General features: G+C 70.8%; 108 protein-coding genes and 2 tRNA genes (1 of these 110 cut by a window edge). 57 read left to right on the top strand and 53 right to left on the bottom strand.

Annotated elements, in window-relative coordinates; all coding sequences use genetic code 11:
* The 5 genes in view from ACR3IO_RS18195 to tkt are tightly spaced (at most 27 nt apart) and all read right to left on the bottom strand, a layout consistent with a single transcriptional unit that may run on beyond the window.
* A protein-coding gene (locus ACR3IO_RS18195; protein WP_434072640.1) for a glucose-6-phosphate dehydrogenase assembly protein OpcA crosses the window boundary here: on the bottom strand, positions 1–920 show its 5' portion. 40 nt of this gene lie to the left of the window's left edge; only the first 920 of its 960 coding nucleotides appear in the window; the start codon lies at positions 918–920; the stop codon falls past the left edge of the window.
* Complete coding sequence (gene zwf, locus ACR3IO_RS18190) at positions 917–2,458, bottom strand: glucose-6-phosphate dehydrogenase (RefSeq protein ID WP_434072639.1); 1,542 nt, start codon at positions 2,456–2,458, stop codon at positions 917–919. Before zwf ends, ACR3IO_RS18195 begins: the two co-directional genes overlap by 4 nt.
* A 16-nt stretch (positions 2,459–2,474) precedes the next feature.
* Positions 2,475–4,079, bottom strand: coding sequence for a glucose-6-phosphate isomerase (locus tag ACR3IO_RS18185; protein WP_434072638.1), 1,605 nt, complete (start codon positions 4,077–4,079; stop codon positions 2,475–2,477).
* Positions 4,076–5,191, bottom strand: a complete 1,116-nt coding sequence (gene tal, locus ACR3IO_RS18180; protein WP_434072637.1) for a transaldolase — start codon at positions 5,189–5,191, stop codon at positions 4,076–4,078. Before tal ends, ACR3IO_RS18185 begins: the two co-directional genes overlap by 4 nt.
* 27 nt (positions 5,192–5,218) lie before the next feature.
* The gene (gene tkt / locus ACR3IO_RS18175; RefSeq protein WP_434072636.1) at positions 5,219–7,312 is read right to left on the bottom strand and encodes a transketolase; all 2,094 of its coding nucleotides are present in this window, start codon (positions 7,310–7,312) and stop codon (positions 5,219–5,221) included.
* 328 nt (positions 7,313–7,640) lie between these two features.
* Here tkt and ACR3IO_RS18170 point away from each other — a divergent pair, with 328 nt between their 5' ends.
* A complete protein-coding gene (locus ACR3IO_RS18170; RefSeq protein ID WP_434072635.1) occupies positions 7,641–8,561 on the top strand; it encodes a heme o synthase in 921 nt (306 codons plus the stop codon).
* Between the two features lie 69 nt (positions 8,562–8,630).
* Here ACR3IO_RS18170 and ACR3IO_RS18165 read toward each other — a convergent pair whose 3' ends face one another.
* Both ACR3IO_RS18165 and ACR3IO_RS18160 read right to left on the bottom strand, forming a co-directional pair.
* Positions 8,631–9,224, bottom strand: a complete 594-nt coding sequence (locus ACR3IO_RS18165; protein ID WP_434072634.1) for a gamma carbonic anhydrase family protein — start codon at positions 9,222–9,224, stop codon at positions 8,631–8,633.
* Entirely contained in the window at positions 9,224–10,162 is a 939-nt protein-coding gene (locus ACR3IO_RS18160; protein ID WP_434072633.1) for a COX15/CtaA family protein, read from the bottom strand. The genes ACR3IO_RS18165 and ACR3IO_RS18160 overlap by 1 nt, the downstream gene beginning before the upstream one ends.
* 250 nt (positions 10,163–10,412) lie before the next feature.
* Between ACR3IO_RS18160 and sufB the strand changes: the two genes are divergently transcribed.
* From sufB to ACR3IO_RS18135, 5 genes are read left to right on the top strand one after another with little or no spacing between them, the layout of a single operon-like run.
* Entirely contained in the window at positions 10,413–11,831 is a 1,419-nt protein-coding gene (gene sufB, locus ACR3IO_RS18155) for a Fe-S cluster assembly protein SufB (protein ID WP_434072632.1), read from the top strand.
* Positions 11,832–11,845: 14 nt separating this feature from the next.
* The gene (sufD, locus tag ACR3IO_RS18150) at positions 11,846–13,015 is read left to right on the top strand and encodes a Fe-S cluster assembly protein SufD (protein WP_434072631.1); all 1,170 of its coding nucleotides are present in this window, start codon (positions 11,846–11,848) and stop codon (positions 13,013–13,015) included.
* A 1-nt stretch (position 13,016) separates the two neighbouring features.
* Positions 13,017–13,343 (top strand): non-heme iron oxygenase ferredoxin subunit, encoded by a 327-nt coding sequence (locus ACR3IO_RS18145; RefSeq protein ID WP_434072630.1) that lies wholly within the window; start codon positions 13,017–13,019, stop codon positions 13,341–13,343.
* A gap of 50 nt (positions 13,344–13,393) precedes the next feature.
* Positions 13,394–14,161: a Fe-S cluster assembly ATPase SufC gene (gene sufC / locus ACR3IO_RS18140; protein ID WP_354244205.1), complete on the top strand. Its 768-nt coding sequence runs from the start codon at positions 13,394–13,396 to the stop codon at positions 14,159–14,161.
* 19 nt (positions 14,162–14,180) lie between these two features.
* The gene (locus tag ACR3IO_RS18135; RefSeq protein ID WP_055857683.1) at positions 14,181–14,510 is read left to right on the top strand and encodes a metal-sulfur cluster assembly factor; all 330 of its coding nucleotides are present in this window, start codon (positions 14,181–14,183) and stop codon (positions 14,508–14,510) included.
* 79 nt (positions 14,511–14,589) lie between these two features.
* On the opposite strand, the gene ACR3IO_RS18130 is transcribed toward ACR3IO_RS18135, so the two are convergent.
* Complete coding sequence (locus ACR3IO_RS18130; protein WP_434072629.1) at positions 14,590–16,626, bottom strand: M3 family metallopeptidase; 2,037 nt, start codon at positions 16,624–16,626, stop codon at positions 14,590–14,592.
* A gap of 30 nt (positions 16,627–16,656) precedes the next feature.
* Between ACR3IO_RS18130 and ACR3IO_RS18125 the strand changes: the two genes are divergently transcribed.
* Positions 16,657–17,487: a class I SAM-dependent methyltransferase gene (locus ACR3IO_RS18125; RefSeq protein WP_434072628.1), complete on the top strand. Its 831-nt coding sequence runs from the start codon at positions 16,657–16,659 to the stop codon at positions 17,485–17,487.
* Between the two features lie 34 nt (positions 17,488–17,521).
* Here ACR3IO_RS18125 and ACR3IO_RS18120 read toward each other — a convergent pair whose 3' ends face one another.
* The 7 genes from ACR3IO_RS18120 to ACR3IO_RS18090 all read right to left on the bottom strand — a co-directional run bounded on the left by ACR3IO_RS18120 (position 17,522) and on the right by ACR3IO_RS18090 (position 26,023).
* On the bottom strand, positions 17,522–17,752 hold the full coding sequence (locus ACR3IO_RS18120; protein WP_434072627.1) for a hypothetical protein: 231 nt from the start codon (positions 17,750–17,752) through the stop codon (positions 17,522–17,524).
* A complete protein-coding gene (locus ACR3IO_RS18115) occupies positions 17,752–18,198 on the bottom strand; it encodes an N-acetyltransferase family protein (RefSeq protein WP_434072626.1) in 447 nt (148 codons plus the stop codon). Before ACR3IO_RS18115 ends, ACR3IO_RS18120 begins: the two co-directional genes overlap by 1 nt.
* Positions 18,199–18,206: 8 nt before the next feature.
* Positions 18,207–20,789, bottom strand: a complete 2,583-nt coding sequence (valS, locus tag ACR3IO_RS18110) for a valine--tRNA ligase (RefSeq protein WP_434072625.1) — start codon at positions 20,787–20,789, stop codon at positions 18,207–18,209.
* A 66-nt stretch (positions 20,790–20,855) separates the two neighbouring features.
* Positions 20,856–22,568 carry an ATP-binding cassette domain-containing protein gene (locus ACR3IO_RS18105; protein WP_434072624.1) on the bottom strand — a complete coding sequence of 571 codons (1,713 nt, stop codon included), beginning with the start codon at positions 22,566–22,568 and terminating at the stop codon, positions 20,856–20,858.
* Complete coding sequence (locus ACR3IO_RS18100) at positions 22,565–23,419, bottom strand: ABC transporter permease (RefSeq protein ID WP_434072623.1); 855 nt, start codon at positions 23,417–23,419, stop codon at positions 22,565–22,567. The genes ACR3IO_RS18105 and ACR3IO_RS18100 overlap by 4 nt, the downstream gene beginning before the upstream one ends.
* Positions 23,416–24,366: an ABC transporter permease gene (locus ACR3IO_RS18095; protein ID WP_434072622.1), complete on the bottom strand. Its 951-nt coding sequence runs from the start codon at positions 24,364–24,366 to the stop codon at positions 23,416–23,418. The genes ACR3IO_RS18100 and ACR3IO_RS18095 overlap by 4 nt, the downstream gene beginning before the upstream one ends.
* 4 nt (positions 24,367–24,370) lie before the next feature.
* Entirely contained in the window at positions 24,371–26,023 is a 1,653-nt protein-coding gene (locus ACR3IO_RS18090; RefSeq protein WP_434072621.1) for an ABC transporter substrate-binding protein, read from the bottom strand.
* A 72-nt stretch (positions 26,024–26,095) separates the two neighbouring features.
* Here ACR3IO_RS18090 and ACR3IO_RS18085 point away from each other — a divergent pair, with 72 nt between their 5' ends.
* The 5 genes from ACR3IO_RS18085 to ndk all read left to right on the top strand — a co-directional run bounded on the left by ACR3IO_RS18085 (position 26,096) and on the right by ndk (position 32,599).
* Positions 26,096–26,749: a TetR/AcrR family transcriptional regulator gene (locus tag ACR3IO_RS18085; RefSeq protein ID WP_434072620.1), complete on the top strand. Its 654-nt coding sequence runs from the start codon at positions 26,096–26,098 to the stop codon at positions 26,747–26,749.
* Positions 26,750–27,043: 294 nt separating this feature from the next.
* Positions 27,044–30,352: an isoleucine--tRNA ligase gene (gene ileS / locus ACR3IO_RS18080; protein ID WP_434072619.1), complete on the top strand. Its 3,309-nt coding sequence runs from the start codon at positions 27,044–27,046 to the stop codon at positions 30,350–30,352.
* On the top strand, positions 30,349–31,746 hold the full coding sequence (locus ACR3IO_RS18075; protein ID WP_434072618.1) for a bifunctional folylpolyglutamate synthase/dihydrofolate synthase: 1,398 nt from the start codon (positions 30,349–30,351) through the stop codon (positions 31,744–31,746). The genes ileS and ACR3IO_RS18075 overlap by 4 nt, the downstream gene beginning before the upstream one ends.
* Positions 31,743–32,180: a DUF4233 domain-containing protein gene (locus tag ACR3IO_RS18070; RefSeq protein WP_434072617.1), complete on the top strand. Its 438-nt coding sequence runs from the start codon at positions 31,743–31,745 to the stop codon at positions 32,178–32,180. The genes ACR3IO_RS18075 and ACR3IO_RS18070 overlap by 4 nt, the downstream gene beginning before the upstream one ends.
* Positions 32,177–32,599 (top strand): nucleoside-diphosphate kinase, encoded by a 423-nt coding sequence (gene ndk, locus ACR3IO_RS18065; RefSeq protein ID WP_157413817.1) that lies wholly within the window; start codon positions 32,177–32,179, stop codon positions 32,597–32,599. Before ACR3IO_RS18070 ends, ndk begins: the two co-directional genes overlap by 4 nt.
* 80 nt (positions 32,600–32,679) lie before the next feature.
* Here ndk and ACR3IO_RS18060 read toward each other — a convergent pair whose 3' ends face one another.
* Positions 32,680–33,306: a vitamin K epoxide reductase family protein gene (locus ACR3IO_RS18060; protein ID WP_434072616.1), complete on the bottom strand. Its 627-nt coding sequence runs from the start codon at positions 33,304–33,306 to the stop codon at positions 32,680–32,682.
* A gap of 274 nt (positions 33,307–33,580) precedes the next feature.
* Between ACR3IO_RS18060 and ACR3IO_RS18055 the strand changes: the two genes are divergently transcribed.
* On the top strand, positions 33,581–36,349 hold the full coding sequence (locus tag ACR3IO_RS18055) for an Rne/Rng family ribonuclease (protein ID WP_434072615.1): 2,769 nt from the start codon (positions 33,581–33,583) through the stop codon (positions 36,347–36,349).
* Positions 36,350–36,386: 37 nt separating this feature from the next.
* Here the strand turns inward: ACR3IO_RS18055 and ACR3IO_RS18050 are convergent, their stop codons facing one another.
* A complete protein-coding gene (locus tag ACR3IO_RS18050; RefSeq protein ID WP_434072614.1) occupies positions 36,387–36,677 on the bottom strand; it encodes a DUF4031 domain-containing protein in 291 nt (96 codons plus the stop codon).
* Between the two features lie 235 nt (positions 36,678–36,912).
* On the opposite strand from ACR3IO_RS18050, the gene rplU reads away from it, so the two are divergent.
* The 12 genes from rplU (at position 36,913) to ACR3IO_RS17990 (ending at position 45,359) form a co-directional block, all read left to right on the top strand.
* Positions 36,913–37,221 carry a 50S ribosomal protein L21 gene (rplU, locus tag ACR3IO_RS18045; protein WP_434072613.1) on the top strand — a complete coding sequence of 103 codons (309 nt, stop codon included), beginning with the start codon at positions 36,913–36,915 and terminating at the stop codon, positions 37,219–37,221.
* Positions 37,222–37,249: 28 nt separating this feature from the next.
* A complete protein-coding gene (gene rpmA, locus ACR3IO_RS18040; RefSeq protein ID WP_376954774.1) occupies positions 37,250–37,507 on the top strand; it encodes a 50S ribosomal protein L27 in 258 nt (85 codons plus the stop codon).
* Between the two features lie 69 nt (positions 37,508–37,576).
* The gene (gene obgE / locus ACR3IO_RS18035; protein WP_434072612.1) at positions 37,577–39,133 is read left to right on the top strand and encodes a GTPase ObgE; all 1,557 of its coding nucleotides are present in this window, start codon (positions 37,577–37,579) and stop codon (positions 39,131–39,133) included.
* Positions 39,130–39,948, top strand: a complete 819-nt coding sequence (gene proB / locus ACR3IO_RS18030) for a glutamate 5-kinase (protein ID WP_434072611.1) — start codon at positions 39,130–39,132, stop codon at positions 39,946–39,948. The genes obgE and proB overlap by 4 nt, the downstream gene beginning before the upstream one ends.
* Positions 39,949–39,957: 9 nt before the next feature.
* Entirely contained in the window at positions 39,958–41,226 is a 1,269-nt protein-coding gene (locus ACR3IO_RS18025; RefSeq protein ID WP_434072610.1) for a glutamate-5-semialdehyde dehydrogenase, read from the top strand.
* A 51-nt stretch (positions 41,227–41,277) separates the two neighbouring features.
* Positions 41,278–41,502: a hypothetical protein gene (locus ACR3IO_RS18020; protein ID WP_434072609.1), complete on the top strand. Its 225-nt coding sequence runs from the start codon at positions 41,278–41,280 to the stop codon at positions 41,500–41,502.
* A 14-nt stretch (positions 41,503–41,516) separates the two neighbouring features.
* Positions 41,517–42,119: a nicotinate-nucleotide adenylyltransferase gene (nadD, locus tag ACR3IO_RS18015; RefSeq protein WP_434072608.1), complete on the top strand. Its 603-nt coding sequence runs from the start codon at positions 41,517–41,519 to the stop codon at positions 42,117–42,119.
* Entirely contained in the window at positions 42,116–43,270 is a 1,155-nt protein-coding gene (locus tag ACR3IO_RS18010; protein WP_434072607.1) for a hypothetical protein, read from the top strand. The genes nadD and ACR3IO_RS18010 overlap by 4 nt, the downstream gene beginning before the upstream one ends.
* A gap of 43 nt (positions 43,271–43,313) precedes the next feature.
* Positions 43,314–43,682, top strand: coding sequence for a ribosome silencing factor (rsfS, locus tag ACR3IO_RS18005; protein WP_434072606.1), 369 nt, complete (start codon positions 43,314–43,316; stop codon positions 43,680–43,682).
* A gap of 90 nt (positions 43,683–43,772) precedes the next feature.
* Positions 43,773–43,845, top strand: a tRNA-Ala gene (locus tag ACR3IO_RS18000).
* 249 nt (positions 43,846–44,094) lie between these two features.
* On the top strand, positions 44,095–44,712 hold the full coding sequence (locus tag ACR3IO_RS17995) for a TMEM175 family protein (RefSeq protein WP_434072605.1): 618 nt from the start codon (positions 44,095–44,097) through the stop codon (positions 44,710–44,712).
* A gap of 107 nt (positions 44,713–44,819) precedes the next feature.
* Entirely contained in the window at positions 44,820–45,359 is a 540-nt protein-coding gene (locus tag ACR3IO_RS17990; protein WP_434072604.1) for a hypothetical protein, read from the top strand.
* 74 nt (positions 45,360–45,433) lie between these two features.
* Here the strand turns inward: ACR3IO_RS17990 and ACR3IO_RS17985 are convergent, their stop codons facing one another.
* The 6 genes from ACR3IO_RS17985 to ACR3IO_RS17960 all read right to left on the bottom strand — a co-directional run bounded on the left by ACR3IO_RS17985 (position 45,434) and on the right by ACR3IO_RS17960 (position 51,637).
* Positions 45,434–46,885: a dihydrolipoamide acetyltransferase family protein gene (locus ACR3IO_RS17985; protein ID WP_434072603.1), complete on the bottom strand. Its 1,452-nt coding sequence runs from the start codon at positions 46,883–46,885 to the stop codon at positions 45,434–45,436.
* A complete protein-coding gene (locus tag ACR3IO_RS17980) occupies positions 46,882–47,910 on the bottom strand; it encodes an alpha-ketoacid dehydrogenase subunit beta (RefSeq protein WP_434072602.1) in 1,029 nt (342 codons plus the stop codon). The genes ACR3IO_RS17985 and ACR3IO_RS17980 overlap by 4 nt, the downstream gene beginning before the upstream one ends.
* Positions 47,907–49,040 (bottom strand): pyruvate dehydrogenase (acetyl-transferring) E1 component subunit alpha, encoded by a 1,134-nt coding sequence (pdhA, locus tag ACR3IO_RS17975; protein ID WP_434072601.1) that lies wholly within the window; start codon positions 49,038–49,040, stop codon positions 47,907–47,909. The genes ACR3IO_RS17980 and pdhA overlap by 4 nt, the downstream gene beginning before the upstream one ends.
* A gap of 107 nt (positions 49,041–49,147) precedes the next feature.
* The gene (locus ACR3IO_RS17970; RefSeq protein WP_434072600.1) at positions 49,148–49,642 is read right to left on the bottom strand and encodes an Lrp/AsnC family transcriptional regulator; all 495 of its coding nucleotides are present in this window, start codon (positions 49,640–49,642) and stop codon (positions 49,148–49,150) included.
* Positions 49,642–50,475 carry an oxygenase MpaB family protein gene (locus ACR3IO_RS17965; protein WP_434072599.1) on the bottom strand — a complete coding sequence of 278 codons (834 nt, stop codon included), beginning with the start codon at positions 50,473–50,475 and terminating at the stop codon, positions 49,642–49,644. The genes ACR3IO_RS17970 and ACR3IO_RS17965 overlap by 1 nt, the downstream gene beginning before the upstream one ends.
* Before the next feature lie 7 nt (positions 50,476–50,482).
* Positions 50,483–51,637 (bottom strand): hypothetical protein, encoded by a 1,155-nt coding sequence (locus ACR3IO_RS17960; protein ID WP_434072598.1) that lies wholly within the window; start codon positions 51,635–51,637, stop codon positions 50,483–50,485.
* 79 nt (positions 51,638–51,716) lie between these two features.
* On the opposite strand from ACR3IO_RS17960, the gene ACR3IO_RS17955 reads away from it, so the two are divergent.
* Both ACR3IO_RS17955 and ACR3IO_RS17950 read left to right on the top strand, forming a co-directional pair.
* A complete protein-coding gene (locus ACR3IO_RS17955) occupies positions 51,717–52,889 on the top strand; it encodes a glycoside hydrolase family 3 N-terminal domain-containing protein (RefSeq protein WP_434072597.1) in 1,173 nt (390 codons plus the stop codon).
* Positions 52,890–53,000: 111 nt separating this feature from the next.
* On the top strand, positions 53,001–53,564 hold the full coding sequence (locus tag ACR3IO_RS17950; RefSeq protein ID WP_434072596.1) for a YceI family protein: 564 nt from the start codon (positions 53,001–53,003) through the stop codon (positions 53,562–53,564).
* 51 nt (positions 53,565–53,615) lie between these two features.
* Here ACR3IO_RS17950 and ACR3IO_RS17945 read toward each other — a convergent pair whose 3' ends face one another.
* Positions 53,616–54,722 carry a winged helix DNA-binding domain-containing protein gene (locus ACR3IO_RS17945; RefSeq protein ID WP_434072595.1) on the bottom strand — a complete coding sequence of 369 codons (1,107 nt, stop codon included), beginning with the start codon at positions 54,720–54,722 and terminating at the stop codon, positions 53,616–53,618.
* Positions 54,723–54,915: 193 nt separating this feature from the next.
* On the opposite strand from ACR3IO_RS17945, the gene ACR3IO_RS17940 reads away from it, so the two are divergent.
* Positions 54,916–56,514, top strand: a complete 1,599-nt coding sequence (locus tag ACR3IO_RS17940; protein WP_434072594.1) for an ABC-F family ATP-binding cassette domain-containing protein — start codon at positions 54,916–54,918, stop codon at positions 56,512–56,514.
* Positions 56,515–56,656: 142 nt separating this feature from the next.
* Here ACR3IO_RS17940 and ACR3IO_RS17935 read toward each other — a convergent pair whose 3' ends face one another.
* From ACR3IO_RS17935 to ACR3IO_RS17925, 3 genes are read right to left on the bottom strand one after another with little or no spacing between them, the layout of a single operon-like run.
* Positions 56,657–57,499 (bottom strand): SURF1 family cytochrome oxidase biogenesis protein, encoded by an 843-nt coding sequence (locus ACR3IO_RS17935; protein WP_434072593.1) that lies wholly within the window; start codon positions 57,497–57,499, stop codon positions 56,657–56,659.
* The gene (locus ACR3IO_RS17930) at positions 57,496–57,738 is read right to left on the bottom strand and encodes a hypothetical protein (protein ID WP_434072592.1); all 243 of its coding nucleotides are present in this window, start codon (positions 57,736–57,738) and stop codon (positions 57,496–57,498) included. The genes ACR3IO_RS17935 and ACR3IO_RS17930 overlap by 4 nt, the downstream gene beginning before the upstream one ends.
* Positions 57,735–58,136, bottom strand: coding sequence for a DUF3099 domain-containing protein (locus tag ACR3IO_RS17925; RefSeq protein ID WP_434072591.1), 402 nt, complete (start codon positions 58,134–58,136; stop codon positions 57,735–57,737). The genes ACR3IO_RS17930 and ACR3IO_RS17925 overlap by 4 nt, the downstream gene beginning before the upstream one ends.
* 154 nt (positions 58,137–58,290) lie before the next feature.
* Here ACR3IO_RS17925 and ACR3IO_RS17920 point away from each other — a divergent pair, with 154 nt between their 5' ends.
* A complete protein-coding gene (locus tag ACR3IO_RS17920) occupies positions 58,291–59,001 on the top strand; it encodes a beta-ketoacyl-ACP reductase (protein WP_434072590.1) in 711 nt (236 codons plus the stop codon).
* 117 nt (positions 59,002–59,118) lie between these two features.
* Here ACR3IO_RS17920 and serB read toward each other — a convergent pair whose 3' ends face one another.
* Positions 59,119–59,781 (bottom strand): phosphoserine phosphatase SerB, encoded by a 663-nt coding sequence (gene serB, locus ACR3IO_RS17915; protein WP_434072589.1) that lies wholly within the window; start codon positions 59,779–59,781, stop codon positions 59,119–59,121.
* The gene (gene glgC / locus ACR3IO_RS17910) at positions 59,778–61,028 is read right to left on the bottom strand and encodes a glucose-1-phosphate adenylyltransferase (RefSeq protein WP_434072588.1); all 1,251 of its coding nucleotides are present in this window, start codon (positions 61,026–61,028) and stop codon (positions 59,778–59,780) included. Before glgC ends, serB begins: the two co-directional genes overlap by 4 nt.
* 81 nt (positions 61,029–61,109) lie before the next feature.
* Between glgC and glgA the strand changes: the two genes are divergently transcribed.
* From glgA to ACR3IO_RS17895, 3 genes are all read left to right on the top strand, one after another.
* The gene (gene glgA / locus ACR3IO_RS17905; RefSeq protein WP_434072587.1) at positions 61,110–62,297 is read left to right on the top strand and encodes a glycogen synthase; all 1,188 of its coding nucleotides are present in this window, start codon (positions 61,110–61,112) and stop codon (positions 62,295–62,297) included.
* An 81-nt stretch (positions 62,298–62,378) separates the two neighbouring features.
* Positions 62,379–63,164: an ABC transporter ATP-binding protein gene (locus ACR3IO_RS17900; RefSeq protein ID WP_434072586.1), complete on the top strand. Its 786-nt coding sequence runs from the start codon at positions 62,379–62,381 to the stop codon at positions 63,162–63,164.
* Positions 63,165–63,290: 126 nt separating this feature from the next.
* On the top strand, positions 63,291–63,539 hold the full coding sequence (locus ACR3IO_RS17895; RefSeq protein WP_434072585.1) for a type B 50S ribosomal protein L31: 249 nt from the start codon (positions 63,291–63,293) through the stop codon (positions 63,537–63,539).
* Positions 63,540–63,689: 150 nt separating this feature from the next.
* On the opposite strand, the gene ACR3IO_RS17890 is transcribed toward ACR3IO_RS17895, so the two are convergent.
* Positions 63,690–64,391: an exonuclease domain-containing protein gene (locus tag ACR3IO_RS17890; RefSeq protein ID WP_434072584.1), complete on the bottom strand. Its 702-nt coding sequence runs from the start codon at positions 64,389–64,391 to the stop codon at positions 63,690–63,692.
* A 146-nt stretch (positions 64,392–64,537) separates the two neighbouring features.
* On the opposite strand from ACR3IO_RS17890, the gene ACR3IO_RS17885 reads away from it, so the two are divergent.
* Entirely contained in the window at positions 64,538–65,431 is an 894-nt protein-coding gene (locus ACR3IO_RS17885) for an alpha/beta fold hydrolase (protein ID WP_434072583.1), read from the top strand.
* A complete protein-coding gene (locus ACR3IO_RS17880) occupies positions 65,428–66,525 on the top strand; it encodes a glycosyltransferase family 4 protein (RefSeq protein WP_434072582.1) in 1,098 nt (365 codons plus the stop codon). Before ACR3IO_RS17885 ends, ACR3IO_RS17880 begins: the two co-directional genes overlap by 4 nt.
* 15 nt (positions 66,526–66,540) lie before the next feature.
* On the opposite strand, the gene ACR3IO_RS17875 is transcribed toward ACR3IO_RS17880, so the two are convergent.
* Complete coding sequence (locus ACR3IO_RS17875) at positions 66,541–67,152, bottom strand: histidine phosphatase family protein (protein WP_434072581.1); 612 nt, start codon at positions 67,150–67,152, stop codon at positions 66,541–66,543.
* A gap of 90 nt (positions 67,153–67,242) precedes the next feature.
* Entirely contained in the window at positions 67,243–68,088 is an 846-nt protein-coding gene (locus tag ACR3IO_RS17870) for an NAD-dependent protein deacetylase (RefSeq protein WP_434072580.1), read from the bottom strand.
* Between the two features lie 84 nt (positions 68,089–68,172).
* Between ACR3IO_RS17870 and ACR3IO_RS17865 the strand changes: the two genes are divergently transcribed.
* Together ACR3IO_RS17865 and ACR3IO_RS17860 are read left to right on the top strand one after the other, a co-directional pair.
* The gene (locus ACR3IO_RS17865) at positions 68,173–69,003 is read left to right on the top strand and encodes a TrmH family RNA methyltransferase (RefSeq protein ID WP_434072579.1); all 831 of its coding nucleotides are present in this window, start codon (positions 68,173–68,175) and stop codon (positions 69,001–69,003) included.
* Positions 69,000–70,280: a D-alanyl-D-alanine carboxypeptidase family protein gene (locus ACR3IO_RS17860; protein ID WP_434072578.1), complete on the top strand. Its 1,281-nt coding sequence runs from the start codon at positions 69,000–69,002 to the stop codon at positions 70,278–70,280. Before ACR3IO_RS17865 ends, ACR3IO_RS17860 begins: the two co-directional genes overlap by 4 nt.
* Here the strand turns inward: ACR3IO_RS17860 and ACR3IO_RS17855 are convergent.
* Positions 70,262–71,047, bottom strand: a complete 786-nt coding sequence (locus ACR3IO_RS17855) for an SGNH/GDSL hydrolase family protein (RefSeq protein ID WP_434072577.1) — start codon at positions 71,045–71,047, stop codon at positions 70,262–70,264. The genes ACR3IO_RS17860 and ACR3IO_RS17855 overlap by 19 nt on opposite strands.
* 109 nt (positions 71,048–71,156) lie before the next feature.
* Here ACR3IO_RS17855 and ACR3IO_RS17850 point away from each other — a divergent pair, with 109 nt between their 5' ends.
* The 3 genes from ACR3IO_RS17850 to ACR3IO_RS17840 all read left to right on the top strand — a co-directional run bounded on the left by ACR3IO_RS17850 (position 71,157) and on the right by ACR3IO_RS17840 (position 74,997).
* A complete protein-coding gene (locus ACR3IO_RS17850; RefSeq protein ID WP_434072576.1) occupies positions 71,157–72,959 on the top strand; it encodes a DEAD/DEAH box helicase in 1,803 nt (600 codons plus the stop codon).
* Between the two features lie 42 nt (positions 72,960–73,001).
* Positions 73,002–74,369, top strand: a complete 1,368-nt coding sequence (locus ACR3IO_RS17845; protein ID WP_434072575.1) for an MFS transporter — start codon at positions 73,002–73,004, stop codon at positions 74,367–74,369.
* 151 nt (positions 74,370–74,520) lie between these two features.
* A complete protein-coding gene (locus tag ACR3IO_RS17840) occupies positions 74,521–74,997 on the top strand; it encodes an Lrp/AsnC family transcriptional regulator (RefSeq protein WP_157426182.1) in 477 nt (158 codons plus the stop codon).
* Positions 74,998–75,033: 36 nt separating this feature from the next.
* On the opposite strand, the gene ACR3IO_RS17835 is transcribed toward ACR3IO_RS17840, so the two are convergent.
* From ACR3IO_RS17835 to ACR3IO_RS17810, 6 genes are all read right to left on the bottom strand, one after another.
* Complete coding sequence (locus ACR3IO_RS17835) at positions 75,034–76,140, bottom strand: VIT1/CCC1 transporter family protein (RefSeq protein ID WP_434072574.1); 1,107 nt, start codon at positions 76,138–76,140, stop codon at positions 75,034–75,036.
* A gap of 173 nt (positions 76,141–76,313) precedes the next feature.
* Positions 76,314–77,189, bottom strand: coding sequence for a DUF3097 domain-containing protein (locus tag ACR3IO_RS17830; protein WP_434072573.1), 876 nt, complete (start codon positions 77,187–77,189; stop codon positions 76,314–76,316).
* 9 nt (positions 77,190–77,198) lie between these two features.
* Positions 77,199–80,690 (bottom strand): error-prone DNA polymerase, encoded by a 3,492-nt coding sequence (locus ACR3IO_RS17825; RefSeq protein ID WP_434072572.1) that lies wholly within the window; start codon positions 80,688–80,690, stop codon positions 77,199–77,201.
* Between the two features lie 16 nt (positions 80,691–80,706).
* A complete protein-coding gene (locus ACR3IO_RS17820) occupies positions 80,707–82,380 on the bottom strand; it encodes a DNA polymerase Y family protein (protein WP_434072571.1) in 1,674 nt (557 codons plus the stop codon).
* Positions 82,377–83,162 (bottom strand): hypothetical protein, encoded by a 786-nt coding sequence (locus ACR3IO_RS17815; RefSeq protein ID WP_434072570.1) that lies wholly within the window; start codon positions 83,160–83,162, stop codon positions 82,377–82,379. Before ACR3IO_RS17815 ends, ACR3IO_RS17820 begins: the two co-directional genes overlap by 4 nt.
* Before the next feature lie 272 nt (positions 83,163–83,434).
* A tRNA-Leu gene (locus ACR3IO_RS17810) sits at positions 83,435–83,518 on the bottom strand.
* Between the two features lie 208 nt (positions 83,519–83,726).
* On the opposite strand from ACR3IO_RS17810, the gene ACR3IO_RS17805 reads away from it, so the two are divergent.
* On the top strand, positions 83,727–85,061 hold the full coding sequence (locus tag ACR3IO_RS17805; protein WP_434072569.1) for a M20/M25/M40 family metallo-hydrolase: 1,335 nt from the start codon (positions 83,727–83,729) through the stop codon (positions 85,059–85,061).
* 43 nt (positions 85,062–85,104) lie between these two features.
* Positions 85,105–85,923 (top strand): undecaprenyl-diphosphate phosphatase, encoded by an 819-nt coding sequence (locus tag ACR3IO_RS17800; protein ID WP_434072568.1) that lies wholly within the window; start codon positions 85,105–85,107, stop codon positions 85,921–85,923.
* A gap of 31 nt (positions 85,924–85,954) precedes the next feature.
* Here ACR3IO_RS17800 and ACR3IO_RS17795 read toward each other — a convergent pair whose 3' ends face one another.
* Positions 85,955–86,944 (bottom strand): proteasome assembly chaperone family protein, encoded by a 990-nt coding sequence (locus ACR3IO_RS17795; RefSeq protein WP_434072567.1) that lies wholly within the window; start codon positions 86,942–86,944, stop codon positions 85,955–85,957.
* 75 nt (positions 86,945–87,019) lie between these two features.
* On the opposite strand from ACR3IO_RS17795, the gene ACR3IO_RS17790 reads away from it, so the two are divergent.
* The 9 genes from ACR3IO_RS17790 to lnt are packed head-to-tail and all read left to right on the top strand — an operon-like array spanning position 87,020 to position 96,982.
* Positions 87,020–87,694 carry an HAD family hydrolase gene (locus ACR3IO_RS17790; protein WP_434072566.1) on the top strand — a complete coding sequence of 225 codons (675 nt, stop codon included), beginning with the start codon at positions 87,020–87,022 and terminating at the stop codon, positions 87,692–87,694.
* Entirely contained in the window at positions 87,691–88,737 is a 1,047-nt protein-coding gene (locus ACR3IO_RS17785; protein WP_434072565.1) for a tRNA (adenine-N1)-methyltransferase, read from the top strand. The genes ACR3IO_RS17790 and ACR3IO_RS17785 overlap by 4 nt, the downstream gene beginning before the upstream one ends.
* A 43-nt stretch (positions 88,738–88,780) precedes the next feature.
* Positions 88,781–89,716 (top strand): FKBP-type peptidyl-prolyl cis-trans isomerase, encoded by a 936-nt coding sequence (locus ACR3IO_RS17780; RefSeq protein WP_434072564.1) that lies wholly within the window; start codon positions 88,781–88,783, stop codon positions 89,714–89,716.
* A gap of 58 nt (positions 89,717–89,774) precedes the next feature.
* The gene (locus tag ACR3IO_RS17775) at positions 89,775–90,803 is read left to right on the top strand and encodes a helix-turn-helix transcriptional regulator (RefSeq protein WP_434072563.1); all 1,029 of its coding nucleotides are present in this window, start codon (positions 89,775–89,777) and stop codon (positions 90,801–90,803) included.
* On the top strand, positions 90,800–91,789 hold the full coding sequence (locus ACR3IO_RS17770; protein ID WP_434072562.1) for a helix-turn-helix transcriptional regulator: 990 nt from the start codon (positions 90,800–90,802) through the stop codon (positions 91,787–91,789). The genes ACR3IO_RS17775 and ACR3IO_RS17770 overlap by 4 nt, the downstream gene beginning before the upstream one ends.
* A gap of 60 nt (positions 91,790–91,849) precedes the next feature.
* On the top strand, positions 91,850–92,104 hold the full coding sequence (gene tatA, locus ACR3IO_RS17765) for a twin-arginine translocase TatA/TatE family subunit (RefSeq protein ID WP_434072561.1): 255 nt from the start codon (positions 91,850–91,852) through the stop codon (positions 92,102–92,104).
* 4 nt (positions 92,105–92,108) lie between these two features.
* Positions 92,109–92,945 (top strand): twin-arginine translocase subunit TatC, encoded by an 837-nt coding sequence (tatC, locus tag ACR3IO_RS17760; RefSeq protein WP_434072560.1) that lies wholly within the window; start codon positions 92,109–92,111, stop codon positions 92,943–92,945.
* Positions 92,946–92,957: 12 nt separating this feature from the next.
* Positions 92,958–95,390, top strand: coding sequence for a DEAD/DEAH box helicase (locus tag ACR3IO_RS17755; RefSeq protein ID WP_434072559.1), 2,433 nt, complete (start codon positions 92,958–92,960; stop codon positions 95,388–95,390).
* Positions 95,391–95,449: 59 nt separating this feature from the next.
* The gene (lnt, locus tag ACR3IO_RS17750; protein WP_434072558.1) at positions 95,450–96,982 is read left to right on the top strand and encodes an apolipoprotein N-acyltransferase; all 1,533 of its coding nucleotides are present in this window, start codon (positions 95,450–95,452) and stop codon (positions 96,980–96,982) included.
* Positions 96,983–97,032: 50 nt separating this feature from the next.
* Here lnt and ACR3IO_RS17745 read toward each other — a convergent pair whose 3' ends face one another.
* From ACR3IO_RS17745 to ACR3IO_RS17730, 4 genes are all read right to left on the bottom strand, one after another.
* Complete coding sequence (locus ACR3IO_RS17745) at positions 97,033–97,395, bottom strand: RNA polymerase-binding protein RbpA (RefSeq protein ID WP_434072557.1); 363 nt, start codon at positions 97,393–97,395, stop codon at positions 97,033–97,035.
* A gap of 85 nt (positions 97,396–97,480) precedes the next feature.
* Positions 97,481–98,233 (bottom strand): glycerophosphodiester phosphodiesterase, encoded by a 753-nt coding sequence (locus tag ACR3IO_RS17740; RefSeq protein WP_434072556.1) that lies wholly within the window; start codon positions 98,231–98,233, stop codon positions 97,481–97,483.
* A 9-nt stretch (positions 98,234–98,242) separates the two neighbouring features.
* Positions 98,243–99,193 carry an SPFH domain-containing protein gene (locus ACR3IO_RS17735; RefSeq protein WP_434072555.1) on the bottom strand — a complete coding sequence of 317 codons (951 nt, stop codon included), beginning with the start codon at positions 99,191–99,193 and terminating at the stop codon, positions 98,243–98,245.
* The gene (locus ACR3IO_RS17730; RefSeq protein WP_434072667.1) at positions 99,190–99,657 is read right to left on the bottom strand and encodes an NfeD family protein; all 468 of its coding nucleotides are present in this window, start codon (positions 99,655–99,657) and stop codon (positions 99,190–99,192) included. Before ACR3IO_RS17730 ends, ACR3IO_RS17735 begins: the two co-directional genes overlap by 4 nt.
* Before the next feature lie 139 nt (positions 99,658–99,796).
* On the opposite strand from ACR3IO_RS17730, the gene ACR3IO_RS17725 reads away from it, so the two are divergent.
* Positions 99,797–100,564 carry an SDR family oxidoreductase gene (locus ACR3IO_RS17725; protein ID WP_434072554.1) on the top strand — a complete coding sequence of 256 codons (768 nt, stop codon included), beginning with the start codon at positions 99,797–99,799 and terminating at the stop codon, positions 100,562–100,564.
* 76 nt (positions 100,565–100,640) lie between these two features.
* On the opposite strand, the gene ACR3IO_RS17720 is transcribed toward ACR3IO_RS17725, so the two are convergent.
* Positions 100,641–101,246: an HdeD family acid-resistance protein gene (locus ACR3IO_RS17720; protein ID WP_434072553.1), complete on the bottom strand. Its 606-nt coding sequence runs from the start codon at positions 101,244–101,246 to the stop codon at positions 100,641–100,643.
* A 165-nt stretch (positions 101,247–101,411) separates the two neighbouring features.
* On the opposite strand from ACR3IO_RS17720, the gene ACR3IO_RS17715 reads away from it, so the two are divergent.
* From ACR3IO_RS17715 to ACR3IO_RS17705, 3 genes are read left to right on the top strand one after another with little or no spacing between them, the layout of a single operon-like run.
* Positions 101,412–101,855 carry a helix-turn-helix transcriptional regulator gene (locus tag ACR3IO_RS17715; RefSeq protein ID WP_434072552.1) on the top strand — a complete coding sequence of 148 codons (444 nt, stop codon included), beginning with the start codon at positions 101,412–101,414 and terminating at the stop codon, positions 101,853–101,855.
* A 9-nt stretch (positions 101,856–101,864) separates the two neighbouring features.
* Positions 101,865–102,275, top strand: a complete 411-nt coding sequence (locus ACR3IO_RS17710) for a VOC family protein (protein ID WP_434072551.1) — start codon at positions 101,865–101,867, stop codon at positions 102,273–102,275.
* 58 nt (positions 102,276–102,333) lie between these two features.
* Entirely contained in the window at positions 102,334–102,795 is a 462-nt protein-coding gene (locus tag ACR3IO_RS17705; RefSeq protein WP_434072550.1) for an iron chaperone, read from the top strand.
* A 25-nt stretch (positions 102,796–102,820) separates the two neighbouring features.
* Here ACR3IO_RS17705 and ACR3IO_RS17700 read toward each other — a convergent pair whose 3' ends face one another.
* The 3 genes from ACR3IO_RS17700 to ACR3IO_RS17690 form a co-directional block, all read right to left on the bottom strand.
* Positions 102,821–103,840, bottom strand: a complete 1,020-nt coding sequence (locus ACR3IO_RS17700; RefSeq protein ID WP_434072549.1) for an aldo/keto reductase family protein — start codon at positions 103,838–103,840, stop codon at positions 102,821–102,823.
* A 131-nt stretch (positions 103,841–103,971) separates the two neighbouring features.
* Complete coding sequence (locus ACR3IO_RS17695) at positions 103,972–104,511, bottom strand: DUF1697 domain-containing protein (protein WP_434072548.1); 540 nt, start codon at positions 104,509–104,511, stop codon at positions 103,972–103,974.
* An 87-nt stretch (positions 104,512–104,598) separates the two neighbouring features.
* Complete coding sequence (locus tag ACR3IO_RS17690; protein WP_434072547.1) at positions 104,599–105,051, bottom strand: hypothetical protein; 453 nt, start codon at positions 105,049–105,051, stop codon at positions 104,599–104,601.
* A gap of 51 nt (positions 105,052–105,102) precedes the next feature.
* On the opposite strand from ACR3IO_RS17690, the gene ACR3IO_RS17685 reads away from it, so the two are divergent.
* Complete coding sequence (locus tag ACR3IO_RS17685) at positions 105,103–105,558, top strand: MarR family winged helix-turn-helix transcriptional regulator (protein ID WP_434072546.1); 456 nt, start codon at positions 105,103–105,105, stop codon at positions 105,556–105,558.
* Positions 105,559–105,687: 129 nt separating this feature from the next.
* Here ACR3IO_RS17685 and ACR3IO_RS17680 read toward each other — a convergent pair whose 3' ends face one another.
* The 4 genes from ACR3IO_RS17680 to ACR3IO_RS17665 all read right to left on the bottom strand — a co-directional run bounded on the left by ACR3IO_RS17680 (position 105,688) and on the right by ACR3IO_RS17665 (position 109,676).
* Positions 105,688–105,924: a helix-turn-helix transcriptional regulator gene (locus ACR3IO_RS17680; protein ID WP_434072545.1), complete on the bottom strand. Its 237-nt coding sequence runs from the start codon at positions 105,922–105,924 to the stop codon at positions 105,688–105,690.
* Positions 105,921–106,331, bottom strand: coding sequence for a hypothetical protein (locus ACR3IO_RS17675; protein WP_434072544.1), 411 nt, complete (start codon positions 106,329–106,331; stop codon positions 105,921–105,923). Before ACR3IO_RS17675 ends, ACR3IO_RS17680 begins: the two co-directional genes overlap by 4 nt.
* Positions 106,332–106,446: 115 nt before the next feature.
* Positions 106,447–107,976, bottom strand: coding sequence for a leucyl aminopeptidase (locus ACR3IO_RS17670; protein ID WP_434072543.1), 1,530 nt, complete (start codon positions 107,974–107,976; stop codon positions 106,447–106,449).
* Positions 107,973–109,676 (bottom strand): MFS transporter, encoded by a 1,704-nt coding sequence (locus ACR3IO_RS17665; RefSeq protein WP_434072542.1) that lies wholly within the window; start codon positions 109,674–109,676, stop codon positions 107,973–107,975. The genes ACR3IO_RS17670 and ACR3IO_RS17665 overlap by 4 nt, the downstream gene beginning before the upstream one ends.
* A gap of 136 nt (positions 109,677–109,812) precedes the next feature.
* Here ACR3IO_RS17665 and ACR3IO_RS17660 point away from each other — a divergent pair, with 136 nt between their 5' ends.
* Positions 109,813–111,372, top strand: coding sequence for an SLC13 family permease (locus ACR3IO_RS17660; RefSeq protein WP_434072541.1), 1,560 nt, complete (start codon positions 109,813–109,815; stop codon positions 111,370–111,372).
* Positions 111,373–111,552: 180 nt separating this feature from the next.
* Here ACR3IO_RS17660 and ACR3IO_RS17655 read toward each other — a convergent pair whose 3' ends face one another.
* The gene (locus tag ACR3IO_RS17655) at positions 111,553–111,888 is read right to left on the bottom strand and encodes a hypothetical protein (RefSeq protein ID WP_434072540.1); all 336 of its coding nucleotides are present in this window, start codon (positions 111,886–111,888) and stop codon (positions 111,553–111,555) included.
* Positions 111,889–111,951: 63 nt separating this feature from the next.
* On the opposite strand from ACR3IO_RS17655, the gene ACR3IO_RS17650 reads away from it, so the two are divergent.
* Positions 111,952–112,318 (top strand): SDR family NAD(P)-dependent oxidoreductase (locus ACR3IO_RS17650; protein WP_434072539.1); only part of this gene is annotated, 367 nt, incomplete at its 3' end.

Genomic DNA, 112,318 nt, shown 5'->3' with positions numbered 1-112,318 from the left:
GCGAGGCCGCCCCTGATCACCTCACCGTACAGTTCATCGGGGTCGAGGCGGCGCAACTCGTCGGCCAGGCAGTCGCGGAGATTGCGACGCGGAAGCGCGACGTCGTGCAACGGCTGGCCGGGCTGACGAAGCGTCGCGACGCCGGGGACGTCGCGGATGAGCTCGACGATGCCGCTCGCGCGTTCGAGCCGTACGCCGTGGATGCCGTGGGAGCCCTCTTCGACGGGCGTGAGCTCGTAGTCGGTCGGCGTGTCCAGCTGGAGCCGGAGCCAGGCGGCGAGGAGGGTCGTCGAGGGGGAGTCGACGGCGCCCGTGACGCTCACCCTGGTGATCTCCTCGTACGGCGGCTGGTCCAGCACTGCGGCGAGCTGAGCGCGCCACAAGGTCAGCCGCGTCCATGCGAAGTCCGCGTCGCCGGGGGTGTAGCTCTCGGCGAGGGACTTCAGGGCGCCCTGAGGATCGGGCTGGGCCGAGGCATCCGTGATGCGACGCTGGGCGATGCGGCCCAGCGGCGACGTGCCGGGCACCTCGGGCGCAGAGCCCGGCCACCACGTCACGACCGGCGCATCGGGAAGCAGGAGCGCCATGACGAGGCTCTCCTCGTCACGGGCGACCGCGCCCTGCGCGCGCAGGACGATGACCTCGCTCGCGCCCGCATCGCCGCCGACGCGGATCTCCGCGTCGAGGCGCGGCGCGGTTCCGGCCGGCTCGTCGGGATCGGTGGCCACGACGATGACGCGCATCGGGTGCTCGCGCGACGCGTCGTTCGCGGCCTCGATCGCCTCCTCCTCGATGCCGGGGTTCGCGGCGATGACGAGGGTGAGTACGCGTCCGAGCGCGACCACGCCGTTCTCCTCGCGGATCTTCACGAGGGACTTGGACACCTTGCTGGTCGTGGTGTCGGGAAGGTCGACGATCACGGGCGCCTCCAGGTTCGGCCGTCGCGGGCGAGCAGGGCGTCGGCGGATGCCGGGCCCCACGTGCCGGGTCGGTACTGCTCGGGCTGGCCCTGCGTGGACCAGAACTCCTCGATCGGGTCGAGGATCTTCCAGGAGAGCTCGACCTCCTCCTGGCGGGGGAAGAGGGGCGGGTCGCCCAGGAGCACGTCGAGGATGAGTCGTTCGTACGCCTCGGGGCTCGCCTCGGTGAACGCGTGGCCGTAGCCGAAGTCCATGGTGACGTCGCGCACCTGCATGCCCGCGCCGGGCACCTTGGAGCCGAACCGGATGGTCACGCCCTCGTCGGGCTGCACGCGGATGACGAGTGCGTTCTCACCGAGCTGCGAGGTCTGGCTGTCGGCGAAGAGCTGCTGCGGTGCACGCTTGAACACCACGGCGATCTCGGTGACGCGACGGCCGAGGCGCTTGCCCGCACGAAGGTAGAACGGGACTCCGGCCCATCGGCGGGTGCCGATGGTCAGCTTCATCGCCGCGTAGGTCTCGGTGAGCGACTCGGGGTTCATGCCGTCCTCGTCGAGGAAGCCGACGACCTCCTCGCCGCCCTGCCAGCCGCCGGAGTACTGCCCGCGGGCCGTGCCCTCGGCGAGGTTCTCGGGAAGGCGGACGGCCGCGAGGATCTTCTCCTTCTCCGACCGCAGGTCGGCGGCGTCGAACGAGATCGGCTCCTCCATGGCAGTGAGCGCGAGCAGCTGGAGCAGGTGGTTCTGGATGACGTCGCGCGCCGCGCCGATGCCGTCGTAGTAGCCCGCGCGGCCCCCGACGCCGATGTCCTCGGCCATCGTGATCTGCACGTGGTCGACGAAGTTCGCATTCCAGATGGGCTCGTAGAGCTGGTTCGCGAAGCGGAGGGCCAGGATGTTCTGGACCGTCTCCTTGCCGAGGTAGTGGTCGATGCGGAACACCGAGTCGGGCGGGAAGACCGAGGCGACGACGTCGTTCAGCTCGCGGGCCGTCTTGAGATCGGAGCCGAACGGCTTCTCGATGACGACGCGACGCCACTGGGAGTCGCGCTGCTCGGTCAGGCCCGACCGCTTCAGCTGCTCGGTGACGAGCGGGAAGGACTTCGGCGGGATCGAGAGGTAGAACGCGTGGTTGCCCATCGTGCCGCGATCGGTGTCGAGGGTCTCGACGACCTTGCGCAGACGATCGAACGCGTCGTCGTCGTCGAAGTCGCCCTGCACGAAGCGGATGCCGCGTGCGAGCTGCTTCCAGACGTCTTCGCGGAACTCGGTGCGCGCGTACTGCCGCACCGAGTCGTGGACGACCTGCTCGAAGTCCTCGTCGGCCCAGTTTCGGCGTGCGAATCCGACGAGCGCGAAGCCCGGCGGGAGCAGTCCGCGGTTCGCCAGGTCGTAGACGGCCGGCATCAGCTTCTTGCGCGACAGGTCGCCGGTCACGCCGAAGATGATGAGGCTGGAGGGACCGGCGATGCGATTGAGTCGGTAGTCCTTCGAGGACCGCAGCGGGTTCTCCGTTGCGGAGATGTGTGCCGGAGGCATGTGGACCCTTCCTGGATCAGCCGATGGCGTCGAACAGCGCCGCGAGATCGGTCGCGGGGTCCGTCAGCGTGAGCGTGAGCACAGGTCGACCGTGGTCGGCGAGCACGCTCGAGTCGCCCGACGCCTGTGCGGCGATGAGCTGGCCGAAGGTGAACGGCCGATCGGGGATCTCGAGGTCCTCGGTGACGGCCTGCGTGATCTGCAGGAACACGCCGACCGCGGGGCCGCCCTTGTGGAACTGGCCGGTCGAGTGCAGGAACCGGGGTCCCCATCCGAAGGTGACCGGTCGGCCGGCCTTCGCGGCGAGTCGGCTCCGGAGCTGCTCGAGCTCGGGGTGCGCGACGCGGTCGACGTAGGCCTGGACCGAGAGGTAGCCGTCGGCCGGCAGCTCCTCGAGGAGCACCTCGATGGCGGACGCGAGGTCGCTCGACGCACCGATGACCTCGGGGGTGCCGCGGACCTCGATGCCGGCCTCGACGAACGCGGCGGGCGTCGGCTCGGGACGCGCGTCGAGGAGGCCTCGTGCCGCGATCTTCGCGGACTCGACGTCGGGCTGGTCGAACGGGTTGATGCCGAGCAGTCGACCGGCGACCGCGGTGGCGTACTCCCAGACGAGGAGCTGCGCGCCGAGCGTGCCGGAGACCCGGATCTCGTCGGTGCCGTCGGCCACGAGGATCTGGTCGCCGGCCTCGTCGACGAGCCGCACGACCTGCACGTCGGCGAGGCCGGCGGCGAGTTCGGGGGCATCCGCGTCGAGGACGACCGGGAGGATGCCGGTGCCCTCCTTGCCGGTGGACTCGGCGATGAGCTGCTCCGCCCAGTCGGCGAAGCCGACGATGTGCGTGCCGTCGGCCACGATCGCGAGCTTGTCGCGGCGCGGGCTCGTGGCGGCGATCGCCGCACCGAGCACGAGGCCCGGGTTGTCTTCCGTGTCGATCGCGAGCGACAGCTCGATGGTCTCGGCCTCGTCGAGGATCTCGGAGATGTCGACGCCGGCGAGGCCGGACGGCACGAGGCCGAACGCGGTCAGCGCCGAATAGCGGCCGCCGACGTTCGGATCCGCGTTGAACACGCGGTAGCCGGCGGCACGCGCGGACTCGTCGAGCGGCGAACCGGGGTCGGTCACGATGACGATGCGCGAGACCGGGTCGATGCCGGCGTCGCGGAACGCCTGCTCGTAGACGCGGCGCTGGCTGTCGGTCTCGACGGTCGAGCCGGACTTCGACGACACGACGAGCGCGGTCTCGGCCAGCCGATCGGCGAGCGCGGCGCGGACCTGTCCGGGCTCGGTGGAATCGAGCACGGTCAGGGCGACGCGGGCGGTCCTGGTGATGACCTCGGGAGCGAGCGACGAGCCGCCCATGCCGGCCAGCGCGATGTGCGTGACGCCCGCCGCGTGCAGCTCGGTGCGGAGCGCCTCGATCTCGGCCACGAGGGGCCGGGAGATCGCGACGGCCTCGGTCCAGCCGAGTCGCTTCGTCGACTCCTCCTCGGCGGCGGGGCCCCAGAGGGCACCGTCCTGCGCGGTGATGCCGCTGGCGACGAGGTCGGCCACGAGTGCGGGAACGGCGGCCCGGACGGCGTCGGCTGCTGCGCCGCTGACCGCGATGCGGAAGCTCATCGTGCGGAGTCCAGTGCGCCGCGGACCGTGTCGAGCAGTTCGTGCCACGAGACGATGAACTTCTCGACGCCCTCGCGCTCGAGGAGCGCGGTGACGTCGTCGTAGTCGACGCCGACCGCGGCCAGCGCGTCGAGCACGGCACCGGCCTCGGCGTAGGCGACGGTGACGGTGTCACCGGCGATGACGCCGTGGTCGAACGTCGCCTCGAGCGTCTTCTCGGGCATGGTGTTGACGACGCCCTGGGCGACGAGCTCGGTCACGTAGAGCGTGTCGGGGAGCGCGGGGTCCTTGACGCCGGTCGACGCCCAGAGCGGGCGCTGGCGGTTCGCGCCGGCCTCGAGGAGCGCGGTGGCACGCTCGCCGCCGAAGACCTGCTCGAAGAGCTCATAGGCGAGCTGGGCGTTGGCGATGCCGGCCTTGCTCTTGAGGGCGAGCGCCTCGTCGGTGCCGATCGCCGTCAGCCTCTTGTCGATCTCGGTGTCGACGCGCGACACGAAGAAGGAGGCGACCGAGTGGATGGTGCCGAGGTCGATGCCTGCGGCCTTGGCCTGCTCGAGGCCGGTGAGGTACGCGTCGATGACGGCGCGGTAGCGGTCGAGGCTGAAGATCAGGGTGACGTTCACGCTGATACCGGCGCCGATCGCGGCGGTGATGGCGGCCAGTCCCTCGACGGTCGCGGGGATCTTGATCATCGCGTTCGGGCGGTCGACCTTGGCCCACAGCGCCTTGGCCTGCTCGATCGTGCCCTCGGTGTCGTGCGCGAGGTCGGGCGCGACCTCGATCGAGACGCGGCCGTCGTAGCCGTTGCTCGCGTCGTACACCGGGCGGAAGATGTCGGATGCCGCGCGCACGTCGTCGGTCGTGATCTCGAAGACGGCCGTGTCGACGTCGGCTCCGGCCGCGGCGAGGGCCGAGACCTGGTCCGCGTACGCCGCGCCGTTCGTGAGCGCCCCGGCGAAGATCGTGGGGTTCGTCGTGACGCCGACGACGTCGCGATCGGCGATCAGCTTCTCGAGTCCGCCCGAGGCGATGCGCTCGCGCGACAGGTCGTCGAGCCAGATGCTGACGCCGGCTGCGGAGAGGACGGCGGTGGGGGTGGTGGTGGTGCTCATGGTTCTCAGATCTCCTTCGTGTTCGCGTCAGGCCGACGCGAGCGATTCCTTGGCGGCGGCGACGACGGCTTCGGTCGTGATGCCGAACTCGCGGAAGAGCGTCTTGTAGTCGGCGGATGCGCCGAAGTGCTCGATGGACACGCTGCGGCCGCGGTCGCCGACGTAGCGGCCCCAGCTGAGTGCGACGCCCGCCTCGACCGAGACGCGAGCCGTGACGGCGGCGGGGAGGACGGACTCGCGGTACGCGGCGTCCTGCTCCTCGAACCACTCGAGGCTGGGAGCGGACACGACGCGCGCCTGCACGCCCTCGGCGGCGAGTTGCTCGCGCGCGGCGACCGCGAGCTGCACCTCGGAACCCGTGGCGATGAGGATCACGTCGGGCGTGCCGGACGGGGCATCCGCCAGCACGTAGGCGCCCTTGGCGACGCCGGCGGCGGAGGCGAACTCGTCACCGGATGCCGCACCGGCGCCACGTGCGAAGACCGGGATGTTCTGACGCGTGAGCGCGATGCCGACGGGGGCGTCGCGCCGGGTCAGGATCTCGAGCCAGGCGGCCGCGGTCTCGTTGGCGTCGGCCGGGCGGACCACCGTGAAGCCGGGGATCGCGCGGAGCGTGGCGAGCTGTTCGATGGGCTGGTGGGTCGGGCCGTCCTCGCCGAGCGCGACGGAGTCGTGCGTCCAGACGAAGATCGAGGGCACCTTCATGAGCGCGGCGAGGCGCACGGCGGGGCGCATGTAGTCGCTGAAGATGAGGAACGTGCCGCCGAACGGTCGCGTCTTGCCGTGCAGGGCGATGCCGTTGACGATCGCGCCCATGGCGTGCTCGCGGATGCCGAAGTGCAGCACGCGGCCGTAGGGGTTGCCCGAGAACTCGTGGGTCGACCACTCGGACGGGATGAACGACGCGGCGCCGTTGATCGTGGTCAGGTTCGATTCGGCGAGGTCGGCCGAACCGCCCCAGAACTCGGGGAGCTGCGCGGCCAGCGCGTTGATGACCTTGCCGCTCGCGGCACGGGTCGAGACCTCGGTGCCGCCCTCGAATGCGGGAAGCGCGGACTCCAGGCCCTCGGGCAGCTCGCCTGCCTCGAGGCGGTCGAGCAGCTGCTTGCGCTCGGGGTTCGCCTCGGCCCAGGCGTCGAACGACGTCTGCCATTCGGCCTTGGCCGCCGCACCGCGTGCGTGCGCGCCGCGGGTGTGCTCGATGACGTCCTCGGCGACGACGAAGCTCTGCTCGGGGTCGAAGCCGAGCACCTCCTTCGTGGCGGCGAGCTCGGCTGCGCCCAGCGCGGAGCCGTGGATCTTGCCCGAGTTCTGCTTGCCGGGGGAGGGCCAGCCGATGATCGTCTTCAGGATGATGATCGACGGCTTCGAGGTCTCGCCCTTGGCGGCCTCGATCGCGGCGTGCAGCTCGGCGACGTCCTCGACGTACTCGCCGGTCTTCTTCCAGTCGACGGTCTGCACGTGCCATCCGTAGGCCGCGTAGCGGTCGGCGACGCTCTCGGTGAAGGCGATGTTGGTGTCGTCCTCGATCGAGATCTGGTTGGAGTCGTAGATCACGACGAGGTTGCCGAGCTGCTGGTGGCCGGCGAGCGAGGAGGCCTCGCTGGTCACGCCCTCCTGCAGGTCGCCGTCACCGGCGACCACGTAGACGAAGTGGTCGAACGGGCTCGTGCCCGCCGCGGCATCCGGGTCGAAGAGGCCGCGCTCGAAGCGGGAGGCGTACGCGAAGCCGACGGCGGATGCGAGGCCCTGGCCGAGCGGCCCGGTCGTGATCTCCACGCCGTCGGTGTGGCCGTACTCGGGGTGTCCGGGGGTCTTCGAGCCCCAGGTGCGCAGCGACTTGAGGTCGTCGAGCTCGAGGCCGTCGCCGGCGAGGTAGAGCTGCACGTACTGCGTGAGCGAGCTGTGGCCCGCCGACAGGATGAAGCGGTCGCGGCCGAGCCACTGGTGGTCGGCCGGGTCGCGGCGCATGACCTTCTGGAAGAGCAGGTACGCCGCGGGGGCGAGGCTCATCGCGGTGCCGGGGTGGCCATTGCCGACCTTCTCGACGGCGTCGGCCGCGAGGATCCGAGCGGTGTCGACGGCGCGGTCGTCGATGGGCTCCCAGTTCAGGTGAGTCACGAGTGGGGTGTTCCTTCCGGGTGAGGGCGGCCGTGACGATGTCGGACGGCCTTGGAAATCACTGCGGCGACGTTGCCTTCGGCGTGCGCGAACGGATCACCTTCAAGTGTGGATCGCGAACAACGCGGGGAGGCCCGCATGCTCAAAGTATATGGAAAGGCTCAGTTTCACGGGCGTGACGACGAGTTCACGGCGGCGGCGACGGGGTGTGAGGTGCCGGATCCCCGCGCTCGGGCGGCGGGCGCCGTGCCCATGGCGATGACGTTGCATGACGTAGAATCGCAGACGGGCCGCGTTCTCTTCGGCGCGCCCACGCGGAAGAGGAGCGATGCAGGCAGCAGTTGAGACGCGGCAAGCCGGTCCGGAGTCGACCCTGAAGCGCAAGCTCGCGGCGTATCTGGCGCTGACGAAGCCGCGGGTGATCGAGCTGCTGCTCGTCGTCACCGCGCCGACGATGATCCTCGCGCAGAACGGCCTCCCGAGCCTGTGGTTGCTGATCGCGACCCTGATCGGCGGCGCGATGAGCGCCGGCTCGGCGGGCGCGTTCAACTGCTACATCGACCGCGACATCGATCGCCTCATGAAGCGCACCCAGGGTCGTCCCCTCGTGACGGGCGAGCTGACCGATCGCGAGGCACTCGTGTTCGCGTACGGCCTCGGCGTCGCGTCGATCGTCTGGCTCGGCGTGTTCACGAACTGGCTCGCCGCCGCGCTCTCGCTCGGCGCGATCCTGCTCTATGTGGTGTTCTACAGCCTGATCCTCAAGCGCCGCACGGCGCAGAACATCGTCTGGGGCGGCGTCGCGGGCTGCATGCCCGTGCTCATCGGCTGGGCGGCCGTCACGGGCGACCTCAGCTGGCCCCCGGTCATCCTGTTCCTCATCATCTTCCTCTGGACGCCGCCGCACTACTGGCCGCTCTCGATGAAGTACAAGGACGACTACGCCGCCGCCGGCGTCCCGATGCTCGCCGTCGTGCGCGGCCGTGCCCAGGTCGGACTCCAGGTCATCCTCTACGCGTGGGCGACCGTCGCGTGCTCGCTGCTGCTCATCCCGATCGCCGACATGGGCCTGCTCTACTCGACCGTCGCGCTCGTCACGGGCGTCTGGTTCATCTACGAGACGCACCGGCTCTACAACCTGGCGATCCGCCACGTGAACGTCTCGCCGATGCGGGTGTTCCACGGCTCGATCGCGTACCTCTCGCTGCTGTTCATCGCGATCGGCGTCGACCCGCTGCTTCCCTTCTAGTCGCGCTCTCGGCAGCGCTGGTGCGGCAGCAGGGCGGGCGCCTCGTCGTGCCGCCGGCGGGGCCGTCGATCAGCCGACGACCTCGTCCGCGTCGTGGGCCGCGTAGAACGCCGACTGCCGCCGCATGATCTCGGCCATGCCGGCCGAGCGGTCGACACCGTAGACGGTACCCGGGAAGTCGAGCGCCTTCTGGACGGCCCAGATCTCGTCGTGCCGATCGGGGCTGAACAGCTGCGCGGGCGTTCCGACCGCGATCCAGCCGATCGGCACGACCGCGCCCGGCCCCAGCGTGGTGTTCACTTGGACGACGCCGTTCACGCGCACCTCGGCACCCGCGCCGACGACGGCGCCGGGGAACACGGCCGCGCCCGTGGCGATGAACGCGCCGTCGCCGATCGTGGCGCCGTTGACGTGCGCGTGCGGCCCGATCATGACGCCGTCGCCGATGAGCGCCGGATGCCCCGCGCGGCCGCGCACCAGGGCGTGCTCGAGGATGACCGTGCCCGCGCCGACGCGGATCTCGCCGTCTTCGGCGGTGATCACCGCGCCGTGCAGGATGCGGGCACCGGCCTCGACGCGCACGTCGCCCGAGATCACGGCTCCGGGTGCGACCGTCGCATCGGGGGAGATGCGCGGCTCGCGGCCCCGGTGCCGGACCAGCATCAGCGGACGGATGCCCCGACGGGCGACGCCTCGGGTGCGGCATCCGCCGCCACCGGGCGCTTGAGGTGCAGGATGACGACGGTCATCGCCGCGGCCGTGAGGGCGGCGAGCACCATGTGCACGCCGACGGCGAGCGGCGGGAGGCCGTTGCGGGCCTGGTAGAGACCGACCGCGATCTGCACGAGCTCGACCGCGAGCAGCAGCGCCGTCCATCGGAGGGTGGGCAGCCGCAGTCGCCACGCGGCGATGAGGAGCACGAGCGTGAGCGCGAAGACGGCGTACCCCGGCCACGCGTGGACGTGCTCGAGCAGTTGGGCGTCGAAGCCGTTGCGACCGGCGGCCGCGTCGCCGGAGTGCGGTCCGGCGCCCGTCGTGAGCACGCCGAAGACGATCGATACGGCGAGCACACCGGTCGTGGCGTGGGCCAGGGCGGCGTACCAGGCGGGCACGGCGCGCTCTCGCGGCCCCGGCGCGGTGTCCATGCGCACGAGGAAGGCCGCCATGACGCAGACGAGCAGCAGCGAGGACACGTAGTGGAACCCGACGATGAACGGGTTCAGGCCGGTCCAGACGGTCACGCCGCCGACGATCGCCTGCGCGACGATGCCGGCGCCGACGATGAACGACAGCGTGAAGAGGTCGCGCCGCTCGGCGCGGATGCGCCAGACGAGGATGAACAGGATCAGCGCGACGATGCCGACCACGCCCGTCATGAGGCGGTTGCCGAACTCGATCAGCGAGTGATAGCTCAACTCCTCGGTCGGGACCAGCGAGCCGGGAGTGCAGGTCGGCCAGGTGGGGCATCCGAGGCCCGATCCCGTGAGCCGCACGGCGCCGCCGGTGGCGATGATCGTCGTCTGGGCGACGAACGAGAGCCATGCGAAGAAGCGGATGCGGCGATCGACGTGCTGGGGGAGCCACGCGGTGAAGCGGTTCACGCTGGGAGGTCCTGCTCCGGGTCTGCTGTGCTGGCGCTGGGAGTACGGACCAGGCGGCGGCGCGACCCTATAGACTTGGTGGGTTGGAGATTCCGCGAGGCGCGCGAGAACGCGCGATGCGGGTACCCACATATCTTAGGTTCGCATTGACGCCACCCGCACATCATCACCATCTCCACGAGCGCCTCGACTCACGGGAGGCGATGGGCCGGCCTGATAGCCGGTTGCACGGGAGGAGAAGAGGGAGAGCATGACGGACGTACTGATCGACCGGCCGGAACTCGAAGGACTCGGAACGTACGAGTTCGGATGGGCCGACTCCGACGCCGCGGGGGCCTCCGCCCGACGCGGAATCTCGCCGGAGGTCGTCGCCGACATCTCCGCGTTGAAGTCGGAGCCCGAATGGATGCTGCAGCGACGCCAGCGCGCACTGCAGCTCTTCGAACGCAAGCCGATGCCCACGTGGGGTGCGGATCTCTCCGAGATCGACTTCGACAACATCAAGTACTTCGTGCGCTCGACCGAGCAGCAGGCCCAGACCTGGGAGGACCTGCCCGACGACATCAAGAACACGTACGAGAAGCTCGGCATCCCCGAGGCCGAGCGCCAGCGCCTCGTCGCCGGCGTCGCCGCGCAGTACGAGTCCGAGGTGGTCTACCACCAGATCAACGAAGAGCTCGAGCGCCAGGGCGTCATCTTCATGGACACCGACACCGCGCTGAAGGAGCACCCCGAGTTCTTCGAGGAGTACTTCGGCACCGTGATCCCGGCGGGCGACAACAAGTTCGCCGCGCTGAACACGGCCGTGTGGTCCGGCGGCTCGTTCGTCTACGTCCCGCCGGGAGTGCACGTCGAGATCCCGCTGCAGGCCTACTTCCGCATCAACACCGAGAACATGGGCCAGTTCGAGCGCACGCTGATCATCGCCGATGAGGACAGCTACGTGCACTACATCGAGGGCTGCACGGCCCCGATCTACAAGTCCGACTCGCTGCACTCGGCGGTCGTCGAGATCATCGTGAAGAAGAACGCCCGCGTTCGCTACACGACGATCCAGAACTGGTCGAACAACGTCTACAACCTCGTCACCAAGCGGGCCACCGCGGCCGAGGGCGCCACCATGGAGTGGGTCGACGGCAACATCGGCTCGAAGGTCACGATGAAGTACCCGTCGATCTTCCTCATGGGCGAGCACGCCAAGGGCGAGACGCTCTCGGTCGCCTTCGCGGGCCCCGGCCAGCACCAGGACGCCGGCGCGAAGATGATCCACATGGCGCCGTACACGCAGTCGTCGATCGTCTCGAAGTCGATCGCCCGTGGCGGGGGCCGAGCCGGCTACCGCGGCGAGGTCCGCATCGACGCGAACGCGCACCACTCGGCGAACAGCGTCGTCTGCGACGCCCTGCTCGTCGACACGATCTCGCGGTCCGACACCTACCCGGCCATCGACATCCGCGTCGACGACGTGAAGCTCGGCCACGAGGCGACGGTGTCGAAGGTGAGCGAGGAGCAGCTCTTCTACCTCATGAGCCGTGGCATCGACGAGACCGAGGCCATGTCGATGATCGTGCGCGGCTTCATCGAGCCGATCGCCCGCGAGCTGCCCATGGAATACGCGATGGAACTCAACAAGCTCATCGAAATGGGCATGGAAGGATCGGTGGGCTAGCAGTGACCGCCCAGATGACCAGCACAGCCATGCCCACGGCAGGGCAGCACGGACTCGTCGCGCACTCCGACGGCGCCTTCGTGCCCGTGCAGACGCGCTCCGAGCGGTTCCGCTCGGTGCACGTCGAGGACTTCGCTCCCGTCAACGGCCGCGAGCACGAGTGGAAGCTCTCCCCGGTCGCCGCGTTCGCCGACCTCACCGGCGGCGAGCTCGACGGGTCGCGCCTTCCGATCGAGACGACGGATGTCGCGGGCGTCGCGTACTCGTACATCCCCCGCGACGATGCGCGCATCGGTGCGGCGGGCACTCCCGAGGACCGCGCGAGCGCGAACGCCTGGTCGACGTTCGGCGAGGCGCTCCTCGTCTCCTTCACCGGCGAAGACGAGAAGGTCGCGTTCGTGACCCGCACCGCGCTCGGCGACGCACCGCGCGCCGCGCACACCGTCATCGAGTCGGCGCCGAACAGCCGCGGCTTCGTGGTCCTCGCCGGCACCGGCAGCGCCCGTCTCAGCGAGAACGTCGAGATCATCGTCGGCGACGGGGCCTCGCTCACCGTCGTCTCGCTGCAGGAGTGGGGCGACGAGGCGGTCCACCTCTCGAGCCAGTTCGCTCGTCTCGGCCGCGACTCGTTCCTCAAGCACATCGTGGTCTCGCTCGGTGGCAAGGTCGTCCGGGTGAACCCGTCGACCCACCTCGCCGACCAGGGCGCCGACATCGAGTCGCTCGGCCTCTACTTCGCCGACGCCGGCCAGCACCTCGAGCAGCAGGTCTTCGTGCACCACGACGCGCCGCACACGAAGAGCCGCGTGACGTACAAGGGCGCGCTGCAGGGCGCGGGCGCACGCACGGTCTGGATCGGCGACGTGCTCATCGGCAACGCCGCGGTCGGCACCGACAGCTACGAGCAGAACCGCAACCTCGTGCTCACCGAGGGCACTCGCGCCGACTCCGTGCCGAACCTCGAGATCGAGACCGGCGACATCGAGGGCGCCGGGCACGCGAGTGCCACGGGCCGCTTCGACGATGAGCAGCTGTTCTACCTCATGGCACGCGGCATCCGCGAAGACGAGGCGCGTCGCCTCGTCGTGCGCGGCTTCCTCACCGACATCGTGCAGAAGATCGGCTCGGCCGACCTCGAAGCCCGCCTCACGGCGGCGATCGAGGCAGAGCTGGAAGGGCGCTGACGTGGCATCCGTTCGTGTCTGCTCCGTCGCCGACCTCGCCGAGAACGAGGCGTCGCGTTTCGTGCTCGAGGGCGTGCCGATCGCCGTCGTCAAGGACTCCGCCGGTCAGGTCTTCGCCATCGGCGACACCTGCACCCACGGTGACATCTCCCTCGCCGAGGGCTTCGTCGAGGACGACACGCTCGAGTGCTGGGCGCACGGGTCGAAGTTCTCGCTGAAGACCGGCAAGCCGCTCACGCTCCCCGCCTACGAACCCGTGCCCGTCTACCAGGTGGAGATCACCGACGGCGACGTGCACATCGACCCCGCGGTCACCCTGGCCGTCTGAACCAGTTTCCGGCCCGCGCGGCCGACAATCGAAAGAGAACCCCCATCACCATGTCCGTGCTCGAGATCAAGAACCTGCACGTCAACGTCGAGACCGACCAGGGAACCCGCGAGATCCTCCGCGGCGTCGACCTGGTCATCAACGAGGGCGAGATCCACGCCATCATGGGCCCCAACGGCTCCGGCAAGTCGACCCTCGCCTACACGATCGCCGGCCACCCGAAGTACACCGTCGTCGAGGGCGAGATCCTCCTCGACGGCGAGAACGTGCTCGAGATGAGCGTCGACGAGCGTGCGCGCGTCGGCATCTTCCTGGCCATGCAGTACCCCGTCGAGATCCCCGGGGTCACCGTCACCAACTTCCTCCGCACCGCGAAGACCGCGATCGACGGCGAGGCGCCGTCGGTGCGCACGTGGGTCAAGGACGTGCGCGAGTCGATGAAGAACCTCAAGATGGACAAGGCCTTCGCCGAGCGCAACGTCAACGAGGGCTTCTCGGGCGGCGAGAAGAAGCGCAACGAGATCCTGCAGCTCGAGCTGCTGAAGCCGAAGTTCGCGGTGCTCGACGAGACCGACTCGGGCCTCGACGTCGACGCGCTGAAGATCGTGTCCGAGGGCGTCAACCGCGCCAAGGCGAACACCGGCCTCGGTGTCCTGCTCATCACGCACTACACGCGCATCCTCCGGTACATCAAGCCCGACTTCGTGCACGTGTTCGTCGCGGGCCGCATCGCCGAGCAGGGCGGCCCCGAGCTCGCCGACCGTCTCGAAGAGGAGGGCTACGACCGCTACCAGGTCGCCGAGTCGGCGGCCGAGTAGGCGCGAGTAGAATCCGATCATGGCCACCTCACTCGCTCCTGAGCGCTACGACGAGGTCGAAGAGGCGCTGAAAGACGTCGTCGACCCCGAGCTCGGCGTCAACGTCGTCGACCTCGGACTCATCTACGACCTCGGATGGGATGACGAGAACAACGCGCTCATCATCCACATGACGCTCACGAGCGCCGGATGCCCGCTCACCGACGTGCTCGAGGAGCAGACCGCCGAGGCGCTCGACGGCGTCGTGGAGGCGTTCCGCATCAACTGGGTGTGGATGCCGCCGTGGGGTCCCGAGCGCATCACCGACGATGGTCGCGACATGATGCGCGCGCTCGGCTTCGCGATCTGAGCCGGCGCACCACGATCAGTCCGGATGCCCCGTGCAGCACGTCTGCACGGGGCATCCGTCGTCTCGGCTCCGGTCGAGCTCAGGTCAGGCCACGACGCGCGAGCAGCGCATCGATCGACGGCTCGCGCCCGAGGAACGCGCGGATCGAGATGCCCGGATCCCGCGAGCCCCCCGGCGCGAGCACCTCGCGCCGGAATCGGTCGCCGTTCGCGCGGGTCGCACCATCGTGCTCCTCGAACCAGGCCATCATGTCGGCGCCCGGCACCTCGCTCCAGATGTACGAGTAGTAGCCGGCGTCGTAGCCGCCCGCGAACACGTGGGCGAAGTACGAGCTGCCATAGCGCGGCGGGACGAGCGGATGCGCGAGACCGGCGGACTCGAGGGCCCGCGCTTCGAACGCCGCGACGTCGCCGACCTCGTCACCGGCGCCGAGGCGATGCCAGGCGAGGTCGAGGGCGGCCGCCGCGAGGTACTCCGCCGTGGAGAAGCCGGTCTCGGTCCCGGTCGAGGCGAGCAGTCGTTCGGCGAGCGGCTGCGGCATCCGTTCGCCGGTCTCGTGGTGCACCGCGAAGTTCGCGAGGACCTCGGGGCGGATGAGCCAGAGCTCGTTCACCTGGCTGGGCAGCTCGACGAAGTCGCGGAAGACCCGGGTGCCGGCCTGCGACGGGAACCGCACGCGCGCGAGCAGCCCGTGCAGCGCGTGCCCGAACTCGTGGAACAGGGTCTCGGCCTCGTCGAAGGTGAGCAGGGTCGGCTCGCCCGCCCCGGGCTTCGGGATGTTGAGGTTGTTGACGACGATGGGCAGGTCGCCCGTGAGGTCGGACTGCTCGACGAGCGAACTCATCCACGCTCCGCCGCGCTTGGAGTCCCGCGTGTACGGATCGAGCAGGTAGAGGCCGACCGGCGTTCCGTCGTCCTCGAACACCTCGTGCACGCGCGTGTCGGGGTGGTAGCCGACGAGGTCCGGCCGGGCAGTGAATCGGAGCCCGTAGAGCAGGTGGGCCGCGTGGAAGACGCCGTCCACGAGCACGCGGTCGAACTCGAGGTAGGGCCGCACCTCGGCCGCATCGAACGATTCGGCCGCACGCTCGCGTGCGCTGAGGCGCGGCCAGTCGGCGGCCGTCGGCGTCCGTTCACCGGATGCCTCCGCGACGGCGACGAGACGCTCGTGCTCGCGGCGCACGTTGCGCATGGCCGGGCCGCTCAACTCCTCGAGGAGTGCGGCCACGGCGTCGGGGGAGCCGGCGGTCTGGCCAGCCGTCACGGCGGCCGCATGGTTCGCGAACCCGAGGAGGGCCGCGCGCTCGGCGCGGAGCCGCACGATCTCGAGCAGCGTCTCACGCGTGTCGTGCGACCCGCCGCGGGAGCCACGGGACCGTGACGCCTCGAGGAGGGCGTCGCGCATGCCAGCAGAGGTGAGGTCCGTGAGTGCCGGCTGCATGCTGGGCAGCACCAGGGTCAGCAGCCAGCCGTCGAGGCCACGGGCGGAGGCCGCCTCGCGTGCGGCCGAGCGCGCGCCGTCGTCGAGGCCGGCGAGGTCGACTGCGTCGGTCAGGTGCAGGGCGAGGTCGTTCGTGTCGGCCAGCAGGAGCTGCTGGAACGCGGTCGTCAGCGTCGAGAGGCGCTCGTTGAGCGCGGAAAGCTCGGCACGGGCCGCGTCGTCGAGCCCGGCGCCGGCCAGCTGGGCGCGATGATGCGCCCGCTCGATCAGGTACACGGCGTCGGGCTCGAGGCCGAGCGCGTGGCGCCGCACGAACAGGTCGTGCACGCGCGCGAACAGGCGCTGGTCGAGCACGATCGCATCGGCGTGGGCCGTCAGTCGGGGAGCGAACGCCGTGTCGATCTCGTCGAGCTCCGGACTCGCATCGGCCGAACTCGCGTTCTCGAACACCGCGAGCACCTGGTCGAGCAGGGCGCCCGAGCGCTCCAACGCGAGCATCGTGTTCTCGAACGTCGGCTCCGCGGCATCCGATGCGATGGCCTCGACCGCCTCCCGTTGGCGGCGCATGCCGACCTCGAGCGCTTCGGGGTAGTGCTCCGCCCTGATCAGGGCGAACAACGGCAAGCCGTAGGGGAGCGGGCTGGGTTCGAGGAGCGGATTCGTCACGTCGGCCATCCGCCGACCCTATCGGCATAGGCTCGGGGCATGAGCGAGCACGCACCGGAAGCCGCGCCCGACCGCGACGTCTACACCCACGGCCACCATCCGAGCGTCCTGAGTTCGCACCTGTGGCGCACGGTCTCGAACTCCGCCGCCTACCTCGAGCCCAGCCTCACGGCCGGCCTCGACATCCTCGACGTGGGCAGCGGTCCCGGCACCATCTCGATCGACCTCGCGCGGCGCGTCCGCCCGGGCCGGGTCATCGGCATCGACGCCTCACCCGAGATCGTGGCCGAGGCGAACGGCCTCGCGCGCAGCTCCGGCGTCGCCAACGCGGAGTTCCGAGTCGGCGACGCGTACGCCCTCGACTTCCCCGATGCCTCGTTCGACGTCGTGCACGCGCACCAGGTGCTGCAGCACCTGCGGCGACCGGTCGACGCCCTGCGCGAGTTCCGGCGCGTCCTGAAGCCCGGCGGCGTGCTCGCCGTGCGGGACGTCGACTACGGCGGGGTCGTCACGGCACCCGAGAGACCCGAGCTCACGCGCTGGCTCTCGCTCTACCGCGACGTCCACCGCTGGAACGGCGGCGAACCCGATGCCGGCCGGCACCTGAAGGCGTGGGTCAGGGCCGCCGGGTTCGGCGAGGTCGAGGCGCTCGGGTCCGTGTGGGTGTTCGCGTCGGACGCCGAGCGTGAGTGGTGGGGCACCTCATGGGCCCAACGTGCGCTCGAGTCGCAGTTCGCGGCGCACGCCATCGAATCGGGTCACGCCGACCCCGGCGAACTCCAGCGCATCTCGGAGGGCTGGCTCGCATGGGTGCGCGACGCCGACGGCTGGATGCTCATGCCGCACGGCGAGATCATCGCGCGGCCCTGAGCGCATCCCTCAGCGGAGCCTGCGCCGAGCGGGCTCACCAGTCGTCGTCGTGGTCCTCACCGCTCGACGGCGTCGTCGTGCCCTCGAGGGTCACGCGCGTGCCGTCGTCGAGCTCGGCGATCGGCCGACCCTCGAGCCAGGTGAGGGTCCAGTGCCCGGCTCCGCCCGGACGCCCGGCCTCGAGCTCGGCCAGCCGCTCGGCCAGCTCCGCGGGCACGGATGCCGGGGGCCGGCCGCCGAACGCCCAGCGGGTGCCGAGCTGCATCAGGCGCCCATCTCGTAGGTCACCCAGCTCGTGCGGGTGGCGAGCTCGTCGTAGAGACGCTGCGCGGATTCGTTGTCGGCGGCCGTGATCCAGGAGACCCCGCCCGAGCCGACCTCGCTCGCCCGCTCGTGCACGAACCGGATCAGCGCCGTGCCCACGCCGGCGCCGCGAACGGACTCGTCGACGTAGAGGTCGTCGAGGTGCATGCCGCGCGTGGCCGACAGGCTGTCGGGCACGACCCGGTAGTGGGCGAGCCCGACGGGCGTGCCCTCCTCGTCGACCGCGAGCGCGGCCTGCAGCGGGTCGTGCTCGTCGCTGATCCAGTTCCAGACGATGAGCGCCTTGGCGTCGTCGAGCTCGGTCTCGTAGAAGCGGCAGTACGCCTCGAACAGTGGCAGCCAGCCGAAGAAGTCGTCTTCGTTCGCTCGTCGGATCTCGTGTGTCATGGGCTCCCCTAAGCCTCGGGTGTTTCCAGTTCGATGTCTCGGACCTCGAAGTCGTCGCCCTCGACGAATTCGAGCTCGGCGATGCGCCCCACCGCACGCAGGTCGGATGCCACGGCCGTGAGCAGCGCGATCGTGGCGGCGGGCGCGGCGATGACCGCACGGGTCACCGGCGTCTTCTGCGAGGCCTTGGCCGCCGTCTTCGCCCGGCGGATGCCGGTCAGTGCGAGGCTCGCGAGTTCGAGCAGCTCGGGCCCGGCCTCGCCGCGTGCGGCGAGCTCGTCGAGCGCGGGCCACGCGGCGTGGTGCACCGAGTCGGCGTTCGACCAGCTCCAGACCTCTTCGGTCGCGAACGGGATGACCGGCGCGAACAGGCGCAGCAGGACGCTGAGCGCGGTCTTCAGTGCGGCGACGGCGGAGGCCTGCTCGACGCTCGGCTCGCCGTAGGCGCGCTCCTTGACCAGCTCGAGGTAGTCGTCGCAGAAGGTCCAGAAGAACGTCTCGGACAGTTCGAGCGCCCGGGCGTGGTCGTAGGACTCGAGCGACTTGGTCGCCTTCGTGACGACCTCGGCCAGTTCGGCGAGCATGCTGCGGTCGACGGCGACCGAGACCGCGGCGTCCGCACTGCCCTCGAAGCCGAGAATGAACTTCGCCGCGTTCAGCACCTTGATGGCGAGGCGGCGGCCGATCTTGACCTGCGTCGGGTTCTGCGGGTCGAACGAGGCGTCGGTGCCGAGGCGCGACGAGGCGGCCCAGTACCGCACGGCGTCGGAGCCGTGCTGCTCGAGCAGGCCGGCGGGCGTGACGACGTTGCCCTTGGACTTGGACATCTTCTTGCGGTCGGGGTCGACGATGAAGCCGGAGATGGCCGCGTCGCTCCAGGGTGCCGTGCCGTGCTCGAGCTCGGCACGGAGCGTGGACGAGAAGAGCCACGTGCGGATGATGTCCTGGCCCTGCGGGCGGAGCGAGTACGGGAAGACGAGGTCGAAGAGTTCGGGGTCGCGCTCCCAGCCGCCCGCGAGCTGCGGCGTCAGGGAGGAGGTCGCCCACGTGTCCATGACGTCGTGCTCGCCGATGAAGCCGCCCGGAGCACCGCGCTGCGCCTCGTCGTATCCGGGGGCCGGCGCCGACGAGGGATCGACGGGCAGGATGTCGCGGGTCGCGACGATGGGCTCGTCGAACTTCGGGTCGCCTGCCTCGTCGAGCGGGTACCAGACGGGGATCGGCACGCCGAAGAACCGCTGGCGGGAGACGAGCCAGTCGCCCGAGAGGCCGCCGACCCAGTTCTCGTAGCGCACGCGCATGAAGTCGGGGTGCCAGTCGATGGCGCGGCCGTGCTCGAGCAGGCGCTCCTTGAGCCCGGCGTCGCGGGCGCCGTTGCTGATGTACCACTGGCGGGTCGAGACGATCTCGAGGGGGCGGTCGCCCTTCTCGAAGAACTTCACCGGATGCGTGATCGCCTTGGGGTCGGCGAGCAGGTCGCCGGAGGCGCGAAGCAGGTCGACGACGGCCTGCTTGGCCGAGAAGGTGGTCTTGCCCGCGATCTCGGCGAAGGCGGCGCGGCCGGCCTCGCTCGTGATGGCCTCGGGCGCCTCGGCGATGATGCGGCCGTCGAAGCCGATGATCGCGCGGTTCGGGAGGTCGAGCTCGCGCCACCACACGACGTCGGTCACGTCGCCGAAGGTGCAGATCATGGCGATGCCGGTGCCCTTGTCCTTCTGGGCGAGGTGGTGTGCGAGCACGGGCACGTCGACGCCGAAGACCGGGCTCGTGACCGTGGTGCCGAAGAGCGGCTGGTAGCGCTCGTCGTCGGGGTGGGCGACGAGGGCGACGCACGCGGCGATGAGCTCGGGGCGGCTCGTCTCGATCTCGATCGTGCCGCCGTCGGGGCGGTGGAAGGACACGCGGTGGTAGTGGCCGGGCTGCTCTCGGTCCTCGAGTTCGGCCTGCGCGACCGCCGTGCGGAACGTGACGTCCCAGAGGGTGGGCGCGAGCGCCTGGTACGCCTCGCCGCGCTCGACGTTGCGCACGAAGGCGAGCTGCGAGGTGAAGATCGCCTCGTCGGCGATGGTGCGGTAGCTCTGCTTCCAGTCGACCGAGAGGCCGAGCGTGCGCCACAGGGCCTCGAACTGCTTCTCGTCCTCGACGGTGAGGCGCTCGCACAGCTCGATGAAGTTGCGGCGGCTGATGGGCTTCTGGTCGGCGGCCTTGGTCGACTTGCCGTCGCCGCCCTCGAACGGCGGCACGAAGCCGGCCTCGTAGGGGAGGGTCGGGTCGCAGCGCACGCCGTAGTAGTTCTGCACGCGGCGCTCGGTGGGCAGGCCGTTGTCGTCCCAGCCCATCGGGTAGAACACGTGGCGCCCGCGCATGCGCTGGAAGCGCGCCATCACGTCGGTGTGCGTGTAGGAGAAGACGTGACCGATGTGCAGCGAACCGGAGGCGGTCGGCGGCGGGGTGTCGATCGAGAAGATCGTCTCGCGCGTGGCCGTCTCGCGCGGGAAGGTGTAGACGCCGTCACGCTCCCAGGCTTCGGACCAGACCGTCTCGAGCCCTTCGAGGGCGGGCTTGTCGGGGATGCGCGACGTGTCGGTCATGATGCTCCGGTTCGATATCGGCGGCACCGAGTCAGTGGTGAGGTGCCTGAATGTTGACGCTCAAGCCTAGCGGTTCGAATCCGGGCGACGGTCGACGAGCCGCGGCGAATCCCTGATGAGGGCCGCGGTGGCCTCGTGCTGCGGGTCCCCGAACACGCGTTCGGCATCGCCCTGCTCGATGATCCGGCCGCTGCGCATGACGGCGATCGTGTCGCTCATGTGCCGTACGACGCCCAGGTCGTGCGAGATCAGCAGCACGGCGAGTCCCCGCTCGCGTTGGAGTTCGTCGAGCAGGTCGAGCACGCGCGCCTGCACGGTGGCGTCGAGCGCGGAGACGGGCTCGTCACAGACGAGCACCTCGGGCGACCCGGCCAGAGCACGGGCGATCGCGACCCGCTGGCGCTGGCCGCCGGAGAGGTCGAGCGGATGCTGCGCGGCGACGCCGGGGGCCAGGTGCACCTGCTCGAGGAGCGCCGTCACCGCGGCATCCGTGGCGTCGGCCCGGGCGGTCGCCAGGGCGTCCCGGATGATGCGACGCACGTTCCAGCGCGGGTCGAACGAGCCGAACGCATCCTGGTACACGGCGCCGAGTCGCGGACGGAGCGGGCGGCGCTCGCGCTCGGGGAGCGTCGACCATGCACCGCCGTCGAAGCGCACCTCTCCGGCGTCAGGCGACGTGAGCCCGAGCACGAGGCGTGCCAGCGTGCTCTTGCCGGATCCGGACTCGCCGACCAGTCCGAGCGTGCGGCCCCGCTCGAGCCGGAACGACGCGTCCTGCACGGCGAGGACGGCCGTCGCCCCGGAGCCGAACGACTTCGAGAGGCCGAGGCCCTCGAGGATGTGCGATGCCGTCGCCTCGGCCGCCGGCCCGGGAACACCTGACCGGTTCGCGGCACTCGGCGCTGCGGCATCCGCCCGGTCGTTCGCGCGCGAGAGCGGCACGCCGCGCGGAACCTCGGTCGGCACGGCCGCGATGAGGGCCCGCGTGATCGGATGCCGCGGCGCGCCGAGGATCTCGGCCGTCGGCCCCTGCTCGACCACCCGTCCGTCGTGCAGCACGACGACGTAGTCGGCGACCCGGGAGACGACGGCGAGGTCGTGGCTGATGAGGAGCACCCCGGTGCCGCGATCGCGGGCGGCCTCGAGCAGGCCCAGGACGCGCGCCTGCACGCCGACGTCGAGCGCCGTCGTGGGTTCGTCGGCGATGAGCAGCGGCGGGTCGAGGGCGAGGGCCGCGGCGATGAGCGCCCGTTGCCGCATGCCGCCGGAGAGCTCGCCCGAGCGCCGATCGATGTTCAGTGCGGGGTGCGGCATGCCGACGAGCTCGAGCAGCTCGAGCGCCCGCGCACGGGCCGCGGCGGGCGGCATCCGCAGGTGGAGTCTCAGCGGGTCGGCGATCTCGCGGCCGATGGTGCGCAGCGGATCGAGCGAGACGAGGGCGTCCTGCAGCACGAGGCCGGCCCGCGCGCCGCGGACCCGACGCCAGTCGCGTTCGCCCGCTCCCCGCAGGTCGGCTCCCGCGACCTCGAGGCGATCGGCTCGCACGAGGGCGCCGCGGCCCGCGAGGCCGAGCAGCGCGCGTGCGGTGACGGACTTGCCCGAGCCCGACTCGCCGACGACCGCCACGCAGCGGCCGGCCTCGACGGCCAGGTCGATGCCGTGCACCACCTCTCGCCGGTCGCGGCCGTCGCGGAACGACACCGACAGGCCCGCGACGTCGAGCACGAGACCCGGCCTGCGCGCCGGAGCCGGCGCCATCACCGGTTCGCGCGCGCTCATCGTCGGGCTCCGTCCCGCGCCGCGAGGGTGCGGCCGAGCACCGTCGTCGTGATGGTCGTCAGCACGATCATCAGGCCGGGGAACACCGTGAGCCACCACGCCGTCGTGATGTAGATGCGCCCGGCCGACAGCATCGCGCCCCACTCCGCAGCCGGCGGCTGGGCGCCGAGGCCGAGGTAGCTCAGCGCGGAGGCCCACACGACCGCCTGCCCGATGCCGAGCGTGGCGAGCACCACGAGCGGCGCGAGCGCGTTCGGCAGGATGTGCCGCACGAGCACCCGTGCCTGGCCGTGCCCCAGCACCCGGGCCGCCTCGACGTACGACGAGGTGCGCACGCGCACGAGTTCGCCGCGGATGATGCGGGCGTAGCCCGGAGCCGTCGACAGCCCGACGGCGATCGTCGCGGTGACCGGGCCCGGACCCCACAGCACGATGATCAGCAGCGCCAGGAGGATGCCTGGGAAGGCGAAGAGCACCTCGTTGACGCGGCCGACCACGAAGTCGAGCGCCCGCCCGCCGAGGCCAGCGAGCCCGCCGAGCACGAGTCCGAGCGCGAGGCCGATCGCGGTCGCGCTGACCCCGATGAGGAGCGACGCCGCGGTGCCCTCGACGACCCGGCTGTAGACGTCGCGACCCGACTCGTCGGTACCGAACCAGTGGGCCGAGGACGGCGGTGCGAAGGCGTCGCGCGGCGCGATGGCGTCGGGGTCGTACGTCTGGAGCACGGCCGGCCAGAACGTCGCGACGACGAGCCAGGCGACGAATGCCAGGGCGACGAGCGTTCCGATGCGTGGCGGGCGCGGAAGCGATCGCCCCGAGACCGCGCGGTTCGAGAGTTCGAGATCGCTCATGCGGACTCCTCGCGTGCCATGCGGGGGTCGGCGAGCCGGGAGACGACGTCGGTCGCGATCGTCATGAGCACGTAGACCAGCGCGACCACCAGGACGACGCCCACCACGACGGGCACGTCGCGGAGCTCGGTCGCCCGGAGCAGCGTGCGGCCGAGGCCGGGCCTGGCGAAGATCGTCTCGACGACGACTGCGCCCGAGATCAGATAGCCGACCGCCCAGCCCGACAGGTTGATCGCCGGCAGGGCCGCATGCCGCAACGCGTGCCGGAGCCGCACGCCCGCCGCCGTCTCGCCGCGCGCCGCCGCGGAGACGGCGAAGGGCTGCTCGAGCGCCTGCAGCATCTGCTCGCGCATGATCTGGGCGAGGAAGCCGGCGAGCGGCACCGCGAGCGTGATCACCGGCAGCACGAGACCCGACACGGCGTCGTTGGACACCGGCGGCAGCCAGCCGAGCGTCGTCGAGAACACGGCGATGAGGACGGTCGCCAGCCAGAAGTGGGGGAGGGCCGCCGCCGTGAGCTCGAGGCCGCCGGCGATCGCACGCCCCACCCGGCCCGCGGACGTCGACCAGAGCGCGAGCCCGACCGCCAGCACCCATGCGACGAGGAGCGCGAGGCCCGCGAGGGCGAGTGTTCCGAGCAGCTGCCCGCCGATGAGCGCCGCGACGGGCGTCTTCAGGTCGTAGGAGTCGCCGAGGTCGCCGGTCAGCAGTCGCCCGAGCATCGCGACGTACTGCACGACGAGCGGCTGGTCGAGGCCGTAGTCGGCGCGCACCTGGTCGAGGGCCTTCTGCGACGCCTGCGAGCCGGGTCCGCCGAGGATCGCCTGCGCCGGATCGCCCGGCACGAGGTGGATCGCGAAGAAGGTCAGCGTGGCGACGGCCCACAGCACGAACACCGCTCCGGCGAGTCGCAGTGCGACCCGCCGGAGGACGCGGCTTCGTGGCATCCGCTCAGTCTGCCAGCCAGGCGTCGGCGAAGGTCGGCGTCGACACCGTCGGCATGGCGCGCGCGCCCTGCAGCTTCGGCGAGTGGAGGAAGTGGTTCTGCTGGTCGTAGAGCGGCAGGGCGTAGAAGCCGCCGAGGATGATCTGCTGCGCCTGCTCGTAGAGCGACGCCCGCTCGTCGGCGTCGGACTCGGATGCCGCGCCCGTCAGCAGCGCGTCGAGATCGGGGTCGTCGAGCTGTGCGAGGTTCGCGAAGTATCCGCTCGGCGCGGGCGTGATGCTGTCGGAGTGGTAGAGGATGCGCAGCACGTCGGGCCCGACCTTGGTGTACGGGGCGCTCACGAGCTCGTACTCGTGCGCGGCGAGCGCGCCGTACCAGCTCGAGAGGTCGACCGGCTCGAGCTGCACGTCGAACCCGGCCTGCTTGGCGGTGGCCTGCACCTGCTCGAAGAGCGACTGCTCGGCGGGGATGGACTGGTTCGTCGACACCGGGAAGCGCAGCGTGAGCGGCACGCCGTCCTTCTGGCGGATGCCGCTGCTGTCGCGTTCGGTCCACCCGGCGTCGTCGAGCAGTGCGTTCGCCGCATCGAGGTCGGTGCCGAACAGCGAGTCGTCGGAGTACGCGACCGGCTCGACGCTGGAGAGCACCGAGTACGAGCGATCGGCGGTGCCGAAGAAGAGCGAGTCGATGCCGTCGTTCACGTCGGCGGCACGGATGAACGCCTCGCGCACTCGGACGTCGTCGAACGGCGCCTGGCCGGAGTTCAGCTCGATGCGGTTGGCCGCCCCGGGGCGAGGGGCGTCGATCTCGACGAGGGTGCCGGACTTCTCGGCCTGGTCGAGCGTGTCGGGCTGGGCGTTGTCGATGATGTCGACCTCGCCGGCCTGCAGCGCCGCGTAGCGCGAGGCCGAGTCGGGGATGAAGCGCCATTCGATGCCGTCGAGGTAGGCGGCGCCTTCGTGCGCGCGATCGGCGGGGCCGCTGACGTAGTCGTCGTTGCGCACGAGCGACACGTGGTCTTGCGGCACCCACTCGTCGACGATGAACGGGCCGGTGCCGACCGGCGCGAGGCAGTTCTCGTCCATGCCGCGGGCGATGCCGGCGGGCGACTCGATCGCCGTCCACGGCTGGGACAGGGACTCGAGGAGCGCGCTGTCGGGCACGCTGAGGTGGAAGCGCGCGACCGTGTCGCTCACGACCTCGACCGAGGCGACCTTGCCGAGCGCGAGGTAGCCGGTCGAGGACTGCGTGTCGGGGTCCTGGAGGTGCTCGACGTTGACCTTGACGGCCTCGGCGTCGAACGGCGTGCCGTCGGTGAAGGTCACGTCGTCGCGGAGCGTGAAGTCCCACGTGAGTCCGTCGTCGCTCGTCGTCCACTCGGTGGCGAGCCAGGGGATGACCTGCCGGGACTCGTCGAGGGAGACGAGCGATTCGAGGAACTGACCAGCGATCAGCGCCTGCGGGTAGTTGCCGCCCACGTGCGGGTCGAGGCAGCTCGGTTCGGCGTCGCCGGACGCGTAGACCAGCGTGCCGCCCGTCACCGGGTCGCCGGATGCCTCGGGCGCGTCGGCCGCCGGCGTGCAGCCCGCGAGCAGGAGGGCGCTCGCCGCCGCGAGCGCGGCGATGGGGAGGGGGCGGATGATGCGACGCGACGTCATGCGGGCGTGCTCCTCTTGCGTGGGATCGGGGGGAGGCGGACGAGGTTTTCGTACTCAGTCCATAATGAGTCTATGACGGAATCCGACGGTCGCGGCACCACGGCATCGAGCGAGGCCTCGCGCGCCCGCGGCGGACGGCCCCGCGCGTCCTCGAGGCGCACCCTCGAGGACGCCGCGAGCGAGCTCTTCCTCGAGCAGGGCTACGCCCAGACGACCATCGACCACATCGCGCAGCGCGCCGGCGTCGGCCGCAACACGTTCTTCAACTACTTCGCCGCGAAGTCCGACCTGCTCTGGCTCGACGCCGACGAGACCCTCGCCGCCCTGCCGACGATCCTCGAGGACGCCCCCGAGACGAGCAGGCCATCGGCCGCGCTCGAGCACGCCCTCGTCGCGCTCGCCGCGCGGCATCCGCATCGCGCCGTCCCGATCGCGCTCAGCCAGCGCGAGCCGATGGCCACGCACGACGAGTTCCTCGCGGCCGGCCTCGGGCGGTTCCTCCGCGTCGCCCGCGCGCTCTCGGACTTCCTCGCGCAGCGGGCGCCCGGCGTCGACGGGGCGCTCGTCCGGGCCGCCGCCAACGCGTCGACCGCGGCCGCGGCGACCGGCGCCGGTGCGTGGGCCATGGCCGGCGTCGAACGAGGCGACCTGGCCGACGAGGTCCGTCGTGCGGTCGCCCCGGTCTGCCGCGGATTCGCGCCGGTCCTCGACGCGCCCGGGCGGTGAGCACGGCCGCCATCGGCCGACGGCTCCGGCCGGACTCGGGCGCGCACGACGCGTTCGAGCGGTCGTGACGCGTACAATCGAGGCAACGACGTCGATCCGGCCATCACCGGGGAGTCTTCGGAAGAACGCGAACGGATGCCCTGGCCGCCGCTCGTCAGTAGAACCGAACGGGCCGGCCCGTCATCGCCGTGCAAGAGGGGTCGCGCTCGGCGCGGCAAGCGAGGTGGTACCGCGGCGGCGGCTCGAAGAGCTCCGGCGTCCTCGCGGAAGCATTCGTTGATCGAAGGAGCCCGCGTGTACCCGCGCACCCCCGACGAGCACGGCGTCGCGCCGTCGCCAGACTTCCCCGCAGGCGAGCAGCAGGTCCTCGCCTACTGGAACGCCGACGGAACCTTCCAGGCGTCGATCGACCAGCGCGAGGGATCGCCCGAATGGGTGTTCTACGACGGCCCGCCGTTCGCCAACGGCCTGCCGCACTACGGGCACCTGCTCACGGGGTACGCGAAAGACGTCTTCCCGCGCTTCCAGACGATGCGCGGCAAGCAGGTGCACCGCCGGTTCGGCTGGGACACGCACGGCCTGCCGGCCGAGCTCGAGGCCGAGCGCCAGCTCGGCATCACCGACAAGTCCCAGATCGAGGAGATGGGCATCGCCGCCTTCAACGAGGCCGCACGCTCGTCGGTGCTCCGCTACACCAAGGAGTGGCAGGAGTACGTCACCCGCATGGCGCGCTGGGTCGACTTCGAGAACGACTACAAGACGCTGGACACCACCTTCATGGAGTCGGTGATCTGGGCGTTCAAGCAGCTGCACGAGAAGGGCCTCGCGTACGAGGGCCACCGCGTGCTGCCGTACTGCTGGCGCGACCAGACACCGCTGTCCAACCACGAGCTGCGCATGGACGACGACGTCTACAAGATGCGCCAGGACCAGACCGTCACGGTGACCTTCCCGCTCACCGGCGCGAAGGCGGAGTCCCTCGGTCTCACGGCCGTGCGCGCCCTCGCCTGGACGACGACGCCGTGGACGCTTCCCACGAACTTCGCGCTCGCGGTCGGCCCCGACATCGAGTACGCGGTCGTGCCCGCCGGCCCGAACGGCACCCCCGACGCGACCGTGCTGCGCGAGCGGGCCGGCGGCGCGGCATCCGACACCGAGGTGCTGGGCGGCGAGTACCTGATCGCGATCGACCTGCTCGGCGGCTACGCGAAGGACCTCGGATACGACTCGGCCGACGACGCCCGCGCGGCAGTCTCGCGCACGGTGCGCGGCGCCGAACTCGAGGGCGTCACCTACGACCGGCTCTTCGACTACTACGCCGACGTCGAGGCGTACGGCGTGCAGAACGCCTGGCAGATCCTCGTCGCCGACTACGTCACCACCGAGGACGGCACGGGCATCGTGCACCAGGCCCCCGCCTACGGCGAGGAGGACCAGAAGGTCGGCGAGGCGGCCGGCATCCCGGTGATCCTCTCGCTCGACGACGGCGGTCGCTTCAAGCCCGAGGTGACGGATGTCGCGGGCCAGCTGTGGAGCGACGCGAACAGGCCGCTCACCCAACTGCTGAAGGCCGAGGGCCGCCTCATCCGGCAGGCGAGCTACGAGCACTCGTACCCGCACTGCTGGCGCTGCCGCAACCCGCTGATCTACAAGGCCGTCTCGAGCTGGTTCATCCGCGTGCCCGAGTTCCGCGACCGCATGGGCGAGCTCAACCAGGACATCTCGTGGGTGCCTGAGAACGTCAAGGACGGGCAGTTCGGCAAGTGGGTGGCCGGTGCGCGCGACTGGTCGGTCAGCCGCAACCGGTACTTCGGCTCGCCGATCCCGGTCTGGAAGAGCGACGACCCCGAGTACCCCCGTGTCGACGTCTATGGGTCCCTCGAGGACCTCGAGCGCGACTTCGGCCGCCTGCCGCTGAACGGGGCAGGGGAGCCCGACCTGCACCGGCCGTACATCGACGACCTGACGCGACCGAACCCCGACGACCCCACCGGCAAGAGCACGATGCGGCGCATCCCCGACGTGCTCGACGTGTGGTTCGACTCCGGGTCTATGCCGTTCGCACAGGTGCACTACCCGTTCGAGAACCGCGAGTGGTTCGACACGCACCACCCCGCCGACTTCATCGTCGAGTACATCGGGCAGACCCGCGGATGGTTCTACGTGATGCACGTGCTCTCCACGGCGCTGTTCGACCGCCCCGCGTACAAGAACGTCATCAGCCACGGCATCGTGCTCGGCAACGACGGCCAGAAGATGTCCAAGTCGCTGCGCAACTACCCCGACGTGTCCGAGGTCTTCGACCGCGACGGCGCCGACGCCATGCGCTGGTTCCTCATGGCGAGCCCGGTGCTGCGCGGCGGCAACCTCGTCGTCACCGAGGAGGGCATCCGCGAGGGCGTGCGACAGGTCATGCTGCCGCTCTGGAGCACGTGGTACTTCTTCTCGCTCTACGCCAACACGGCACGCGAGGGCGGCTACGAGGCATCCGCACGCACCGACTCCACCGACGTGCTCGACCGGTACCTCTTCGCCAAGCTGCGCGACCTCGTGACGGCCGTCACCGACGACCTGGAGCACCTCGACTCGACCATGGCCGCGGCCAAGCTCCGCGACTTCGCCGACGTGCTCACCAATTGGTACGTGCGTCGATCCCGCGACCGGTTCTGGGCGGGCGTCGCCGACGACGGCGCCGGCAGCGAGGCGTTCGACACGCTGTTCACGGTGCTCGAGACGTTCACGCGGCTCGCGGCCCCGCTGCTGCCGCTCACGACCGAGCAGGTCTGGCGCGGACTCACCGGCGGTCGCAGCGTGCACCTGGTCGACTGGCCGGACGCCTCGCAGTTCCCCGCCGACGAGCCGCTCGTCGCCGCCATGGACGCCGTGCGCGAGATCAGCGGCTCGGTGCTCGCGCTCCGCAAGCAGGCCGGCCGACGCGTGCGCCTGCCGCTCGCCTCCCTCACGGTCGTGACGACCGGCGCCGCGGCCCTCGCGGCGTTCGAGGGCATCCTCCGCGACGAGCTCAACGTCAAGACCGTCGACCTGGTCGAGCTCGACGCCGCCAGCGCCGAGACGTACGGCGTCACCAAGCGCCTCAGCGTCAACGCCCGTGCGGCCGGCCCGCGCCTCGGCAAGACCGTGCAGCAGGCCATCCAGGCCGCTCGCTCGGGCGACTGGACCCTCGACGGCGACACGGTCGTCGCGGGCGGCATCGCCCTCGAGGCGGGCGAGTACGACCTCGTGCTCGAGGCCGGGGGAGCCGGCGGAGGGTCCCGCGCCCTCGCCCTGCTCGCCGACGGCGGCTTCGCGATCCTCGACACCGAGACCACGCCCGAGCTCGAGGCCGAGGGCATCGCCCGCGACGTCGTCCGGGCCGTGCAGGAGGCCCGCAAGGGCGCCGGGCTCGAGGTCGGCGACCGTATCGCGCTGACGCTGACGCTCGACGCGGCCTCCCAGGCGGCCGTCGAGGCGCATCGCGAGCTCATCACGGGCGAGACGCTGGCGACCTCGCTCGAGGTTCGCGAGCTCGACGCCGTGACCTCGTCGGCGACCCAGCCGCTCGCCGGCGGAACCCGTGTGCACATCGGATTGGAGCAGGCATGACCGACGCCCCCGGCGCAGGACCCGACGATTTCGACGAGGCCGAGGCCGAGGCCCGTGATGCGGCCGACGAGGTCTACGCGACCCTCGTCGCCCGCGTCGGCGAGGGCTCGCCGCGCCCACGGCTCGCGCCCACCAGACGCGCCGTGGAACTCCTCGGCGACCCGCATCACTCCGCCCCGGTGATCCACCTCACCGGCACGAACGGCAAGACGTCGACGAGCCGCATGATCGAGAGCCTGCTCCGCGCCTCCGGCCTGCGGACGGGCCTGCTCACGAGCCCGCACCTCGAGCGCTTCACCGAGCGCATCCGCATCGACGGCGCGTCGATCAGCGACGAGGCGATCGCCCGCAACTGGCTCGAGATCGAACCGTTCATCGCGATCGTCGACGCCGAGCTCGAAGGCGCCGGTGAGGCACCGCTGACCTTCTTCGAGGTCTTCACGGCACTCGCCTTCGCGTGCTTCGCCGATGCCCCCGTCGACGTCATGGTGCTCGAGGTCGGCATGGGCGGCGAGTGGGACTCGACGAACGTCGCCGACGGCCAGGTCGCGGTGATCACGCCGATCGACCTCGACCACCAGAGCCGCCTCGGCAACGACATCGTCGAGATCGCGCGCACGAAGTCGGGCATCATCAAGCCCGCGGCATCCGTCGTCTCCGCACATCAGCAGGATGCGGTGCTGCAGGTCCTCGAGAACGCCGCAGACCTCACCGAGTCGACCCTCGCGGTCGAGGACGACGCCTTCGCCGTGCTCGCAACGAAGGTCGCCGTCGGCGGCCAACTCGTCTCGATCCGCGGCCTCGCCGGCGAGTACCACGACATCGCCCTGCCGCTGTTCGGCAGCCACCAGGCGCAGAACGCGGCCGTGGCGGTCGCCGCGGTCGAGGCGTTCATCGGAGCGGGCAGCGTGCGACTGGCCGACGAGGTCGTCGAGCAGGGGCTCGGCACGGTCACCTCGCCCGGGCGCCTGCAGATCATCGCCGCCGAGCCCACGGTGCTCGTCGACGCGGCCCACAACCCGCACGGCGCGCGTTCGCTGGTCGTCGCGCTCGGCGAGGCGTTCGACTTCGACGAGGTCGCCATCGTGCTCGGCGTCCTCGGCGACAAGGATGCCGCGGGCATCGTCGACGCCCTCCTCGACCTCGACGCGCGCTACGTGGTCACCGTCCCCGACTCCGACCGCGCGACGGATGCCGCCGAGCTCGCGGAGCTCGTCGCCTCGAAGGTCGGCGGCGACCGGGTCTCCGTCGTCCCGCGCCTCGACGAGGCGCTCGACGAGGCACGGGCGTGGGCGGCCGACGGCGACAAGCGCGCCGTGATCGTCACCGGATCGGTCCTCCTCGCCGGCGAGGCCATCCGCATCGCCGCCGACCGCGGCTGGAGCGCTCGATGAGCGACGCCGACCAGCCCCGGCCTCAGCCCGATACCACCCGGCAGGCGCCGGAACCACGATCGGTCCGGGCGAGCCTCGCCGCCATCCTGCTCGGGTTCGAGCTCATCGTGGTGTTCCTCGGAGCGCTCATGATCTGGGGTCTCACACCCGAGGACGGCGGGCCGTTCGGGCTCCCGCGATGGGCGCCGCTCGTCGTCGGCGGCGCCGTCATCGTGCTCATGATCGCGACGATCGGGCTGCTCCGATTCCGCTGGGCGTACGCGCTCGGCTGGATCGTGCAGGCGCTCATCGTCGTATCCGGCTTCATCCACCCCGCGATGTTCTTCATCGGGGCCCTCTTCGGCGGCATCTGGGCCTACTGCATGATCGCCGGCGAACGCATCGACCGAGAGAGGGCGGCGGCCGTCGCCGCCCAGCGAAAGGAACAGGAATGACCACCGCAATCGAAGAGACGCTCGTGCTCGTCAAGCCCGACGGCGTCGCCCGCAACCTCACCGGCGAGATCCTGCGCCGCATCGAGGCCAAGGGCTACTCGCTCGTCGACATCCGCCTGGTCCAGGCCGACCGGGAGCTCCTCGCGAAGCACTACGCCGAGCACGAGGGCAAGCCGTTCTACGAGCCGCTCGTCGAGTTCATGGAGTCGGGTCCGGTGGTCGCCATCCGCGTCGCCGGCAACCGCGTGATCGAGGGCTTCCGCTCCCTCGCGGGCACCACCGATCCCACCACCGCGGCGCCCGGCACGATCCGCGGCGACTTCGGTCGCGACTGGGGCCTCAAGGTCCAGCAGAACCTCGTGCACGGCTCCGACTCGGTCGAGTCCGCGGATCGCGAGCTCGCGCTCTGGTTCGCCTGAGTCGCACCCCCACGAACGACGGATGCCGCGTCGACGCAACGTGCGTCGACGCGGCATCCGTCGTTCTGCGGGTCTGCGGGTCAGCGCCAGGCGTTCTGCAGGTCGATCAGGACCCGGGGGATCGCGTTCATCTGGGCCTGCGCCAGCAGGATCACGACGGCGTAGCAGACGACGGTGATGACGGGGATCCATCCGTACCAGGCGGCGGCGAGGTGTCGCACGCGTGCCGATGCGGGAATATGTCCGGACCGCAGGTTGTGCAGCGTCACGATCCAGAAGAGCGGGATGGTGACCGCCCAGGTCAGCATGCACCAGGGGCAGAGCACGTCGAGCACGTACACGCTCTGGTAGATCAGCCAGCCGACGAACACGAGCGCGCCGGTGACGCCCACGTTGAAGCCGATCCAGAACCAGCGCGAGAACGTGGCGCCGGCCAAGAGGGCGACGCCGATGGTGATCACGACGGGCCAGGCCATCATGCCGAGGAACGGATTCGGGAATCCGAAGACCGACCCCTGCCAGGATGCGAGGTTCGTGCTGCACCCCACCAGGACGCCGACATTGCAGTTCGGGACGTGGCTCGGGTCCTCGAGCGTGAGCACCTTCTCGAGCGAGAGTTCGAATGCGGCGAGCAGGCCGAGGGCTCCGAGCACGAGGAGGGTGATGGCCAGTGCGATGGGTTTCGGGCGGGCGGGGGCATCCGACATGTCTCGATTCTGGCATGCCGGATCGGCGGGTTTCCCGCCGATCGTGCGATAATCGAGGAAGTCGACCGGGCCGCGCCCGGATACGACGCCAACGAAGGCTTCACGGATGCACTGCATCCGCATGGGCGGTGAGCACACCGCAAGACGTGGCGACAAGGCAAACCGGCCGGTCGCAGTAGGTGAGAATTGGCGGTCCTGCGTACGCGCAGGTCTGCTCGAGAGAGTACGGAGAGGATGGCGCGGCCATCCCGACCGGCGTAGGAGTGCACCAGAGATGGTGGAAGGCAACGAGCACCAGACGAACCAACCCGATTCGAAAGGCGCGCCCAGGCGGCGCGGCGGCCTCTTCGGCGGCCGGCGCGGTCGAGGGCGAGGCGCGCAGCAGACCCCGCCGGCGCAGGCCGAGCCGGTCGACGTCGCACCCGCCGAGGTGGTGACCGACCAGGTCGCGGCCGATGCGGTCGAGCCCGACGCCGTGACGGATGCCGCGTCGAGCGAGTCCTCCACGCCCGATGCCTCGGCATCGGGCGAGACGTCCGGCGACGAGCACCACGGGCGCCATGTCGCCGCGTCCGGCAACGGAGGCGATGAAGTCGCCGCCGCTCCGGTCTCGCCGATTCCGGCCAACCTCACGACGACCTCGCTGATCTTCCACGCGCCCCCGGTGCTCGTCGTGTCCGACGAGCCGGCACGTCCCGAGCGCGGAGAGCGCGACGGCGGCGACCGCGGCGGTCGGGTCGACCGCGGCGATGAAGAGGCCTCGAGCGTCCGGCGTCGCACCCGCCGCCGGAGCGGCGAGGAGCCGCGCGCCGGTGGCGACCAGCCCGCGAACACGGTCGTCAAGGTGCGCACGCCCCGCGAGCCCGAGCTCATCACCGAGCCGCAGCGCGTCAAGGGCTCGACGCGCCTCGAGGCCAAGAAGCAGCGCCGGCGCGACGGCCGCGACGCGGGACGCCGCCGCACCATCATCACGGAGTCGGAGTTCCTCGCACGACGCGAGTCCGTCGACCGGTCGATGATCGTGCGCGAGAAGGGCGGCCGCATCCAGATCGGCGTGCTCGAGGACGGCGTGCTCGTCGAGCACTACGTCGCGCGCAATCAAGAGGCCTCGCTCATCGGCAACGTCTACCTCGGCCGCGTGCAGAACGTGCTCCCGAGCATGGAGGCGGCGTTCGTCGACATCGGCCGCGGGCGCAACGCCGTGCTCTACTCGGGCGAGGTCGACTGGGACGCCGCCGCCGAGAACGGCGAGAAGAACCAGCCGCGTCGCATCGAGCTCGCTCTGAAGCCCGGCGACCGCGTCCTCGTGCAGGTCACGAAGGACCCCGTCGGCCACAAGGGCGCACGCCTCACGAGCCAGGTCTCGCTCCCGGGCCGTTACCTCGTGTACGTGCCGAACGGGTCGATGAACGGCATCAGCCGCAAGCTGCCCGACACCGAGCGTGCGCGCCTGAAGAAGATCCTCAAGGAGGTGCTCCCCGAGAACCAGGGCGTCATCGTCCGCACCGCGGCCGAGGGCGCCACCGAGGAGCAGTTGACGCTCGACGTCAACCGCCTGATCGCGCAGTGGGCCGACATCTCGACCCAGCTCGAGAAGGTGCAGGCTCCGGCGCTGCTCCACTCCGAGCCCGACCTGCTGATCAAGATCGTCCGCGACGTCTTCAACGAGGACTTCCAGAAGATGATCATCGAGGGCGACGAGGCGCGCGGCACGATCGAGCGCTACCTCCGGGCCGTCGCTCCCGACCTGCTCGAGCGCATCGAGGCCTACGACGGCGATCGCGACTCGTTCGACGAGTTCCGCATCAGTGAGCAGATCGAGAAGGCGCTCGACCGCAAGGTCTTCCTCCCGTCCGGCGGTTCGCTCGTGATCGACCGCACCGAGGCGATGACGGTCGTCGACGTGAACACGGGCAAGTTCGTCGGATCCGGCGGCAACCTCGAGGAGACCGTCACCAAGAACAACCTCGAAGCGGCCGAGGAGATCGTCCGCCAGCTGCGTCTGCGCGACATCGGCGGCATCATCGTGGTCGACTTCATCGACATGGTGCTGGAGTCGAACCGCGACCTCGTGCTGCGTCGACTCATCGAGTGCCTCTCCCGCGACCGCACGAAGCACCAGGTCGCCGAGGTGACCTCGCTCGGACTCGTGCAGATGACCCGCAAGAAGCTCGGGCTCGGCCTGCTCGAGACCTTCAGCGAGCCGTGCGAGGTCTGCGCCGGTCGCGGCATCGTCGTGCACCACGAGCCCGTGCTGAAGCACCGGGCGCCCCAGCAGCCCGAGCGCCGTCGCACCGGGCGCGGCGGCAACGCCTCCGGCGCGACACCGCAGCAACAGCAGCAGCACGTCGTGGCCGAGCCCAAGGCGCACACGGGTACGCACGCGATCACCGAGGACGTCAAGCACGCGCTCGCCCAGATCGCGGCCTCGACCATCCCGCACTCCGAGCACCGCGACGACTCGGCCCCGGCCGTTGCCGACACGGCCGCCGCGTCTGCGGCGGGGGAGAAGCCGGTCGACGAGTCCGGCACCCGCCCCGGTCGCCGTCGCGGCCGAGGCCGTCGCGCCTCGCGCGAGCAGGCCACGACGCCGAGTGCCGAGACCGAGCCGGCCACGACCGACGAGCAGGCGTCGGATGCCGCACCCGTCGCGGTTCCGACGCCCGACGCCGTCGAGGACGCGCCGAACGTCGAGGCGTCCGGCGAGACCGGATCGCCCGAGGTCGAGGCTGGTGCCGAGGCCGAGGCCGAGGCCGAGGCCGAGGAGCAGGCTCCCGTGGAGTCGCCGATCGATGTCGCCGCCATCCTCGACCTCCCGGTCGTGACGGTGCCGCGCACCCGCCCCGAGACCGCGGCCACCGCGGAACTGCTCGACTCCGTGCTCGACGCGCTGCCGGCCCCGAAGAAGGCCGGCGAAGGCCGTTCGCGCAGTCGTCGGGTCTCGACCGCGGCGCTGTCGCCGACGAGCGGCGCACCGGTGATCACCCGCGCCGACGGGTCGGCCACGGGCACCGCCGAGCGCGAGGCATCCGCTACCGACTGAGGCTGATCAGCGAATCGGATCCGGGTCCCGAACGACGTCAGTCGGACGGGGCCCGTCTCCGTTCGCGTCGCTCGCGCGGGGAGACCCTGAGGCCGCTCGCGGCGAGCCGGCGCACGAGTTCGCGCGGGGAGACCGGGACGGCGCCGTCGGCGATGAGCGCCTCGTAGCGCTCGACGGGCACGTCGTAGTGGTCGAGGTCGAAGGCCCTGGGCGGCAGGCCCACCCGGTCGCCGAAGGCGCGGAGCTCGTCGATCGACTCGTCGCTGACCAGGTGGGACCACACCGTTCCGTGCTTGGGCCACAGCGGCGTGTCGATGAGCACGGTCATGGCACGATCCTAGGCCGAGGCGTTCGCGACGCGCCGATGGCCCGCGTTTGACCCACTCAGGTAGATCCGGTAAACTCGACCGTTGGTGCCGCCGCTTATCCCGGTGTGCCCACTGCAGTTCATCTGCACCATCGTTTTCTGGCAGTGACGACCCTCCTTCCCGCTGGGGTCCCGCGCAGTGACACCCCATCAGACAGTCGGAACCCCCGTGGTTCCCCAGAGATAGGTACGAGTAGTGGTTTACGCAGTAGTGCGCGCCGGCGGTCGGCAGGAGAAGGTCGAAGTCGGCACCATCGTGACGACGGACCGCATCAAGGCTGACAAGGACGGCAACGTCCAGCTCATCCCGGTCCTCCTCGTCGACGGCGACAACATCACCTCCGACGCCAAGTCGCTCGCGAAGGTCACGGTCACGGCCGAGGTTCTCAACGACCTCCGCGGTCCGAAGATCGTGATCCAGAAGTTCAAGAACAAGACCGGCTACAAGAAGCGCCAGGGCCACCGTCAGGAGCTCACGCGCCTCAAGGTCACCGGCATCAAGTAGCAGCAGCGGCTCGCAAGGAGAATCAGACATGGCACACAAAAAGGGAGCGAGCTCCACTCGCAACGGTCGTGACTCGAACGCCCAGCGCCTCGGCGTGAAGCGCTTCGGCGGCCAGGTCGTCGGTGCGGGCGAGATCATCGTCCGCCAGCGCGGCACCCACTTCCACCCGGGTGCGGGTGTCGGTCGCGGTGGCGACGACACGCTGTTCGCACTCGAGGCCGGCGCGGTGCAGTTCGGCACCAAGGGCGGCCGCAAGGTGGTCAACATCGTGGCGGCCGGCGAATAGCCGACCGACAGGTTTCGTGAGGGCGGGCTTCGGCTCGCCCTCACGTGTTTCTAGAGAAAGGCAGGGCGCATGGTCAGCTTCGTCGATGAGGTGACGCTGTACGTGCGCGCCGGGCACGGTGGCAACGGGTGCGTCTCGGTTCGCCGAGAGAAGTTCAAGCCCCTCGCGGGTCCCGACGGCGGCAACGGCGGCAGCGGAGGCGACATCGTGCTCGTCGCCGATCCGCAGGTGACCACGCTGCTCGCGTACCACGGACGCCCGCACCGCAGCTCCGGCAACGGCCAGCCCGGCATGGGCGACAACCGCTCCGGCGCCGCAGGCGAGCCCCTCGAACTGCCGGTGCCGGTCGGCACGGTCGTGAAGGAGGCCGACGGCACCGAGCTCATCGACCTGACCGAGCCCGGCATGCGATTCGTCGTGGCCCCCGGGGGCCAGGGCGGACTCGGCAACGCCGCGCTCGCCTCGACCAAGCGCAAGGCCCCCGGCTTCGCGCTGCTCGGCACCCTCGGCTACGAGGGCGAGGTGAAGCTCGTCCTGAAGTCCATCGCGGATGTCGCGCTCGTGGGCTACCCGTCGGCCGGCAAGTCCAGCCTCATCGCCGCCATGTCCGCGGCTCGGCCGAAGATCGCCGACTACCCGTTCACGACCCTGCACCCGAATCTCGGCGTCGTCGAGGCCGGCGACCACCGGTTCACCGTCGCCGACGTCCCGGGCCTCATCGAGGGCGCGAGCGAGGGCAAGGGCCTCGGCCTCGAATTCCTCCGGCACGTCGAGCGCTGCTCGGCGCTGCTGCACGTGCTCGACTGCGCGACGCTCGAGCCCGGCCGCGACCCGCTGAGCGACCTCGACGTCATCCTCGGCGAGCTCGCCGCCTACCCGGTCCCCGAAGGGCAGACGCCGCTCCTCGAGCGCCCCCAGCTCATCGCGCTCAACAAGATCGACGTGCCCGAGGCGCGCGACCTCGCCGAGCTCGTCAAGCCCGACCTGGAAGCCCGTGGTTTCACGGTCTTCGAGATCTCGACGGTCAGCCACGAGGGCCTCCGCCAGCTCGGCTTCGCCCTCGGCACGCTCGTCGACGAGGAGCGCAAGGCCGCGGCATCCGTCGACGAGGGCCCGCGCATCGTCATGCGCCCGAAGCCCGTGAACGAGGTCGACTACGTGGTCAAGCCCGAGGGCGGCAGCTACGGCACCATCTACCGCATCCTGGGCGGCAAGCCCGAGCGTTGGGTGCAGCAGACCGACTTCGCGAACGACGAGGCCGTCGGCTTCCTCGCCGACCGGCTCGCCCGTCTCGGCGTCGAGGACGCGCTCGTGCGTGCCGGCGCGGTCGCCGGCTCGACGGTCGTGATCGGTCCCGGCACCGGCGTCGTCTTCGACTGGGAGCCCACGCTCACCTCGACGGCGGAGCTCATCACGGCGCCGCGCGGCACCGACGTGCGCCTCGACGAGGGCCGCCGCGCCACGCGCGCCGAGCGCCGCAGCGACTACCACGACCGCATGGATGCCAAGGCCGAGGCGCGCGCAGAGCTCGACCGCGAGCGCGAGGCCGGCATGTGGGCCGACGACGAACCCGACGCGAAGGCCGCCCCGGCCGCTGCGCCGGCGGAGGCCGAGGGCGAGCGATGACCGTGCGCGACCGCGACGGCATCGTCGACGCGAAGCGCATCGTCGTGAAGGTCGGGTCATCCTCGATCAGCGGCGAGAACACGGGCCAGATCCGTCCGCTCGTCGACGCCCTCGCGGCGGCCTACGGCCGCGGCGTCGAGGTGGTGCTGGTGTCCTCGGGCGCCATCGCCACCGGCATGCCCTACCTCAGGCTCGACGAGCGTCCCGACGACCTCGCCACGCAGCAGGCTGCGGCATCCGTCGGGCAGAACCTGCTGATGGTGCGCTACCAGGACGCCCTCGACCGGTTCGGCATCATCGCCGGACAGGTGCTGCTCACCGCCGGCGACCTCGAGAACGCGACGCCGCGCTCGAACGCGCAGCGTGCGGTCGATCGCCTGCTGGCCCTGCGCATCATCCCGATCGTCAACGAGAACGACACGGTCGCCACCCATGAGATCCGCTTCGGCGACAACGACCGCCTCGCGGCACTCGTCGCCGAGCTCATCGGCGCCGACCTGCTCGTGCTGCTGTCCGACGTCGACGCGCTCTACACGCGGCCGCCGCACCTCGAGGGCGCCGAGCGCATCGCGCACGTGCCCGTCGGCGACGAGCTCGCCGGCATCGAGATCGGGTCGACCGGGCGCGCGGGCGTCGGCACCGGGGGAGCGGAGACCAAGGTCTCCGCTGCTCGCATCGCCGCCGCCGCCGGAGTGGCCGTGCTGATCACGGCGACGCCGCTCGTGTCCGACGCGCTCAACGGCGCCCCGATCGGCACCTGGTTCGACCCGGCCCCGCGACGTCACACGGGCCACGCCGAGGCGGCGCTCGCCTAGGCTGAAGCCATGGAGCAGCCCGCCTTCGACGCGACCGTGATCGATGCCCGGCTCGCCGCCGCGAAAGAGGCGTCGTACCGCCTCGCGCGCGCGACGACCGCCGAGAAGGATGCCGCGCTCGAACGCATCGCGGCCGACCTGCGCGCCAGGGCGGGCGAGGTCATCGCGGCCAACGCCCTCGACCTCGACGCGGGCCGCGATGCCGGGCTCACGACCGGCCTGCTCGACCGACTCGCACTCGACGAGGAGCGCATCGGCGCCCTCGCCGACGCCGTGCTCGACGTCATCTCGCTGACCGATCCCGTCGGCGAGACCATCAGCGGGCGCACGCTCCCGAGCGGGGTCCGCATCGACCAGATCCGCGTCCCGCTCGGCGTGGTCGGCGCGATCTACGAGGCCCGCCCGAACGTCACGATCGACATCGCCGTGCTCGCCCTGAAGAGCGGCAACGCCGTCGTCCTGCGCGGCGGCACCGCCGCCGAGCAGACGAACCGGGTGCTCGTCGACGTGCTGCGCGGCGCGCTCGACGCGGTCGGGTTGCCGGCCGAGGCCGTGCAGACGGTCGACGACTACGGCCGTGCGGGCGCGCGCCACCTGATGCAGGCGCGCGACTACGTCGACGTGCTGATCCCGCGGGGGAGCGCCGGCCTCATCCGCGCCGTCGTCGACGAGGCACGTGTGCCGGTCATCGAGACGGGCGCCGGGGTCGTCCACATGTTCCTCGACGCGAGCGCGCCCGAGCAGTGGGCGGTCGACCTCGTGCACAACGCGAAGGTCCAGCGACCGAGTGTCTGCAACGCGCTCGAGACGCTGCTCGTGCACCGCGACGCGGTGGATCGCGTACTGCCGGCGGTGCTCGACCGGCTCGAGGCTTCCGGGGTCACCATCCACGCCGACGAACGCGTGCGCGCCCGGCGTCCCGATGCACTGCCGGTGACCGACGAGGACTTCGCGACCGAGCACATGAGCCTCGACATCTCGGTCGCGGTCGTCGATTCGATCGACGACGCCCTCGCGCACATCCGGACCTTCTCGACACGCCACACCGAGTCGATCGTCACGAACGACCTCGCGAACGCCGAGCGCTTCCTGAACGAGGTCGACTCCGCGGCCGTCATGGTCAACGCATCGACCAGGTTCACGGACGGCGCCGAGTTCGGCTTCGGCGCAGAGGTCGGCATCTCGACGCAGAAGCTGCACGCACGGGGCCCCATGGGGCTTCCCGAGCTCACGAGCACCAAGTGGATCGTGCGTGGTGCCGGTCATGTGCGCGCCTGACGTCGCTAGACTGTCTCGAGCACCACTGAAGTCTTCGAAAGGAATCGGCGAATGAGCCTCTCCAGCACGGTCCTGACCGGCATTCTGACATCCGAGTCGGTGAACGCGCGCGAGCTGCCCATGGAGGCGTGGGCCTACGGCCTCATCACCCTCAGCATCTTCGCCGTGCTCGGGTTCGTGGTCGCGTCGTACCGCGACGTCGCGAACCGCCACCGCGCCAAGGCCGAGGCCTTCGCCGCCCGTCACGGAGCCGAGCACGGCGGCCACGGGCACTGAGCCGGTCCGGCGCCGTGACCAGCCCTGAGCCGCGTCGACCTCGCGTCGGCGTGATGGGCGGCACGTTCGACCCGATCCACCACGGCCACCTCGTCGCCGCGAGCGAGGTAGCCCAGTCGCTCGAGCTCGATGAGGTCGTCTTCGTGCCGACCGGGCAGCCGAGCTACAAGTCGAACGTCACGACGGCCGAGCACCGGTACCTGATGACCGTCATCGCGACGGCGTCCAATCCGCGCTTCACGGTCAGCCGCGTCGATGTCGATCGGGCCAAGCCCACGTTCACCATCGACACGCTCCGCGACCTGAGGCGCGAGCGGGCGGATGCCGATCTCTTCTTCATCACCGGAGCGGATGCCATCGCGCAGATCCTCTCCTGGAAGGATGTCGCCGAGCTCTGGGAGCTCGCGCACTTCGTGGCTGTGAGTCGACCGGGACATGACCTCTCCATTCACGGTTTGCCGGAGCAGGACGTAAGCTTGTTGGAGGTCCCGGCATTGGCGATCTCATCGACCGATTGCCGAGACAGGGTGCGCCGGGGTTTCCCGGTGTGGTACTTGGTGCCCGATGGGGTCGTCCAGTACATCTCGAAGCACCACCTCTATCGGAGTGTCGAATGACGTCGTCGCAGGAACCACAGCTGACGCGCCGCGAGATGCGCGAGCGCGAACGCCTGCAGGAGCAGGCAGCTTCGCCGACCCCGAATGAGGCGGCGAACGCCACCAGGCCCGTCCAGCCGGTCGCCCCGCAGCCGGTTGCGCCGCCGGCTCCGGTGCCCGCCTACGCCGCTCCGGCGGCGGCACCCGTGAACGGCGCCCAGCGCCCCGCACCACAGGCCTCGCCGTACGCGCAGCCGTCGCCGTATCCGGCCCCGGTCGCCCCGCTTCCGCCCGTTGCGGCGCCCCCGGCGAACTTCGCGCCATCGGTGACGCCCGCACCGGCCGTGCCGGCACCCGCCGCGCCGGCAGCCAGTGCGCCCGTGGCTCCGGTCGCCCGCACGCCCGAACGCACGCTGACCCGTCGAGAGCTTCGCGCGATGCTGGGCGACGCGGCCGGCGCCGACGATCTCGACGACCTCGACGAGGAAGTCGCCGGCGCGACCGCCATGGACGCGCCGCGCGCTCCGACGGCGACGCCGTATCCGGCCCCCGCACAGCAGGCTCCGGCGGCTGCCGCACCCGCCGCTGCATTCGGGGTGTCCGGCGCGATGCCGCCGGCCTCGGCCATGCCGCGGCAACCGATCCAGCACCAGGAGGCGGCGGCCTCGGCGGCCGAGCAGCCGATCGCGGCGGCGAAGCCCGTCGGCCACTGGACGTCCCAGCTCGACGCCCCGGTCGAGGCGCAGCCGTACGATCAGGTGCTCTCACGGGGTGGCGTCGGCCGCGGCGTGCCGACCACGACGAACGCCCTCATCCTCCCGGCGCTGCCCGACCACACCGGCATCCCGGCACCGCTCGCCGACAACGGCGAGATCATCGTCACCGGCTCGATCGACCTGCCGCGCAGTTACGGCGCCACCGGCGTCCACCCGAGCCAGATCGATTCCTCCGACGTCGATCGCCTCTTCGACCAGGTCGAAGACGGCGCGAGCGCCGGCGCACCGGTCTCGGCCACGCGTGCGATCAGCACCCAGAGCGCCGCGAAGGCGGTCATGGCCCCGCCCTCGAAGGAGGGCATGAACATGCCGCTGGTGCTCGCCGTCACGGCCGGCGTCCTGGCGCTCGGCGTCGTCGCCACGCTGGTCGTCGGCGCACTCACCGGGCTCTTCTGATCCCGGCCACCTCCAGACATCCATTCCGACCGGAAACGAGCGTATGACCGCATCCGACCACGCCCTCGACTCTCTCGCCATCGCGGCGCGTGCCGCAGACGCGAAGGGCGGCGACGATCTCGTCGCGCTCGACGTGTCGGGGCCGTTGCCGTTCGCCGACGTCTTCCTCCTCGTCACGGGAACGTCGGAGCGCAACGTCATCGCGATCGCCGACGAGATCGAGGACGTCCTCCGCGACGCCGGGTCGAAGACCCTTCGTCGCGAGGGGCACAGCACGGGCCGATGGATCCTGCTCGATTTCGGCGACCTCGTCGTGCACGTCTTCCACCCCGAGGACCGCATGTACTACGGCCTCGAGCGACTCTGGCTCGACTGCCCGGCGGTGCCGTTGGAGCCCCTCCTCGCCGGTTGACGAGGTGGGCGAGCACCCGAGCTTCCCTCGATTTCGTTCCGGGCGGCAGGCTGGTGTAAGCTCAATTCGTTGCCTCAAGCGAGGCAGAACGGGTCTGTGGCGCAGCTGGTAGCGCACCTGCATGGCATGCAGGGGGTCAGGGGTTCGAGTCCCCTCAGATCCACCGAATACCACGAATGGTCGGCACTTCCAGTGCCGGCCATTCGTGTTTCCACGGGATGGATGCGCGTGTGCAGGAGCGCGAGAGGCCTCCTGTCCACACTCGATCAGGAGACTGCCGAACCGCACGCGCGCGTGGTGTGCACGCTCAGCACGCTGCCTCCTCAGGTCGCCCGACGCGACGCGATACCGTGGGACCGTTGGGCCGAGGCGACGATGAGCAGGTCGCGCTCGAGGACGAGATCGGGGGAGCATGGCGATCCGACGAACGGAGCGAGGTCTCGATCGCCTCGTCAACTTCTCCGACGCGACCGTGGCGATCGCCATCACCATCCTGATCCTGCCGTTGGTCGACCTTGCGGGGGAGATCGGCGACGAGCACTTCGGCGAGTTCCTGGCCCGCAACGCGGGCGCATTCATCGCATTCATCGTGACGTTCGCGGTGATCGGCCGATTCTGGGTGATCCACCATCGCGTGTTCGAGCTCGTGCGCGACTACTCCGCCGGCCTGATCTGGGCGAACATGCTCTGGCTGGCGAGCATCGTCTTCCTCCCGTTCGCGGCGAACGCCGTGTCGACTCGGGAGACCGCCGACGGCAGCTTCGACGCCGTCTACATCGGCACGATGTTCGTGACGACGACCGCGATGCTGCTGATCGACCTCATCCTGCGGAGGCATCCGGAACTGCTGGCCGAGGGGACGCAGCGGATCGAGCTCACGCGGTCGCTGAGCGTGCTCATCGCCCTTGTCATCGCCGGTGTGCTGGCCTACCTGGTGCCGTCGGTCGGCATGCTGTGGGTCCTGCTGCTGTTCCTCGCGCCGCTCATCGCGACGGTGCTCCGCGGCGCCATCCCCGCCCTGCGCCGATAGCCGGCCGCGCCTGCCGAGTGGTTGCCGCAGCGCGGCGCGGTTCCTTGACCCCCTCTGGGGCGGGGAACACAATTGGGTGTCAGCAACGCATGGGAAGCAGGGAGAGCATGAGCGACGCGAGCACTCGTCCGGTCTACGGCCAGGGAGCCTCGAGCGAGCCGGCGGTGACGCAGGCCGAGTCGGGCCTGCCAGACGACGGCTTCCCCGAGCAGCAGGACGGCGCCACGGAGGCGGATGTCGCCGCCGAGAAGGCGCCGACGGGCCGGGTCTGGAGCCGCGACCTGCGATTCATGCTCGTCGTGCTCGTCGCGATCGCGGCGCTCTTCCTCGCGTTCGCGCTGCTCATCGCCTTCAGCCCGACCGGCGCGGCGATCAGCGCGCTCGCGATCATCGCGGCCCCGATCGCGACCATGGTCGCGGCGTACTACGGCATCTCGCTCGCGCTGCGCCAGGTGAGCGAGGCGCGCCACGCCGCCGAGGCGGCCGATGCGCGTGCCCGCGCCGCGGAGACGAGCGCACGCGAGTCCGACGCGTGGGCCGCGCAGATGGAGTCCGGCCTGCGGGTCGCCGTCGCCAAGCTCAAGGGCGCCTCCGTCGACACGCGCGACGTCGAGCGGGCCGCCGGCACGCCCGACGAGTTCTTCTGATGGGCGCCGAAGCTCGGATGTGACGAACGGCCCGGTTCTCGATCTCGAGAACCGGGCCGTTCGCGTGCGTGCTCCTACAGGTCCGCCAGCAACGAGACCGGTCGTTCGATGGCACGCGCCACGTCGGTCAGGAAGGCTGCGGCCTCCGCCCCGTCGCACACGCGATGGTCGAACGACACCGTCAGCTCGGTGACCCGTCGCACGGCGAGTGCGCCATCGACGACCCAGGGTCGCTCGAGGATGCGTCCGATGCCGAGCATGGCCGACTGCGGGTGATTGATGATCGCCGCGGAGCCGTCCACGCCGAGCGTGCCGTAGTTGTTCAGGGTGAACGTACCTCCGGCGAGCGCGGTCGGCGGGAACCGTCCGGTCGAGCCCTGCTCGGTGCGCTCGGCGATCGCGTCCCGCAGCGCACGGAGCGACATCCGCCCGGCACCGTGCACGACCGGGACGACGAGACCACGCGGGGTCTGCGCCGCCATGCCGAGGTTCACGTCGTCGTGGAACACGATCTCCTCGCGGTCGGCGTCGAAGGCCGCATTCAGCGCCGGATGCCGCAGCAGGGCCGCGACCGTGAACCGGGCCACGAGCGCGGTGATGCCGAAGCTCTCACCGGTCGCGGCCTGGAGGTCCCGCCGGGCGGCGAACAGGCCCGACGCGTCGACGTCCATCCAGACGGTGGCATCCGGGATCTCGCGGCGCGAGCGCACGTACTGCGCGGCGGCGGCCTTCTGCATCCGGTCGAGCGGAACGCGTCGCTCGCCGGAGCGCGTCTCGTCCCCGCCGGACGCGATGCCGGGCGACGCCGGAGCCGGAGCCGGAGCCGCGGCGGCAGCCGGCTGCGTCGGCGTTCCCGGCGCGTCGGCGGCCGTCTCGAGGCGGGCGATGTACGACTCGACGTCGTGGCGCGTCACGAGGTGCTGCGGACCCGAGCCTTCGAGGCGGCTCGCCTCGAAGCCGTGCGACCGCGCGAGCCGGCGCACGATCGGCGAGACCACGGGGGAGCGTCGGGTCGGATCGAGCAGGGTGGTGCTCCTCGTGCCGCCGGAGGAGTCCGATGCGACGGGCGCGCGTCCGCGTCCGAATCGCGACGGCGCACTCGCAGACCGGACCGTCGGGGCGCTCGCCCGGGTGCCGTAGCCGATGAGCACCGCGCCGGACTCGTCCGCCGGTGCCGCCTCGGCGACCACGATGCCGGGTTCGGCCGCCTCGGCCGGCGCGGCGGATGGCACGGGCGCCGTCGGCGCCGCAGCGGCGTCCGGCGCGAGGACGGGGGTACCCGTCGCGGCCGCCGGTTCCAGGCTGAGGAGCACCTGGCCCGCGTGCAGCACCTGCCCGACCTCGCCGCCGAGCGAGGCGACCACGCCCGCGAACGGCGTCGGGAGCTGCACGACCGATTTCGCCGACTCGAGCTCGACGACGGGCTGGTCGATGGCCACCTCGTCGCCGGGCTGCACGAGCCAGGCGACGACCTCCGCCTCCGTGAGGCCCTCGCCGAGGTCGGGAAGGATGAAGTCGCGGGTCATGCGAGCTCCCACTCCCAGGTCGCGAGGGCGGCGAGCACCCGGTCGGCGGTCGGCAGGTGGAACTCCTCGAGCTTCGGCGACGGGTACGGGATGTCGAAGCCCGTGATGCGCAGCACGGGCGCGGCGAGGTGGTGGAAGTTGCGTTCGGTCACGCGGGCGGCGACCTCGGCGCCGTAGCCGCCGAACTGCGCCGCCTCGTGGATGACGGCCGCGCGAGACGTCTTGCGAACCGACGCCGAGACGGTCTCGTCGTCGAACGGCGAGAGACTGCGCAGGTCGACGACCTCGATCGAGAGTCCCTCGGCGGTCGCGGCATCCGCGGCCTCGAGTGCGGTGCGCACCGTGGGCCCGTAGGCCAGCAGCGTGACATCCGTCCCCTCGCGCACGACGACGGCTCGATCCATCGGCGTGGTGCGCACCGGGAGCTCGAGCACGTCCTTCGCCCAGTACCGGCTCTTCGGCTCCATGAAGACGACCGGGTCATCGCTCTCGATCGCCTCGCGGAGCATCGAGTAGGCGTCGGCGGGGTTGGAGGGCATCACCACGGTGAGTCCGGGCGTGGCCGTCCAGTACGCCTCCGACGAGTCCGAGTGGTGCTCGACTCCGCCGATCGCCCCGGCGCACGGGATGCGCACGACCATCGGCAGCGGCATCCGCCCCTTGGTGCGGTTGCGCATCTTCGCGACGTGCGACACCATCTGCTCGAACGCGGGGTAGCTGAACGCGTCGAACTGCATCTCGACGACCGGCCGCATGCCGTACATCGCCATGCCGATCGCGGTGCCGACGATGCCGGACTCGGCGAGCGGGGAGTCCCAGATGCGGTCGTCGCCGAACGTCGCCTGCAGGCCGTCGGTCACGCGGAACACGCCGCCGAGGGGGCCGACGTCCTCGCCGTAGACGACGACGCGGTCATCGGCCGCCATCGCGTCGCGCAGGGCGGCGTTCAGCGCGCCGGCCATCGTGAGGCTCGCCGGGGCGGATGCCGCGGGCTCCGGTCGTGCGTCGGTGGTCGTCGCGGTCATCGGGCGGCTCCTGCGGATGCGGCGGCGGATGCCTCGGCGAGCTCGGCCTCGAGCCGCGCCCGCTGCTCGAGGAGGGCGGCGCGCGGACGGGCGTAGACGTGGTCGAAGAGCTCGAGCGGGTCGATCTGCGCCTCGGCGGTCATGACCTCTCGCGTGTCGGCGGCGACCTGCTCCGCGGCATCCGCGATCTCGGTGCGCGCCTGCTCTCCGAGGGCGCCCTCGGAGACGAGGTAGCGTTCGAGCCGTTCGATGGGATCGCGCCGCTTCCAGTGCTCGACGTCGCGCGAGGCGCGGTAGCGGGTCGGGTCGTCGGAGTTCGTGTGCGCCTCGATGCGGTAGGTGAGCCCCTCGATGAGGGTCGGCCCGCCGCCCGAGCGTGCCCGCTCGACCGCGGCGCGCGTCACCGCGTACATCGCCGCGACGTCGTTGCCGTCGACGTGGAAGCCGGGCATGCCGTACCCCACCGCCTTGTCGGCGAGGGTCGCGGCACGGGTCTGGCGCGAGATCGGCGTGGAGATGGCGAACTGGTTGTTCTGCACGACGAAGACGGTGGGGGTCTGCCAGACGGCCGCGAAGTTGAACGCCTCGTGCGCGTCGCCCTCGCTCGTGGCCCCGTCGCCGAGCATCGTGAGCGTGACGATCGGATCGCTGCGGAGCCGCGCCGCATGCCCCAGGCCGACGGCGTGCAGCGCCTGCGTCGCGAGCGGCGTGGCCTGGGAGGCCGTGCGGTGCGCGTGCTGGTCGTATCCGTTGTGCCAGTCACCGCGGAAGGACGCGAGGATGTCGCCGGGCGCGATGCCGCGGGTGAGCAGCGCGATGCTGTCGCGATAGGTCGGGAAGAACCAGTCGCGCGCCTCGATCGCCGAGATCGCGCCGATCTCGCACGCCTCCTGGCCGAGCGCGGAGGGGTACGTCGCGAGCCGCCCCTGCCTCGTCAGCGCCGTCACCTGCACGTCGAAGCGACGGGCGACGACCATGCGCCGGTAGAGATCCAGCAGGGTCGTCGGGTCCGGGAGATCGAATCCGCCGGTGGCGGTGCCGTGCACCGCGTGTCCGGCGTTGTCGAGGAGCCGGATCGGCTTCTGGGACGGGAGGGAGCGGGTATCGGGTCGCTCGACGCTGAGGCTCATGGCTCCATCGTGGAACGGCCGGATGCCGCGCGTCGGCGCTTTCGCGAAAGGGTGAACGAACGGCATCCGGGGCGCGGAACGGAAGCCGTTCGTCCGGCTCAGAGCCGTCAGACGCGCCAGATGTCCAGCGACTGCGCGGGCGGCCTGCCGTCGATCTCGGCGAGGATCAGGTGCGACCTGGTCGACACCACGCCGGGCAGGTCGTGGATGTCGCGGAGGATGGCCTGGCTGAGCTGCTCGTGGTCGGGTGCGCTGACGGTGAGCATGATGTCGATGTCGCCCGACACGGCCTGGACCTTCTCGACGAAGGGCAGGGTCGCGAGCTTCGCGGCGATCGCCTCCCATGAGGCATCGCCGCCGATGCGCACGACGACGAGGGCCGAGATGTTCAGGCCGATCGCCTTGCGGTCGATCTGCGCCCCGAAGCCGGTGATGACGCCGCGCTGCATGAGGTGCTGCACGCGGTTGTGCGCCGCCGTGCGGGAGATGTGCACGCGTTCGGCGAGCGTTCGCACCGAGAGCCGCCCGTCACGGCTCAGTTCCGCGACGATGCGACGGTCGATGCTGTCGATCGGTTCTGCGTGGCGGTTGTGCTCGGTCATCATCGTCCTCGTCGCTCACGCTCAGCGTACCGGCGACGGGCGCGCTGGAGCGAGAATCTCATCGGCGCCGTGCGCAGTGCGCGGGGGAGACGCGGCCAGAGCACGGAGACGGCGGCGAGCCAGGCCTCCGCAGCTCCGGCCGTGCGCGGCGTCCACCGGAACCCGAAGGCGTCGCGGATCTCGGGCGGGAGCAGCGCCGCGGTCACGAGCCGCACCGGTGCGAGCAGGAGGCCCGCACCCGGCGGGAGCGCGGGGGAGGCCGAGAGCAGCGTCCGGGCGACCCGCCGTCCCTCGTCGCTCACCTGGAGCGTCGCGAGCCGGGTCGACCACCAGCCGTCGAACTCCGCCCGCGTGCTCGGCCAGCCCTCCCGCGTGCCCTGCAGGCTGAACCCCAGCGGGGCGTAGCCGCGCACGATCGCATCGGCGCGAGCCTCCTCGAGCGGACCCCAGACGCGCTCGTGCACCCGGATCCCGATCGCGAGCAGCGTCGAGGCGACCCACCGCTGCGCGTCGGCGTCGAATGCGCTGTACGCGACGACGGCCGCGGCGTCGGCCGCGGCATCCGACGTTCCCCGCACCGGCACGTGCCGGGCGTTCACGCGCCGCACCGCCTCGGCGGCGAGCGCGTCGTCGCCGAACCCGACGGCGTACACGTAGTCGAGCGTGCCGAAGAGCCGGTCGAACGGCCGGGTCGCGAAGTCGCTGTGCCGCGCGACCCCGTGCGCGACGCGCGGATCGGCGAGTTGGAGGAGGATCGCCGCGCCGCCGCCGAGCAGCAGCACGCCCTCCGCGGCGTGCGCGCGGAACACGGCGCGTTCGTCGAGGTCGTCCATGACCCCATCAGTACCAGTTCACGGCCTCCGAGTGGGCCCACGCCGCGCACGGCGAACCGTATCTGGAGGCGATGTACGCCAGCCCCCACTCGATCTGCGTGGCCGCGTTCGTGCGCCAGTCCGCCCCGGCACTGGCCATCTTGCTGCCCGGGAGGGACTGCGGGATCCCATACGCCCCGCTCGACGCGTTGTACGCATCCGCTCGCCAGCTCGACTCGCGCATCCAGAGCGAGTACAGGCACTGGAACTGGCCGTCGTCCCAGCCGTAGCGGGCCACGGCGGATGCGGCATACGCCTGCGCACTGCCCGGATCCGCGTCGATGCCGGGCGGTGGCGCCTCGGTGCCGCCTCCGGACCCGCCGGCGGCAGCCTCCGCCTCCGCGGCCGCAGCAGCGGCGGCCGCCGCGGCCGCCTCGCGTTCGGCCCGTTCGCGCGCCTCCTGCTCGCCGATGCGATACCGGCGCTCGAGCTCGACCGAACGATTGCGGAGGCTCGCGAGCTGCGCGTAGAGCGTGTCGAGCGCCGCCTGCTGCTCGACCACGCGCGCCTCGGCCGCGACGTGCGCGGACTCGGCGGCCTCGGCCGCGGATGCCGCTTCGGCGGCCAGGCGCACCCGCTCCGACTCGGCGAGATCGGCCTGGTCGCGAAGCGACGCGGCGTCCGCCTCCGCAGCCTCGGCGCGGGTCGCGACCCCGCCGATGACGTTCGTCAACTGCGCGGCGCGCGAGAGCCCGGTGAGCAGCCGCCCGGATGCGTCGCCGTCGAGCAGGAGTCGGAGCGCCACGTCGGCTCCGCCCGACCGGGCCAGCACCGCCGCGGTGCGACCGAGGGCGCCGGTCGCGGTCGAGGCCGCCTCGGCGGCCTCTGTCGCCTGATCTCGCAGCGTCGTGGCCCGGCCCGCGGCATCCGCCCTCGCCTGCTCGGCCACCGCCGATGCCGCCGCGGCCTCGACCGCCGCATCGCCGAGCCGACCGGCCTCGCTCTCGAGTTCGTCGACGAACGCCGTGATCCGTTCGGCCTCGGCCGCGCTCGCCCCGGCCTGCGCCTTCGCCGCCTCGACCTCGTCCCAGGTCGGGTAGTCCGCCGCATGCGCGCTCGTCGCAGGCACTACGAGGACGGCGACGAGCGCCAGGGTCAGGCAACCATGGATGAAACCGCGCACGAACACCCCCTTCGAGCCCGGCCACTCTACCCAGCGGCCTCACGATCGGCGGGCGGACACGCAGCGTAGACTCGCTCGGATGCGCTCCCGGCTCGCCCTGACCATCACGGCCGCGGTGACCGCCGCCCTGCTCTGCGGGTGCGCGGCACCGGGCTCCTCGGCCGGCCCGAATTCTCCCGGCGCGCGTCCTGCGTCGCCGTCCTCGACACCGACCCAGCCGCCCGTCGACCCCGTCGCGGCGTTCGTCGAGGAGCGGATGTCGCAGATGAGCCTCGAGCAGAAGGCGGCGGCCGTACTCATGCTGCACGCGCCGGGCGTGGACCCCGCGCCCACGCGTTCACTGGTCGTGCAGGGCGTCTCGGGGCTGATCCTCATGGGCGACAACGTGCCCGCGACCCCCGACGAGCTCACGGCGCTCACGGCCGCCGTGCAGGTCGACGCCGAACTCCCCGCGCTCATCGCGATCGACGAGGAGGGCGGCGACGTGCAGCGCCTCCCGTGGGACACGGCGCCGGGCGCCGAGACGCTCCGCGCCGAGGACCCGGCCGCCACGACCGCGGCGTTCGCCGAGCGCGCGGCGCTGCTCGCGGCATCCGGGATCACCGTGAACTTCGGCATCGTCGCCGACGAGACCGACGACCCCGATTCCTTCATCGCCTCGCGGGTCCTCGGCACGGACCCCGCCGCAGCGGGCGCGCGCGTCGCGGCGGCCGTGACCGGCGAGCACGGCACGGTGTTCAGCACGCTCAAGCACTTCCCGGGTCACGGCCAGGCGCCCGGCGACTCGCATTCGAGCGTGCCGGCCGCACCGCTGACGCTCGACGAGTGGCGGAGCGGCCCGGCGATCCCGTTCGGGCAGGGCATCGGCGCGGGCACCGAGCTCGTGATGACCGGGCACCTGATCTACGCGTCGGTGGATGCCGCGCCGGCGTCGCTGTCGCCCGAGTGGCATCGCATCCTCCGCGAGGAGCTCGGATTCGAGGGCGTGGTCGTGACCGACGACATGCTCATGCTGCAGAACAACGGCCTGCCCGAGTACGCCGACCCGAACGAGAATGCGATCCGGGCGCTCGCGTCGGGTGCCGACCTGCTGCTGTACGTGCTGCCGGCGGACCCGGCCGACGTGGGCATCTCGGTCGACGGGCTCATCGGCGCGATCGCCGGGGCCGTGTCGTCGGGCCGCATCCCCGAGGCGCGACTCGACGACGCGGTGGAGCGCGTGCTGACGCTGCGCCGGGCCTCGATCTCCTGATTCCAGGATTTCTTGGGCGAGCGGGAATACCGCGACAACTTCCATGCGTTTGCATTGGTGTGGCCAGAACGGGTCACGCGACACGACACCGAACACGGAGAACCTGAACCAATGACGAACACCGCCACCGGAATCGAGATCCCCGGCTACCGCGCAGGCACCTGGACCATCGACCCCCAGCACAGCGAGGTCGCCTTCAGCATCCGCCACATCATGATCAGCAAGGTCAAGGGCAAGTTCGAGCGCTTCACCGCGACCTTCGTGACCGCCGAGAACCCGCTCGACTCGAGCGTCACCGCGTCGGCCGAGGTCGCCTCGGTCAACACGAACGAGCCGACCCGCGACGGTCACCTCCGCACCGGCGACTTCTTCGAGGCCGAGACGCACCCGACGATCGACTTCGTCTCGACCGGCGTGCGCGTCGACGACGGCGACTTCAAGGTGGACGGCGACCTCACCATCCGCGGCATCACCAAGCCCGTGACCTTCGACTTCGAGTTCGGCGGCTTCGGCGGCGACCCCTACGGCAACTACAAGGCCGGCGCCACTGCGAAGACCGTCATCAACCGCGAGGACTTCGGCCTCACCTACAACGCGGCCCTCGAGACCGGTGGCGTGCTCCTCGGCGACAAGGTGACCATCACCCTCGAGCTGCAGGCTGCGCTCCAGCAGTAGTCCGCACGCGACGTGTCGAAGGGCCGGATGCCGCAGGCGTCCGGCCCTTCGTCATGCCGGCGACTGCGTCGACAGTTCGCCCAAGCGAGTCGACCAGAACGCCGCCCACCGCTCGAGCGCGGGCCGGAACTGCTCGGCCGGGTCGCCGCCGCGGAAGGCCGTGACCTCGACGTCGGTGACGCCACGACGCTCGGGTGAGCGGCGCCACGTGCCGACCACCTCGCCGTCGGCGACGAGGATCGGCAGGAAGAGCCCGTTCTTGCCCGGCACGACGCGCGCGGCGTCATCGACCGAGCAGAACGCGGTGCGATCGCCGTAGCCCAGGAAGTACTCGTCGAACGGGGCGAGGGCGAGGCGTCCGTCGGGCGGCCCGGCCGGGCGAGCGTCGACCGCGACGTACCGTTCGTCGTCGAAGGGCGCCACGGCGTCGCCCGCGGCGGCGAGGGCCGTTCGCGCGCTCGTCAGGGTGAGTCCCGTCCACCATGCGAAGTCCCGCACCGAGACCGGGCCGTGGCCGCGCGCGTACCCGGCGAACAGCCGACCGAGCACCTCGTCGTCGTCTTCGGGCTCGTCGGACGCCCGCGGCGACCATTCGTCGAGGAGGACGAACCGCTGCCGCGCGCGCGTGTCGACGGGGCCGCAGCAGAGCAGTCCCTCGTGCGCGAGCCGCCAGATGAGGTGGTACCCGCGCTGGCCCTCGATCGGGATGCCCGCATCGGCCCACGCCGCCTGCAGTTCGTCGCGGGTCGCCGACCGCCCGCCCTCGAGGAGGCCAACCGCCACCCGCCGCGCCGCGGCGTGCACGTCGTCGTCGATGCCCTCCTCGCGATGGGTCCTCGCCGCGCGCTGCATCAGCCGCGCGGACGTCAGTCGCAGGATGGGCCTGAGCATCGGCGGTGCGACGAAGTGCAGCGTGCCGCGCATCGGCCAGCTGCGGAGCAGCGCTCCCGCATCGACCGCGGCGTCGATCGTCGCCTCCCTCGCGTCGGGAACGCGGGCACCGAGCACCCATTTCGCGGCGGCGAGGTCTTGCGCCTGCACGCAGACCAGCCGGCCGACCGCCTCCACAGGCGAGGCGAACCCGTGCGAAAGCCCCTGGGCGGCGAGCCTCGCGGCGCGCAGCGCGCCCACGGCGTCGATCGTGACATCCGTCGTCATGCGTCCATCCTCTCCGCACCCACCGACGCTCGACGGCATGCCGCGCCCCGGCGCATGCCGCAACTCGCGCTCGTGCGCCTCGACACGCCCGTGGCCGATGACGGACGCACAGGTCCGGCGCATCCGCTCGGGATACACTGGGAGGCTGTGCCCCTCGGCACGATCCCACCACTCATCCTCCCGGAGGCTCACTGTGCTCGCCGTACACGATCTCGAGATCCGCGTCGGCGCACGCGTGCTCATGGAGCACGTCGACTTCCGGGTCTCGTCCGGCGACAAGATCGGGCTCGTCGGCCGCAACGGTGCGGGCAAGACGACGCTCACGAAGACGCTCGCCGGCGAGACCCTGCCCACCGGCGGTCGCATCGACCGCTCCGGGGAGATCGGCTACCTGCCCCAGGACCCCCGCTCCGGCGACCCCGAGATGCTCGCCCGCACGCGCATCCTCGACGCGCGCGGCCTCGGCACGCTCGTGCTCGGCATGCACGAGGCGTCCATGCAGATGGGCAGCGACGACCCGGCCGTGGCCGAGCGGGCGATGAAGAAGTACGGCAACCTCACCGACCGCTTCACCGCCCTCGGCGGATACGCCGCCGAGGCCGAGGCCGCGTCCATCGCCTCGAACCTCAACCTGCCCGACCGCATCCTCGACCAGCCGCTGAAGACCCTGTCGGGCGGCCAGCGACGACGCATCGAGCTCGCCCGCATCCTGTTCTCCGATGCGCAGACGATGATCCTCGACGAGCCCACGAACCACCTCGACGCCGACTCCGTCGTCTGGCTCCGCGAGTTCCTGAAGGGCTACAAGGGCGGCGTCATCGTCATCTCGCACGACGTCGTGCTCGTCGACGAGGTCGTCAACCGCGTGTTCTACCTCGACGCGAACCGCTCGATGATCGACATCTACAACATGGGCTGGAAGCACTACCAGCGCCAGCGCGCCGCCGACGAGGAGCGCCGCAAGAAGGAGCGCGCCAACGCCGAGAAGAAGGCGGGCGTCCTGCAGATGCAGGCCGCGCGGTTCGGCGCGAAGGCGTCGAAGGCGGCCGCCGCGCACCAGATGGTCGCGCGCGCCGAGAAGCTGCTCGCCGGCCTCGACGAGGTGCGCGCGGTAGACCGCGTCGCCAAGCTCCGGTTCCCGACCCCGGCTCCCTGCGGGCGCACCCCGATCACCGCGAGCGACCTGTCGAAGAGCTACGGTTCGCTCGAGATCTTCACGGCCGTCGACCTCGCGATCGACCGCGGCTCGAAGGTCGTCATCATCGGCCTGAACGGTGCCGGCAAGACGACCCTGCTCCGCATCCTCGCGGGCGTCGACGCGCCCGACACCGGCGTCGTCGAGGCCGGGCACGGCCTTCGCGTCGGCTACTACGCCCAGGAGCACGAGACCATCGAGGTCAAGCGCAGCGTCCTCGAGAACATGGTCAGCGCCTCGCCGAACCTCACCGAGACCGAGGCGCGCAAGGTGCTCGGCTCGTTCCTGTTCACGGGCGACGACGTGCACAAGCCCGCCGGCGTGCTGTCGGGCGGCGAGAAGACCCGCCTCGCACTCGCGATGATCGTGGTCTCCGGAGCGAACGTGCTCCTGCTCGACGAGCCCACGAACAACCTCGACCCCGCGAGCCGCGCCGAGATCCTCGATGCCCTCGCGCACTACGAAGGCTCGGTGGTACTCGTGAGCCACGACCCCGGAGCAGTCGAGGCGCTGAACCCCGAGCGTGTGCTCATCATGCCCGACGGCACCGAAGACCACTGGAGCCGCGAGTACCAGGAGCTCATCGAGCTCGCTTGAGGTCGGCGCGGCGCGAAGCGACGCGGTTCCTCGAGAACGGCAGAAGCCGGAGCGATCGGGACGCGCCAGCGTCACGACGTGTCTGCGGCAGACCCGGAATCGGGACGCTCGACCGCAACCGCAACCGCAACCGCGACTCGACCTACCTGCGGTCGAGCACGCCGTCCTCGAGGTCCGCGTCGGCGTCCTTTCGCTGCTTCCGGTTCACCTTGCGCGGCGCGGGTCGGCTCGCGGGCACCGTGGTGCCGGATGCCTCGGCACGGGCCTTGCGCTCCTGGTTCGCCGCCCAGCCGAGGCCGACGAACCCCATGATCGCGAAGACGAACCACTGCAGGGCGTACGACAGGTGGGGGCCCTCGTCGCGGAGCGGACGGGTCGCCGCGATCGGCGGATCCTCCGCCTCGGCGCCGGACTGCACGAGCAGCCCGTAGGCGCCGGTGTACGTCGGCTCGTCGACGCGCTCGGCGAGCTCGTCGAGGTCGATGGTGGCGAACTCGTCGCCGGCCGAGGTGCGACCGTTGATCTGCCCCTCGCCGGCCTTCAGGCGCGCCTCGACCTCGACAGGCCCGGCCGGGGGAGCCGCGTACTCGCTCGGCCGCCCGTCGGACGCCTGCGCGACCCAGCCGCGGTCGACGACGAACACCGATCCGTCGTCGAGGAGGAACGGCGTCAGCACCTCGAAGCCCGATCCGCCCTGACCGGGGCGGTTGCGCACGACCACCTCGTCGTCGTCGAGGTACTGCCCGGAGAGGGCGACGACCTGCCACCGCTGGTCGACGTCGAAGCCGTCGAGCTCGGACAGTTCGTCCTGCACGGGGATCGCCTGCGCATCGTAGTTCGCGTCGATGCGCGCGATCTCGGCGCGGGCCTCCGCACGCCGGGTGAACTGCCACATGCCGAGGGCGCAGCAGACGATCGCGAACACGACCACGAGCGCGAGGTACCCGGCCCAGCGGCGTGACCTGAGGAAGGACCAGTCGTTCACGAATCGACCTCGACGGAGTCGTCGAGTGCACCCGTGAACGCCGCGACGCGCACCGGGAACGAGCGCGCCTCGAGGAAGCCCCGGAGGTAGTCGACGTGCTCGTCGCACGCGAGCCAGGTCTTCCAACGGTCGCCCGTGTGGATGCGGGGATTCTGCCAGTCGATGCGCCAGGTCGCGTCCTCGCGGCAGGATGCACGCGAGCACATGTCGTTGGGTGCGCCGCCGATGCCGCCGATCATCGTGCGCCCCCATCCGGGCCGGCGGCGGGGTCGGCAGGGGAGTCGGGGTCGGCCGAAGCCTCGGGAGAGGCCGGGCCGGTCGGCGCGCCGGCGTCCGTTGCGTCGTCCGAACCCGCGCCGGCGCCCGCGGCATCCGCTCGGGGCTGCGCGGGCAGGATGTTTCCGGGCCGCTCGACCGCGTTCGTGCGCACCGGTGAGCCGACATTGGCGATCACGACGGCGAAGTACGGCAGGGTGATGGCGCCGACCGCGCAGACCACGAGCCACCAGTCGCGCGCGAACAGCATCGCGATGATGCACACGAGACGCACTCCCATCGCGACGGAGTACTTGATCATGCGCGAATGCTGCTCGGCCTCGGGTGAGGGCGGCAGACTCGTGATCGATTGCTGCTTCATCTCGTCGTCGCAGGTCGGTGCGGCGCTCCTCCTTCTAAGAATACGTCCGCTGCGGCCGCGCGGCGGACCCGGCGGGACGGATGCCTCGCGCACGCGATCACTATGCTGGGACGGGCCCGAGTCGGGCCGCATCCCATCGGAATGGAGTCCACGCATGACCACGCCCCGAACCGTCCTCGTCACCGGCGGCAACCGCGGCATCGGCTATGCCATCGCCCGCGAATTCGTCGCGCAGGGTCACCGGGTCGCCGTCACCGCCCGCTCGGGCGAGGGCCCCGAGGGTACCCTGACCGTCCGCGCCGACGTCACCGACGCCGCATCCGTCGACCTCGCCTTCACCGAGATCGAGGCCGAGCTCGGACCCGTCGAGGTCCTCGTCGCGAACGCCGGAATCACGCGCGACACCCTGCTGCTGCGCATGACCGAAGAGGACTTCACGAGCGTCATCGACACGAACCTCACGGGCGCCTTCCGCGTGGTCAAGCGCGCCTCCAAGGGCATGCTCAAGGCCCGCTTCGGCCGCGTCGTGCTCATCTCGAGCGTGGTCGGGCTCTACGGCTCGCCCGGCCAGATCAACTACTCGTCGTCGAAGGCCGCCCTCGTGGGCATGGCCCGCTCGCTCACGCGCGAGCTCGGCGCCCGCAATATCACGGCGAACGTCGTGGCACCCGGGTTCATCGAGACCGACATGACCGACGAGCTCCCCGAGGCGCAGCAGGCGGAGTACAAGAAGAACATCCCGCTCGGCCGCTTCGCGTCGCCCGACGAGGTCGCCCGCGTGGTGGCCTGGCTCACCGGTGACGATGCCGGCTACATCTCGGGCGCCGTCATCCCCGTCGACGGCGGCCTCGGCATGGGGCACTGACCCCGCAGGACCGCAGACGACCACGAGGCCGCCGACACATCGTGTACCGGCGGCCTCGTCCGTTCGTCTCGCCCTCGGCCGCTTCGCGCCTCGCCGGGGGCCGACTCGAGGCGGCGATCAGCCTCGGAGACCGAGCAGCGCGAGCACCTGGCTCAGGTCGGGCGTCGTGATCGCGACATCCGCCTGCTCGCGCACGACGGGCTTGGCGCAGAACGCGACCCCGAGGCCCGCCTTCGCGAGCATGCGCAGGTCGTTGGCCCCGTCGCCGACGGCGACCGTGAAGCGCAGGGGCACGGATGCCGCGGCCGCCCATTCCTCGAGCGCCACGGCCTTGGCCTCGGCGTCGATGATCGGTCCGTCGACGCGGCCCGTGAGGCGGCCGTCGAGGATCTCGAGCCGGTTCGCGCGGCAGAAGTCGAGGCCGAGCGACTCGGCGAGCGGGTCGAGGAGTTCGTGGAAGCCTCCGGAGACGACGCCGACGACCCCGCCCGCGGCGTGCACGCCGGCGACGAGCTCGTGGATGCCGGGGGTCGGCGTCATGCGCGTGCGGGCGTGGGCGAGGTCGTCGCGGTCCAATCCGGCGAGCGTCGCGACGCGCTCGCGGAGGCTCGCGGCGAAGTCGAACTCGCCGCGCATCGCGCGTTCGGTGACCTCGGCCACGAGCGGGAGGCTCCCGGCGGCCTCGGCGAGCAGTTCGATCGCCTCCTCGCGGATGAGCGTCGAGTCGGCGTCCAGCACGACGAGCGGACCGCGCGTGCGGCCCGCGTGCGTCCCGCTCACGCGTTCGAGGCCCGGACTCGCGAGCCCTTGCCGACGACCGTGATGCCGCTGTCGGTCACGATGAAGCCCCGCGCGATGTCCTCGGCGCGGTCGACGCCGATGCGGGCGCCGGCCTCGACGACGACCTCCTTGTCGAGGATGGCCCGCTGCACGGTCGCCCCGGCATCGATGCGCGCGCGATCGAACAGGATCGAGTCCGCCACGTGCGCTCCCGAGCCGACGACCGCCCACGGGCCGAGCACGCTCCGCTCGACGTGCGCGCCGGAGATGACGGACCCGAGCGAGACGATCGAGTCGATCACGGTGCCGAGCGTGCCCCGGGCGTCGCGCGTGAACTTCGCGGGCGGCGAGTTCAACTGCTGGCTGAAGATCGGCCACTCGCGGTTGTACAGGTTGAAGATCGGCATGACCGAGATGAGGTCCTGGTGGGCCTCGAAGAACGAGTCGATGGTTCCGACGTCGCGCCAGTAGTACCGATCGCGATCGGTGGAGCCCGGCACGTCGTTGCGCTGCAGGTCGTAGACGCCCGCGGCGCCCTGCGAGACGAAGGCGGGGATGATGTCGCCGCCCATGTCGTGGCTGGAGTCGGTGCGTTCGCCGTCGCGGAGCACCGCGTCGATGAGGGCGTCGGCGTTGAAGACGTAGTTGCCCATGGAGGCGAGCACCTCGCCGGGGGAGTCGGGCAGGCCCACGGGATCGGAGGGCTTCTCGAGGAACCGGTGGATGCGCTCGGGGTTCGCCGGGTCGACCTCGATGACGCCGAACTGGTCGGCGAGCGAGATCGGCTGGCGGATCGCGGCCACCGTCGCAGCCGCCCCGGAGGCGATGTGCGCCTCGATCATCTGGCTGAAGTCCATGCGGTAGACGTGGTCGGCACCGACGACGACGATGATGTCGGGCTGCTCGTCGTAGATGAGGTTGAGGCTCTGCAGGATCGCGTCGGCCGAACCCGAGAACCAGCGCTTGCCGAGGCGCTGCTGCGCCGGCACCGACGCGACGTAGGAGTTCAGCAGTCCGCTCATGCGCCACGTCTGCGAGACGTGCCGGTCGAGGCTGTGCGACTTGTACTGGGTCAGCACGACGATCTGTCGCAGCCCGGAGTTCAGCAGGTTCGACAGCGCGAAGTCGATCAGGCGGTACTGCCCGCCGAACGGCACCGCGGGCTTCGCCCGATCCTCGGTGAGGGGCATGAGTCGCTTGCCCTCGCCGCCTGCGAGCACGATGCCGAATACCTTGCGCGTGACCATGCCCCAAGCGTAGTCAGAGGGAGCCCCTCTCAGGTGCGCGAAGTCGGGACGTGACGGATCAGCCTGCGCTAGCGTTTCCACATGCGCGTCGACCTGCTCACCCGTGAATACCCGCCCGAGATCTACGGGGGAGCCGGCGTGCACGTCGCCGAGCTCGTCCGAGCGCTCCGCCACGACATCGACGTCGTCGTGCGCGCGTTCGGCGCACCCCGCGACGAAGCCGACACGTTCGGCTATCCGACGCCCGACGCGTTCACGGGTCGCAACGCCGCCGTCGGCACCATGGGCGTCGACCTGCTGATGGCCGCGGATGCCGCCGGAGCCGACCTCGTGCACTCGCACACCTGGTACGCGAACTTCGCCGGTTTCACGGCGAAGCGCCTGCACGGCATCCCGCACGTGGTCACGGCCCACAGCCTCGAGCCACTGCGTCCGTGGAAGGCCGAGCAGCTGGGCGGCGGGTACCGGCTCTCATCCTGGGTGGAGCGCACGGCCTTCGAAGACGCCGACGCGGTGATCGCGGTGAGCGACGGCATGCGCCGCGACATCCTCCGGTCGTATCCCGCCATCGATCCGGCGAAGGTCGAGGTCGTCTACAACGGCATCGACCTCGAAGACTGGAAGCCGAACGACGACGCAGAGCTCGTCCGCGGCCTCGGCGTGGACCCGGATCGCCCGTCGGTGATCTTCGTGGGGCGCATCACGCGGCAGAAGGGATTGCCCTACCTGCTGCGGGCCGCGCGCCTGCTGCCGCCCGAGGTGCAGCTCGTGCTCTGCGCCGGCGCGCCCGACACGGAGGCGATCATGGCCGAGGTGACGGGCCTGGTCGAGGAGCTGCGCACCGAGCGCGACGGCGTGGTCTGGATCGATCGCCACCTCCCGCGGCCCGAGCTCACCGCCCTGCTCACCGCCGCGACCGCCTTCGTCTGCCCCTCGGTCTACGAACCGCTCGGCATCGTGAACCTCGAGGCCATGGCGTGCGGCGCGCCCGTCGTGGGCACCGCGACCGGCGGCATCCCCGAGGTCGTCCAGGACGGCGTCACGGGCGTGCTCGTGCCGATCGAGCAGACCGACGACGGCACGGGCACGCCCGTGGACCCCGATCGCTTCGTCGCGGACCTCGCCGCCGCCCTCACGCGGGTCGTCCAGGATCCGGCGCGTGCGGCCGAGATGGGCGCGGCCGGACGGCGGCGGGCCGAGGAGCACTTCGCCTGGGACGCGATCGCGGCGCGCACCCGCGAGCTGTACGCCCGCGTCCTCGCGGTCTGAGCGTCGCACGCGCTCATGGTCGACGACCCGGGAGGCCCTCGCGCGCATTCGGGGGTCCATGCTCCCGATAGCATGGGAGACATGGCGAGTACGGTGCTGCAGTTCCGGGATGTTTCGGTGGTTCGCGACGGGAATTCGATTCTCGACGCCGTGAACTGGAGCGTCGCCTCCGACGAGCGATGGGTCGTGCTGGGTCCGAACGGCGCCGGCAAGACCACGCTGCTGCAGATCGCGGCCGCGGCGATGCACCCCACCAAGGGCGAGGCATCCGTGCTCGAGGAGAAGCTCGGCAAGACCGACGTCTTCGAGCTGCGTCCGATGATCGGCTTCGCGTCCACCGCGATGGCCCGCAAGATCCCGCGCAACGAGACGGTGATCGACACCGTCCTCACGGCGGCGTACTCGGTGACGGGTCGCTGGAACGAGGAGTACGAGGAGATCGACACCCGCCGCGCGCAGCGCGTGCTCTCCGAATGGGGACTCGAGGGCTTCGCCGATCGTCGGTTCGGCAGTCTCTCCGACGGCGAGCAGAAGCGCGTGCAGATCGCCCGATCGGTCATGACCGACCCCGAACTCCTGCTGCTCGACGAGCCGGCCGCGAGCCTCGACCTCGGCGCCCGCGAGGAGCTCGTCGGGCTCCTCGGCGGCTACGCCGCGTCGCCCGCATCACCCGCGATCGTCATGGTCACGCACCACGTCGAGGAGATCCCCAAGGGCTTCACCCACGCGCTGCTGCTCGCCAAGGGCGGCATCGTCGCCGCGGGCCCGCTCGCCGAGGCGCTCACGTCCGAGACGCTGACCGAGGCCTTCGGCATTCCGATCGAGCTCTCCGAGAGCAACGGGCGATACGCCGCGCGCGCCAACTGACCTGCGAACGTCGTCGATTCTGCTAGAATCGATAGCTGGCCCCCGGGCCGAACATGCTTTCCCACCGTGCTGCATACGTCGCCGGCGGGATTCTGTAGAAATCATCCGATCAGCAAGGAAGTCACCATGAAGACCGACATCCACCCCGAGTACGCCGCCGTCGTCTTCCGCGACCTCGCCTCGGGCGCCACGTTCCTCACCCGTTCGACGGTGTCGAGCGGCAAGACCATCGAGCTCGACGGCGAGACCTACCCGGTCATCGATGTCGAGATCTCGTCGGAGTCGCACCCGTTCTACACGGGCAAGCAGCGCATCATGGACTCGGCCGGCCGCGTCGAGAAGTTCAACCAGCGCTTCAAGAGCTTCGGCAAGTAGTTCCTCCGGGAACGCAGCCGGGCGAGGGGGCGGTCGACATGGTCGGCCGCCCCTTCGTCGTGCCCGGAATGCGGATGCCGCCGGGCGACGTCCGCGTGACGCGGAGTCGTGACCGGCGACCGCTCCGCGAGGGGGACGGCCTCAGCCGCGTCAGCGCAGAGGCCAGGCGCCCGACGTCGTGAACTCGGGCTCGCCGTTCTTGCGGCGCCAGGACTGGTAGCTCTCGGCCTGATCGCGGCTCCATCCCACCTGGCGGTCGTGGAGCTCCTGCACGGCCACCGCCGCGAGCTCGGGATACGCGCGGGCGATCGCCTGCGCGACCCGCCCCGCGGCCACCGCGTCGGCTCCGGCGTCATGGGCGTCGTCGAGCCGGACCCCGTAGTGCTCGGCCGTCGCCGAGAGCGTGCGCTTGCCGCGACGGTAGCGGTCGACGGCCTTGTCGATGACGAGCGGGTCGATGACCGCATCGGGCCCGGGGAGCCCCACCAGGCCGTAGCGCTCGGCCTCGCGCGCGAGCACCGTGAGGTCGTAGGCGGCGTTGTACGCCACGATGGGCAGCCCACGTGCCGCGGAATCCGCCAGTGCCGCGATGATCTCGGCCACGGCCGTCGGCGCCGCGGCGCCCTCGGCCCTGGCGCGTTCGGTGCTGACGCCGTGGATGAGCGACGCCGCCGTGGGGATCTCGACCCCGGGGTCGACAAGCCACTCGCGGCGCTCGAGCACCCGACCGTCGACGCCGATGACGCCGACGTGCGCGGTGACGATGCGGCACGTGTCGACGTCGATGCCGGTGGTCTCGAGGTCGAAGACGGCGAGGGTGTCGGCCCAGCTGGCGAAGTTCTCGGATTCCATGCTCGAAGGCTACGGGCGGGCACCGACATGGCCCGGGGACGGGCCCGCGTGTCCTCCGGATCCGCTCGACGCGGACCACGCTCGCCGCGGCATCCGCCTGTGGAGGGAGGGCGGGCGTCCAGCCGTCGCGCCATAGAATGACCGGGATGATCGCCTCCCCGTACGCCGAGCAACTCGCGCGCATTCCTGTCCGCGAGCACCGGCTCGACGTCCTCGGCACCGAGACCGCCTGGTGGGAGTACGGTCCCGCCGACGCTCCCGTGATCGTGCTCGTGCACGGATTCCGTGGCGACCACCACGGGCTCGAACCCGTCGTCGCCCAGCTCCCGGGATACCGCATCGTCTCACCCGACCTGCCCGGATTCGGCTCGTCCTCGACGTTCGGCGACCGCCCGCACGACCTCGACGCCTACACCGAGTGGCTGGGCGCGTTCATCAGGGGTGCCGGCATCGAGGCGCCCTACACGCTCCTCGGCCACTCGTTCGGCTCCATCATCGCCTCGGCGGCGGTCGCCCGCGGCCTCGCACCCGAGCGCCTCATCCTCGTGAACCCGATCGGCGCCCCGGCGCTCGAGGGCCCCCGAGGAGTGATGACCAGGCTCGCGGTGCTCTACTACCGCACGGCCGCGGCGCTGCCAGAGCGTCCGGGGTTCGCGCTCCTGCGCAACGGCGCGATCGTCCGCATCATGAGCGTCACCATGGCGAAGACGAAGTCCAAGCCGCTGCGCCGGTGGATCCACGACCAGCACGACCGCTACTTCTCGGCGTTCGGCTCGCGCGCCTCGGTCCTCGAGTCCTTCACCACCTCGGTGAGCCACGACGTGAGCGAGGTCGCGGCCGAGATCACCGTGCCGACGCTCCTCATCGCCGCCGAACGCGACGACGTGACCCCCATCGAGGCCGAACGACGCCTCGCGACGATGTTCCCCGACGCCCGCCTCGAGGTGATCCCCGAGGTCGGCCACCTGATCCACTACGAGACGCCGGGCGCCGCCGCGCGCCACATCCTCGGCTTCCTCGGGTCGGAGGCCCACGCGTGAGGATCGTCGTCGACTGCCGTTACACGCGCATCGGGCGTCACGACGGCATCAGCCGCTTCACCGCGGGCATCGTCACCGAGCTCGGCAAGCGGCATCCGCTCACCATGCTGATCAACGACCACCGTCAACTCGAGATGCTGCCCGACCTGCCCTGGCAGCTCGTCAGCTCGCCCACGAGCATCCGCGAGCCGCTCGTGGCCCTGCAGGTGCGCCGGCTTCGCCCCGACCTCGTCTTCTCGCCCATGCAGACCATGGGCTCGTGGGGCCGCACGTACAAGCTGCTGCTCACGCTGCACGACCTCATCTACTACGAGAACCCGACACCGCCGCGCGACCTTCCGGCGCCCGTCCGGCTGCTGTGGCGGCTCTACCACCTCGCGTGGTGGCCGCAGCGCCTGCTGCTGAACCGCGCCGACGCCGTCGTCACGGTGTCCGAGACGACCGCCGGGCTCATCCGCGATCACGACCTCACGCAGCGCCCCGTCACGGTCGTGCCCAATGCGGCCGACGACCTCGCCGTGCCCGACCTGCCGCGCGTGCGCCCGGCAGGGCATCGGCTCGTCTACATGGGCTCGTACATGCCCTACAAGAACGTCGACACGCTCGTGCGCGCCGTCGGCGCCCTGCCCGACCACGAACTGCACCTGCTCAGCCGCATCGGCCGTGACGAGCGCGAACGCCTGACGCGACTCGCCCCGCAGGCGCGGCTCGTCTTCCACGACGGCGTGTCGGATGCCGCGTACGCGGAGCTGCTCTCCGGAGCCACAGCGCTCGTGCACGCGTCGCGGGCCGAGGGGTTCGGCATCCCGCTCGTCGAAGCCATGCGCCTCGGCACGCCCGTCGTCGTGAACGACATCCCGATCTTCCGCGAGATCGGCGGCGACGCCGCCCTCTACTTCGACGCCGAGAATCCCGAGTCGCTCATCGCAGCCCTCTGGTCGCTCGAACGCGGTGACGAGTGGGAACGCCGCTCCGCGGCATCCGTCGACGTCGCGGCGAAGTACACCTGGGCCGCCTCGGCCGATGTGCTGCTCGACCTCATGCGGAGAACCGCGGCGCCGGAGTCGCGGCGCCGGTCGCGTCGACGCCGCTGACCCGGGCGGCCGGCGTCAGCCGTCGGTTCCGGTCGCGGCGTCGGGCAGGCTGAGCACGAGGGCGCCGTCACGGGCGATCACCTCGTGCACCGAGCCGTTCTCGATGGCGTAGTCGGGCGTCGGGAACGTCCAGTCGCTGAGGTCGAGCATGAGCGCGTGGATCACGCCGCCGTGGGTCACCACGATCACGTCCTCGCCGGGGTGCGCAGCGGCGAGCTCGAGCAGGGCACGACGGGCGCGCTCGATCACGACCGACCTCGGCTCGAGGCCCTCGATGCTCGCGGCCTGCGCCTCGACCGCGGCACGGCCCCGATGGTCGAGTCCTTCGAGCACGCCGTGGCTCCGCTCCGCGAGGTCGGGCACGATCTCGGGCGCCTCGAGGCCGAGGGTCGCCGCGATGATGGTCGCGGTCTCGGACGCGCGGGAGAGCGGACTCGCGACGATCGAGTGCCAGGGGCGATCGTCGAGCAGCAATGCCGTCTCGCGCGCCTGCACGCGACCGGTGTCGTTCAACGGGATGTCGGTCGCGCCCTGGATGCGGCGCTGCACGTTCCAGTCGGTCTCGCCGTGCCGGACGATCGCGAATCGCGTGACGGCGTGGTCGTCCGGGGGAGTGGCATCGGTCATCGCTCCACTCTGGCAGAACGTCGGATGCCGGTCCGAATCGCGCGGGCCCGGCGCCGACGTGTCCTCAGCGCACCGCGAGGACGAGTCGGGTCAGGACGCGAGCGCCGCCGCGAACGCCGCCAGCGTCTCGCTCGTGCCGGCATCGACCTTCACGGCCGCGCGGCTGTCGCCCCTCGTGATGCCGCGATTGACGACCACGATCGGCAGGTGGCGTCGGCGTGCGAGCTCGATGAGCCGCATGCCGGAGTTCACCACGAGCGATGATCCGGCGACGAGCAGCACGTCGGACCCGCGGACGACGGATGCGGCGGCCTCGAAGACCTCGGGCGGGACGAACTCGCCGAAGAACACCACGTCGGGCTTCAGGATGCCGCCGCAGACGGTGCAGTCGGGCACGATGAGCGAGGCCGCGTCGTCGACGTCGACATCGCCGTCGGGGTTCACCGCGAACTCCCCGTCGAGCTCGATGCGGGGATTCAGGGCCGCCAGCCGATCGGCCACGGCCTGCCTGGCGAACTGCTGGCCGCAGGTCAGGCAGAGCACGCGGTCCATGCCGCCGTGCAGCTCGACCACGTGCCGGCTGCCGGCTCGGCGATGCAGGCCGTCGACGTTCTGCGTGACGAGGCCGCCGACCACGCCCGCGGCCTCGAGGAGGGCGAGCGCGCGGTGCCCGGTGTTGGGCCGGGCGGCACCGAAGGCGCGCCAGCCGAGGTGGCTGCCCGCCCAGTAGCGCTTGCGTGCGGCCTCGGACGCCAGGAACGCCTGGAACGTCATGGGCGTGCGCACGGGGGCGCCCTCGCCGCGATAGTCGGGAATGCCGGAATCGGTGCTGACACCGGCGCCGGTGAGCACCGCCACGCGAGCGCCGCGAAGCAGATCGATCGCCTGGTCGAGTGCTGCATGCCCGCGGACGGGGACTTCGAGGTCGGATGTCACCGGTGCTCCCTTCGAATCGTCTGATTCTAGACGCGTCGGTTTTCCGGATTGTTTCGGGACTGGCAGGCTGGACGCAGGAGGATCATGCACATCGAACGAGTCCGCGATGCGGCATCCGACGCCGTCGCAGACTATGCGGGGCTCACGGATGTCTCCCTTCGCAGCGCGCACGAGCCCGCGAACGGCCTGTACATCGCCGAGTCCGCGAAGGTCATCCGGCGGGCGATCCGGGCCGGCCACCGGCCGCGATCGGTGCTGATGGAGGAGAAGTGGCTCCCCGGACTCGAGTCCGAGCTGGCGCCGTTCGACGTGCCGGTGCACCTGGCCGATGCCGACCAGCTCGAGGCGATCACCGGATACCGGGTGCATCGCGGGGCACTGGCGGCGTTCGAGCGGCCCGACCTCCCCGAACCCGCAGCGCTCCTCGCCGGCGCCCGACGCGTGGTCGTCCTCGAGGACATCGTCGACCACACGAACGTGGGCGCGATCTTCCGCTCGGTCGCCGCGCTCGGCGCCGACGCCGTGCTCGTGAGCCCGCGATGCGCCGATCCGCTCTACCGACGCAGCGTCCGGGTCAGCATGGGCACGGTGTTCCAGGTGCCGTGGACCCGGCTGCCCGAGTGGTCGGAGTCGGTCGCCCTGCTGCACGACGCCGGGTTCTCCATCGCGGCGCTCGCCCTTTCCGAGCGGTCCATCGGCCTGCGCGAGCTCGCCGCCGAGGCTCCCGAGCGACTCGCACTCGTGTTCGGCGCCGAGGGCGACGGCCTCAGCCGCACGGCGCTCGAAGCCGCCGATCGGGTCGTGCGCATCCCGATGGCGCACGGGGTCGACTCGCTGAACGTGGCCGCCGCCGCCGCCGTCGTGCTCTACGCCCTGCAGGTCGATCCCGCCGACGATCCGGAGCCGAGCCGATGAGCGCCGCACGACCCGAGCCGCGACCCGACGCCCGCGTGTACCGGCGACGCCGGATCGTCGTCTTCACGTCACTCGCCGTCGTGGTGGCGCTCCTCACCGGCGCCGGCGTCTACGGGGCGAACACGCTGGGCGCGCCGATCCCGACGGCGGCGCCCTCGGTGACCGACCCCGAACCGGTGGCCGCCGCACCGCAGCAACTGGCGCTGCCCGGATTCGGCGGCTTCGCAGTGGGCGCGGTCGGCTTCGACGGGCTCCTCGCCGCCGGCAACGAGCAGACCCCGATGGCGATGGCGAGCATCACGAAGGTCATCACGGCGCTCACCGTGCTGGCGGAGCATCCGATCGCGGCCGGCGAGCAGGGGCCCGACATCGAGTACACCGACGCCGACGTCGACATCTACTGGGACATGGTCGCCCAGAACGGCTCGGTCGCCCCGGTCGAGGCCGGATCCACGCTCAGCCTCAAGGAGAGCCTCGAGGCCCTGCTCATCCCGTCGGGCAACAACTACGGCATCTCCATTTCGAACTGGGCGTTCGGCTCCGAAGCGGCCCTCGTCGAGAAGGCGAACGCATGGCTCGCGGAGCACGGACTCGAGAACACGCATGTCGTCGACTCGAGCGGCATCTCCGACGACAACGTCGGCACGGCGGCCGACATGGTCGCGCTCGGCGAGATCGCCCTCGAAGACCCCACGATCGCGGCGATCGTCGCCTCCAAGAGCGTCGAGATCCCCGAGCTCGGCACGTTGACCAACTCCAACAAGCTGCTCGGCACGCACGGGGTCGACGGCATGAAGACCGGCACGACGGATGACGCGGCGAACCTGCTGTTCACGGCCGACTACGCCGTGGGGTCCTCCACGGTCACGGTCGTCGGCGTGCTGCTCGGCGGCGAGACCCACGCCGTCATCGACGAGGCGATCGCCGTGATGCTCGACTCCGTGGCGCCGGGGTTCCACGAGGTCTCGCCGCTCGAGGCGAACCAGGTGCTCGCGGAGTACGACACCCCGTGGGGCGAGACGGCCAGGGGCCGCACCGCCGACGGCGCCACGGTCGTCGTGTGGAACGACACGCCCGTCGACGTCGAGGTCCACGCCGACCCCGTCACGCTCGCCAGTCGCGGCGACGAGGTCGGCACCGCGGTCGTGCGCGCGGGCTCGCAGGAGATCACGGTCCCGCTCGTGCTCGATGCGTCGCTGACCGATCCGGGCGCCTGGTGGCGGCTCACGAACCCCGGCGCGCTCGACGCGGAGCAGACTCAGTCGGGCAGCGAGTAGGGCCCGGCGTCGGGTCGCTTGGCCTGCACGTGGTCACCCGACGACTGGTGACGCACACGACGCAGCACCCACGGCACGAGGTATTCCCGCGCCCAGGAGAGGTCTTCGACGCGGGCCTGGCGCCACGTGCTCGACGGCAGCGGCTCGGGCTTCAGCGGTTCGAGGTCGTTCTCGACGTTGAGCGCCTCGAGCACCATGCGGGCGACGGTGTGGTGGCCGAGGGCGTTCAGGTGCAGCCGGTCGGGCGCCCACATGCGCATGTCCTGGATCTCGGTGAACGCCCACTGGTCGGCCACGATGCAGTCGTACTTCTTCGCGACGATGCGCAGGTTCTCGTTGTAGATGGCGACCTTGCCGCGGATGCCGCGGAACACGTTCGAGAACCCGACATCCACGCCCGTGAAGATCACGATGGTGGCGTGGTCGCGGGAGAGCCGCTCGATCGCGTACTCGAACCGCGCCGCGATCTCGTCGGGGTCGGTGCCCGGTCGGATGACGTCGTTGCCGCCGGCCGAGATGGTGATGAGGTCGGGGCGCAGGGCGAGCGCCGGCGCGATCTGCTCGTCGATGATCTGCCGGATCAGCTTGCCGCGCACGGCGAGGTTCGCGTACGCGAAGTCCTCGCTGCCCTGCCCGAGCACCTCCGCCACGCGGTCGGCCCACCCGCGGTGTCCGCCGGGCACGGTGGGCTCCGGGTCCCCGATGCCCTCGGTGAAGGAGTCGCCGATCGCGACGTAGCGTGACCATGGGTGCTGCTGGGTGACCATCCCTCCATTCTGCCAAACGCCGTGATCGGTCGCCGCGGCCGGTCCGCGTCGAACGGATCCGGGCACGTCGGTTCGAGGATGTCGGCAGGCTGGACTACCCTCGAATCCAGTGAGCACTGCGACCCCTTCCGGCAACCAGCCGGGCACCTCGGCCGCCGAACACCTCTCTCCGTCGTTCCCCGAACGTGCCGCGTGGGGCACGGCGAGCAAGCTCCGCGCCTGGCAGGCCGAGGCACTCGAGCAATACCTCGCCGACATGCCCCGCGACTTCCTCGCCGCGGCCACGCCGGGGGCCGGCAAGACGACGTTCGCGCTGCGATTGGCCGCCGAACTGCGAGCCCGCCGCATCATCGACCGCATCACGGTCGTGGCCCCCACCGACCACCTCAAGCGGCAGTGGGCGGATGCCGCGGCTCGCGCCGGCATCCGCCTCGATCCCGGATTCCGCAACGCGCACGGCAGCATCGCCCGCCACTTCCACGGCGTGGCGGTCACGTACGCGCAGGTCGCGATGCGGCCGGCGCTGCACCGCGAGCTCACGGTCTCGGGTCGCACGCTCGTCATCCTCGACGAGGTGCACCACGGCGGCGACGCGCTCTCGTGGGGCGACGCCATCCGCGAGGCGTTCGAACCGGCGACCAAGCGGCTCTCGCTCACAGGCACCCCGTTCCGCTCCGACACCGCCCCGATCCCGTTCGTCCAGTACGAGCAGGACGCGCACGGCGTGCGGCTCTCGCAGACCGACTACGCCTACGGCTACGGCCGAGCGCTGGCCGACGGCGTCGTGCGACCGGTGATGTTCATGGTCTACGCCGGGCACATGCGCTGGAAGACGCGCGCCGGCGACGAGATGGAAGCCCGCCTCGGCGAGGACAACACGAAGGACATCACCTCCGCGGCGTGGCGCACGGCCCTCGAACCGAAGGGCGAGTGGATCCCCGCGGTGCTCGCGGCCGCGGACCGCCGGCTGACCGAGGTGCGGCACGGCATCCCCGATGCGGGCGGACTGGTCATCGCGACCGATCAGACCGTGGCGCGCGAGTACGCGAAGATCCTCGAGGGCATCTGCGGCGAGAAGGTCACCGTCGTGCTCTCCGACGAGAAGGAGGCGAGCGCCCGCATCGAGGAGTTCTCCGAGAACTCCAGCCGGTGGATGGTCGCCGTGCGCATGGTGTCCGAGGGCGTCGACGTCCCGCGGCTCGCGGTGGGCGTCTACGCCACGAGTTCCTCGACGCCGCTGTTCTTCGCCCAGGCGATCGGTCGCTTCGTGCGCGCGCGACGGCGCGGCGAGACGGCATCCGTCTTCCTGCCGAACGTGCCGATCCTCATGGCCCTCGGGTCGCAGATGGAACTCGAGCGCGACCACGCCCTCGACCGGCGCGGCGGCGACGAGGCCGATGACGACGGCCTCGACGACAGCCTCCTCGAATCCGCGAACCGCGAGGAGCGCGCCTCCGAAGAGCTCGAGTTCGGCACCTGGGAGGCCATCGCCTCCGACGCCTCCTTCGACCGCGTGCTCTACGACGGCACCGAGTTCGGCACGCTCGCCGAACCCGGCAGCGACGAGGAGTTCGACTTCATCGGCATCCCCGGCCTGCTCGAGCCCGAGCAGGTGTCCGAGTTGCTCCGGCACCGCCAGTCGCGTCAGGCGCGTCGTGCCGGAGAGCGGCGCAAGCACACCGAGGCCACCGCCGAGCCCAGCGAACCCGTCGCCCTGTATCGCACCCTCAAGGAGCAGCGCACGCTGCTGAACAGCCTCGTCGGGCTCTGGGCACGCCACACGGGCGAGGCGCACTCGATGGTGCACGCCGAACTCCGCCGGGTGTGCGGCGGGCCCGCGGTCGCCCAGGCGACCGTGACCCAGCTCCAGTCCCGCATCGACTACCTGCGAAAGCGGCTCGGCAGTCGCTGACCCGCGATGCCCCCTCGGCGCCGGTGTGCCAGCATGGCCGATATGGATCGCCAGGCCCGCGTGCTCGTCGTCGCGATCGTCGTCTCGTTCATCGCCTTCCTCGACGGCGCGGTCATCAACGTCGCACTGCCGTCCCTCGCCGAAGAGCTCGGCGGGGGACTCGCACTGCAGCAGTGGGCCGTCGACGCCTACCTGCTGACGCTCGGCTCGCTGATCCTGCTCGCAGGGTCGCTGTCCGACTCGTACGGACGCCTCCGGATCATCCGCATCGGGCTCGCCGGCTTCGCCGTGACCTCGGTGCTCTGCGCGATCGCCCCGACCGGGCTGTTCTTCGTCGTCTCACGCGCCTTCCAGGGCGCCGCGGGCGCACTCCTCGTCCCGAGCTCGCTCGCGCTGATCGTCGCCACGTTCGCCCCCGCCGACCAGGGGCGCGCCATCGGGCGCTGGACCGCGTGGACGACCGGGGCGTTCCTGATCGGGCCGCTCTTCGGCGGCCTGCTCGTCGACCTCGTCTCCTGGCGTCTCGTGTTCTGGATCAACCTGCTGCCGATCGCGTTCGCCCTCGTGCTCATGCACCGCCTCGGACGGGACGAACCGAACCCCGACCACGAGCGCATCGACTGGCTCGGCGCCGCACTCGGCATCGTGGGCCTGGCCGGCACGGTCTTCGCGCTCATCGAGCAGGGGCGGTTCGGATGGTCGTCGCCGGTCGTCTTCGTGCCGCTCGTCGTCGGCGTCCTGGCGCTCGTCCTCTTCGTGCTGCAGGAGCGGCGGACCGCCCAGCCGATGCTGCCGCTCACGCTCTTCGCGGCGCGGAACTTCGCGATGGGCAACCTCGCGACCGTCTTCATCTACGCGGCGTTCTCCCTCGGTCCCTTCGCGATGACGATCTTCCTCCAGGAGTTCGGCGGATTCAGCGCGACCATGGCCGGACTCGCGACGCTGCCGCCCACGATCGTGCTCGTCCTGCTCGGCTCCCGGTTCGGCGAGCTCTCGGGCCGGTTCGGGCCGCGGCTGTTCATGACGCTGGGCCCGATCATCGTCGGCGTCGGCTATCTCCTCACGCTCGTCGTCGACGAGGACTTCGTCTACTGGTGGCAGTTCCTGCCGGGGGTCATCGTCATCGGTGTGGGCATGGCGATGACGGTGGCGCCCCTGACGTCCGCCATCCTCGGCGCCGTCGAGCCGTCGAGGGCGGGCATCGGATCGGCCGTCAACAACGCGGTCGCCCGCATCGCGGGCCTCATCGCGATCGCGAGCATCAGCGTCATCGCGGGGTCGCAACTCGACGTCGATGGCTATCGCAGGACGGCGCTCTTCGTCGCGGTCGCACTCGTGATCGGCGGCGCGATCTCGTGGTTCGGCATCCGCAATCCCCGGCTCGCGCCCGAGCGCGCGGCATCCGCCTGACCCGATGCGCGCGGCATCCGGGCGACCCGTCGGACGGCACCGCATCGCCGCGGTCCGTCACGAAGACGGCCGCCCTCCGCTCCGCCTCGTATGATTCGTCAATGAGCGACTCTCACGGAGTCAGGCAACCCGACTCGTTGGAGGCACCCCCATGGCCGAGAAGCCCGAACTGGATCGCGTCGATCGGGCCCTGCTGAGGGCCCTCTCCGGCAACGCCCGTGCGTCGGGAGCGGCACTGGCGGCCGAGGTCGGCGTCGCCGAGTCGACGGTCTCGCTGCGACTGCGACGCCTGCAGGCGCTCGGCACCGTGCGGGGGTACCGCGTCGAGGTCGACCTCGCCTCGCTCGGCGTCTCGCTGCAGGCGCTCATCGCGATCCGGCTCGTGAAGCACGATCGCTCCGAGATCGACGCGTTCCGCTCGCAGGTGCCGCACCTTCCGGGCGTGATCTCGGTGTACCACATGGCCGGCGCCGAGGACTACCTGCTGCACGTCGCCGCGCGCGACGCCGAGGAGCTGCGGGAGTTCGTGCTCGCCCACCTCACCGGACACCCCGCCGTCGCGCACACCGAGACGAACCTCATCTTCGAGCACGTCGACGGCGACGGATGGGACAAGCTCGTCGGCTGAACCGCGGCCCGGCCCGGCCTGTGCCCTGGCGACCGATCAGCCGATCGTCGTCCCGAAGGCGAGGCCCAGCACGTACGTGACGGCGGCGGCGCCCAGCCCGATGGCGAGCTGGCGAAGCGCGCGCCTCATCGGCGGCGCACCCGAGAGCACGCCCACCGTCGCACCGGTCGCGAGCAGCGCGATGCTCACGAGGACGGCCGCGAGGATCGTCGCCGAGAGTCCGCTCATGCCGAAGATCCACGGCAGCACCGGGATGAGCGCGCCCGAGGCGAAGAAGAGGAAGCTCGAGATCGCAGCCGCGAGCCCGGTGCCGATCGCCTCGTCGTCGTCGGCTCCGACGCCCAGCGCATCCGTCGGAGCACCGGAGAGCGCGCCGGCGGCCTGGACACGCGCGACGAGCTTCGCGGCCTGCTCCTGCGCCTCGGCGTCCTCCATTCCACGGGCCCGGTACACGAGCGCGAGCTCGTTCGCATCGATGTCGAGGTCGATGAGGGCTTCCCGCGCCGTCGGGTCGGGAGCGGATGCCTCGAGCAGTTCGCGCTGCGAGCGCACGGAGACGTACTCGCCGGCACCCATCGACAGCGCGCCCGCGAGGAGCCCAGCGATTCCCGTGAAGAGCACGACGGAGGCGGGCACGCCGGTCGCGCCGATGCCGAGCACCAGCGCCAGGTTGGAGACGAGTCCGTCGTTGGCGCCGAAGACCGCGGCGCGGAAGGTGCCGGCGAGGCTCCGGCGGCCGCGGGCCGCGAGGCCGCGCACGACCTCGCCGTGGATGCGCTCGTCGGCGGCCATCGCGGGGGTCGCGTCGGGATCGCTGCCGTACGGCGAGCGCCCCTCGGCCTGCTGGGCGAGGGCGAGCACGAAGATCGAGCCGAATCGGCGGGCGAACCAGCCGAGCATCCGGGTGCGGAGGTCGGCGCGCGGGACGCCCGACTCGTCACCGCCGAGCAGCGTCAGCCAGTGCGCCTCGTGGCGGCCCTCGGCAGCGGCGAGCGCGAGCAGGATCTCGCGCTCCTCGCCGGTGCGCCGTGCGGCGAGCTCGCGGTACACGACGGCCTCGGCGCGCTCGTCGGCCAGGTAACGCCGCCAGCGCGCACGATCTGCGGGGCTGCCCTGCGGCACCGGGGTGTTCGTCTGGGTCATCGGTCCCGCCTCTCGGGAGGACCGTTCGCGGCACGCTCCCGCATCATCACGTCATCGGATCGCTCCTGCGACCCCGACTCACGATATCGACGGAGATCGCGGCATCCGCTCGATTCCGCGCGATTGGCAGCATTTCGGAGCGCCGAAGCACGGTCGGCGATGTGTGAGGGGAGTCAGTCGGCGGGAGCCGTCACGAAGTCGATGAGCTCCTCGACGCGGGCGAGCAGTGCCGGCTCGAGGTCGCCGTAGCCGCGCACCTGCCCGAGGATCCGCTGCCATGCACGGGCGATGTCTGCCTGCTCGGCGTGCGGCCACCCGAACGCCTCGCAGATGCCGTGCTTCCACTCGGTGCCCCGCGGGATCACGGGCCACTCCTCGCGGCCCACCCGGGCCGGCTTCACGGCCTGCCAGACATCGATGTACGGATGCCCCACGACGAGCACGTTCGCACGGTGCGGGCCGCGCATGACGGCGTCGGCGATGCGCTGCTCCTTCGAACCGGGCACGAGGTGGTCGACCAGGATCCCGGCACGGCGACCCGGGCCGGGCTGGAACTCGTCGAGCTGCTCGGCGAGCACGTCGACGCCCTCGAGGTACTCGACGACGACGCCCTCGACGCGGAGGTCGGCACCCCAGACCTTCTCGACGAGTTCGGCGTCGTGCCGCCCCTCGACGAAGATGCGGCTGGGCAGGGCGACCCGCGCCTTCGCCTGGGCGGCGTCGACGGCGAACGACCCCGACGCCGTGCGGATCCGACCCGCGGGCGCCTTCGGCTTCGGCCGCACGAGCTGCACGGCCTCGCCGTCGACGAGGAACCCGTGCCCGAGGGGGAACATGCGGGTCTTCCCGAGCCGGTCCTCGAGCGTCACGTGCTGCGAGTCGACGGCGACCACCGCACCGCAGTAGCCGTCGGACGCGAGCTCGACGACGAGGTCGCGTTCGGCTTCGACGGTCGGGATCACGCGGCGTCCGCGCGCCCGCCAGTCGCCGGCGAGCACATCGTCGCCGTAGCGGTCGGGTCCGTTCGAGGTGTGGGTCGAGGCAGGCACCGGACGAGGCTAACGGAAGTCGCGGGAGCGCACGGGCGCCGACACGGTGAGCCGTTCGAACCGATCGGCGACGAGGTTCACCACGCCCTGGTCGGAGCGTTCGAGGATGCCGCGGATGATCATCGCCGGCGCCTCCCTCGCGATGCGGCGGTACCGCTGCCACACGCCGACCCCGGCGATCACGTTCACCGTTCCGGATTCGTCCTCGAGGTTCATGAAGGTGATGCCGCTCGCCGTCGCCGGGCGCTGCCGATGCGTGACCACCCCTGCCACCTCGATGCGCCGTCCGCTCTCGGCCGTGGCGAGCCGGTCGACGCGCAGCACCCCGCGTGCGTCGAGGCGCTCGCGCATGTGGCGCATCGGATGGTCGTCGGGCGAGATGCCCGTGGCCCACAGGTCGTAGACCACCTGCTCGGCGGGGGAGAGCATCGGCAGCAGCGGCGGCTGGACCACGACGACCGACCCCGCGAGGTACTCCTCGCGGTCCTGCGCCGCCTCGCCGGCGAGCCAGAGCGCCTCGCGTCGCCCGAGGTCGAATCCGGTGAAGGCTCCGGCCGCGGCGAGCGCCTCGAGCTGCTCGGCCGAGAGGCCGGCCCGACGCGACACGTCGGCCATGTCGCGGTACGGCCCGCGGGCGTCGCGCTCGGCGACGATGCGCTCCGCCACGGCGAGCCCGATCGAGGAGACGTCGGCGAGGCCGAGCCGCACCGCGAACGCCCCGTCACGACGATGCTCGGCCGAGCGGTCGGGCGCCGTCCTGACGAACGTCCCGACGGGCGGCTGCACCGCATCCGTGCACGCGGGCATGCCGGTCGGCTCGCGGCATCCGTCGTCTGCGGGCTCGGCACCGGGCTCGGCACCGGAGTCGATCCCGGCGTCGATGCGGGAGCGAGCGGCGGCGTCCGCGCCGGTCCGGGGCGCGAGCGCCTCGAGCCCGGCGTGGGCCCCCGAGCGCAGGATGTCGGGCCGGAGCGTCTCGACCCCGTGCCGGCGCGCATCGGCCGTGAGGGTCTGCGGCGAGTAGAAGCCCATGGGCTGGGCGCGCAGGAGCGCCGCGAGGAACGCGGCGGGATAGTGCAGCTTCAGCCAGGAGCTCGCGTAGACGAGCAGCCCGAAGCTCAGCGCGTGGCTCTCGGCGAAGCCGAAGTTCGCGAACGCCTCGATCTTGGCGTAGATGGAGTCGGCGACCTCGGGCTCGATGCCGTTCTCGGCCATGCCGGCGTAGAGCTTCGCGCGCAGCCGGTCGATCTTCTCGACGCCGCGCTTGGAGCCCATGGCACGGCGCAGCAGGTCGGCGTCGGCGGCGCTGCAGTTGCCGACGGCGACGGCCATCTGCATGAGCTGCTCCTGGAAGAGCGGCACCCCGAGCGTGCGCTCGAGCACGGGCTTCAGCTTCGGATGCAGGTAGCTGACCTTCTCCTCACCGGTGCGGCGGCGGATGTAGGGGTGCACCGCACCGCCCTGCACCGGGCCGGGGCGGATGAGCGCGATCTCGACGACGAGGTCGTAGAAGCAGCGGGGCTGCAGCCGGGGGAGCGTGCCCATCTGCGCGCGGGACTCGACCTGGAACACGCCGATCGAGTCGGCGCGGCAGAGCATGTCGTAGACCGCCGCCTCCTCCTTGGGCAGCGTCGCGAGTTCCCACGTCTCGCCCGTGTGCTCGCGCACGAGGTCGAACGTGTACTGCAGCGCGGCGAGCATGCCGAGGCCGAGCAGGTCGAACTTGACGAGGCCCATCCACGCGCAGTCGTCCTTGTCCCACTGCAGCACGGTGCGGCGCTCCTTGCGGGCGTGCTCGATGGGGCACACCTCGCCGACGGGCCGGTCGGTGAGCACCATGCCGCCCGAGTGGATGCCGAGGTGCCGCGGGAAGGTCAGCAACTGCTCGGCGAGTTCGACGACCGGGGCAGGGATGTCGTGGTCGTCGGTGTTCACCACGGCGCCCCAGCGCTCGACCTGGCGGGTCCAGGCATCCTGCTGCCCGGTCGAGTAGCCGAGCGCCTTGGCCATGTCGCGCACCGCCGCCTTGGGGCGGTAGCTGATGACGTTCGCGACCTGGGCGGCGTTCATGCGCCCGTACTTCTCGTAGACGTACTGGATGATCTCCTCACGCCGGTCGGAGTCGAAGTCCACGTCGATGTCGGGCTCCTCGTCGCGCAGCGCCGAGAGGAAGCGCTCGAACGGCAGGTCGTAGAAGATCGAGTCGACCGCCGTGATGTCCAGCACGAAGCAGACCGCCGAGTTCGCCGCCGAGCCTCGCCCCTGGCACAGGATGCCGCGACTGCGCGCCTCGCGCACGAGGTCGTGCACGATGAGGAAGTATCCCGGGAAGTCCTTCAGCTCGATGACGTCGAGCTCGCGCGCGAGTCGTTCGCGCACCGAGTCGGGCAGCCCCGGATACCGGCGCTCGGCGCCCGCCCACACGAGCTCGCGCAGCCAGCTCATGGGCGTGTGCCCCTCGGGCACCTCCTGTCTCGGCAGCCGCGGGCGAGCGCTGCGCAGGGTGAACCCGAGCTCGGCGGCGAGCGTCGCCGACCGCGCGACGGCGCCCGGGTAGCGCGCGAACCGCTCGGCCATCTCGGCGCCGGATCGCAGGTGCAGCCCGTCGGACGCCGGGAGCCATCCGTCGAGCTCGTCGAGGCTGCGCCTGGCGCGCACCGCGGCGAGCGCCGACGCGAGCCGGTGCTCGCCGGGCGTGGCGTAGTGCACGGCGTTCGTGGCGAGCACCGGGAGCCGGGCGCGCGCGGCGAGCTCGGCGAGCACGTCGTTGTTCTGCTGGTCGAGCGGATGCCCGTGGTCGAAGAGCTCGACGACGACGTGGTCTCGGCCGAAGAGGGCGATCAGCCGGTCGAGTTCGCGCCACGCGGCATCCGGCCCCTCGGTCGCGAGGGCACGTCGAACCATTCCCTTCCTGCATCCGGTGGGGATGATCCATTCATCGCCGGAATGCTCGGCGAGCGCTTCGAGCGAGTACACGGGTCGCCCCTTCTCGCCGCCGGCGAGCTGCCCCTCGGTGATCGCGCTCGCGAGGCGGTGGTAGCCCTCCTGCTGCCTTGCGAGCACGAGCAGGTGCTCGCCCTCGGGGTCGGCCGCGCCCATCTGCGGCGCGGAGAGCCCGAGCGAGAGCTCCGCGCCGAACACGGTCTCGAGCTCGGGGAAGCTCTCGGCCGCCTCGGCGAAGCGCACGACGCCGTAGAAGCCGTCGTGGTCGGTGACCGCGAGGCCCGTGAGCCCCAGTCGGTGCGCCTCCTCGACGAGCTGCTCGGGCGTGGATGCGCCGTCGAGGAAGCTGAACGTCGAGTGCGCGTGCAGCTCGGCGTACGGCACGATCGGCCCGGTCGGCGTCTCGAGCCCCTCGGACGGACGGTACGGATGCCGCTTGCGACTGAACGCCGGCCCGTCGCCGCCGTCGGCGATGAGCTTCGGCGCTCCCGGCCGCTGCCGGTCGGAGAGCTTGCGCTCGAGCTCCGACCACGGGATGCCCGGGTTGTTCCATCCCATCAGCCGCACCCCTCCATCAGTCGTACCTCGCTTCGGCCCACCAGCCGTCGGCATCGCGCACCAGCAGCCACGCGCAGCCGTCGTCGTCGACGATCTGGAAGCGGTGCACGCGCTTGGCGTGCTCGGGGTCCCACCAGCGTTCGACGACCGGCCACGGGCCCGCCCAGGCACGCACGGGGGCTGCGCCGAACCCGTCGGCAGTGCGTGGTGCGGAGGTCGGGGCGACGGACGCGAGCGCCTCGCCGACCGCGAACCGCTCCGGCGGCGCGGAGATCGCCCCACGCGCGTCGATCGCGACCACGGCGCCGCGGGCGTCGAGCAAGGTCACCGGCTGTCGTTCGCGGAACACGCTCGCCGGCGCGAGCGCTGGAAGGCTGCCCGGCCACGGGGCGTCGCCCGCGCGTGCGCCGGCACGGTCGCCGGCCCGATCTCCCGTCCGCTCGGGCGCACGATCGCCCCACGGCACGAGCACCTGCCGGTCGGCGAGCATGCGACCGCCGCCGACGGCCGCCGTCACGACGGCATCGTGGCCGAGCATGCTCTGCACGCGCGTGAGGCCGTGGTGCACGCGCTCGTCGGGCCCTCCGCCCCACAGCCCCTCCTCGTGGTTGCCGGTGGAGTCGATGCGCTCGGGGATCACGCGCAGCCGCACGATCGGGGAGGCGAGCCCGGTGTCGGCGGTGCCCGCGCCCTGCAACTGCCATCGGACGCGATCGATGACGTCGGCTGGGGTGAACCAGCGCGGGTGCAGCCAGCTGCGGCCCGAATGCCCGCCGCGCTCGTCGTCGATCTCGACCCGCAGGCCGGTGCAGACGAGCCGCACGGCGCGCATGCGCCCGATGAACTCCTCGGCGGACACCCGGAACGCGAACGCGAGCTGGTCGATGCGATCGAGCGGGGGCTCGAAGTGCTGCTCGACCTCGAACTCGGGCGGGGGAGTGCGGGCCAGAACACGGGCCTGCTCGCGCCCCGAGGCCCGGTCGTGCGCGAAGGCGCCCGCCGCGCCGAACCTGCGGCGCACATCGGCCTCGGGGAGCACCGCGAGCTCGCCGAGCGTGTGCACGCCGAGCCGGTTCAGCAGCGTCGTGGTGCGCGGATCGGTCACGAGCGAGACGGGCAAGGGGGCGATGAACGCGGCGGATGCCCCGGGCTCGACGATGCGCACCGATGACGACCCGGCCGAACCGCCCGCACCGGCCGCCGTCGCCGCCGCCGCGGGCGAGGCCGCCCGTGCCGCCTGCTCGGCCGCGAACGGGCCGTCGGCGATCCCGATGCGGGCTTCGCCGAGCCCGAGTTCGGCGGTCGTCGCGAGCAGGGCGGATGCCGCGGCCCGCTCGCTCCCGTAGTACCTGGCCGGTCCGCGCGCGCGCATGGCCAGCGTGCCGGGGCGCACCACCTGGACGCCCGGGACGGTCTGCTCGATGCGACGGACGACGGGCTCGAACACGCGCACGTCGAGTTCGGCGTCGTATTCGTGCACGAGGAGACCGGGGGAGCGCAGCTGCGCCTCGCGGAGCTTCAGCCCGCGCACGACGCCCTGACGACGCGCCGCCTCGGAGCATGCGAACACGAGTCCGCCGTCGATGAGCGCGATCGCGACCGCGATGTCGACGTCGAGCTCATGGCGTACCGCGTGCACCGGCCAGTCGGGGCACCAGAGCACGATCGTGCGGCCCGGCTCGGCGGTCATCCGGCCCTCCGCCGGGCTTCGCCGACGAGTCCGATGGCGATCGGATGCGGTGCGACCGCACGGGAAGGGACGGTACGAGAAGAAGGGACCGGGCGCGACGGGACCGCGATCGGCACGGGCGGGGCCGTCACCGGCGCGAACTCCAACGACCGCCCCGGCAGCCGCAGCCTCGACCGCGCATGGCGCACGAACTCGCCGCGGCCGGCCGTGTTCACGACGACCTCACGGTCGACGAGGTGCCCGTGCCCCCGCTCGATGCCGTGCCATTCGCTGGCCTCCAGGCCGATCCGGGCATCGCTGCCCGGCCAGGCGCCCGCCACGAGCAGCGTCGTGCCGCGCTGGCGCAGGCGCGCCTGCAGCCGGTTCGCCTCCGCGGGCGAGACCCGGCCGGCCGGCCGCACGGCGACGACCGGCATGACGTCGGCGAGCGCCGCGGCGACGGCGAGCCATTGGGCGCCGGGGTCGGGCACGAGCGCGAGACGCTCGAGGGCGATGCCGAACCGTGCAGCCGCCTCGACGCCGAACTCGGGCATGCCCACGACCGCGGCCCATCCGCCACCGGCGCTCGGGCCCGCGAGCAGCGCCATGAGCAGCGTCATCGACCCCTCGACCTGCACGACCGTGCCCTCGCGCAGCGTGCCGCCGGGGAGGACGTCGGCGAAGACCGGATGCGTCGGCACGGCCTTCGTCTCGAGGCGTGTGCTCTGCATGCCCCGGATGCGCGCCTGCAGCTCCTCGACGCGCGACGCACGAGGTGCGGGAGCGGCGAGGGGAGCGGTCATGGTCACCCCACCAGTTTCGAACACATGTTCGAATGTGGCAAGTCGTGGAGGCCGAACGTCCGACCCGTCGACGGGACGGCGACGATGACATCCAAGGGGACTCGAGGTCGGCGACGAGCACCTCCGCGAGACGCGGGGCGGCCCGCCTCGAAGGCCGCGGGGGAGTCGCGGAACTCGCAGAAGCAGCCCGCGGATCGGCGAGTGGAACGCATCGCCCGGAAATGCAAGAAGGCCCGGATCGAAACCGATCCGGGCCTTCCCGACACATCGCGTGCGCGAGGGGGGACTTGAACCCCCACGCCCGTTAGGGCACTAGCACCTCAAGCTAGCGCGTCTGCCATTTCCGCCACCCGCGCGTTGTGTCTGCCTTGCAATCTCTCGCTTGGCACGAGATAAGACATTAGCACGGTTCCGAGCATGCGTTTGACCACGACGGCGAATGAGAACCGCCCGCGACGCGACGCGCGCAACGGAGCGCCGATCAGGCGGCGGTTCGCGATTCCGGATGTCGTCACGTCACGGCATCCGTCGCCTTGATCACCCTCGGCGGCTACGGTGAAGGGCATGGCCGAGACATCCGCACCATCGCCCGAGCCCGAACGCCCGACCGACCTCGAGGAGACCGCGGTCATCGCGCGCGACCTGATCCGGTTCGACACCTCGAACTACGGCGAGGGCAAGGCGAAGGGCGAGCGCGAGGCCGCCGAGTACGTCGAGGCGCACCTCAGGTCCCTGGGCCTCGAGCCGCAGATGTTCGAGCCGGAGCCCCGACGCACGAGCGTCGTGGCGCGGGTGCCCGGTCGCAACCCCGACAAGCCCGCACTCGTCCTGCACGGCCACCTCGACGTGGTGCCGGCCGACGCCCGCAACTGGAGCGTCGACCCGTTCGCCGGCGAGATCCGCGACGGCATGCTCTGGGGCCGCGGCGCGGTCGATATGAAGGACATGGACGCCATGATGCTCACGGCGCTGGGCGACATCCTCAGGTCCGGCCGTCTTCCCGAGCGGGAGATCGTCGTCGCGTACTTCGCCGACGAGGAGGCCGGCGGAGGCGTGGGCGCGAGCCGCCTGGTCGACGACCACCCCGAGCTCTTCGCGGGCGCCACCGAGGCGATCAGCGAGGTCGGCGGCTACTCGATCACGGTCGGCGGCACGCGCGCCTACCTCCTGCAGACGGGGGAGAAGTCGCTGCTCTGGGTGCGTCTCGTCGCCCACGGCAGGGCCGCGCACGGGTCCCGGTTGATCCGCGACAACGCGATCACGAAGCTCGCAGGCGCGATCGCCCGCATCGGCTCGACCGAATGGCCGGTGCGCCTGACGGACACGACGCGCGAGCTCCTCGGCGAGGTCGCGAACGTGCTCGGCGTCGACCCCGAGCAGGTCTCGCCCGACGAGCTCGCCCTCGCCACCGGTTCGGCGTCCGGATTCATCACGGCGACGCTCCGCACGACCTCGAACCCGACGGGCCTCGAGGCCGGCTACAAGCACAACGTGATCCCCGACCGGGCCGAGGCCCTCGTCGACATCCGCACCCTGCCCGGCGAGGAGGACGCCGTGCTCGCCGAGATCGCCCGCATCGCCGGCGACGACATCGAGATCCAGATCGTGCACCGCGACGTCGGCCTCGAGTCGCCGACCTCCGGCGCCCTCGTCGACGCCGTGCACCGGGCGATCCACGCGCACGATCCCGGAGCTCCCGTCTTCCCCTACCTGCTCTCGGGCGGCACCGACAACAAGTCGCTCAGCCGCCTCGGCATCAGGGGCTACGGCTTCGCCCCGCTCCGCCTGCCCGAGGGGCTCGACTTCCCGGCGATGTTCCACGGGGTCGATGAACGCGTGCCGCTCGACGCACTAGTCTTCGGTAGACAGGTCCTCCGCGACCTGCTCCTCGACTACTGACGGTCTGAACTCCGGGTAGCCGGAGAGAGAAGGCGGCTACCACGTGATCGAAGCGCTCATCCTCGGTTTCGTCCAGGGACTCACCGAGTTCCTCCCGATCTCCTCGAGCGCTCACCTGCGCATCCTCGGGGAGTTCCTGCCCGGCGCCCAAGACCCCGGAGCGGCGTTCACCGCGATCACCCAGCTCGGCACGGAGACGGCCGTCATCGTGTTCTTCTGGCGCGACATCGTGCGCATCATCTCGCACTGGTTCGGGTCGTTCACCGGGCGGGTGCCCCGCAACGATCCCGACGCGCGCATGGGCTGGCTCATCATCATCGGCTCGATCCCGATCGTCGTGCTCGGCCTGCTCTTCCAGGACGAGATCGAGACGACCTTCCGCTCGCTGTGGATCGTCGCGACCATGCTCGTCGTCTTCGGCCTGATCCTCGGGCTGGCCGACTGGGCGGGCGCCAAGCGCCGCAAGCTCGACGACCTCACCGTCGGCCACGGCATCATCTTCGGGTTCGCGCAGGCGCTCGCGCTGATCCCCGGCGTATCCCGGTCCGGCGGCACGATCACCGCGGGCCTGTTCCTCGGCTACGAGCGCGCGGCAGCTGCAAGGTACGCGTTCCTGCTCGCCATCCCCGCCGTGTTCGGCAGCGGCCTCTACCAGCTCGCCAAGAGCTGGGGCGAGCCGTCGGTCTACAACCTGGTCGAGACCGGGGCGGCGACGCTCGTCGCGTTCGTCGTCGGCCTGCTGGTGATCGCGTTCTTCATGAGCTACATCTCCAAGCGCAGCTTCCTGCCGTTCGTGATCTACCGGGTGCTGCTCGGCGGCACGCTCTTCGTGCTGCTCGGCATGGGCGTCATCCAGCCCTGATCGACCCCGGCGCGCCGGGCGGATGCCGCGGTCAGACGTCGCGCGGACGCTTCGGGTCGTCGTGCGGGCCCTCGCCTCGCGGCGGTTCGGCGCGGCCGTCGGGGCCGTCGCCGCGGCGCCGGAGGTAGCGCTCGAACTCCTGCGCGATCGCCTCGCCGCTCGCCTCTGGCGCGTCGACGGCGTCGCGCGCCTGCTCGAGCTGGGCGATGTAGCCGGCCATGTCCTCGTCGTCGGCGGCGAGCGCGTCGACGCCCGACTCCCATGTCTTGGCCTCGGCCTCGAGGGTCCCGCGGGGGATGCTGAGCCCGGTGAGCTCCTCGAGCTTGCCGAGGAGGGCGAGCACCGCCTTGGGGGAGGGCGCGTTGTGCACGTAGTGCGGAACCGACGCCCAGAGCGAGACGGTCGGGATGCCGGCGCGTTCGGCCTGGTCGGCGATGACGCTGAGGATGCCCACGGGCCCCTCGTAGCTCGAGCGTTCGAGCGAGAGCCGTTCGCGCACCTCGCGGTTCTCGCTCGAGGCGAAGACCGAGAGCGGGCGCGTGTGCGGGGCATCCGCGAGCATCGCACCGAGCAGGATCACGGCTTCGATGTCGGCGGCGAGGGCCTGGTCGACGAGCTCGGCGGCGAAGCCCTTCCAGCTGCGCGCCGGTTCGGCGCCGAGCAGCACGTGCAGCGTGTCCGCTCCCGGCCCCGTGACGCGTTCGTCGTCGTCGGTGTCGTCCTCGATCGCGGCCGGGAGGTCCTCGATGTCGCCGAAGGCGGGGGCACGTCGACCTGCCGGCCCGTACAGCGCGGCGCCCGGCCATTCGATGCGGCGCGAGCCGTCGTCGGCCTGCACCACCGTCGGCCGGGTGAACTGGTAGTCGAAGTAGAGCTCGGGGTCGACCGCGGCGATCTCGACCAGCCCGAGGCGTTCGGAGAGGAGCTTCGCCGCCCCGGTGGCGGCCTCGCCGGCATCGTTCCACCCCTCGAACGCGACCACGAGCAGTCGTCCACCCTCGAATCCGGCCGCATGATCCACGCCTGGTGCCCCACTCTCCGCCCGGCGGAGACCGGGTCAACTCCAGAATAGGCCGTGCCCGTAGACTTGACGGTTGTGACCACACGCCTTCCCGCAGCCGCCCTCTGGGACATGGACGGAACGCTCGTCGACACCGAGCCGTACTGGATGGCCGCCGAGGAGGAGCTCGTCGGGTCGTTCGGCGGCACCTGGACCCATGACGACGCCCTGCAGCTCGTGGGCAGCGGCCTCTGGGAGTCGGCCCGCATCTTCCAGGAGCACGGGGTCGACCTCGACGCCGATGCCATCGTCGCCTGGCTCACCGAGCGCGTGAAGCAGCAGCTGAACGAGTTCGGCGTGCCGTGGCGGCCCGGAGCGCGCGAACTCCTCGAGGCGCTGCGCGAGGCGTCCGTGCCCACGGCGCTCGTCACCATGTCGGTGCGCTCCATGGCCGACGACGTCATCCGGCAGATCCCGTTCCACGCGTTCGACGCGATCGTGACCGGCGACTCCGTGACCAACGCGAAGCCGCACCCCGAGCCCTACCTCGTCGCCGCCGCGGAGCTCGGCGTCGACATCGCCGACTGCGTGGCCTTCGAGGACTCGCCGCCCGGCGTGACGTCGGCCGCGGCCTCGGGCGCGATCACCGTCGGCATCCCCAACATCCTCTCCCTCGACGACACGCCGGCGACGGTGCTCTGGTCGAGCCTCGCAGGGCGCACGGTGGCCGACGTCGCCGAGCTGACCCGATCACGAAAGGCAAGCGCATGAGCGAGCAGAGCCGAGGCGAACGCAGCGGTCCCTTCCTCGTCGGCGATCGCGTGCAGCTGACCGGCCCCAAGGGCCGCATGCACACCATCGCCCTCGAGCCGGGCAAGATGTTCCACACCCACAAGGGCCTGCTGGCGCACGACGACCTCATCGGCAAGCCCGACGGCTCCGTCGTGACCAACCAGGTCGGCGTCGAGTACCTCGCGCTCCGACCGCTGCTGAGCGACTTCGTCATGTCGATGCCGCGCGGTGCGGCGATCGTCTACCCGAAGGACGCCGCGCAGATCCTCGCGCAGGCCGACATCTTCCCCGGCGCGACCGTGGTCGAGGCCGGCGTCGGCTCGGGGGCGCTGTCCCTCTGGCTGCTGCGCGGCATCGGGCCGTCCGGTCGGCTGATGTCGTTCGAGCGCCGCGAGGACTTCGCGAGCGTCGCCCGCGACAACGTGGCGACCTTCCACGGCACCGACCCCGAGAACTGGTCGATCACGCTCGGCGACCTCGCCGAGGTCCTGCCCGACGTCGCGCCCGCGGCATCCGTCGATCGCGTCGTCCTCGACATGCTCGCGCCGTGGGAGTGCCTCGACGCCGTCGGCGCCGCACTGAAGCCCGGCGGGGTGCTGCTCTGCTACATCGCGACGGTCACGCAGCTCTCGCGCGTCGCCGAGGCGATCCGCGCGACGGGGGAGTACACCGAACCGCAGTCGTCCGAGACGATGGTGCGCGGCTGGCACGTGCAGGGCCTGGCCGTGCGGCCCGATCACCGCATGATCGCCCACACCGGATTCCTGCTCACCGCCCGACGCCTCGCGCCCGACACGATCCTGCCCGAGCTCAAGCGCCGCCCCTCCAAGACGGAGTTCAGCGACGAGGACGTCGAGGCCTGGACCCCCGGCGCGCTCGGCGAGCGCCAGGTCAGCGACAAGGCGCTCCGTCGGCGGGTCAGGGCGGCGGATGCCGCGGCCACGCGCTCGCGCGACGGCGAGCACGGCGCCGACGACGGGGGCCTCCACAGCCCGACCGAACCCTCGGGTGAAGCCGAGTAGGCTTCTTCCGACCCAAACGCGACCCCTGAAGAATCGAGGATCAGTGCGCTCGTCCCTCGCGCTCATCGCCACGGCCGGCCTCGTCGCCGTCGCCCTCACCGGCTGCGCCACGGCGCCCGCTCCCGAGGCGACGCCCGGTGACTCGTCCGAGGCGGTCACCGTCTCCGGCAAGTTCGGCGAGGCGCCGAAGCTCTCGTTCCCGACGCCGCTCGACCCTGCCGAGTCGCAGTGCACCGAGATCGTCGAGGGCACGGGTCCGCTCCTCACCGAGGGTCAGTTGGCACTCGTCGGGTTCTCGGTCTACAACGGCGCCACGGGCGAGGAGATCGCCACGCAGGGCTACGACGATGCGGGTCCGGTTCCGATCGCGGCGAACAACCAGCCGATGGTCGGCTTCACGAAGGCGCTCACCTGCGCCCGTGAAGGATCGCGTGTCGCGGTCGTCATCCCGCCGAAGGACGGCTTCGGCCCCAACGGCAACCCGTCCCTGCAGGTCGAGCCGACCGACAGCCTCGTGCTGGTCATGGACGTCACGCGCGCCTTCCCGACGCGCGCCGACGGCGCTCCCCGGCTCACGCGCGACGGCTTCCCGGCCGTCGTCCTCGCACCCGACGGCCGCCCCGGCATCACGGTGCCGAAGCAGGACCCGCCCAAGAGCCTCCAGCAGGAGACCCTCCTCGAGGGCTCGGGTCAGGTCGTCGAAGACGGCGACACGGTCGTCGTCCACTACACCGGCGTGCTGTGGGACGAGGGCACCGCCTTCGACTCGAGCTGGGAGAACGGCGCACCGGCGACCTTCACGGTCGGCACGGACGCGCAGGTCATCCCCGGATTCTCGGACGCGATCGTCGGCCAGAAGGTCGGTTCGCAGGTCGGCGTGATCATCCCGCCGTCCGAGGGCTACGGAGATCAGGGCAACGAGAAGGTGCCCGCGAACTCCACGCTCTTCTTCGTGATCGACATCCTGGGCGTGATCTGATCCGGCTCCCTCGCGCGGCCGGGCGACCGGCCGCGCGAGCGTGGGTAAGATCGCTCCTGTGACCGGATCCCGAGCGAAGCCAGACGTGAAGATCCCGGTCGAGGACCGACTGTTCTCACTGGTGCTCGCGCTGCTCGCGACCGAGACCGGGCTCCTCAAGGCCGAGATCCTCTCGACCGTGCGCGGCTACGCCGAGCGCTACGACCGGCACGGCGGCAACGCGAACCTGGAGCGGCAGTTCGAGCGCGACAAGGACGAGATCCGCGAGCTCGGCATCCCGCTCGAGACCGTGGAGTCGCCCGATCGTCCCGGCGACAACCAGGCGCTGCGCTACCGCATCCCCAAGGGCCAGTACGACCTGCCCGACGAGGTGCGGTTCACGCCCGACGAGCTCGCACTCCTGGGCCTCGCGGGCGAGGTCTGGCGCGGCGTCTCCCTGTCCGAGGACTCCCGGAGGGCCCTCACCAAGATCCGCGGGCTCGGCATCGAGCCGCGCGAACCCGTGATCGGCTACGCACCCCGGCTCCGGGTGCGCGACGCGGCGTTCGAGCCGCTGCGCGTGGCCCTCGACCGCCGTCAGCAGGTCCGGTTCCAGTACCTCAAGCCGGGGGAGGTCGCGCCTCGCCTGCGTCGCGTGAATCCCTACGCGGTCGTCCTGCATGAGGGCCGCTGGCACCTGCACGGCCTCGACGTCGACGCCGAGGGGCTCCGTACGTTCCTGCTGTCGCGCATCGTCGGACCGGTCGAGATCCTCGTGAACCAGAGCTTCGAGGCGCCGCCCGAGGGCATACAGGACCGCATCCTCGCCGAGCTCGACGAGCTCCGCCTGAGCAATGCCGCCGACCTCGCCGTCACGGCCGGCAGCGACGCCGAGGTCCGCCTCGGCAAGCGCGCCGTGCGCGGCGACGAGGACGCCGGCGTCATCCGGCTGCACTTCACCGACGTCGACGCGTTCGCCGACGAGCTCGCCGCGTTCGGACCCGAGGTCCGCGTGCTCGCTCCCGCGTCGCTCCGCTCCGCCGTGCGCGACCGCCTCCGCATCGTCGCCGACGCGCACACCGCCCCGGCCCCGGAGGTCGCGCCGTGAGCCCACGACGACAGGCGCTGCGTGCGCCCGACAAGCTCGTCTTCCTGCTCTCGCTCGTGCCGTACCTCATCGAGCAGCAGGTGGTCGGCGTCGACGAGGCGGCCGTCCACTTCGGCGTCCCCGAGGAGCAGATCCGCGAGGCGGTGCGACTGATCGCCATGTCGGGCCTGCCCGGCGACACGGGCACCTACCAGTCGAACGACCTGTTCGACATCGACTGGGACGCGTTCGAGGAGGGCGACGAGATCGTGATCGTGCACCACGTCGCGATCGACGAGGCCCCGCGCCTGGCCGCGCGCGAGGCGGCCGCCCTCATCGCGGGCCTGCAGTACCTCGCCGCGCTCCCCGAGAACGCCGACAGCAGCGCGCTCGCCTCGCTCATGGCGAAGCTGCGTGCGGGCGCGTCAGCGATGCCCTCAGGCCTCGCGGTGGCCGAGCCCGCCGCGGATGCCTCGCTCGCACGCATCCGCGAGGCGATCACGGGCGGCCGGCAGCTCGAATTCGACTACCTGAACGCGCTCGGACAGGGCGGACGCCGCCGCGCCGACCCGCTGCGCATCCTGTCGCAAGACGCCGACTGGTACCTGCAGGCGTATTGCCACACCCGAGAAGACGTTCGCAACTTCCGGGTCGACCGCATGAGCGCTCTCGTCGTCACCGACGAGCCCGTGGTCGACCACGCCGGCCTCGAGGTGCCCGAGACGCTCTTCCAGGGCTCATCGTCCGACCTCGACGTGGTCGTCGACGTCGCCGCCGAGGCGCTGCCGCTCCTGGCCGACTACCTCGCGGATTCCTCGTCGCAGCAGGTCGGCGACCGACTGCGCGTGACGCTCCGGCTCGCCCACGTCCACGGACTCAAGCGACTGGTCGCCGGCCTCCCCGGACTCGTGACCGTCATCGCGCCGGCCGATGCCCGATCGGCCGTCGCCGAGTGGGCATCGGCCGGACTCCGCGGCTACGAGGAGTCATCCGTCCCCGAGGCGTGAGGCACCGACCCCGCGAGCGAGTAGACTCGCACCCACATCCCCGTCAGAATTGGACGCCGCATGTTCGCAAACCTCACCGGATGGCACTTCCTGATCATCCTGGTCATCATCCTGCTGCTCTTCGGCGCGCCCAAGCTTCCGGCGCTCGCGCGGAGCCTCGGGCAGTCGATGAAGATCCTCAAGTCCGAGGTACGCGACCCGGACGCAGAGACGAAGGCCGGCGCCGCCGGGGATTCCGGCGACGACGCCGCGAGCAACCCCGCAGGCACCGCGGCCGAGGGCACCAAGAAGCCCGATTCCTCGTCGGGCGCCTGACCCCATGTCCGCGACGACGGCTCGCGGAGAGAAGAACCGCGAGCGGCGGATGTCGCTCGGCGCTCATCTGATCGAACTCCGCAAGCGTCTCTTCATCGCGGCGATCGCGATCGTGGTCGGCGGCATCGCCGGCTGGGTCCTCACCGACCTGTTCATCTGGGACGCGATCCAGGAGCCGGTGATGAAGGTCGCCGAGGCGCAGGCCGACGCCTATGCCGCGGCGCACCCCGGCGAGGAGATCGACCCTCCGACGAGCATCATCTTCCCGACGATCTCCAGCGCGTTCGACCTGCGCCTGCAGTTGGCGTTCACGATCGGCCTGGTCATCTCGAGCCCGGTCTGGCTGTACCAGATCTTCGCGTTCCTGGTCCCCGGACTCAACACGCGGGAGCGGCGGTTCACGCTGGGGTTCTTCGCGTCGGCGATCCCGCTGTTCCTCGCCGGCTGCGCGGCGGGGTGGTTCGTCCTGCCGAACATCGTGAAGCTCATGACGAGCTTCGTTCCCGAGGGCGGCGAATCCCTGCTGACGGCCAAGGAATACCTGGACTTCGTGCAGAAGCTCGTGATCGCGATCGGCATCGCGTTCGTGCTGCCGGTGTTCATCGTGCTCCTGAACTTCGCCGGCGTCATCAGCGCGGCATCGATCATCAAGTCGTGGCGGATCGCGATCCTCGTGATCGTGCTCTTCACGGCCATCGCCACCCCGTCGGCCGACATCGTCTCGATGTTCATGCTCGCGATTCCCATGATCGGGCTGTACTTCCTCGCGTGGTTCATCGCGCACCTGCACGATCGTCGTGTCGCACGCCGAAACAGCGAGGAGTTCGGCGCGGCTGTCTAGGCTGAAGGGGTGATGAGCCTCTCGCCGGCCGAACGGTACGCCATGTCGCGCGAGCAGCGCCGACGCCCCAGACTGCAGGACTTCGCTGCGGCGCAGCGGTTCGACCTGGATCCCTTCCAGCGTGCCGCGTGCGGCGCCCTCGACGAGGGGCGCAGCGTCCTCGTCGCCGCGCCGACGGGCGCGGGCAAGACCGTGGTCGCCGAGTTCGCCGTGTACCTGGCCATGCAGGACCCGGATGCGAAGGTGTTCTACACCACGCCGATCAAGGCGCTCTCGAACCAGAAGTACCAGGAGTTCGTCGAGGCCTGGGGCTCCGAGAACGTCGGCCTGCTGACGGGCGACACGAACGTCAACTCGGGGGCGCGCATCGTGGTGATGACCACCGAGGTGCTGCGAAACATGCTCTACGCCGAGTCGCCGACGCTCGATCGACTCGCGTACGTGGTCATGGACGAAGTGCACTACCTCGCCGACCGGTTCCGCGGCGCCGTGTGGGAGGAGGTCATCATCCACCTGCCCGAAGCGGTGCGCCTGGTGTCCCTGAGCGCGACGGTCTCCAACGCCGAGGAGTTCGGCGACTGGCTGCAGGCCGTGCGCGGCGACACCGACGTGATCGTCTCCGAGGACCGCCCGGTGCCCCTCGAGCAGCACGTCCTGGTCAAGGCGAAGCTCGTCGACCTGTTCGACTCCTCGGGCCAGGCCGCGACCAATCGCGTCAATCCCGAGCTCATGCAGCTCGCGCGGGCGGGCGGGCGCTCGATCTCCTCGCGATCGGCGCGAGGCCGGCGCGGCGGTGATCGGGGCCGCTACCACCAGGGCGGCGGGCAGGGCACCGGACGCATCGACCGGCCCGAGGTCGTCGACCTCCTGCACGGCAAGCACCTGCTCCCGGCGATCTTCTTCATCTTCTCGAGGGTCGGCTGCGATCAGGCCGTCCGCCAGGTGCTCCGTTCCGGCATCCGCCTGACCGAGACCGCCGAACGCGACGAGATCCGGAGCATCGTCGAATCCCGCGTGCAGATGCTGCGCGACGAGGACCTGGCGGTGCTCGGCTACTGGGACTGGCTCGAAGGGCTGCAGCGCGGTGTCGCCGCCCATCACGCGGGAATGCTGCCCGCGTTCAAGGAGGTCGTCGAGGACCTCTTCCAACGCAAGCTCGTCAAGGTCGTCTTCGCGACGGAGACCCTTGCCCTCGGCGTCAACATGCCGGCGCGATCGGTCGTGCTCGAGAAGCTCGAGAAGTTCAACGGCGAGGCGCGCGTGCCGATCACGCCGGGGGAGTACACCCAGCTCACCGGTCGCGCCGGTCGCCGCGGCATCGACGTCGAGGGCCACTCGGTGATCCAGTGGGTCGACGGACTCGACCCCGAGTCGGTCGCGGCACTCGCCTCGCGCCGCAGCTACCCCATGAACTCGAGCTTCAAGCCCACCTACAACATGGCCGTGAACCTGGTCGACCAGTTCGGTCGCGAGCGCACGAGACAGGTCCTCGAGCTCTCGTTCGCCCAGTTCCAGGCCGACCGAGCCGTCGTCGACCTCGCTCGGACGCTCCGCAAGCAGGAGGAGTCGATGGCGGGCTTCGAGCAGGCGATGACCTGCCACCTCGGGGACTTCGCCGAGTACGCGGCCATCCGCCGCCGCATCGGCGACCTCGAGCGCCAGTCCTCGAAGGGCAACGCGACGCACGGGCAGCGCGAGCGGATGCAGCGCGACCTCGTCGCCGCGCGCAAGCAGATGCGCGCCCATCCGTGCCACGGATGCGCCGAACGCGAGCAGCATGCCCGCTGGGCCGAGCGCTGGTGGCGCCTGCACCGCGAGAACGAGCAGTTGTCGCGGCAGATCCGCAGCCGCACCGGCGCGATCGCGCAGCGCTTCGACCGCGTGGCCGAGGTGCTCGAGATCCTCGGCTATTTCGAGCGCTCGGCCGACGGGTCCCTCGTCTCCACCTCGGCCGGTCGCATCCTGAAGCGCATCTACGGCGAACGCGACCTGCTCGTCGCCGAATGCCTGCGCCAGGGGCATTGGAACGGCCTCGACGTGCCGTCCGTGGCCGCGATGGCCGTCTCGCTCGTCTACGAGCCGAGGCGCGACGATCGCGGCGAACAGTTCCGGCTGCCTCGCGGACGCTTCCGCGAGGCCTTCGAGCGCACCACGGACGTGTGGGCGAACCTCGACGACCTCGAGCGCGACCACCGGCTCACCGGGAGCGAGGTGCCGTCGCCGGCACTCGCCACGGCGATGCACGCCTGGGCGAGCGGCGCGGGCCTGGGTGCCGTGCTGAGCGACACCGACCTCGCGGCCGGCGACTTCGTGCGGGTGGCCAAGCAGGTGGTCGACCTGCTCGACCAGATCTCGATCGTGGCCGATGCCGAGCTCGGCACGACCGCCCGGGCTGCGATCGACCAGGTCCGCCGCGGCGTGGTCGCGTACGACGCGGCCGGGTGACGGCGTCGCGCCTGCGGGCCGGGGCCTGGTCGAGCCCGGGCGTCGCTTAGGCTGATCGGGTGCCCCTCCCGAGACCCGTGCTGCCCCTCTGGGCGGCCGTCATCGCGGCGGTCGCCGGCGGACTGGTCTACGACCTCGGGTTCCCCGGTGCCTCCGTCTGGCCGCTCGCGTTCGTCGGCATCGCCTTCGCCCTGGTGAGCCTCATCGGGCGCTCGGCGTGGGGCGCGGCCCTCGTCGGCCTCGCGTTCGGTCTCGCCTTCTACCTGCAGCAGGTGTCGTGGACGGCGCTCTACCTCGGGCCGATCCCGTGGTTGGCCCTCTCGATCCTCGAGTCGCTCTTCGTCGCCGGCGGCGGCGTGCTCATCGCGCTCGCCTATCGGTGGGTGCCGCGCGCGAGCGATGCGACCTGGGTGCGCGTGATCGTGCTGCCCGCCCTCGTCGCGGGCCTCTGGTGCCTGCGTGAGGCGGTCGTGGGCACCTTCCCCTACGGCGGGTTCCCCTGGGGGCGCGCGGCGCTCAGCCAGTCGGAGAGCCCGTTCGCCGACGTGGTCTCCTGGGCCGGCAGCACCGGGCTCGGGTTCGTGATGGTCTTCATCGTCGCGAGCGCCATCGAGTGGGTCCGGCTCGGCTCGCGCCGCGGCATCCGCTCGGCCATCCCGGTCGTCGTCGTGGCATCCGTGGCGATGCTCGTCCCCGCGTGGCAGACGGCGGATGCCGGCACGCTGCGCGTGGCCAGCGTGCAGGGCAACGGACCCGCCGGCTACTTCGACGAGCGCGAGCAGGGCGACGTCCTGCTCGCTCAGCTGGATGCGACCCAGGCCGTGATCGACGAACCCGGCGTCGACGTGCTGCTCTGGCCCGAGGGCGGATCCGACATCGATCCGACGCGGTCCGACCGGGTCGCCGACATCTTCGACCGGCTGAGCGAGCGCATGGACGCCCCCGTGCTGCTGAACACGGTCACGGTGAACGGCGACGAGTACTTCAACACGTCCATGCTGTGGCGCGACGGCGAGGGCGCCGTCGACACGTACGACAAGCGGCATCCGGTGCCGTTCGGCGAGTACATCCCCGACCGCGACTTCTACTATGCGATCGCACCCGACCTCATCGGCCTCGTGGAGCGCGGCTACACGCCCGGCACGAACGCACCGGTGTTCGACCTCGGCGATGCCGTGACCGGCCTGGCGATCTGCTTCGACGTGATCTACGACGACCTCATCTGGGAGGCGGTCGACGACGGCGCCCAGGTGTTCATGTTCCAGACGAACAACGCCGACTTCAACGGCACCGATGAGAACGAGCAGCAGCTCGCGATCGCCCGGCTCCGCGCCATCGAGACCGGCCGGTCGGCGGTCAACATCTCGACGGTCGGCACGAGCCAGGTCATCGACCCGTCCGGACGCACGATCGACTCGCTCCCGGCGTACGAGCCGGGCGCCATGGTGACGGATGTCGCGCTGCGCGACGGGTCGACCCCGGCGGTCACGATGGGCGTCTGGCTGCCGTCGATCATCGTCTGGGGAGCGGCGCTCGGACTGATCGCGGCCGGCGTCCTCGCGAGGCGGCGCGACCGCACCACCGCCCCCTGACACCACGAACGCCGCCTCCGTTCGGAGGCGGCGTCAACGGGCGGAACGGCTCAGGCGCTCTGCTTCTGTCCGCGACGGGCGCGGAGGAAGGCGAGGCGCTCTTCGAGCAGCTCCTCGAGCTCGGCGCGCGTGCGGCGCTCGAGCAGCATGTCCCAGTGGGTGCGGGCGACCTTCTCGCCCGAACGGTCGATCTCGACCGGCTTCGAGTCCACGAGCAGTGTTGCGGGCGCGCCGCAGTTGCGGCACTCCCACTCCTCGGGGGTCTCTGCGTCGGCGGAGAAGATCATGACCGTCTCGTGGTTGCAGGTCGCACAGCGGTACCTGAATTCAGCGCGCTCGGCGAAGATCACTCCGTCTTCGCTCTGCAGGCTCTGAGCGCCGATGCGCATGCCTCGTAGGCTCCGGTCTGCCATGGCGAGCTCCTCTCGATCGTCTCTAGGTATAAACGATCAAGCTGGGCATTCCCCTTCCGCAGGCTGGGTGATTGCCGGGGAATTCTCAGTTTTGGCCGCGGAGGAGCGCGACGGCGAGGTCGGCGCGGTCGCTGACCAGGCCGTCGACGCCCATCGCGAGCAGGCGCGCCATGTCGTCGGGATCGTTCACGGTCCACACGTGCACCTCCGCGCCGGCACGGTGCACGACATCGACGAACCGACGGCCGACGATGCGAAGCGGGCCGAAGCGTTCGGGCACCTGCACGGCCACGGCGCCTCGGAGACCGCGTCGCGCGAGCCCGGGGGAGCCGAGCCAGGACGCGAGCAGCACCCGGACCACGCCGGCCTGCCCGGTCGAGGTCACGGCGCCCGGCACGAGCTCCGCGAGCCGCCGGCGCCTCGCATCCGAGAAGCTCGTCAACAGCACGCGATCGGATGCCGCTGCCGAGCGGATCACGTCGGCGGCAGGTCCGACGGCGTCGGCCGACTTCACGTCGATGTTGAACCGCGCCGCGGGAAAGGCGTCGAGCGCCTCCGCGAGCGTGCAGAAGGTCTGGCCCTGCCCGAGTTCGATCCGGCGGAGTTCGTCGATCGTGAGGTCGGCGACGGCGGCGTCGCGACCGGCGATGCGCTCGATCGTGTCGTCATGGGCGATGACCACGACGCCGTCGCGCGTCAGCCGCACATCCGTCTCGAGATAGCCTGCGCCGGCGGAACGCGCGCGTTCGAACGCGAGCAGCGTGTTCTCGGGAGCATCGATCGCGAGGCCGCGGTGCGCGAGGATCCGCGGCCTCGGGGGATCGAGGTAGGCCGTCACCGCTCGCGCTCAGTCACGGCGGGGCGAGGGCGTCTCCGACGTCCCGGGAGCATCGGCGCCACCGCCGGTCGCACCGGCGGTCGGCAGCCGGAAGGCGGTGCCGATGCCCTTCAGCGCCTCGGTGAGCTCGCTCGGCACGATCCACAGCTTCGACGCAGGACCCTGCGCGATCTCGGGGAGCGTCTGCAGGTATTGGTACGCGAGCAGCTTCGGGTCGGGGTTTCCGTCGTGGATGGCCTTGAACACCGTGGTGATCGCCTCGGCCTCGCCCTGGGCTCGGAGCACCGCGGCCTTCGCGTCGCCCTCGGCCTGGAGGATGGCGGCCTGCCGCTGTCCCTCGGCGGTGAGGATCGCGGACTGCTTCGTGCCCTCGGCGGTCAGGATGAGCGCACGGCGGTCGCGCTCGGCGCGCATCTGCTTCTCCATCGAGTCCTGGATGGAGTGGGGCGGGTCGATCGCCTTGAGCTCGACGCGGGAGACGCGGATGCCCCACTTGCCGGTGGCCTCGTCGAGCACGACGCGCAACTGGCCGTTGATGTTGTCACGGCTCGTGAGGGCCTCTTCGAGGTTCAGTCCGCCGACGACGTTGCGAAGGGTGGTGGTCGTGAGCTGCTCGACGGCGCCGAGGTAGTTGGCGATCTCGTAGGTCGCGGCGCGGGCGTCGGTCACCTGGAAGTAGACGACCGTGTCGATCGACACCACGAGGTTGTCCTCGGTGATCACCGGCTGCGGCGGGAACGACACGACCGTCTCGCGCATGTCGACGAGCGGGCGCAGCCGGTCGATGAACGGCACCAGGACGTTCAACCCGGGGGAGAGGGTCTTGTGGTAGCGGCCGAGGCGTTCGACCACGCCCGCATACGCCTGGGGGATGATCCGGATCGACCGTGCAAGCACGACGATCACGAAGATGACGATCGCGACGACGACGACCGTCGTGATCACCGTTCCGACATTCACTGGGGAGTGCTCCTCTCGACCGGTACGACGACGGCGGTCGCACCGTCGATGCCCGTGACGAGCACACGCTCGCCGACCGCGACATCGGCCTGTTCTGTGATGGGGGAGAGGCGCGCCGTCCACACCTCGCCGTTCTGGAGGCGGACCTGGCCGGTCGCACCGGTCACGGTGTGCACGACCCGGCCGTCGGCGCCGATGAGCGCGTCGATGTTGCTGCGCGCGGGATCGGCGCCACGCCGGAGAGCCCGGAGGAGGGATGGCCGGAGGGTCAGGATCAGAGCGACCGCGACGAGCGCGGCGACGACGAACTGAGCCCACCACGGAATGCCGAAGAGCCCCGAGAGGAGGCCGGCGACGCTGCCGAGCGCGAGCATGAGGAAGGTCATCTCGAGCGTGAACACCTCGATGGTGGCGAACACGAGGATGAGCACGAGCCATGCGATCCACGCGTACTGGGTGAGCACATCCAATTCGTTCTCCTTCGCACGGGCCCCTCTACCGAAACTAGCAGGGCGACGGATGCCACGGGGGGTTGATATCCTCGGTGCGGCGCATCGCCGGGACCGACCGGTCCGACCCGAACCACCTCGAGGAGACTCGCACGTGACCAATCCACTCGACCCTGGATCGCTGACCGGAAAGGTGGCCGTCGTCACGGGTTCCTCGCGCGGCATCGGCGCCGACACGGCCCGCTACCTCGCCGAGGCCGGTGCCGCGGTGGTCGTCAACTACCGCAGCAAGGCGCCCCGCGCCGACAAGGTCGTCGCGGCCATCGAGGCCGCCGGCGGCCGCGCGATCGCGGTCGGCGCAGACCTCACCGACGCGGCATCCGTCACCTCGATGTTCGAGCAGGCGGTCGCGGCCTTCGGGCCCGTCGACGTACTCGTCCTGAATGCCTCCGGCGGCATGGAGACCGGCATGGGCGAGGACTACGCGATGCGGCTGAACCGCGATGCGCAGGTGAACGTCGTCGACAACGCCCTGCCGCACCTCGCCGAGGGTGCCCGCATCGTCTTCGTGACGAGCCACCAGGCCCACTTCATCCGCACGACGCCGACCATGCCCGAGTACGAGCCGGTCGCCCTCTCGAAGCGCGCCGGAGAGGACGCCCTCCGGGCGAAGCTGCCCGAGCTGGATGCCGCGGGCGTCGAGTTCGTCACCGTCTCCGGAGACATGATCGAGGGCACCATCACGGCGACCCTGCTCGAGCGGGCGAACCCCGGCGCGATCGAGGCGCGCAAGGTCGACGCGGGCCGCCTCTACAACGTGTCGGAATTCGCCGCCGAGGTCGCCGCCGCCGCGGTCGACCCGATCCCCGCCGACCACACGCGCTACGTCGGAGACGTCTCGGGCTTCGCACCCGAGAGCTGAGCGCTCCGCCGCCGGCGAAGACGCTGCGGGCCGGTCGGGGAGATCCCGACCGGCCCGCAGGCGTTTCCGCGCTCGGTCAGGAGGTCTTGGCGCCCTTGCCGAACGTGAAGGCGCGGACGATCTGCACGATGCCGAGGACGATCAGGCTGATGCCCGTGATCACCATGAGGATGACGAAGCCCCAGATCGGCGAGAAGAGCAGCACGATGCCCGCGAGCAGGCTCAGGATGCCGAAGAAGATCGCCCAGCCGCGCGACGCCGCGTCGCCCGACTGCACGAGCGAGACGACGCCCTCGATGATCCAGACGATGCCCACGACGATGCCGAGCACGGCCGCGAGGAGACTCGCCGCCGCCTGGATGTTCGCGAACGCCACGATGCTCGCGATCACGAACAGCACGCCGAGGATGAGGTCGAGCGCCCTGGCGCCGCCGGAGATGCCCTTGGAGAAGATCCCGAGACCGACGTACGCCAGCCCGGCGATCAGGAAGTAGATCGCGAGCAGCACGGTGAGCACGTCGGCGGCGGTCTTCGGCCAGAACGTGATGAAGATGCCGATGATGAGCGCGATCGCGCCCGAGATGCCGAGCGTCGTGCGCACCGTGTTGATGGCCGACTTCGACATGTTCTCGGAGTTCAGCGTGAAGGCCGCGAACACGGTGGGTTGCTCTGTCGAAGACATAGGGGGTCCTTTCGGTGGGCGACGAGTTCGTGCGCTCACAGGTTATTCCCAGATCAGGGCGGATGTCGCGGATCTCGCCGCGAGTCATCCGAACCGACGATCCGGCCGCGCGCCCGACTCCGGGAGCTCCGACCGTCGAGGAGTCGTCCGTGCCAGAATCGAACGGTGACCGGCGACTCCGCACACGACCAGCGCCTGCGCGACCTCGCATTGCTGCGACGCGTGCACGACCGCATCGATCGCGAGTACGCGAAGCCGCTCAACGTCGAGGAACTCGCGCGCGGCATCAACATGTCTGCCGGGCACTTCAGCCGTCAGTTCAAGCTCGCGTACGGCGAGTCCGTGTACAGCTACCTCATGACCCGGCGCATCGAGCGGGCGATGGCCCTGCTGCGCCGAGGCGACCTGAGCGTCACCGAGGTCTGCTTCGCGGTCGGCTGCTCGTCGCTCGGCACGTTCAGCACGCGGTTCACCGAGCTCGTCGGGGTACCGCCGAGCGTGTACCGGCAGCAGCCGGACGGCATCTTCGAAGCGGTGCCCTCGGTGCTCGCGAAGCGCGTCGCGAGACCGGTCAGGAATCGAGAAGCGCAGCCCGCCCGCCGCAAGTAGCGTGGCGACATGGACATCACGATTCAGTACACCTTCCTTCCGCACACCGATGCCGAGGAATCCCTGAAGTTCTACCGGGACACGCTGGGCTTCGAGGTGCGCAACGACGTCGGCTACGAGCAGATGCGGTGGATCACCGTCGGCCCGGCCGGCCAGGCCGAGACGTCGATCGTGCTCACGCCGCCGACGCCCGACCCCGGCACGACCTACGAGGAGCGGCGCACGGTCGCCGAGATGATGGCGAAGGGCACGTATGCGAGCATCGTGCTGTCGACCTCCGACGTTGACAGCACGTTCGACCAGGTCGCCGCGAGCGGCGCGGAGGTGGCCCAGGAGCCGATCGACCAGCCCTACGGCGTCCGCGATTGCGCATTCCGCGACCCGGCCGGGAACATGGTGCGCATCCAGCAGCCGATCTGACGAACCGACGCCGCAGCATCCGCTCGCGACACATCACACGACGAGACCGAGGAGCATCATGACCGAGAAGACCACCAAGCCCGCACCCTCGCACCAGGCGTTCAGCGCCGAGGAGAAGGCCGCGATGAAGGCCGCTGCGGCCGAGGCGAAGCGGGCCGCGCGCAAGGCGTCGGCCGAGGAGAAGGCCGCAGAGGCCCTGGCCGACTGCATCGCCAGCATCGAGGCCATGGACGGCGACGACCGCGTCGCCGCCGAGGCGATCCACGCGATCGTGCTCGAGCACGCCCCTCAGCTGGAGCCGCGCACCTGGTACGGAATGCCGGCCTATGCGAAGGACGGCAAGGCCGTCGTCTTCTTCCAGCCCGCGGGCAAGTTCAAGGCGCGCTACGCGTCGCTCGGCTTCAACGACAACGCGACCCTCGACGAGGGCACCATGTGGCCGACCTCGTACGCCGTGACGAAGCTCACGCCCGCCGACCTGGCCTTCATCGCCGATCTGGTCACGCGCGCGGCCGGCTGAGACCGACCGCGCGCGCAGTCGGCGATCACGCCACGCGGGCCTTCGGCGAGGTCCTGGCGGTCTCGGCCGGATCGGTCACGGCGACCGGGGCGAGCGCGGCATCGATCGCTGCGAGCACGTCGGCGTCGAGGGTGACGCCCGACGCCTTGACCGAATCCTCGAGCTGCTCGGGCCGCGAGGCGCCGACCAGCGCGGCTGCCACGTTCGGGTTCTGCAGGACCCAGGCGATCGCGAGCTGGGGCATGGTGAGCCCTGCCTCGGCCGCGATCGGCCTGAGCTTCTGCACGGCTTCGAGGACGTCGTCCTCGAGCAGGCGCTTGATGAAGCCGGCGCCGCTCTTCTCATCGGTCGCGCGGGATCCCGCCGGCACCGGCTGCCCCGGCAGGTACTTCCCGCTCAGCACGCCCTGCGCCATCGGCGACCAGACGATCTGCGAGATGCCGAGCTCCTCCGACGTCGGAACGACCTCGCCCTCGATGACGCGCCAGAGCGCCGAGTACTGCGGCTGATTCGAGACGAGCTGGAACCTGAGCTCCTTCGCGAGCGCGTGGCCTTCGCGAAGCTGCTCGGCCGTCCACTCCGAGACGCCGATGTAGAGGGCCTTGCCCTGCCGCACGATGTCGGCGAACGCCTGCATGGTCTCCTCGAGCGGCGTCTCGTGGTCGTAGCGGTGCGCCTGGTAGAGGTCGACGTAGTCGACGCCGAGCCGGCGCAGCGACCCGTTGATGCCGTCGAGGATGTGCTTGCGCGAGAGGCCGGTGTCGTTCGGCCCGTGCGGGGTCGGACCGACTGGCCAATACACCTTCGTGAAGATCTCGAGCGATTCCCGGCGCTGGTGCTTCAGCGCCTCGCCGAGCACCACCTCGGCGGCGGTGTTGGCGTAGACGTCGGCGGTGTCGAAGCTCGTGATGCCGAGATCCAACGCCTTGTGTACGGTGGCGATCGCGGCATCGTTCTCGACCTGCGAGGCGTGCGTGATCCAGTTGCCGTAGGTGATCTCCGAGACTTTGAAGCCGCTGTTTCCGAGGTAGCGATAGTTGACCATCCACCAACGCTAGTGCCGTCACGTCCGCCGGTGCCGGCCGCTCGACGACCGCGGGTGGAACGACCGTTCCCCGTGCGAGCGGCCGTGGGGGAACGTGGGGGCGGGGGAGTGGCCGGGGGAGGGACCTCGACCTAGGCGTCGGCGAGTTGCAGGAGGCGCGTCGTGACCTTCCAGGTGCGAACGGTCATCCGCTGGAAGACGGGCGTGCCCATGAAGCGCTGGATTCGCGTCTTCGTCGCCCGCGCCGCGACACGGGAGAAGTAGAGCGCACCGGGGCCGGCCGAGGCGGAGTCCACGCCGTCGCGCAGCTCCGGCATCTCCGCCATGGCCTCGTCGGCGGTGAGCGGATGCTTCAGGAAGAACACCTCGCTGCGGAGCGCGTCCGAGCCGTGATCCGGTGGCGCCGCGGCGACGGTCGCCGCGAGCTCGTCGCGCGATCGCACGACGGTGAGGATCGATACCCCAAATCGCTGCTCGAGCATGCGCTCGACCGACGTCTCGAGCTCGGTCCCGCTCGCGGCATCCGTCGTGAAGAGCACGTTCCCGCTCTGCATGTACGTGCTCACGTCGGCGTACCCGGCGCCGACGAAGGTGTCCGCCAACGCCGACATGGCAACCGGGTTTCGGCCGCCGACGTTGATCCCGCGCAGCAGTGCGATGTGGGTCGCCATGCGGCCCATGATGGCACGGAGCCGGACGCGCCCTGCTCGAGGTGCTCGCGCAGGCCCGAGGCACTCCGCGGAGCACCTGTCGGCGGGTCAGTCGTTCGCGTCGGACCCACCACGGGCCTCCGCCGGCTTCTCGCGGCCTCCCGGGGTCGGCCGCGGCAACCACGCCCACACGGCCAACGCCGCGCCGAGCACGATCACGACCGTGCCGAACGGCACGTGCAGCGCGACCAACGAGCGGAAGCCGGCGAACGCCTGCAGCGACATCAACCCGAGCAGCCCGAGGGTCGCCGCGATCGGCCAACGCGCGCCGCGGCCGAGAACACGAGCCGCGACGGCGGCACCGATGGCGACCATGAGAACGATGCCCGAGACTGTCGCCATCTCGCGGTGCATCGCGAATGCCGAGTGCATCCCCTCCATGAACAGACCGGCCAGGACCGCCTGGCCGAACAGGAGGAGCGCCGTCGCAGTCAGGGAGAACCGGAGGAGCCAGAGCGGCCAGCGGCGATCGTCACGGACCGGAACATCGAGAGAGGACATGCGGGCAGCCTATCCATTAGATTTATTTGGATCAATTGCATTTGGATCTAAATGGGGGAGAATCAGAACATGAGCGACGACAGGGCATCAGCGTCCATCGAGGTGGGGCTCCTGCTGAACCAGGTGCACGCACTCGCGACGCAACGACTCAACACCGCATTGCGCCCGATGGAGCTGACGAGCAGGCACGTCGCGGTCATGTTCCTGATTCGCGACGGCGTCCAGACCCAGCGCGATCTCGTTGTGCGCCTGAACACCGACAAGACCGGCATGGTGCGGATGATCGACGATCTCGAGCGACTGGGGCACGTGTCGCGTACACCGTCGGATCGCGACCGCAGGGTCACCATCCTGGACTTGACGTCCCACGGCGCGCAGGCGTTGCGATCAGCGCAGCACCACACGCAGGCGGTCGCCGACGAACTGTTCCACGCCGTCGGCGACGACGACCTCGAGTCGCTGAGATCGATCCTGACGCGCACCCTGAGTGAGCGTCCGACGGAATAGCCAGATCGAGCAGAAATCGGCATGACCGGGACTTCTCGCAGAGATCCCGATGCGCCGATAATGCACATTATGTCGGGTCGAAGGATTGCGGCTCCACTCTCGCATCTGCAATCACCGGTGACGATGCGGTCAGGGCCCTGCAGTGACATCCCGCGCTTCGGGGCCCTGACCCAATGGCTCGCCGGCGAAGATCTCCTCGATCTGCAGGTCGAAGAGTCTCGCGATGCGGAACGCGACCGGCAGGCTCGGGTCGAATTTCTCCTTCTCGATGGCGTTGATCGTCTGCCGGGAGACGTTCAGGCGCTCGGCGAGGTCGGCCTGCGTCCAATCCCGTTCGGCTCGAAGGTCCCTGAGGCGGTTCTTCACCGGTACCTCAGGGTCCCGACGGCAACGGCGATGATGTAGACGGCGGCCATGAGCGCCGTGAAGACGGCGATGTCGGGGTCGAACGCGATCAGTCCGACGTTGCTCGCGGCCGCGGCGGCGAATCCGGCGACGAGCCCCACTCCGAGGGCGACGGCGATCGCGTCGAGCATGATCTTCCGCTGCAGGTCATCCACTCCCCTGAGGTAGCGCGCGTGGGCGATGATCCATCCGACCCCGACGACGAGGTTGACGGCGATCGCGATCCATCCGATGACCGGGTCGTGGTCCCACAGGTGGATGGGACCGAACCTGGCCAACGCGAGGGTCGCCACCCACGCGAAGGTCCAGGCGGCCAACCGCCCGACATCGCTGAGCGCACGCTGGTCGACGGTCGGTTGTGCGCGCACGGGGTCGCTCCTCAAGTGTCAAGTGGACTTGACACACTAGATCGAGCGAGCCCGCGTGTCAAGTGAACTTGACACGCCCGGCACCGAGCACCGGCAGCCGACCGTGTCGCAGCCGCTATCCGTCGGTGACCGGCGTGAAGTCCCTCGCGACGTCGATCAACATGCGCGCGCCGTACCCTGTGGCTCCCTTCGAGCGCCAGGCGTCATCCGCATCGCTCTGCATCGTGCCGGCGATGTCCAGGTGCGCCCAGGGCGTCTCCCCCACGAACTCCGCGAGGAACAATGCCGCCGTCGCCGCGCCGGCATACGGCCCGCCGAGATTCGAGAGGTCCGCGACATCCGAATCGAGCTGCTTGCGGTACTTCCGCTCGAGCGGGAGCTGCCAAGCGGGCTCGTCGGTCGCGTCCGCAGCGGCGCGCACCCGGTCGACGAGCGGCTGGCTCGTGCCGAACAGCGCTGCGGTCGCCGGGCCGAGCGCCATGAGGGCCGCACCCGTGAGCGTCGCGATGTCGATGATCGCATCGACGCCGGCCTCGGTCGCCAGCACGAGGCCGTCCATCATGGCGAGCCGTCCCTCGGCATCGGTGTTCTTCACCTCGACGGTCGTCCCTCCCCGGGCCGTGAGCACGTCGCCCAGCTTGTACGCCGCGCCCGAGGGCATGTTGTCGGTGCACATGAGCCAGCCCGACACGCTCGCCGTCGCGCCGAGGTCCCGCAGCGCGGTGAATGCGGCGAGCACGGATGCCGCCCCGCCCATGTCCATCTTCATGAGCAGGTGCATCGGGTCGGACGGCTTCAGGCTGATGCCGCCCGAGTCGTACATGATGCCCTTGCCGACGAGCCCCAGGTGTCCACTCGACTCCCCCTGCGGCGCGTAGCCGAGCACGATCATGCGCGGTTCCTCCGCGCTCCCGGCATTGACGCCGAGCAGGCCGCCGCAGCCCATGTCGATGAGTTCCTGTTTGTCGTACGACTCGACGTCGAATCCGAACCGCTCCCCCAGCTCGGCGGCCACGTCGGCGAGGTCCGTCGCCGTCAGATGGCTGGGCGGCGTGTTCGCGAGGTCGCGCGCGATCGCCGTCGCCCGCGCCGTCACGCGTCCCTCGGCGACCCCGGCGGATGCCGCAGCACGGTCGGCACCGTCGAGGTGGAGTTCGACGCGCGCGAGCGGCGTCTCCCTCGCGATGGCCTTCAGCGGGTCGTAGCGGTATCTGGCCAGCAGCACGCCTTCGGAAAGCGCTTTCGCGGCTGCGGCGGCATCCACGGAACCGACGGATGTCACGCGCAGCCCGATCCTCGCCGCCTTCGGCACGGCACGGACGAACGCCGCGGCCGCGTCGCGCAGCACGGCATCGGTCAGCTCGTCGGCCGAGCCGGCGCCGACGACCACGAGCAGGGTCGGCTCGGCTCCGGCGAGCACGAGCGTCGAACCGGGCTTCGCCTCGAACCCGGCACGGGCGAGAGCCTCCCGATCCATGGCGATGCCGGCGGGCGACTCGCCCGTCGTGTGCACGAGCACGCCGATCGCATCGAGTGCGCCGGCGCCGAGCTCGTCGACGACCGCCACCTGGACCGCATCCGCCACGTGAAGCGACGGGACCGCGGAGAAGTCCGCTGGAACGAGCTTGTTCGGGCTGCGGGTCATCGTGCCACCTCCAGTTCGTCCTCGACCTCGTCGATCGGGTCGTCGTCATCGGGTTCGAGCTTCTCGGGAAGGTCGCCCTTGCGCATGCCCGGCATCCGGAGCGCGGGGACGATGGCAAGCAAGGCGAGCAGGGCCAGGCCGAGCAGCGAGACCTTCAGGGCGTGCAGCCGGGCATCCTCGTTGATGGCCACGGCGGCCTCGACCTCGGCATCCGTCGCGGAGGTCTCCGACAGCGCCGCCTCGAGCTGATCGTTGGTCATGAAGTCGGCCTCGTTGATGTTCACCTCGCTGATGAGCTCCGACCCGATCTCTGGGTGGTCCAGGGCCGACACCGCAAGGGTCGACGAGAGGATGCCGACCGCGAATGCCGTGGCGACCGCGATGCCGACCGAGCCCGAGAGGTTGTGGACGAGGCCGCGCCAGGCGCCGACGTCACCGGCGAGCTGCTTCGGTGCGGACGACAGCAGGGTGTTGAACACGAGTGCGACGATGGCGCCCTGGCCGAGTCCCAGCAGGATCAGGCCCACGACGACGAACGCCTGACCCCACTCCCCTCGCACGGTGAATGCGAGCAGCGCGAGTGCGACCGCGACCACCGCGAATCCGGATGCCGCGAGGATGCGGGGCGTGAACCGGCCGTAGAGGTACGCGATGAACGTGGAGGCGAGGAAGATCGACAGTGTGTACGGGATGATCGAGAACGACGTCTCGATGCCGCTGAGCCCCTGCACGACCTGCATGTAGAGCGGGATCAGGAAGTTCGCGGCGGTGCCCACGAAGAGCATGATCGCCATGCATGCGGTCACCGCCCGCTCGGACCCCGTCGCGAGCACCCGCAGGTCGAAGATCCGTGGTCGGCGTTCGGCCCCGCGGCGCCGCAGCCACAGGAAGAACACCTGCCCGACGACGAGCCCGAGGACGATCAGCAGGGGCGCCGGCGAGACGCCGAGGATGTCGAAGGGCGCCTGCGACGTGGCATTCCACACGCCCCAGGTGTTCAGGCCCGAGAATCCGAAGCTCAGCAGCACGATCGCGACGGCCGCGAGGGTCGCACCGACCCAGTCGATCGTGAGCCCCGGTTGGTTCGGGACCTTCTTCAGCCCGAAGCTCAACACCAGGTTCACGGCACCGAGGGCGACCATGAGCGCGAACGACCAGCGCCAGCCGATCGTCGTCGCGAACGAGCCGGCGATGAGCAACGCCAGGACTCCCGCCGCGGGGATCGCGGCCGCGAGGAGTCCGATCGCCTTCGCCTGCTGGTCGCCGTGGTAGCTGGTTGCGATGAACACGGTGAGAGCCGGTGCGATGAGCGCGATGACGGCACCCGACGACGCCTGCGCGATGAACAGCATCGCGGGACTCTGCGAGAGGGCCACACCGGCCATCGCGAGGGCGTGGATCGCCACGGCGATCTGGAACACGCCGCGCGTGCCGAATCGGGCGCCGATCTTCGCACCGAGCAGGATGAACGCCGCCATGGCGAAGGTGCCCGCGGTGATCGCCGTCCCGACCGAGGATGCCGCCGTGTCGAGGTCGCTCGTGATGCCGGCCATCGACACCGTGAGCGCGTTCACCGCGAAGGAGGCCTGGATCTGGGTGAGCACCACGACGATCAGGGGCAGCCACGGCGCCCTCGCCGCCGGTGCGACCGCACCCGTCCCGCTCGTTCCGGTCCCGACCGACCGCACATCCGACGCCATCGAACACCCCATCCCCGGGTTCGCGGGCGGGTCCGGATGGGAACCGCCGCTCATGAGCGACAGTAGCGTCAGGCGCGGCCGAAGGGATACTCCGACCCTTCCCGAACCGCGGATGCCGCCCACTATGGTTGGCCGCATGGATCCGGTGGTCATCACCCTGGCCATTCTGGCGATCGCCATCGTGGCCTTCCTCTCGAATCGCGTGCCGCTCGGCGTCGTCGCGGTCGGCGTCTCGGTGGCGCTGTGGATCACGGGCGTGCTCGACCTCGGCCAGGCGCTCGCCGGATTCGGGGATCCGACGGTCATCTTCATCACGACCCTCTTCGTGGTCGGCGAGTCGCTCGACGCGACGGGCGTGACCGCGTGGGCCGGTCAGGTCGTCATCGGTCGCGCCGGAACGAGGCGCACCCCCCTGCTCGTCGTGGTGTGCGTCCTCGTCGCCGTCATCACCGCCCTGATCAGCGTGAACGGGGCCGTGGCGGCGTTGATCCCGGTCGTCGTGGTCGTCGCGACGCGAGCCGGCATCCCGCCATCGCAGATGCTCATGCCGCTCGCGTTCTCGGCGCACGCCGGCTCGATGCTCGCGCTCACCGGCACGCCCGTGAACATCATCGTGAGCGAGGTCGCGACGGATGCCGGCGCCCGGCCGTTCGGCTTCTTCGAGTTCGGGCTGGTCGGCCTGCCGCTGCTCGGCGGCACCCTGCTCATCATCGCCCTCTTCGGCCGCTGGCTGCTCCCGTCGCGCACGCCCGCGTCGCTGCCGCGCGACATCGCCGCACACGCGGACACGCTGCGGCGCCAGTACGCGATCCCCGATGGCACGGAGCTCATCGGCGTTCGCAACGGCGTCGCGGAGGTCGTGGTCGCACCGCGATCCGAGCTCGTCGGCCGGCACCTGTTCGCCGGCATGACCACCCCGAGCGGCGACCTCGTCGTCGTCGCCGTGCAACGGGGAGGGCAGGAGCTGCATGGCCTCGAGACGACGCTCCGACCCGGCGACACGCTCCTGCTCTCCGGCCGATGGGAGGACCTCGAGCGCAACACGACCGGCCCCGAGGTACTGGTCGTCGACCCGCCGTCCGCCGTTCGGCGATCCGTGCCGCTCGGCGTCGGCGCGAAGCGCGCCATCGGCGTGCTCGTCGCGATGGTCGTGCTGCTCGCCACGGGTATCGTTCCGCCGGCGATCGCCGGACTGCTCGCGGCATCCGCGCTCGTGGTCGTCCGCGTGGTGTCGCCCGCTCAGGCGTACCGCAGCATCTCGTGGACGACGGTCGTGCTCGTCGCCGGCATGATCCCGTTGTCGACCGCGTTCGTGGAGACCGGCACCGCCGACCTCATCGCGGGCGCGCTGCTAGACGTCGTCGGCGGCGGGTCGCCGCACCTCGCGCTCCTGGCCGTGTGCGCGCTCACCGTGGTGCTCGGCCAGTTGATCTCCAACACCGCGACCGTGCTGATCGTCGCCCCGATCGCGGCGGTGGTCGCCGACGACCTCGGCGTCTCGGTGCTGCCGTTCATGATGGCGCTCGCCGTCGCGGGAGCGGCCGCGTTCCTCACCCCCGTCGCGACGCCGGCGAACACCATGGTGCTCGAACCGGGCGGATACCGCTTCGGCGACTACTGGAAGCTCGGCCTTCCCCTCCTGCTGCTCTTCCTCGCGGTTGCGGTGCTCTACGTGCCGGTGATCTGGCCGTTCTGAGCCGGCACCACGACGTTGAGGTTCGTCGCGCATCGATCCCTTCGCGCATCGCCGCGCCGTCGATCAATGCACCGAGCGCATCGATCCAAGAGGTGCATCGCCGTCCCGCGCATCGTCGCGGGCCATCCGGCGGCGTTGGCGCATAGGTCCGGCCGGCCCCGGCCTCACTGTCGCCGCGCGCTACGTGCCCCTGGTCTGGCCTCGCTGATCGGCGCGCTCGGGCGCCGTCATGCCGAACTCGTTCAACGGCACGTCGATGGGGCGCTCGGGAAGGCGCTCGTCCGTCGGGCACTCGAGCATCGAATTCGGCGTCGAGTGGTCGATCACGTGCTCGCCCATCGCGTGTCCGCAGAGCGGGCAGAGGCGATCCGCGATCGGCGTGGCGTCCTCGGGATGGTCGTCGACGGACGTCGCGCCGCCGAACGCGGGCGACAGCGCCCGATCGACCCTCTCGAAGAATCGCGTGTATGCGTTTCCGGTCTTGCCCTCTGGCGGGCTCGCCACCGTGCGTGCCATGGGCGGATGCTACGCCTCGGCCGCCGCCGCCGCCAGCATCCGCCGTCGTTCTAGGCTGGTCGCATGTCAGCGGATGCAACGACCCGACCCGTCACCATCATCACCGGCGCAAGCCGCGGCATCGGCGCCGAGATCGCGCGGCGCCTCGCCCTGGTCGGCCATGATCTCGTGCTGACCTACCGTGATCGCCTGGCCGATGCCGAATCGGTCAAGGCCGACTGCGAGGCATCCGGAGCGCGCGTCCTGCTGCTCCAGATCGACATGGCCGACCTGGCGGCCGCCGCAAGCGTCGTGCCGGCCGCCGTCGCCGAGTTCGGCACCGTCTCCGGCCTCGTGAACAACGCCGGCATCACCGGCCGCATCGGCCCGTTCCTCGACGCCCCGCTCGAGGAGACCGAGCTCGGCTTCCGCGTCAACGTCCTCGCGCCGA

Origin of the sequence: Agromyces sp. Marseille-Q5079 (assembly GCF_051016555.1) — a bacterium.
Taxonomy (GTDB): domain Bacteria; phylum Actinomycetota; class Actinomycetes; order Actinomycetales; family Microbacteriaceae; genus Agromyces.
Note: the sequence above shows the minus strand (reverse complement) of the source record. Positions and strands in the feature narration are given on the sequence as shown.

Bases quoted from the DNA above. Each gene is read 5' to 3' on its own strand.
- zwf (WP_434072639.1), bottom strand. From the start codon at position 2,458: ATGCCTCCGGCACACATCTCCGCAACGGAGAACCCGCTGCGGTCCTCG.
- ACR3IO_RS18185 (WP_434072638.1), bottom strand. From the start codon at position 4,079: ATGAGCTTCCGCATCGCGGTCAGCGGCGCAGCAGCCGACGCCGTCCGG.
- tal (WP_434072637.1), bottom strand. From the start codon at position 5,191: ATGAGCACCACCACCACCCCCACCGCCGTCCTCTCCGCAGCCGGCGTC.
- ACR3IO_RS18170 (WP_434072635.1), top strand. From the start codon at position 7,641: ATGCAGGCAGCAGTTGAGACGCGGCAAGCCGGTCCGGAGTCGACCCTG.
- ACR3IO_RS18165 (WP_434072634.1), bottom strand. From the start codon at position 9,224: ATGCTGGTCCGGCACCGGGGCCGCGAGCCGCGCATCTCCCCCGATGCG.
- sufB (WP_434072632.1), top strand. From the start codon at position 10,413: ATGACGGACGTACTGATCGACCGGCCGGAACTCGAAGGACTCGGAACG.
- sufD (WP_434072631.1), top strand. From the start codon at position 11,846: ATGACCAGCACAGCCATGCCCACGGCAGGGCAGCACGGACTCGTCGCG.
- sufC (WP_354244205.1), top strand. From the start codon at position 13,394: ATGTCCGTGCTCGAGATCAAGAACCTGCACGTCAACGTCGAGACCGAC.
- ACR3IO_RS18135 (WP_055857683.1), top strand. From the start codon at position 14,181: ATGGCCACCTCACTCGCTCCTGAGCGCTACGACGAGGTCGAAGAGGCG.
- ACR3IO_RS18130 (WP_434072629.1), bottom strand. From the start codon at position 16,626: ATGGCCGACGTGACGAATCCGCTCCTCGAACCCAGCCCGCTCCCCTAC.
- ACR3IO_RS18125 (WP_434072628.1), top strand. From the start codon at position 16,657: ATGAGCGAGCACGCACCGGAAGCCGCGCCCGACCGCGACGTCTACACC.
- ACR3IO_RS18120 (WP_434072627.1), bottom strand. From the start codon at position 17,752: ATGCAGCTCGGCACCCGCTGGGCGTTCGGCGGCCGGCCCCCGGCATCC.
- ACR3IO_RS18115 (WP_434072626.1), bottom strand. From the start codon at position 18,198: ATGACACACGAGATCCGACGAGCGAACGAAGACGACTTCTTCGGCTGG.
- valS (WP_434072625.1), bottom strand. From the start codon at position 20,789: ATGACCGACACGTCGCGCATCCCCGACAAGCCCGCCCTCGAAGGGCTC.
- ACR3IO_RS18105 (WP_434072624.1), bottom strand. From the start codon at position 22,568: ATGAGCGCGCGCGAACCGGTGATGGCGCCGGCTCCGGCGCGCAGGCCG.
- ACR3IO_RS18100 (WP_434072623.1), bottom strand. From the start codon at position 23,419: ATGAGCGATCTCGAACTCTCGAACCGCGCGGTCTCGGGGCGATCGCTT.
- ACR3IO_RS18095 (WP_434072622.1), bottom strand. From the start codon at position 24,366: ATGCCACGAAGCCGCGTCCTCCGGCGGGTCGCACTGCGACTCGCCGGA.
- ACR3IO_RS18090 (WP_434072621.1), bottom strand. From the start codon at position 26,023: ATGACGTCGCGTCGCATCATCCGCCCCCTCCCCATCGCCGCGCTCGCG.
- ACR3IO_RS18085 (WP_434072620.1), top strand. From the start codon at position 26,096: ATGACGGAATCCGACGGTCGCGGCACCACGGCATCGAGCGAGGCCTCG.
- ACR3IO_RS18075 (WP_434072618.1), top strand. From the start codon at position 30,349: ATGACCGACGCCCCCGGCGCAGGACCCGACGATTTCGACGAGGCCGAG.
- ACR3IO_RS18070 (WP_434072617.1), top strand. From the start codon at position 31,743: ATGAGCGACGCCGACCAGCCCCGGCCTCAGCCCGATACCACCCGGCAG.
- ndk (WP_157413817.1), top strand. From the start codon at position 32,177: ATGACCACCGCAATCGAAGAGACGCTCGTGCTCGTCAAGCCCGACGGC.
- ACR3IO_RS18060 (WP_434072616.1), bottom strand. From the start codon at position 33,306: ATGTCGGATGCCCCCGCCCGCCCGAAACCCATCGCACTGGCCATCACC.
- ACR3IO_RS18055 (WP_434072615.1), top strand. From the start codon at position 33,581: ATGGTGGAAGGCAACGAGCACCAGACGAACCAACCCGATTCGAAAGGC.
- ACR3IO_RS18050 (WP_434072614.1), bottom strand. From the start codon at position 36,677: ATGACCGTGCTCATCGACACGCCGCTGTGGCCCAAGCACGGAACGGTG.
- rpmA (WP_376954774.1), top strand. From the start codon at position 37,250: ATGGCACACAAAAAGGGAGCGAGCTCCACTCGCAACGGTCGTGACTCG.
- obgE (WP_434072612.1), top strand. From the start codon at position 37,577: ATGGTCAGCTTCGTCGATGAGGTGACGCTGTACGTGCGCGCCGGGCAC.
- proB (WP_434072611.1), top strand. From the start codon at position 39,130: ATGACCGTGCGCGACCGCGACGGCATCGTCGACGCGAAGCGCATCGTC.
- ACR3IO_RS18025 (WP_434072610.1), top strand. From the start codon at position 39,958: ATGGAGCAGCCCGCCTTCGACGCGACCGTGATCGATGCCCGGCTCGCC.
- ACR3IO_RS18020 (WP_434072609.1), top strand. From the start codon at position 41,278: ATGAGCCTCTCCAGCACGGTCCTGACCGGCATTCTGACATCCGAGTCG.
- ACR3IO_RS18010 (WP_434072607.1), top strand. From the start codon at position 42,116: ATGACGTCGTCGCAGGAACCACAGCTGACGCGCCGCGAGATGCGCGAG.
- rsfS (WP_434072606.1), top strand. From the start codon at position 43,314: ATGACCGCATCCGACCACGCCCTCGACTCTCTCGCCATCGCGGCGCGT.
- ACR3IO_RS17995 (WP_434072605.1), top strand. From the start codon at position 44,095: ATGGCGATCCGACGAACGGAGCGAGGTCTCGATCGCCTCGTCAACTTC.
- ACR3IO_RS17990 (WP_434072604.1), top strand. From the start codon at position 44,820: ATGAGCGACGCGAGCACTCGTCCGGTCTACGGCCAGGGAGCCTCGAGC.
- ACR3IO_RS17985 (WP_434072603.1), bottom strand. From the start codon at position 46,885: ATGACCCGCGACTTCATCCTTCCCGACCTCGGCGAGGGCCTCACGGAG.
- ACR3IO_RS17980 (WP_434072602.1), bottom strand. From the start codon at position 47,910: ATGACCGCGACGACCACCGACGCACGACCGGAGCCCGCGGCATCCGCC.
- pdhA (WP_434072601.1), bottom strand. From the start codon at position 49,040: ATGAGCCTCAGCGTCGAGCGACCCGATACCCGCTCCCTCCCGTCCCAG.
- ACR3IO_RS17970 (WP_434072600.1), bottom strand. From the start codon at position 49,642: ATGACCGAGCACAACCGCCACGCAGAACCGATCGACAGCATCGACCGT.
- ACR3IO_RS17965 (WP_434072599.1), bottom strand. From the start codon at position 50,475: ATGGACGACCTCGACGAACGCGCCGTGTTCCGCGCGCACGCCGCGGAG.
- ACR3IO_RS17955 (WP_434072597.1), top strand. From the start codon at position 51,717: ATGCGCTCCCGGCTCGCCCTGACCATCACGGCCGCGGTGACCGCCGCC.
- ACR3IO_RS17950 (WP_434072596.1), top strand. From the start codon at position 53,001: ATGACGAACACCGCCACCGGAATCGAGATCCCCGGCTACCGCGCAGGC.
- ACR3IO_RS17945 (WP_434072595.1), bottom strand. From the start codon at position 54,722: ATGACGACGGATGTCACGATCGACGCCGTGGGCGCGCTGCGCGCCGCG.
- ACR3IO_RS17930 (WP_434072592.1), bottom strand. From the start codon at position 57,738: ATGATCGGCGGCATCGGCGGCGCACCCAACGACATGTGCTCGCGTGCA.
- ACR3IO_RS17925 (WP_434072591.1), bottom strand. From the start codon at position 58,136: ATGAAGCAGCAATCGATCACGAGTCTGCCGCCCTCACCCGAGGCCGAG.
- ACR3IO_RS17920 (WP_434072590.1), top strand. From the start codon at position 58,291: ATGACCACGCCCCGAACCGTCCTCGTCACCGGCGGCAACCGCGGCATC.
- glgC (WP_434072588.1), bottom strand. From the start codon at position 61,028: ATGGTCACGCGCAAGGTATTCGGCATCGTGCTCGCAGGCGGCGAGGGC.
- glgA (WP_434072587.1), top strand. From the start codon at position 61,110: ATGCGCGTCGACCTGCTCACCCGTGAATACCCGCCCGAGATCTACGGG.
- ACR3IO_RS17900 (WP_434072586.1), top strand. From the start codon at position 62,379: ATGGCGAGTACGGTGCTGCAGTTCCGGGATGTTTCGGTGGTTCGCGAC.
- ACR3IO_RS17895 (WP_434072585.1), top strand. From the start codon at position 63,291: ATGAAGACCGACATCCACCCCGAGTACGCCGCCGTCGTCTTCCGCGAC.
- ACR3IO_RS17890 (WP_434072584.1), bottom strand. From the start codon at position 64,391: ATGGAATCCGAGAACTTCGCCAGCTGGGCCGACACCCTCGCCGTCTTC.
- ACR3IO_RS17885 (WP_434072583.1), top strand. From the start codon at position 64,538: ATGATCGCCTCCCCGTACGCCGAGCAACTCGCGCGCATTCCTGTCCGC.
- ACR3IO_RS17875 (WP_434072581.1), bottom strand. From the start codon at position 67,152: ATGACCGATGCCACTCCCCCGGACGACCACGCCGTCACGCGATTCGCG.
- ACR3IO_RS17865 (WP_434072579.1), top strand. From the start codon at position 68,173: ATGCACATCGAACGAGTCCGCGATGCGGCATCCGACGCCGTCGCAGAC.
- ACR3IO_RS17860 (WP_434072578.1), top strand. From the start codon at position 69,000: ATGAGCGCCGCACGACCCGAGCCGCGACCCGACGCCCGCGTGTACCGG.
- ACR3IO_RS17855 (WP_434072577.1), bottom strand. From the start codon at position 71,047: ATGGTCACCCAGCAGCACCCATGGTCACGCTACGTCGCGATCGGCGAC.
- ACR3IO_RS17845 (WP_434072575.1), top strand. From the start codon at position 73,002: ATGGATCGCCAGGCCCGCGTGCTCGTCGTCGCGATCGTCGTCTCGTTC.
- ACR3IO_RS17840 (WP_157426182.1), top strand. From the start codon at position 74,521: ATGGCCGAGAAGCCCGAACTGGATCGCGTCGATCGGGCCCTGCTGAGG.
- ACR3IO_RS17835 (WP_434072574.1), bottom strand. From the start codon at position 76,140: ATGACCCAGACGAACACCCCGGTGCCGCAGGGCAGCCCCGCAGATCGT.
- ACR3IO_RS17825 (WP_434072572.1), bottom strand. From the start codon at position 80,690: ATGGGATGGAACAACCCGGGCATCCCGTGGTCGGAGCTCGAGCGCAAG.
- ACR3IO_RS17820 (WP_434072571.1), bottom strand. From the start codon at position 82,380: ATGACCGCCGAGCCGGGCCGCACGATCGTGCTCTGGTGCCCCGACTGG.
- ACR3IO_RS17815 (WP_434072570.1), bottom strand. From the start codon at position 83,162: ATGACCGCTCCCCTCGCCGCTCCCGCACCTCGTGCGTCGCGCGTCGAG.
- ACR3IO_RS17805 (WP_434072569.1), top strand. From the start codon at position 83,727: ATGGCCGAGACATCCGCACCATCGCCCGAGCCCGAACGCCCGACCGAC.
- ACR3IO_RS17785 (WP_434072565.1), top strand. From the start codon at position 87,691: ATGAGCGAGCAGAGCCGAGGCGAACGCAGCGGTCCCTTCCTCGTCGGC.
- tatA (WP_434072561.1), top strand. From the start codon at position 91,850: ATGTTCGCAAACCTCACCGGATGGCACTTCCTGATCATCCTGGTCATC.
- tatC (WP_434072560.1), top strand. From the start codon at position 92,109: ATGTCCGCGACGACGGCTCGCGGAGAGAAGAACCGCGAGCGGCGGATG.
- ACR3IO_RS17755 (WP_434072559.1), top strand. From the start codon at position 92,958: ATGAGCCTCTCGCCGGCCGAACGGTACGCCATGTCGCGCGAGCAGCGC.
- ACR3IO_RS17745 (WP_434072557.1), bottom strand. From the start codon at position 97,395: ATGGCAGACCGGAGCCTACGAGGCATGCGCATCGGCGCTCAGAGCCTG.
- ACR3IO_RS17720 (WP_434072553.1), bottom strand. From the start codon at position 101,246: ATGTCTTCGACAGAGCAACCCACCGTGTTCGCGGCCTTCACGCTGAAC.
- ACR3IO_RS17710 (WP_434072551.1), top strand. From the start codon at position 101,865: ATGGACATCACGATTCAGTACACCTTCCTTCCGCACACCGATGCCGAG.
- ACR3IO_RS17705 (WP_434072550.1), top strand. From the start codon at position 102,334: ATGACCGAGAAGACCACCAAGCCCGCACCCTCGCACCAGGCGTTCAGC.
- ACR3IO_RS17700 (WP_434072549.1), bottom strand. From the start codon at position 103,840: ATGGTCAACTATCGCTACCTCGGAAACAGCGGCTTCAAAGTCTCGGAG.
- ACR3IO_RS17695 (WP_434072548.1), bottom strand. From the start codon at position 104,511: ATGGCGACCCACATCGCACTGCTGCGCGGGATCAACGTCGGCGGCCGA.
- ACR3IO_RS17690 (WP_434072547.1), bottom strand. From the start codon at position 105,051: ATGTCCTCTCTCGATGTTCCGGTCCGTGACGATCGCCGCTGGCCGCTC.
- ACR3IO_RS17685 (WP_434072546.1), top strand. From the start codon at position 105,103: ATGGGGGAGAATCAGAACATGAGCGACGACAGGGCATCAGCGTCCATC.
- ACR3IO_RS17670 (WP_434072543.1), bottom strand. From the start codon at position 107,976: ATGACCCGCAGCCCGAACAAGCTCGTTCCAGCGGACTTCTCCGCGGTC.
- ACR3IO_RS17665 (WP_434072542.1), bottom strand. From the start codon at position 109,676: ATGGCGTCGGATGTGCGGTCGGTCGGGACCGGAACGAGCGGGACGGGT.
- ACR3IO_RS17660 (WP_434072541.1), top strand. From the start codon at position 109,813: ATGGATCCGGTGGTCATCACCCTGGCCATTCTGGCGATCGCCATCGTG.
- ACR3IO_RS17655 (WP_434072540.1), bottom strand. From the start codon at position 111,888: ATGGCACGCACGGTGGCGAGCCCGCCAGAGGGCAAGACCGGAAACGCA.